Consider the following 115,343-nt stretch of genomic DNA (forward strand, 5'->3'; position numbering starts at 1 on the left):
GAATATTTCTGGTACTAACAAATCTGCTATTTACAAAAGAAATAGCTCTAAGTTTGGTAGTGATTTTGAATGCTCTACCATAGAAAGTTTTGAAAATCAAAATACTACAGTAAATACTAACTTCAATAGAGCTGCTGATGACAGTATTTTAAGAACATTCAAACTAGCAGTCTCAACAACAGGTGAATATTCATCATACCATGGCGGTACGTTGGCTTCTGTTAATGCGGCAATGGCTACTTCGATTGCAAGAGTTAATTCAGTTTTTGAAATTGATTTTGCTGTTAGATTGGTGTTAATTGCTGGGAATGATGTTAATGTTTATTTAAACGCATCTACTGATCCATATAGTGGAAGCGGTTCTTATAATTCAGAGTTAGCAAATACTTTAGACGCTAATTTAAATGATAGTGATTATGATATAGGACATTTATATGCAGGTAGCGGCGATGGTGGTAATGCAGGTTGTATAGGTTGTGTCTGTGTAAACGGAAATGTTTTTTCTAATAATCACAAAGGGAGTGGTTATACGTCAAGCAGTGTGCCTGTTGGAGACCGATGGGATATCGATTATGTGGCGCATGAAATGGGTCACCAATTTGGTGGTAGACATACTTTTACTCACCAAAGTGAAGGTGGTGGAATAGCACAAATGGAACCAGGTTCTGGTACCACTATTATGGGTTATGCTGGTATTACTGGTGCTACAGATGTACAGCAAGTTTCTGATCCTTATTTTCATGCTATTAGTATTCAGCAAATTACTGCGCATGCTAAATCTAGAACATGTGATGTTGAGTCTGGCACAGGTAATGCAATTCCAGTTGTTAATGCAGGAAGTAATATAACACTTCCAATAGGAACGGCGTTTGAGTTAACAGGTTCTGCAACAGATGGAAATGCCGGTGATATTCTCACTTACTGTTGGGAGCAATACGACGAAAATAATGCGGCTCAAGCGTATCCAAATGCAAGTGATACAAACAGTAATAATCCTTTGTTTAGATCTTATAGCCCATCTGGTGGAACATCAAGAATATTTCCAAAATTAGAAGACCTTCTTGCTAATGGTGTAAACGGAAATGTTTGGGAAAAAGTACCAACAGTTGCACGTTCGGCAGACTTTAGACTAACGGTAAGAGATAATGCTGCAAATGGGGGAGGTAATAATTTTGATGATATGGTAGTGACTTGGGATGCTACTAAGGGGCCTTTAGAAGTAACATCTCAAAATACTGAGGGTATTATATGGAATCAAGGTAGTACTGAAAATATAACATGGAATGTAAATAGCACTAACACAATGACTGGAGCATCCAATGTCAATATTTTATTATCTATCGATGGTGGCTTAACTTATCCTATTACACTAGCTTCTAATATAGCAAATAATGGTACTGCTTCTATTACCGTTCCAAATAATCCTGCGCCTTATTGTAGAATTAGAGTACAGCCAACTAATGCGGCGTTCTTTGCACTTAATACGATTGATTTTTCAATTGACTATATGATAAGTACAGATTGTACTGAAGTCTATTCTTCAACTACTAATCTTGCCATACCAGATAATGGGTCGAGTTATACAGCTGTTGGATTAACCGCAAGTTCAACAAGCGTTCTAGGTGGTGATACGTTTTTAAAATTAGGACTCGATGTAACACATACATACATAGGTGATTTGCAATTCTTATTACAGTCACCAACACCTAACCAAACTCAAGTTATTGCATTGACGGCCGGTACATGTGGAAACAATGACAATATGGATATTGAACTGTTTGATACAGCACCAAATATTGTTTGTGGAACTCCTACTACTGGTGATGCAAAAACAGCAAATCCATTTTCAGCTTATGATGGTGAATCCGTAAATGGGCAATGGGTCTTAGCTGTTGTAGATACAGCTAACCAAGATACAGGTACATTAAACTCTTGGACATTGACGATATGTGAACAAGTTGAAACATTACTCTCTGTTGATGAAAATACATTAGAAAATAGTTTTGCGATGTATCCAAATCCTTCAAATGGTTTAGTTACTGTGAAATTTGAATCTTTAAATGATGTCAATATAAATATATTTGATATTAGTGGTAGATCTGTATATTCTAATACATTTAAGCACTCAGTTAATCCATTTAATGAAGAGTTAAATTTAAATCACCTTTCAACTGGAGTTTATATGGTGAAAATTAAAAGTGGTACAAGTATTATAAACAAAAAATTAGTGATTAATTAGATCATTAAACTGTCCATAAAAAAAGTCGTCTAGTTAATATAGATGACTTTTTTTATTTTGTTGAATAAATTACTTATTTAATCTTCAACTTCATTTTGTATTTCAAAATCTTCCATAAATTTAGTCGTGTAGTTACCCGCTAAATAATCTGGATGTTCCATTAATTGTCTGTGAAAAGGGATAGTTGTTTTAATTCCCTCTATTACAAACTCATCTAAAGCTCGTTTCATTTTATTAATTGCCTCTTCTCTAGTTTGCGCAGTTGTAATCAACTTAGCAATCATAGAGTCGTAATTAGGCGGAATACTATAACCAGCATAAACATGGGTGTCTAAACGCACACCATGTCCTCCTGGAGCATGTAGCGTTGTGATTTTACCCGGAGATGGTCTAAAGTCATTAAAAGGATCTTCTGCATTAATTCTACACTCTATTGAATGTAAATTTGGTGTATAGTTCTTTCCTGAAATTGGCACACCTGCGGCCACCAATATTTGCTCTCGGATTAAATCGAAATCTATAACTTGTTCAGTTATTGGATGCTCTACTTGAATACGTGTATTCATCTCCATAAAGTAGAAATTCCTATGCTTGTCTACTAAGAACTCTACAGTACCTGCGCCTTCATATTTAATATACTCTGCAGCTTTAACTGCGGCTTTACCCATTTTAGCTCTCAATTTATCAGTCATAAACGGAGAAGGTACTTCTTCCGTTAATTTTTGATGACGACGTTGTACTGAACAATCTCTCTCTGATAAATGACATGCTTTACCTCGAGAATCCCCAACAACTTGTATTTCAATATGACGAGGCTCTTCAATAAGCTTCTCCATATACATATCATCATTTCCGAATGCTGCTTTAGATTCAGCTCGAGCTGATTCCCAAGCACCTTGCAAATCTTCTGGTTTCCATACGGCGCGCATACCCTTTCCACCTCCACCTGCCGAAGCTTTCAACATTACAGGATAGCCAGTTTCCTTAGCTAATTTTTTACAATCTTCATAATCTTCAATAACACCTTCGCTTCCAGGAACACATGGAACTCCTGCGGCTTTCATAGTCGCTTTAGCATTAGCTTTATCACCCATTCGGTCTATCATCTCTTCAGATGCACCAATAAATTTAATTCCATGTTCCTCACATATTTTAGAAAACTTAGCGTTTTCTGATAAGAATCCATAACCTGGATGAATTGCATCAGCATTTGTAATTTCTGCTGCAGCTATTATATTAGCCACTTTTAGATACGATTCGCTACTTGCGGGAGGCCCAATACACACAGCTTCATCTGCAAATTTTACATGAAGACTATCTGCATCTGCCGTTGAGTAAACAGCAACAGTTTTAATGCCCATCTCCTTACAGGTTCTAATAACACGTAATGCTATTTCACCTCTATTAGCAATAAGTACTTTTTTAAACATAACTTTTAGGTATTTAAAATTTCAAATTCCAAATTCCAACACGTTGGGAATTATACTTTGGAATTTTAAATTGGGTTATGATGGATCTACCAAGAACAAGGGTTGATCGAACTCTACTGGTGATGAATCATCAACTAGCACTTTCACAATTTTACCAGAAACCTCTGATTCAATCTCATTGAATAATTTCATTGCTTCAATAACACAAAGTACATCGCCTTCTTTAATTTCTGTTCCTACTTCAACAAAAACAGGTTTGTCTGGCGAAGGTTTGCGATAAAACGTTCCAATAATAGGTGATTTTATGGTAATATATTTTGAATCTTCGCTTGCAGGTACAACTGGAGTCGGAGCCTCAGCAGCAGGCGCAGCGGCTTGTACTGGTATTTGCTGTTGTACAATTGGTGCAGCTTGCATTGGCATTTGCTGAACGATAGTTGTATCGCTTTCGGAGCCTGTTCTAATGGTAATTTTAACGTCATCCATTTCTAACTTAACTTCACTTGCGCCAGACTTGGCTACAAATTTTATTAAGTTCTGAATTTCTTTTAAATCCATAATATTTAGTGTTTGTTTGTTAGTTTATTGTTAGGAATTGTAGGCCCATTTAAAATAAATTGAGCCCCAAGTAAATCCACCACCAAAGGCAGCAAATACTATATTATCACCTTTTTTAAGCTGTGATTCGTAATCAAATAGTAATAATGGCAACGTGGCAGAAGTTGTGTTTCCATACTTCTGTATGTTCATCATTACTTTATCTTCTTCTAAATTAATTCTATTAGCAGTTGCATCAATGATGCGCTTATTCGCTTGATGAGCAGCTAACCAAGATAGGTCATCATTAGTTAGATTGTTTCTCTTTAAAATCTTCTCAGCAACGTCTGCCATATTAAAAACAGCGTTTTTGAATACCGTCTTACCGTCTTGAAAAACATAGTGCTTACCTTCATTAAAAGTATCTGCAGTAATTGGATAAGAAGATCCGCCATAAGTGGCTTGTAGAAACTCTCTTCCTTCTCCATTGCTTCTTAATAATTCATCTTGCAAACCTAAACCTTCTTCATTAGGCTCAAATAAAACAGCACCTGCACCATCACCAAAAATGATACATGTCGCCCTATCTTTATAATTAATAAATGATGAATTTTTATCAGCACCAATTAAAAGGATTTTTTTATATCGACCTGATTCTATGTATGCTGCTGCAGTAGACATTCCAAAAAGAAAGCTAGAACAAGCAGCTTCTAAATCGTATGAAAAAGCGTTTACTGCTCCTATTTGAGTTGCAGTATACGCAGCTGTTGCAGCTGCCTTCATATCTGGAGTTGCAGTGCAGACAATAACTAAATCTATTTCTTTGGGATCTAAACCTTTTTTTTGAATTAAATCTTCAGCTGCTTTTATTGCTAAAAACGATGTACCTTTTCCTTCTTCTTTAAGAATTCTTCTTTCTTTAATTCCTGTACGAGTGGTAATCCATTCGTCATTAGTCTCAACCATAGTCTCTAATACTTTGTTTGATAAAACAAAGTCCGGAACGTAGCCTCCGACAGCTGTAATTGCCGCTGTGATTTTACTCATTATTAGCTTTTAGATTAATTAAAAGTATATAAAATTGGTAAAAACGAACGATTTTTAGTCAATTTTCGTCGTTTTTTGGCAAATAATTGTGCAAATTAAGTAGTTTTTACTCGATTGAGGAAATTAAAACAAAAAAAAACGCTCACTAGTGAGCGTTTTCTTGTATGCGTGCATAATAATTATGCTATGTTTTCTTCTTCAACAGAATTGTCAATTAATATTTGACCTCTGTAATACAATTTTCCTTCGTGCCAATGAGCTCTATGGTATAAGTGTGGCTCACCAGTTGTTGGGCAAGTTGCTATTTGAGGAACTATAGCTTTATAATGAGTTCTTCTTTTATCTCTTCTTGTTTTTGATATTTTACGCTTTGGATGTGCCATTTTAAATGTTATTTATCCGTTAATAGTTTTTTTAAATTATTCCAACGAGGGTCAATATCCTCTGCTGATTTAGTCTTATTATCCTTATTAGGACTTAATTCTTCTAATTTTGAAAGTATATCAGATTGCAACGTGCCATCTTCTATACCAGGATGAATTCGTTTTATTGGAACCGAAAGTACTATGAGTTCGTATATGTACTGAGACACATTAATTTCATACTCACCATGAGGTATAATTAATATCTCATCATTTTCGTCATTATACTCATTTCCAAACTTAACAACCAGTTTAAATTGGTCATTAATGGTTTGATTATAAGGTTCATTAGTAATATCGCAATTCACATTTACAACTCCTGAAGCTGAAAAATATAACTCCATAAAAGTTGTTTTCTTTTCAAACTTAAGAGCAATTTTTACATCAACTGCATTAAACTCTTCATATTCAAAATTCTGAAAGAACGTATTATCAATTTGATAATCAAAATGATGCTCTCCGACTTTTAACCCTACAAAAGGAATTATACAATCTTTTAATGCCTTCATTACCACACTCATTTTGAGCCTGCAAATATATAAAATTTTATGTATTTAGCGACCTGATATTAACAATTTTTGTTTATAACTATCTAGACGCTTTTTTTAATGGGTTTTTACCGTAATGATTGTAGTCATTTCTATTTCTAAATATTTTAATTGCAGTGTAAATAGCTTGCTTCATAGAGCTTTCGTCAGCCACGCCTTTGCCAGCTATTTCATAAGCTGTACCGTGGTCTGGTGATGTTCTTACCTTTTCTAAACCTGCTGTGTAATTAACTCCTTGTCCAAAAGCGATTGTTTTAAATGGAATTAAACCTTGATCGTGGTATGATGCAATGATGGCATCAAAATTCTTATAGGTATTAGATCCGAAAAAACTATCTGCTGAATATGGTCCAAATACTAAATGACCTGTAGTTTTTATTTTCTCTAATGTTGGTTTTAAAACCGTATCATCTTCATTACCTATAACTCCATTATCTCCTGCATGTGGATTTATAGCTAAAACTGCTACTTTAGGCTTTCTAATACCAAAATCTTGTCTTAATGATTTTGTTACTGTCGCTATCTTTTCGATGATAAGATCTTCTGTTATGGCATTACTGGCATCTTTTAAGGGTACATGATCAGTTAAAAGGCCAATTCTTAAATTCTCAGATACCATAAACATTAAACTTTTACCGTTTAGTGCTTTTGCTAAATAGTCTGTATGCCCTGGAAAATTAAATTTATCAGACTGAATATTGTGTTTATTAATAGGTGCAGTTACCAATACATCAATAGTTCCTTCTTTTAATGAATTAGTTGCGGCTTCTAATGACTTTATTGAATATTCACCTATTTTATTATCTGCTTTTCCGAATTCAATTTTTACTGGTTCTTTCCAAACATCAACAACATTCACTTTGCCATGAGACAATTTTTCTGGTGTGTCAATATTAAAAAAGTTAATTTTACTCTTAAAATGATTTTTAAAAAACTGCATAATTTTTCCCGATGCAAAAATAACAGGTGTACTTAATTCTAATGACCTTGGGTCTTCATAGGTTTTGATGATAATTTCTGGCCCTATTCCATTAAGATCACCAACCGAAATACCAACAATTATCTTTTCTTCTTTTGTCATTTATAAACGTTTAGCCTATTTTTTTATTATAATTGATCATTTCCATGCAATATGTATTTAACTTTGCAAGTGCAAATTTAACCAAATAAAGAACAATCTATGTTTACGGGAATTATAGAAGATCTAGGAAAGATTGAAAAACTTGATAAAGATGAAGGTAATCTACATATTACAGTAAAAACCTCTATTACTAATGAGCTTAAAATTGATCAAAGTGTTGCTCATAATGGTGTTTGTCTAACTGTTATTGCTATTGATGGTAGCTCCTACACTGTAACTGCAATAAAAGAAACACTTGATAAAACAAATTTAAGTCATCTTACAAAACAAAGTACTGTAAATATTGAACGTGCCATGAAACTTGGGGATCGTTTAGATGGACATATTGTACAGGGTCATGTAGACCAAACCGCGTCATGCATAAATATTACTGAGGAAGATGGTAGTTGGGTTTTTACATTTAAATACGATAAGAGTCTTAATAATGTAACTATAGAAAAAGGTTCAATAACTATAAATGGTGTGAGTTTAACTGTTTTAAATTCTGAAATTGACAAGTTTTCTGTCGCTATTATTCCATACACCTATAATCACACTACTTTTAATAATTTAAAAATTGGAGATATTGTTAATCTAGAATTTGATGTTATTGGAAAATATGTGAAACGTCTTAATGACTTAAGAATCTAGCATTGACTGCTTATTTATTTTATACGCTCTATAAGCTCCGTAAGATAAAGCTACTAGAAATAAAATAACGATACTGTTGTCAATAGGAAGTCCTGGAGGTGGAGGCGGCATTGGCGGCGGCGGCGTACTACCTTGGGCCATAGATAAAAACCCAACGAAAAAAAATAAGATTGAGGCCAACATATTTTTGTTCTGCATGCTAATATTAAAGGTGTAAAAGTATAAAAAAAACCGGGCTAACAAAATTAATCTAATTAAAAAACGTCTTTAAACGGTAAATATTGTCGATGAAATACTGAAAATGTGCTAAAACTAGGGAAGATACTCACATTTATCTTTAACATTTAACGCAAATATAATATTAATTACCTTTACTAAAAACGTTGAAGACATTAAATAATTATTTAATGTCTTTTTTTATTTAATTTTGAAATGTGAAATTAGTTTTAACTATAAAAATTGGTTAACTTATTTCAATTTTTTTTTCCTTGTTATTCACAATTAGTGTTGTTGAAGCTTTTGCATGATAATTGTTAAATCTTCTATCAACTTGCTTTTGAATTTGTCGCATTAATAATTCAAAGTCCTGTTTATTAGTATGAAATAAGCTTGAAAAACGATCTTCTAATTTCAAATAGTCTTCAACTTTTATCGAGGGAATATTAGAATCTAATTGTAATGTGTTTAAGTTGCTATCTTGTCTCCTAGGGTCATTTCTGTATAATAACCATTGTCCAGAATTTACTGCGGCTTTATGATACCTGCTTGGGTTTTTCATGTCTATTCCATGAGATTTACTGTGACTGTATGCAATAATAATTGATGGGCCATCATAATTTTCAGCTTCAATAAACGCTTTTAAGGTTTGTTCTTGGTCTGCTCCAATTGCCACCGAAGCAACATAAACATCATCATAAGTCATTGCCATTAACCCTAAATCTTTTTTCTGTTTTAGTTTTCCATTAAACCCAAATTTAGCTGCGGCACCATAAGGTGTTGCTTTAGACATTTGCCCTCCAGTATTAGAATAGACTTCATTATCTAAGATGAGGATATTTACATTTTTACCTGAAGCTATAACATGGTCTAAACCCCCAAAGCCAATATCGTAAGCCCATCCATCTCCACCAACGCACCAAATACTTTGTTTTACTAAACTATCAGCAATTTTTAAAAGCGCTTTTCCTTCATTTGATTGCATTGTTTTTAAAAAATCTTTTAACGTATCAACACGTTTTCTTTGCTCTAAAATTTCATTCTCTGTTTTTTGCCTTACTGAAATAATATCATGAACCAAATCGAAGTCTAATGTATTCATCATCATTTTAAGTAGTCTTTTAGCTTCAGATTCTTGTTGATCTATGGATAATCGAAAGCCTAAACCAAATTCTGCATTATCCTCAAATAACGAGTTTGACCATGCAGGACCTTTTCCGTCTTGGTTTTTCGACCAAGGAGTCGTTGGTAAAGTCCCAAAAAAAAATAGAACTTGCTCCTGTTGCATTTGCAACAAGTAGCCTATCGCCAAATAACTGCGACAATAATTTTAAATAAGGTGCTTCACCACAGCCATCGTCTCCAGTTGAATATTTAAATAATGGCTCTTGGAGTTGTTGCTGACTTATTTTGGTAATATCAATTTTAGTTCTGTCAAATTCAGGAATTGATTTAAAATATTTCCAATCTGAATTTTCCATGTTGAAATGAGGCTTTAATTTTATAGTCTTAACATCGCATGCTTCAATACAATTATTACATGCATTACATTGATCTTCGTTAATTTGAATCGTATAATTCATTAAATCAAAATCTTTTGAGGCGATAGACTTAAAACCAATTGACTTAGTGTCTAAATACTCATTTTCATAAACTTTAATTCGTAATGCTCCTTGTGGACAAGCCATACTAAATGCGCCAAATTGAATACACGATTCTGAATTCCAATCTGGTTTTTCTTTTAAAGTTCTAGTTGTATTGAATATAGAAGTATTCGTTTGATATGAACCATCAATGGGTAAATCACCAACCAATATCTCTTCATTACCTCTCAATAACTTACCTAAAAGCGTTGATTCAAAATCACTTTTGTTTTCAATACTTATTGTATTAAAGTTGGTCTGTTTAGATGTGTTTACAGAAATAATTTTAGTGCATAATTGAGCTAAATTATTCGAGTAAACATAACCATTGTTAAGGTATAAAAAGCAAGTATCAAAAGCTGAAATGGAAGCCTCACCGATTCTATAGTGCGTCTTTAAATTTTTAAGATTAACTATATATAATTTAACTTTCTTCTCAATTATAGCCCCTTGAACGTTTGCTGAAAGTGATTGCCAAAATATTTTAGACGTAAGCGAAGAGTTAATCAAAAGTGTTCCTTTTGACTGTATATTATTTAGTGCGTTGTCCATATCAGCGAAGAGCACATTTTGGCAAGCAATAAAATCAGCATTCGTAATTAAATAGGGTGCTTTTATAGGTTTAGAATCAATCCGCATATGCTTTACTTGTTTTGACTCTGATTTTTTATAATCGATTTCTTTAAATGACTGAACATAATTAAACTTAGAATTCCCAAGGGTTTTCTCTAAACTAGAAAGTGATTGATCCAGATGAGAATCTTCTTCAAAAAATAGAGCTTGAAAAGCAGATTTGTTTATTTCAAACCTTTTATCATAGGGTAAACTGAGGTGTGTTACATCGTCAATTATTCCTATTGTAAAATTATTCTTAGACTGTTCTTGTTTTAGATTATTAAAAATGGCATTCACCATGGCTGGTGTAAAATCTTTTGAAGACAATCCATAGCGTCCTCCAATAATTCTTGGTAATGTTTCAATTTTATTGTTTTGATAAGCGTTAAACAAAGATTGAGCAACATCTAAACATAAAGGTTCTGCTGTCGATCCGGGCTCTTTGGTTCTATCTAAAACTGCAATAGATTTACAAGAAGATGGTAAGGCTTTTAAAAGATATTTTGTGCTAAATGGTCTAAACAATCTAACTTTTATTAGCCCGTATTTTTCGCCTTTTGCATTTAGGTAATTTATTGTTTCTTCAACTGTTTCAGAAGAAGATGCCATTGTAATTATAATGTGTTCAGCTTCTGGATGACCAACATAATCAAAAAGACGATAACGTCTTCCTGTTAAAATTGAAAATATATCCATTTGTGTTTGAACGATTTCTGGGCACGAATCGTAAAATGAGTTTATGGCTTCACGACTTTGAAAAAACACATCGGAACCTTGTGACGTGCCTTTTATTGAAGGGTTATTAGGGTTTAAGGCCCTGTTCCGATGTGCATCAATCTTATTCTTTTCCATCATTTTAGAAATCACTTTATCAGAAATCATTTCAATTTTAGTTATTTCGTGTGATGTTCTAAATCCATCAAAAAAGTGCACAAAAGGTATTCTAGACGCTTATGTTGAAGCTTGAGAAATTAACGCAAAATCATGTGCTTCTTGCACAGATGCTGAGCAAAGCATAGCATAACCAGAACTTCTTACAGCCATAATATCACTGTGGTCTACAAAAATAGATAAGGAGTGAGTTGCAATACTTCTAGTAGCTACATGTATCACGTTTGGTGTTAACTCACCTGCAATTTTATACATGTTTGGTAGCATTAATAATAAGCCTTGAGATGCTGTAAATGTTGTTGATAAAGAACCTGTACTAAGCGCTCCATGCATAGCGCCGGCTACACCAGCTTCACTTTGCATTTCTATGACAGATGTCTCAGAACCGAATATATTTGCTTGCTCTTTTGCATTCCACTCTTCTACTAGCTCAGACATTTCTGAAGAAGGTGTAATTGGGTAAATTGGAAACACCTCATTAGTTTTATAAGCGATATAAGCTACAGCTTGGTTTGCATTTAAAACCTTATATGTTTTAGTTTTCATAATTAATTGAGGTGTGATTGATTTTTCATCTTTTGATTTATGAATTAAAAAAGGCTATACCTTTGAGGTAATAGCCTTTTTTAGCATTCTGACATTACTCCTTTACAATTTCTATTGAAATTGGTGTTAGATTACTGATCATATCAAATACAGGTGAAAATTTCGCAAAATTTTCTAATTCTAGTACAGATGCATCAGACTTTACTTTTAAGGTAAACTTAATGCCATCAAATCCCATACGAACTTCTGGGTCTAATCCTAAAAAACCATGTAAGTCAGCATTTCCTTCTAAAGAGGAAGATGTGCTTTCGATATTAACTCCATTAGCTGCTGCATGATAAACCATCGCTCCTGTTAAACAAGAACCTAAAGAGTGAAGTAATACTTCTGGTGGTGTTGCAGCTTCATCTTGCCCTAATAATACATTTGGGTGGCTACATTCCATTGTGAATGTGTCTTGACGAGATTCGTCTTCTGCACCAACTCCATAAAATCCTTTGATGCTAGACACACAATGTTCTCCATCAATCCAATTGTTTTTTGCTCTGAATTGGAATTTCACTAATTCAGGGTTTGTTTGTACTGCATCAATAGTATCTACTAATTGGTCTACATTTACTCCGTTTTTAATGTTTGCTGTTGTAATCATTGTTTTAAAATTTATTTGTTAAACATTTTTTTTGACTGGTATTAAGCCAAACGCATTCCAAACATTTTAAACAATTAATATTCAGTAAATTAAATCGTGTTAGGTGATAATTTAGTATAACGATATTTCATAAATAAACGATTATTCGTTGATAAATTCACGATATTTCGTGATTTAAACAGGTCTCTCTATACTAAAAGCCTTAATTTTTGAAGCTAATGTGGTTGGTGGCAGTTGAAGTAGTTCTGCGGCGCCATTTTTCCCAGATATCTTCCAACGTGTCTCCTTAAGTGCTTTTAATATGTTCTCTTTCTCTATATCCTGTAATGCTCTGGTTGTATAAATTTTATTAAGCGGGAGTTCTTCTGAAGACTTAGAATTTATAGAAGAATTAGGTACTATGGTTTTTAAGTTAATTGAGCCGTCTTGAGAGACAATAATGGCACGTTCTAATAAATTTTGAAGTTCTCTAACGTTTCCAGGCCATTCATAAGATAGCAGAAGTGCTTTATCACTTTTAGATAAACTCTCAATTGGTTTGCTGAGTTTTTTTGAAAAATGACGAATCATTTCTTCTGCGATTAAACAAACATCATTACCTCTATCCCTTAAGGCTGGGACGTCTATAGGAAAGACATTTAATCTATAATATAAATCCTCTCTAAATTTCCCTTCTGCTGAATGTTGTAATAAGTTTCTATGAGTTGCTGCTATAATACGAACATCGACTTTAATTGTTTCTGAGCTTCCAACAGGGTCAAATTCACCTTCTTGAATAACCCTTAACAACTTTGGCTGAAGATCAATTGGCATTTCACCGATTTCATCTAAAAAAATTGTGCCCTTATCTGCTAATAAAAAACGGCCTTTTCTATCTGCTGAAGCGCCAATAAACGCTCCCTTTTTATGTCCAAATAATTCGCTTTCGATTAAGTTTGCTGGAATAGCACTAAAATTAATTCTGATTAAAGGTTTGTCGCTTCGATTACTTGCGTCATGTATGGCTCTGGAAACTAATTCTTTTCCTGTACCTGTTTCTCCGTTTATTAATACTGTAGCATCCGTTGGGGCAACATGCTTAACAAGATCTAAAACGTTTTGCATTTTTATGTCTTCAGCAATAATACCGTAACTACCCGTTAGTTCTTTTATTTCCTCTTCTAGATATTCTGTCTGTTTGGTTAAAAAACTAATCTCATTTTCGGCGCTAAGTCGTTCTTCTATATCTCTAAGTATTAAAGTGTAAAAGGTTTCTTTTTCATTTCCATACTTACTTATGGTGCCTTCATTTAAAGTCTCTTTTTCGTTAGAACCAATTACCTTTATAATATTTGGAATATAGTTATCAATACCTTTATTAGTGTTTTCTAAACCTTTATCAACTATTGATTCAATTAGACTTGCACTTTCTTCAGCTAAGAAATACAACACATTGCGTTGTAAAGCATCATCATTTTCAAGTAAAATATTGGCAGAAAGATTGGTTAATACAATTTTATAATTACTATCAAACATAATTATGGCATCCATTGCGCCTTGTATAAGTCCGGCCATTTTTGAATTGGCCAATTCCAATGCTTGTTTAGAATTGGATAGATTTTCTTAAATAGCATCAATATCTCTATGACGTTTAATAAGTACGGTTAAAATACCCAAGGAAAAACCGCTGTCATTAGCAATGACCTTTAAAAAACTATCTCGTTCAATTTTTAAAAGCGTCGACCTTTCTAAAGTTGAAACTGCCGCTGAGCGTTTTTCGTCATCAATTAAAGCATACTCACCGAAACATTCTCCCTTTTGCATCGTACTGAAAATGTAATTGTTTTCATGAATTTTCACGCTTCCTTCAACAATTACATACATTGAGTCACCTTCATCTCCTTTTTTAAAAATATTTTCATTTTTCCCAAAACTTTCCTCCTTAAGCCCTATACACAAGTGTTTTAATGAAGCTTCTTTTACCTCAGTAAAAAAGGGGACTTTAGATAAAAAGTTAATAAAATCTTCCTGTTTGGATTTAGACATAGTAATGCGAATACAGAGATAAAGATATTAATTATTATTCCGGAATTAATAAACAATTTTACCACAAAACAATTTTAATTAATTTAATATCACCTAACATAGTTAATCCAAAATGTCACAGCAAAGCTTTTAGCCGCAATAATGTTTACAGATATTGAAGACTACACAGCTTTAATGCAGCGTGATGAAAAACAAGCTATTGCAATTAGGAAACGTCATTGCAGAGCATTTGAGATAACCACAGAGGCCTACAATGGTAAAGTCGTTCAGTATTTTGGTGATGGCACCTTAAGTATCTTTACTAGTAGTGTTGAGGCTGTAAAATGCGCTATAGAATTGCAACGCGCCTTTCTTGAAGCCCCAAAAATCCCTGTTAGAATCGGTATTCATGTTGGTGACATTTTGTATACAGAAGAAGATATTATTGGCGATGCTGTAAATGTGGCTTCACGAATAGAAGCATGCGCTGTATCTGGAAGTGTTCTGGTTTCAGACAAAGTACATGATCAAATTCGAAGTCATCAAGACATTAAAGTTCAATTTTTAGACGCTTACGAACTAAAAAACGTTGATGAAGCCATGCTAATGTTTACTATTGCAAATGATAATTTAGTGGTCCCAAAACCAGAAGATGTTAAGGGTAAACTAAAAGAAAAACTAAACAAGACCAATAGTAAGACTATATCAAAAAAGAAGGCTTTATTTTTAGGAATCTTTGCGCTTGTGTTTTTATGTTCTGCCTTTTTCTCCTACCAATATTTCAATAAGCAGAACGACATTTCAAAAGAACTTTCTATAGCTGTTTTACCTTTTGATAACCTAAGCACTGATGATGATGCTGAAATTTTTAGAGATGGCATTACAGAGGATATACTAACTCAACTGTCTAAGTTGAAAGAGTTGCGCGTTATTTCCAGAACTTCTGTAATGCAATACAAGGACACAGAAAAGACTATCCCGGAGATTGCTGAAGAATTAGGAGTTTCTTATGTTTTAGAGGGAAGTATTCGTAAATATGGTAACGACCTAAGAATAACCGCTCAATCGATTGATGCTTCTGCAGATGAGCATTTATGGGCTGAAAATTATGATAAAACACTTACAGACATCTTCAATCTACAGACCGAAGTGTCAAACGAAATTGTTAAAGCTTTAGAGATTAATCTTTCTTTTGAAGAACAACAGCAATTGGCAGTTGTACCAACTAAAAATATTGAAGCTTTTAAATTGTTTCTAAAAGGGCGAGATGAAGCTGATAAGAGAAATAAAGAAAGTATAGCAAACAGTATCCTACTTTATAAAGAGACTATTGCATTAGACCCTAATTATGCTGAAGCCTATGCAGAAATTGCTAATTCTATATATCTTGAAGCGTATTATTCTAATCGCCATGCTGATGAGGCCTCAAAATTAGCAAATGAATACTTAGTAAAGGCTGAGAAAATAAATGATAAAACCTCTAGAATATACTCTGTAAGAGGTGTTATAAATAATTACCAAGGTAATCATGAAGGTGCTGTAAAGGCTTTTGAAAGAGCCATTGAGCTTTCCCCTAATGATCTTACGGCTAGATACCAATATTCAACATTTTTCTTTTATACAGGTCAAACAGAGAAGCAGATAGAGCAAGCCGAGATTGCTTATCGCTTAGACCCACTTTCATTTCCTATTGCTAATAGTTATTTTAACGCATTACTAACTAACAAAGAGTTTGACAGGGCACAAAACCTTATAGATAAAATTCAAGCCCGAAACGACGGTAATAATCAATTTGTGATTAACAGGTCATACTTTAGATTATACATGGATCAAAAAAAGTATAAAAAGACCATTCCATATTTAAAGAAAACAGATAGTGTGTTGTTTTATTTAGATACATTAAGAAACAAACTGACTCGCAGACTTGTACAAGAACACGACACCTATTTTAATTATCTTCAAGAGAATGAGCATTTTAAAGAAATTTTAAAAATGCATGGGATAGATTAAAGAAAGAAGACTATAATCTCTTATCTATAATTTCTTGCACAACATCAGGGTTTAACAAAGTAGATGTGTCTCCTAAATTTGAAATTTCATTCGTTGCAATCTTACGTAAAATACGCCTCATAATTTTACCACTTCTTGTTTTTGGTAAACTGCTTACAAATTGAATTTTATCTGGCTTTGCAATTGGCCCAATAGTTTCGGTAACCTTATTTCTAATTGTTTGCAATAAATTTTCAGAAGCATCAAAGCGGTCATATAATATAACATAAGCATAAAGTGCATTCCCCTTAACATCATGTTGAAATCCAACAACAGCGCTTTCTACTACAGCTTCATGTTCATTAATTGCATTTTCTATTGGAGCAGTTCCTAGATTATGACCAGAAACAATGACAACGTCATCAACTCTTCCTGTAATTCGATAATTTCCATTTTCATCGCGCAATGCCCCATCTCCAGGAAAATACAAACCCTCGTATGCAGTAAAATATACGTCTTTATAACGCTTATGATTACCATAAATAGTTCTTGCGATTGAAGGCCATGGCTGTTTAATTGCTAAAATGCCCTCGGCTTCTTTAGTTTTAATTTCACCACCTTTGTTATCTAGTAATATTGGCGAAACACCAATCATTGGCAAAGTAGCATAGGTTTTTTTTTGACGCGTTACGCCTGCTAAAGAAGAAATTAATATACCTCCTGTTTCTGTTTGCCACCAAGTATCTACTATTGGACAATTCCCTTTTCCAACATGCTTGTTATACCAGCGCCATGCTTCTTCGTTAATAGGCTCTCCAACCGTTCCTAGCGTTTTTAGTTGGGATAGGTCGTGCTTATTTACAAGGTCTATAGGGTGCTTTGCGAGCGCTCTAATTGCAGTAGGAGCTGTATAAAATTGATTTACTTTATGCTTTTCACAAATACCCCAAAAGCGTCCGTAATCTGGATAACTTGGAACACCTTCAAACATTACAGTTGTTGCGCCTGAACTCAATGGACCATAGACAATATAACTATGACCTGTAATCCACCCAATATCTGCAGAACACCAATATACATCTCCTTCTTCATATTGAAATACATTTTGAAATGTATATGCTGTATAAACCATATATCCGCCACAAGTATGCACCATTCCTTTTGGTTTTCCTGTAGAACCCGAAGTATATAATATAAAAAGCATGTCTTCTGCCTCCATAACCTCGGCCTTACAGAAGTCATCTGCATTTTTAATTGCCTCATGCCACCAAACATCATTTCCTCCCCAATTAACATCTTGCCCCGTTCTTTTATAGACAATGGTTTTCTCTATTGTTGGGCAGAATTTTAAAGCTTCATCTGCAATATCTTTTAAAGGTGTAATTTTATTTCCTCTATAACTCCCGTCTGTAGTTAGTAGTAATTTACAAGAAGCATCATTTATTCTTGCGGCTAATGCTTTTGAAGAAAACCCTGCAAAAACAACTGAATGAACAGCGCCTATTCTCGCGCAAGCTAACACAGCAACTGTTAACTCCAATATCATAGGCATATAAATACAAACGCGATCTCCTTTTTCAACATTATAAGACTTTAAAACATTAGCAAATTTGGATACTCTTCTATGTAGCTCTTTATAAGTTATATGTAGTGCTTCATCTTTAGGGTCATTGGGTTCCCAAATTATTGCAACTTGATCTCCTTTGGTTTTTAAATGCCTATCCAAACAATTCTCGGTAATATTTAGCTTTCCTCCTTCAAACCATTTTGTTTCTGGTTTTAACCAATTATACTCTAAAACCGAATCCCATTTTCTTTTCCAAACAAAATGCTCTGCAATAGAAGCCCAAAAAGATTCAGGATTTTCTAAACTATATAAATATGCCTTTTCGTAATCTTTTTGCGTACTTATCTTAGGTAGATTCATAATTTCACAATTGGTTTAAAATAGATTCTTTCTATTTGATTGTATATTGAAATTATTTGATTACCAATAGTATTCATTATGCTTAAGTCTTTACTTTTAATATTGATTTCTATTAAAATATCTTTTTTTCTTTCTTTAATCGTTTTAATACTAAGCTTACCTTTTGGGAAAAACACTTCTAAACCGTTCGCTTCATCTTGAAGATATAAATCAAACTCTCCGCTAGTCCAATTTAAAAGTTTACTATATAATTGCTTATCTATAATAGATTCTCTTTGAGTCCAGTGGTGATAAGAATTTTTAAATGAAGTATTCATTTCTTTCGTCATAATAATACAGTGTGTCTTTTATGTCTGATTTTTTAGTCTTAGTATTTTTAATGAATCATTTTTATTCATAATTATAAAATGTACTTGATCATTGATTACAATCTTTTTAATAGTTTTTGCTTCACTATTATTAAAATAACTAGCATCATTTATAAACTTGAAATCATCATCATCCCCCCCTAGCAAGACATAGTTCTTTGAAGCATCATAACGAATAGTTTCTACCTCAGCATCAAACACATTACCCACACCAAAAATGTCTATATGACCGTCATTATTAAGGTCATGTGTTTCTATACTTAAAGTAGGGCTAAATTGAGCGTGCTTGGGTAGATTTTCAATCTCAAAATGACCATCTCCTTTGTTTCTTAAAATAATTGATTGGAAATGAAAAGCTGTTAGATGTGTTGCCTTGCTCAATTCGTTTTCACCATAAATATCAATAATACTTGAAGCTGCGAATTCTTTATAAGTCTTGATTTTGTAATTTATGAATGCATTTTGTTCTGAAGAACATTGCTTACCCCTGACGGGAATTAACTCTCCGGTTTTTGACACTTTACTAAGAATTATATCTATAGATGTGTTATCGTCAAAATCATCTGCATAGACATGAAGTGGTTTTTCTTTGCCTGGATGAAACTTATTGTTTTCACCCCAATTTCCTATAACGTAGTCCTTAAGCCCATCTTTATTTAAATCTACTTCTTTGATGGTTTGATACCAACCGTTTAAATCTTTTAATTCTTGTAGTTCTCGCTTTTGGAAATTAGAATTATCATTTTGAAATATGGTAATGGACATCCATTCCCCAACGATTATAAGGTCTGCATCACCATCGTTATCATAATCAGTAAAAACAGCCTCATTTACCATTTCTAATTCTGATATCTCACTAATACGGTCAGAGGTAACATCTATAAATTTGCCATTTTGGTTTTCAAGTAAATATGATTTGTCTGATAGTGGATACATTCCATGTTTCACTCTACCCCCAACGAAAATGTCCATATCTCCATCATTATCGTAATCTGCACTAGTAATACCTTTAGTGTTAGAGAAAATGTTCGGTAATTTATTTGATTTTTTAAATCTTCCTTTCCCGTCATTTATGTAAAGTCTATCTTGTAATAACGGGCTGTTTTGCTCTATTTCATAACCGCCAGATGTAACATAAAGGTCAAGGTCGTTATCATTATCAATGTCAATAAATCTAGCATTAGTGTCTTCATATATTTTATCAGATTCAAACAAAGCTTCATTACTGCCTTCAAATTGTCCGTCATTTTTTTGAATAAAAAGAGATGCTTTTTCATTTTTAGAATTCCCTACAAAAAAATCATCTAAACCATCATTATTAATATCGGCAACAGTCATAGGGCTGCTAACTTCTGATTGCTTTTGAGGCAGTAATAGTTGCAAATTAAAATCGTCAAACTTATTTTCTACTTGTTCATAGTCTATTCCGATTGTGATTGGGTCTATTGCTTCAAACAGGGTGTTCGATTTTATTTTTTGATTCTTAGAGGTTATTGCATTCTTATAGTTTAGACTTAGACTTCTGTTAGCCTCAACAACGGTGATTAGTTGTTGCTTTCTATTTGGCCAGGTTACCTTTACACTATCAATTTTTGTTCTTTCCTCTAACCCAAAATGTAACTTATTGGTTACTGATGATTGATAACCTCTACCAACAAAAAGTGTCTTAGATTGTTGTAGCCCCCCTGAGTAAATGTTAACTGTTGTCCCTATTCCATAAGGATTGTTATCTGGACCTTTAAAAGAAAATGTGATATAATTATTGTTTGTATTGTTTCTGTAAATAGAGGCTTCCTCAGATTGATTGTTAATAATTAGGTCTAAATCGCCATCATTATCTAAATCGGCATATACTGCTCCACAAGAATTAATCTCAGCGTCTAATCCCCATTTTTTTGAGTTGTTGGTAAAGGTTAAGTCTTTGTTATTTCTAAACGCATAGTTGCTCAGTTTCGTAGACGGCATCATATTAATGGCTTCATCTAAGGATACTTTTTTACGGTTTTGAATATTAGCTTTCATCTGATTTCTAAAATCTTGATTCGAAAGGTCATTTTCAATACCATTAGTGATAAATAAGTCATTAAAACCATCGTTATCAAAATCTGCAATTAAAGGAGCCCAACTCCAATCGGTTTTAGCGATTCCAGCCAATTGCCCTATCTCACTAAAAGTACTATTATCATTATTAAGCTGTAAAATGTTAGACATGTACTGATGGTGATACCCAGCACTGACTAATAAATTAAAGTTTTCTGTGCTCATTGCTGCCATATTCTCCTTACTACGAATATGATCTTCTGCCAACATATCTAAAACAATTAAATCAGGTTTTAAGTCGTTATTGATGTCTGCAAAATCTGACCCCATACTATTAGTAGAAATATGTTTAAAATAGCTTAGTATCTCATCTTTAAATTTACCGTTTCCTTGATTGATATAAAGAAAATCAGGCTCTAAAAAATCGTTAGCTACATAAATGTCTAAGAAATTGTCATTGTTAAAGTCTCCTATAGAAGCACTAAGTCCCCAAGCTTTATTTTCTATACCAGCCTCTTTTGTAATGTTGGAAAAATGATTGCCATCATTTCTAAATAATTGATCTGAACTATAAGGTTCCTTAGTTTCTTGTAGTCGTGGATCAATATGTGTGTTATTTCTAAAATCTTGACGATGATTTACCAAATACATGTCTAAATCATTATCGTTATCATAATCAAAAAAATAGGCTTGAGTAGAAAACCCAAAATGATCTAAGCCATATTCTGAAGCACTTTCTATAAACGTTTCGTCTTTTTGATTAATGTAAAGTCTGTTTTTTCTAAGCTCATGGTTGTTTAAGGATCCCGATTTACACACATAAATATCTAACCACCCGTCGTTATTAATATCTATCATAGAAACTCCAGTAGTCCAACCATTATCATCTTCAGTATTGGAATTTGCGGTTATGTCTTTAAACTCTAGACCTCCTTTATTTATATATAGTTTATTGGTTTCTTGATTTGAAGAAAAATATAAATCATCTAAACCATCATTATTAATATCACCAACCGCTAGACCAGCACCATTATAGATATAGGAATAGTTTAAAAAATTGAAATAAAGATTCTCGGTTACATTATTTGCAAAGTGAATATTAGTATGATTGTTATCCACTCTTTCAAATAACTTGGCCATAGTGATTTCATTATCAACTTTAGTACAGCTGCTAAGAATAATAATAAGCAATAAACAAAGATGTTTAGCGTAATGCATATTTGTGTATGAGTTTCATAAAATAATTATGATAATAATTTAATGCAATTTTTGTGTTTTTATGTGATTTAATAAATTATCTATTGGCCTTCTAATATAATTAGAGCCCTTTAAGCCCCTTCTTTTTAATACTATTTCTATTTGTTTTTTCCCATGAAATGCTATAGAGCCAACAAAATATAACGGAACCGTTTTTAGTTCTTCTGCGTATTTCATAATATGTTTTTCTACAAAGAGATCCATCCCCTCGATTAGTATTTTTTCAATAAAAGGATGATCTAAATTTTCAAATAAAAATCTCGCAAATTCAGCTAAATATTTATTAGGAGTAGAAGATTGATATAGTTTTTCAACAACATTCTTTATGTTTAAATTAAACTGTTTTTCAAAAGAAAGCTTTAATTCGTCTGGCATTTCCTTATAGAAATAGGTCCTTAAAAGTTCTTTTCCAAAATAATTACCACTTCCTTCATCCATTACAATATATCCTAATGACGGGGTCTTTACGTGAACAGAATTACCATCATAAAAACAACAATTTGAACCAGTACCTAAAATACAAACCACAGCAGGCTCGTTAGTAGTTGCATACACAGCGGCCATAATATCTTCACTTGTTGTGGCATTTGCTTTCTCAAAAAATGAGGTTAACACTTTATCTACTTTCTTTTGATTTTTTTTAGTTCCGCAGCCTGCTCCGAAAAAATGTATTGAGGTTACTAGCTCTTTATATTTTATAAGTTCAATATCATTATTGATAATTGTCTTAAGTGCTTTTTTAGAAAGAATTGCAGGGTTTAAGCCTTTGGTTCGAATTCTTATTGGATTCTCATTTTCATTTTTATATAAAATCCAGTCGCACTTTGTGGATCCACTATCGGCTATTAATAACATACTTTTTATTCTTTAGGCGCTTAAGTTTAATTGATTGTCTTTTATTTTAGAAAGAAGTTCTTTAACAGAGTTCTTTCCTATTTCAAACCCTCTTTCGTAATGACAACTATTTACACTTACTCTTTTTTGTTTGTTAATATAAATAATAGGGATACCGCCACTTATAAAGCTCTCTAAATGACCACATTCCTTTGGGCGGAATTTTCTTCTTGTGGAAGAAAAAATTAAGCCGTCTATAATATTACTTTTTGATAAAAGGTTAGAATACTTAACTTCTTTATTATAGTCATTACACGATTGATACACCATAATTTTGTAATCATTTCTTGAAGATTCTTCAGTGATTCCGTTTAAAGACTCTAGAAAAAAATTATCCTTTAAATCTGGCAGTATAATACCTAAAATGTAACTCCTTTTATTTTTTAAAGCAGAGGCATGAATATTTGGCTTATAATTTAACGCATTAGCCATTTTTATAACCTTGTTTTTGGTCCTAGTACTTATTTCCGAACTATTTCTTAGAGCTTTAGATACAGTAGAAATAGACAGGTTTAAAATTGAAGCTATATTTTTTAATGTAATACTATTTGTTCTCATAAATTACTACTGCATTAAATAATTTGTTTTGCAATAAGTTAAAAGGCTTTTGAGGGACGCAACTATTGCTAATTCAGTATCTGCAAATGGCTCATCAAGAACAATTAACAATGCACTTATTTTATCATGCTCTAATTTTGTGATTTTTTTATTAGAAATAACTTTTAATAATAATTCCGATGTTTCTGACAAGTTTCTAGATAATGGCTCTAAGGGTGTTGTATTTGGATTTTTATTTATCTCAATAAAATCTTCATGGTTCTCTATCCAAAGTGTCAGATAATTATTTATTTTAGGTAAACTTTTTTTCTTTTCTTCTTTAATAAATAACGAAACTGTATTGTTAAATTCAACCGCATCTTCTGCATCAGCAGTGCAAACATCTGCAAACAAGGTAAAAGGAGAAAACGTTTTATATTCTGTACCACCTTTATTTCTTGAATATATTTTTAAAGGTTCACAAATTTTAGATAATACCCTTAGGGATTTAATATCTTCATTTTTACTAATATTTCTAAGAATTACATCTTTGTTTCTAATATGATTAATGCCTAATTCTTCAAGTTGATAATTGATAACTTTCAACCTTTTATACATACTAACCAAATCATTTATATTTTTAGGAGACCAATAGCGCTCAGCTATGGCTGCAGTTCTTGGCCAAATTCTAGAATCTATTGTCAATGGTGTAACTAACTCACTCCACATCGTGGTTTCTGCTCCTAATATTCTTTTTCGCTCTTCTTTAGTAAGTGCCGCATCACCTATAGGATCTACTAAATAATGATGTTCTATAGACAACATTCTGTCTATATAGTATCCTGCAGATAGTACTGCTTGATATCCTTTTTGAGCTGCTTCTATGAGTGTACTTTGTTCTAAGCCTTCGTGTTCTCCTCTCCAAGAATGTATTACGGCAGTTGTTGGTATTGAAGGGGTTAGAATTTCATCCCATCCCATTAGTTTTTTGCCTAATTTTTTTAAAATCTCTTCTACTTTTATATTAAAATAGGTTTGTAAATCGTGATTGGTTTCTAAGTTGTGTTTCTTCTTAAATTCTTGAATTTCTTCACTTTCATCCCAATGTTTTCCTTCATTTTCATCTCCTCCGATATGAAAATATTCATAAGGAAATAATGGAGCGATTTCTCTAAATAAAGTTTCTAGAAAAAGGTAAGTAACTTTTTTTGATGGGTCTAAGGTTGGATCAAAAACACCCGAAAATCGTTCCACTTTGTAATCATAGTCATCTTTACTCCCTAATTCAGGATAGGCAGCTAATATTGCAGATGCATGACCTGGAATATCGAACTCTGGAATAACTCTAATACCTAAGTTAGATGCATAGGCAACAATGTCTTTTATTTGTTCTTGAGTGTAAAACAATCCATCAGCAGCAACTTCTTGTAATCTCGGATACACTTTAGATTCTACTCTAAATCCCTGATCATCTGTTAAATGCCAATGAAACACATTAAGCTTAACAGAGGCCATTGCGTCTAAATTTCGTTTTAATACATCTATTGGCTGAAAATGTCTGGCGACATCAATCATTAATCCTCTCCATACAAAACGTGGAGCGTCTGCTATAGTTGCTCCTTGAAAAAAATAATTGTTTTGATTATGACTGACTAATTGCAATAATGTTTCTAGACCTCTCAAAGCTCCCACATCTGAGATGGCATGAATAGTTACCTTATCTTTCTTTACAATTAATCTGTATGACTCATCATCATTTACGGTTAGATTTGAAACACTATCAAAACTGATTTCGATTGATGCGGACGTATCTTTTAAAGGAAACCCAACATCTATAAATACTCCTGTTTTGTTTGCTAAACGTCTTAAAAAATTGATAGCAGCATTACGAACTCTAGGGCAGGTTTCACCCTTTATTGAGATCGTAACGTTGCTATCAATCATAAACTTAGCAGAATTACTTTCAATATGTTTAGGCCACGGCATTAGATTGTATTTCTCTAATGTTTCCTCTTGTGACCAAATATTTTGGATAAAGAAACTACAACACAATATTATTAGAATTAATCTTTTCTTCATTTTAATAGTTCATATTAGTTCTCGTTTACTTTAATGTATTTCTCTATTATTTCTCTTTTAATATCTGCAGCTTTAACCTCTTCTAGTCCCTTTTGAATTAAAGTATCTCTAATAATTTTTATAGTAAAAGGAAATTCATGGTTTCTTATCGGTTCAACTGATGTGAAGTTTAAAGTTTCAACATACTGACCGTCTTGATATTTATATGTTCCACCTCCACTATAAAAATTTTCAACACTGTTGTAATCTTGGTTAATAAAAGCAAAATGAGATGCATTTATGATTTTAATAAAATCAGTACTTGAAAGATCTTTTATGTCTACTGAGTCACCTTGTTTAGTTTCTGCATAAATCATTTTCCATGTCCCTTCAATATCGCTTTTAGTTTTCTCATTTTTACATGAAAAACAGAACATAAAAGCCAATATGACATAAACTTGCCTCATAAGCTTACTAAAAATAGTAACGTTTAAAGGCTTCAATTGCTGCATAATCTGCGAGACCTAGATCGTTATACTTTTTGGCAGTCAATCTATTTCTATCTTCTACTCTAACCCAAAACTCTCTAGAATCACCACCTTGAAACATCACTCCATCCTTTTGTGATTGGTGATAAAAAATAGCATGTCTCTTTTTTAGTACTTGATCAGGACTCATCGGAACTGCCATTTCTATTTCATACGATTCCCACTCATGCCAAGCTCCACGATATAGCCAAACCCAACAATCATCCATATAAGATTTAACTTTAAGATCATCTAGAGCCATAAACAAAGCATCTAAACATACTTTATGTGTACCATGCGGATCAGCTAAATCACCAGCTGCATAAATTTGATGCGGTTTTATATCATCTATAAAATTGTGCATAATACCAATATCTACTTGCGAAATCTTACCCTTTTTAATTGTCCCAGTCTCATAGAATGGTAAGTCTAAAAAATGAACTCTATCGTCTGGAAGGCCTAAATACCTAGTTGCGGCCAACGATTCACTTCTACGAATAGAGCCTTTTAATTTTCTAACATCTAGAGAATCTATAGCGTCGTTTCCTTGTTTAGTTTTTATAGAATTTATAATATTGTTAATGACTTCTGAGTCTGGATTAATTTCTTTAGATATTTCGGCAAACTTTAGTGCTTCTTCGTCAGAAACCGCAATGTTACCAGAAGTTTGATATGCAATATGTACCTCATGTCCTTGCTCAACGAGTCTATCAAAAGTCCCACCCATTGAAATAACATCATCATCAGGATGTGGACTAAATATAATTACTCTCTTTTTTTTGGGGTTTGCACGCTCAGGACGATTAGTATCATCTGCATTAGGTTTTCCACCAGGCCACCCAGTAATAGTGTGTTGTAACTTATTGAACATTTTGATATTTAAATCATAAGCCGTTCCTTCTTCTGTAAGTAAGCCAGACATTCCATTGTCATTATAATCTTTGTCTGTGAGTTTTAAAAAGGGTTTGTTAAGCAATTCACTCAACCAAACCACAGCTTTTAATTTCAATGATTCGTCCCATACACAAGAGGTCACCAGCCAAGGTGTTTTTACTCGTGTTAATTCCGCAGATGCTTCTTGGTCTAATACAAATGTAGTATTGTTGTGATTTTGCAAATAAGTAGCGGGTACATATGAACTTACCCCTCCCTCTATTGTTTCTTTAACGATACTTCCTTTATTTGCTCCCCAAGCTAAAAGCACAATTCTCTTTGCGCTTAAAACAGTGCCAATTCCCATTGTAATTGCTTTTCTAGGAACATTGTCAATTCCTAAAAATGTAGGTGCAGCGTCAATCCTTGTAATATGATCTAATGTTATAATTCTAGTAGCTGAATTTAAATGAGAACCCGGTTCATTAAAACCAATATGGCCTGTTCTACCTATTCCTAATAGTTGAAAGTCTAAACCACCAGCTTCTTTTATTTTTAATTCATAATCAATGCAATACTGATAAATATCTTCACTGTTTACTAAACCATTAGGGATATTAATGTTTTCGGATAATATATCAACATGATTAAAAAGATGTTCATGCATAAAATAATAGTAGCTCTGAATATTACTTTTATCCATTGGATAATATTCATCTAAATTGAATGTAACGACATTAGCAAAACTTAGCCCTTGTTCTTTGTGCATTCTCACTAATTCTTCATATACTTTTATCGGTGAAGAACCAGTAGCTAATCCTAAAACACAAGGCTTGTTTAGGGCTTCTTTTTCTCTAATTAAAGCCGCTATTTCTTGCGCTACTAATATTGAGGCTTCTGATGAAGAATCAAAAACAACATTGTGAATTTTTTCATATCGAGATTCTTCAAACTTACCTGCTTTAGCAAAAGCGATACTATTATAATCTTTAATTTTTATTTTCATTCTAGAATAACTTTTTCTTTTAATTTTTGATAAATAAGCGGGAAAATTTAATTTCCCGCATATCTTCTAATCAATCAACTTACTCAAATAAATATTTATAAAAAAAACACTAAAATTGTTAAAAGTTTGGTCCACCTGTATCCCACCAAATTCTTGTGCCCGCATTGTCCGCGCCTCCTAAAAGAGTCACAGCATTAGCGACACCATTAGGATTCGTTGATAATTCACTATCCACAAATGGAATTCTCCTAATTTGAATATCTGTGTCTACTACACCACCACTTTGGTTGCTTACTACAGGAAATATTTTCGGATATCCTGTTCGTCTAAATTCACTCCACGCTTCTTGCCCTTCAGGGAACATAGCAATCCATTTTTGTGTAATAATTCGTTCAAGGTTTTCCTCATTTGTTCCTGCGTCATTCCAAGCTATCGTAATATTACTTAAAGCAGTAATGTTATTTGAAGGATTAACAGGGTCTACATAATCAGCTGGTGTAGAAACATTATCAGCCATATAAGCCGCTGCGCCACTAGCTCCATGTTGCTCAAATGAAGTCATAATTCCAGTTTCATAATTTGTTCTAGCATCACCCGCTCCAGCCCATGCCCTTAAAGCTGCTTCAGCTTTTAAGAAATATACTTCGGCAGTTGTCATTAATTGTACTCTAGATGTGTGTATTTGATCGTTAATGCTAGAAAAACCAATGTAATCTGCCTTTTGGGCAAGTTCATCTGAATATCCTGGTAATAATGGTAATCCTCCACGCACACCCTTTACATCACCAGCCACACTAGTTGGTGCGTCAAAATAACTACCACTCCTACTATCATCATATCCAACTAAAATTGACTCCATTGAAGCATTCATTCTAATATCTCCCCAAGAATTATCAATAGTTGCTAATGGATGATCTAAAGTGCTATTTACAAAAAAGCCATCTGCATTAGATTCCATCAATCCTAAAGATTGAGATAAAGCTTTTTCACCTTCCATTTTAGCTTTTACCGGGTCTACTTTTGAAATTCTAATTGCCAACCTTAATCGTAATGAATTAGCTAATTTCACCCAATTAGTATTATTTCCAGCATAAGACAAATCAAATGCTGTAAATCTCACATTATCAATATCCGCCATAAGATCTGCAACGGCTGTATCTAAGTCTACAAAAAATGCATTATATGCTTCTTGTTGTGAATCATAAACACCCGCATTGGCTAAATCACCGAAACTAGTATATACAATTGGTCCAAAAACATCAGACACACGATGCATTGCCTCTACTTTTAATATTAGAGCTACTGCATTTAATGTTGGGAATTCCGTTTCAGTTAAATCACTTATTTGTTTTGCATTATCCATTACGTTATCGTAAGGAACTGACCAAATAAAATTGTTCCAACCGCTTACCAAACTGTATGTTGTATTGTTTGCTCCAGACACGAATGGTCTAGGGTTAGTAAGATATCCTGAGTATACATCTGCATTCAAATTTTGCTGAAGTTGGTAGGACCAAGCTGGCGAATATTGATAGATACTCTCAAATATTGGTTGATATAAAGAACCAACATGCTGAAAATCTACCTCCAATTGTTCTTGTGTAATATTTCTGTCATTTTCATTAAATTGTTCTATATCACTGCACGATGCAGTAACTAATCCCAATGCAACAAAACATGCTAATATTTTATTTATATTTTTCATTTCTTTAATTTTTTTAGAATGTTAAATTAACGTTGAGCCCAATGCTTCTAGATGAAGGAAGTCCTAAGACATCAACTCCTTGTAATGCATTACCTGTACTTAATGATACATTAGGGTCGTGTGGTGCGTCTTTATAGAAGAAAAATAAATTGCTGCCTATTAATGAAGCTTTAATTCTGTTGAAGAATGAATTTTCTCCTAGATTAAAGTTATAGCCTAAAGCAAATTCTGCCAACCTAACGTTTGTTGCGCTATAAATATATTCTCCTGTAAAACCATTTCTACCACCTGCAAGACCATAATATTGTTGTGCTGATAATGTAAATGGATTTCCACCTTGATCCACAACATTAACATTGCCGTTAGCTGTCTCTCTAGCTGAGTTATTACTAAAACCTTCCACAATAGCTTCGGTCATGCTCATAGTTTCACCTCCGAACTTTCCATCGATTAAGAAATCTATTGTAAAGTTTTTATATGTAAATGAATTGTTCCAACCTAGTGTGAAATCTGGATTCGCATTACCAACTTTAGTTAAGCCGTCTACGGTATTATCGTCATTCTGTTGTATTGAATAAACGGGATTACTTGGGTCCGTGTTATCTACATCAACAATTGGCAAACCATTTGCATCTCTTCTAACTACTTGAGCGTAAATATCACCAAACGAACCACCTTCAACAAGGTAAGATCCAAAAGTGTTTACGCCTTTGCCAGAAAGTGTAAAGAATTCAGGTTCAATTAAACCCTCTAATACTTGACCATTATATATCTTTTCAACTCTATTTTTATTAGAGGCAAAGTTTACTCTAGTTGTCCATGCAAAATCATCATTTTGAATAGGTATGGCAAAAATAGAAGCCTCAATACCTTTATTTGAAATTTCACCAGAATTTAATCTGGCAGAAGGTGCTCCAATTACAGCTACCGATGTAGCAAATTCATAGTATTGATCTACTGTTTTAGTATTGTAATAGCCTAAATCTATTCCTAATCTATTATTATAAAACTTCCATTCGGTACCAATTTCAAATGATTTTTGTCTTTCCGGCTTTGGTGTTGAACCCGGAAAAGGCCTTACTTGAGTAACTATTGGCGAACCATCAAACTGTATTTGTCCGTTAGGATTAATTTGATCTGCACCAAAACCACTTCCTACCTCAGCATAAGATGCTCTAAATTTAGCAAAAGACACATTTTCTGGTAATTCAAATAATTCACTTAATATACCTGTTACACCAATTGATGGGTAAAAGAATGAATTGTTTTCCGGTGGTAATGTAGAAGACCAATCATTTCTTGCAGTTAAATCAACAAATATCTTATCATTAAATCCAATTGTTGCACTTGCAAATAAAGAATTTACGCGAGTCTCAAATGAGTCCTGTCTGAAATTTGTAGTTGGGCCTCCGTTAAAGTTTTGAAACGAAAATACGTTTGCGAATTGTAAATCACCATTGGTTCCAGAATCAGCATTAAACGATTCTGTTGTGGAGCGCGTTGTACTTGCTCCTACAATAGCATTAACCGTAATACCATCTTTAATTTGTGTATTAATATTAGCAATAAGATCACCATAGTACTGAGTGTAATCATTTTCAAATACAATATAGCGACCATTTAATGGAGCTAAAGTAGCTTCGGTGGTAGCATGTGTTTTCCTTTCAAAATTTAATACTGACCTGTCATAAGTTCCTCTGGTTTGAAGAGATAACCAATCATTAATTTTAAAATCTAAACTTAAAGATGCTACTAATTTTTTGTTACTATCTTCTGAAGCATTTCTATTGATTATCCAATAAGGGTTTTGCTCAATATCGCTCGTGCCTCTAAACCATCTTTGAGCCATAATATTTCTTGCAGGATCTAAAGATTCAAAATTAGAATAATCAGACAACTGTTCTGAATCTGATTGAAAAGCATAAGCCCCAACTAATGGGTTAAAATATAGGCCAGAAATTGGTCTGTTTTTAATGTTTTGAGTAGATGACATAACACTTGCATTTAATCTCAATTTATCATCAAAAAGCCTTGCTGTTTCTCTTATATTAATAGTGTGTTGCTTTAAACTATTTGTAGGTAATACACCGCTAGCAAAAGTGTTACTATATGAAAAATACGTTTGCGCGTTCTCAGTCCCACCAGATATAGATACCGAGTTAATATTAGTAATCCCTGTGTCTAAAAAATCATCTACATTACTTTGTGTTTCGTCATTAAAGTCCATAGCATAAGCGGCAGTGTCAACAGTTAGGTTAGAAGAAAAATCAACCTTAAATCCTCCTGCACGTCCTTTTTTAGTGGTAATTAAAATTACACCATTTAAACCTGCACTACCATATAATGCAGAGGCAGAAGCACCTTTTAGTACGGTTAGCGATTCAATGTCATCAGGATTTATTAATGATAAAGCATCACCACCATCTCTATTACCTCCGTTAATATCACCAAAAGTATCTCCCGGTTGACTAGAAGATGGGTTTGATAAAGGAATACCGTCTACAACATATAAAGGTTGGTTGTTTCCAATTGATGAATTTCCTCTTAAAGTAACTTTCACAGATCCTCCAGCACCGGATGCACTTCGATTAATAGATAAACCTGCAACCTTTCCTGACAAGCTACTAACTGGGTTGGTTTGTTTTGCTTTACTTAGTTCATCTGCATCAATATCTTGTGCGGAATAGGTCAGAGACTTACGACTCTTTTTAATCCCAAGAGCTGTTACTACTACCTCACTTAATGCGGTAGCGTCTTCTTCCAATTGTACATTGATTGTGTTAGAATCTCCAATAGTAATTTCAACAGTTGTCATTCCAATATAAGAGACTGTTAGAATATCACCAACCGAAGCCGTTAATGAATAATTACCATCAAAATCTGTTTGAGTACCATTAGTAGTTCCTTTCACCAATATACTTGCACCAGGAATTGGGGAGCCATCAGTTTTTGAAGTTACAGTTCCTTTTACATCTTTTTCTTGCGCAAAAGTTAATTGCGAAATGAACAGAAATAAAGAAAACAATAAGAATCTTCGTAAATTTTGTTTCATAATATTTGATTGTTTTGTCATTTAATTAGCCACAAAGTATTTAAACATAAATTCTATAAGAAAAAAAATATCTAAACGACATGATTTTACCTATAGACAACTTAGAAACGCACATTAGTGATTTTAGAAAATAAACAATTAGTGATTTTATTGTTAATTAATTATTATATCATTAAAATTGTTGGGTATTATTAAGGTTTTAGCAAAAAATGTTTTTGCTTTACTTTTAACCAAAAAGAAGTCGTTATCTCAATATTCAATAAAAATCAATACAATACTATACCTATAAAATATCATGTTATTTTTTGGGTAAGCTTCTTTGTGTTTAATTTAATACGATGGGGCAGTTATTACCAGGATTACTGGTACTCATTCAAATCTAATCTTGTTACCGTTACTATTGGCATGGCATTGGTTTATGTTAATATCTATTATTTATTCCCTAGATTTATTTTGAGAAAAAAATATGCGAGTTATATTTTCTACTTTATTATTGCGCTTTGCATATTCTATGTAATTAGAACTGAACTCATATATCAGTTAATAAATGAAAATGTTTGGCCAGAATCAGAAACGCCCCAAAATGCATATTCTTTCAATCATATTTTAGTTGTTTTCTTAATTGGTATTTATGATGTTGCTTTAGTGTCTACTATTAAATTAACTGCTGATTGGATTATTGAAAGGAAAAGAATTGAAGAACTACAAAAGGCTCAATTGAGGACCGAATTAAACCTTTTAAAGTCTCAAATTCAGCCTCACTTCTTTTTTAACACATTAAACAACCTATATGCACTAGCAATAAGTAAATCTGATGATGCTCCAAGAGTAATCTTAAAGTTGTCAGATATGATGCAATACATATTGTATGAGGTCAATAGCCCAAAGGTAACTTTGTTACAAGAAATAAAACATATTGATAATTATATAGATATTGAAAAAATGCGATTCAATGATAGAATTGAATCTGAAATGAATATTACAGGAGAAATTGACGATGTACAAGTCCCGCCTTTGTTATTCCTTTCTTTTGTTGAGAATTGTTTTAAACATGGTTTGAAAGAAAATGACAATATTTTCATCAATATGAGTTTTAAAGTTATTGATGAAAAGTATTTAGAATTTATTTTGAAAAATAATTTCAACCCTAATGCGGGTCAAAATGATAAGCAAGGAATTGGTCTAAGCAATGCTAAACGAAGATTAAACCTTTTGTTTTCTAAAAACTTCAATATGGAATCAAAAATAGAGGATGATACCTACATCTTATTTTTAAAAATCCCTATTCTATGAAAATTAAATGTATCATAATAGATGACGAACGGCTTGCAATAGAAGTTATAGAAAATCATTTAAAAAATTTTGATCATGTAGAGGTTGTCGCTTCATTTAATAATCCTTTAAAAGCATACCCTCTTTTAGAACAAGAAAAAATTGACGTTATTTTCTTAGATATTAACATGCCACAAATGACTGGCTTTTCTTTTATTGAAAATCTCAGTCATAAACCTTTAATTGTAATTACAACCGCTTACAGAGAATATGCGGTAAAAAGTTTTGAGTTAAGTGTGTTAGATTATTTAGTAAAGCCTATTCCTTTTAATAGGTTTTTAAAAACAATGAATAAAGTCTACCAACAAATGTATGTAAATAGTGTTGGTGGTGATACTAATTTACAACAAGAACCACATATTTTTTTAAAGGTCAATAAAAAACTTATTAAAATAAACCTTAATGATATTCTTTTTATTGAAAGCTTAAAAGATTACATAAAAGTAATTACCACTGTAGGAGACTATGTAGTGCATAAGTCGCTTACGTCTATTACTGAGGAATTACCTCAGTCTAGTTTTATAAGAATACACCGTTCTTATACGATTTCTATTAATAAAATTATTGCCTTAGAAGGTAATACAATTGAAATTTCGAATAAAAAAATTCCAATTGGTAGAAATTATCTTAAAAAAACAAAGGAACGTATTTTCAATAACGACAACAATTAACTCATAAACCTTAGCAAAAAAATGAAAAAATCTATTTCACAATCTAAAAACAACACGCTCATTCCTATTGCAATTATTGCAGGTTTATTCTTTGTTTTTGGCTTTGTTACATGGATTAATGGTGCTTTAATTCCCTTTATGAAAACCATTAATGAGTTAACAGACGCTCAATCTTATCTAGTGGCTTCAGCATCTTATATTTCATTTGTTGCTATGGCATTACCCGCATCTTACATTATAAACAAAATAGGGTTTAAAAAAGGAATGGCTCTAGGTTTAATTATAATGGCTTTAGGCGCTTTGGTGTTTATTCCTGCTGCAAACGCAAGAACATATTGGGTGTTTTTACTAGGTGTTTTTATTCAAGGAGCAGGAATGACATTATTACAAACAGCATCTAACCCTTACATAACTATATTAGGTCCAATAGAAAGTGCCGCTAAGCGTATTGCAATTATGGGTATCGCTAATAAAGTTGCAGGAGCACTGGGTTCTGTCATTTTTGGAGCAATTTTATTGTCTGGTATTGATGGCATGAAAGATAAATTAAGTACTGTTGGTGCTGCAGAAAAAGCGAGTATATTAAATACTATGGCTGATAGTGTGGTAATGCCTTACATTATAATGGCAATTGTACTATTTTCATTAGGTATCTTAATAAAAAAAGCGCCTTTACCGCAGGTTGAGGTAGGGCCAATTGAAGACTCAAAAACTGAGGGAAAATCTAAAACTAGTATATTCCAATTCCCACATTTATGGTTGGGTGTTTTAGCCTTATTTGTCTACGTTGGTGTAGAGGTCATTGCGGGAGATACAATTATATCTTATGGAATCGCTTTAGATATTCCAGCAGATAGAGCAAAGTTCTTTACTCTATTTACTTTAATGGCTATGGTTGCAACTTATGCCTTGGGGGTGTTTTTAATCCCAAAATATATTAGTCAAGCTGTAGCTTTAAAAGCTAGTGCTGTTTTAGGGATTACACTTTCGTTTTGTATCGTATTTACCAGTGGATTTACTTCGGTTCTTTTTGTCGCTGCATTAGGTATAGCCAATGCTTTAGTTTGGCCAGCGATATGGCCACTAGCGTTAACAGGCTTAGGGAAATTTACTAAAACGGCATCAGCTTTATTAATAATGGCTATTTCTGGCGGAGCAATTCTTCCCCCGCTTTATGGTGCTTTGGTAGACAATAAAAAAATAGAACTTCTTGCTAGCGGAATAGAAGCTGCTCCAGCAATGGCAGAAGCCGCTTCACATGGGTATTGGATTCTATTACCATGTTACATCATTATTCTATATTATGCTTTTTCTGGTCATAAAGTGGGGCTTAAAAAGAATTAAATCCATTTATCTATGAATGATAGAATCGAATCTGTGGATATTTTACGAGGGTTTACAATTTTAGCAATGATATTGGTAAATACACCTGGTACGTGGAGTCATATTTACACTCCCTTACGTCATGCGGAATGGCATGGGCTAACACCAACAGATTTAATATTTCCTTTCTTTTTATTTATTGTCGGTATCTCTATTTACTTTTCTTACAAGAATAAACCCAACACTTTGTCCACCTACAAAAAGATAATAATTAGAAGCCTAAAACTTATAGGTTTAGGGTTGTTTTTAAATTTGTTTTTACCTTACTTTCCTTTCTTTAATGACTTTGAAACTCTTAGAGTTCCTGGAGTGCTTCAGCGTATTGGAATTGTGTTTTTATTTTCATCTTTACTATATCTCAATTGTAATTGGAGAAGTTTAATTGTAATTGGAGTTATAATTATAATCGGTTATTGGTTGTGTCTTGGCTATATTCCTTTTCCAGATGGAAGTCCACCAACTTTTAACAGAGGCTCTAACAATTGGGCTAATTATATTGATTTAAATGTCTTAGGAAAGCATATGTGGAAGATAGATTACGATCCAGAAGGCTTAATTAGTACTATTCCTTCTATTGCAACCTGTATTTCGGGAATCTTAATTGGTAAACTTTTAGAAGGTCTTACTCATATTAAACATATATTTCTTGTGGCTCTAGGTTTTCTAATTTCTGGTTATATTTTAAATATTTGGTTTCCAATTAATAAAGCAATTTGGAGTAGTAGTTTTGTTTTAGCAACGAGTGGCTGGGCAACATTAGTATTAGGTGTTATATACTACCTGAAAGACTTTAAAAAGCAAAAATTCGGTACAGTATTTAAATATGTTGGCATGAACGCAATTACTATATATTTCTTATCTAGTTTTATTTCTAAATCAATGTATCTTATACGAATTAATGAAAACAGTAATATTCATTCTTACATATATGAAACTATTTTTGTTCAATCATTTCTTCCAGAAAAATTATCCTCAATGTTGTATGCCCTTACGGTTGTATTTTTTTACCTAGGACTTGGATATGTGCTTTACAAAAAGAAAATATTTATAAAAGTTTAAAGTGAATTTTGAAAAGTGACGATTTAAAAACACAGAAATATCTATCGATTTTAATAATTACATTTAATCTTTTTCTTTCGTGCAAAAAAGATATGTTTATCGGCAATAGAATTGACTTTACCAAAGAATTCATTTTCACAAAAGGTATTGAAGGGCCAGCGGTAGACAGCAAGGGAAACCTATATGCCGTAAATTATAAAGAAGAGGGTACAATTGGTGTTGTAAATAGCAAAGGCAAAGCTTCTTTATTTACCAAACTTCCAAAAGGGAGTATCGGTAATGGAATTAGATTTGATGAAAATGACAATATGTATGTTGCGGATTATACCAGCCACAACATCTTACTTATAAAAAAGGGAACGACTAAGGCTCTAGTTTACGCACATGACTCTACTATGAATCAGCCTAATGATTTGGCAATATCACCTAACGGAATTTTATATGCGAGTGATCCAAATTGGAAGAATGAGACCGGAAAATTATGGATGGCGAAAGACCAAAAACTTCACCTATTAGAAAAAAACATGGGAACAACTAATGGCATTGAGGTAAGTCCAGATGGGAGAAGGCTGTATGTTAATGAATCTGTTCAAAAAAAAGTCTGGATCTATGACATAAGTTTAGATGGCTCAGTTAAAAACAAAAGGCTTTTTGCCTCTTTTAATGATTTTGGTTTAGACGGTATGCGCTGCGATGAAAAAGGAAATATTTATGTCTGTAGGTATGGTAAGGGAACAATTGCAATACTATCCCCAACCGGAGTATTTCTGAAAGAAATACGACTAAAAGGTATGAAGCCAACAAATATTACTTTTAGTAATGATTATAAGAAGTGTTATATCACAATTGCAGATAGAGGCTGTGTTGAAGTTGTAAAATTAAAATAATATACTCAATAAAAAAACCTCAACAATCTCTGGGATTATCAAGGTTTAAAAGTGGTCCCACATGGACTCGAACCATGGACCACCTGATTATGAGTCAGGTGCTCTAACCAACTGAGCTATAGGACCTATTGACTAGTGTCAATTTGCTTTATTTCTAAAGCGAGTGCAATATTACTACATATTTTAAAACTCTACAAGAAAAACAAATCGTTTTAGTCTTTAATCTCTTGACACAATTCAACCAAAACACCATTTGTTGATTTAGGGTGTAAGAATGCGATTAGTTTATTATCAGCTCCTTTTTTGGGTTTTTCATGTATCATTTTAAAACCTTCCTTTGTAAGACGTTTAATTTCTTTTTCAATATTATCTACTGCAAAAGCAATGTGATGAATGCCTTCTCCTTTCTTTTCTATAAACTTAGCTATTGGGCTATCTTTATTCGTGGCTTGAAGTAATTCTATTTTATTTGGGCCACACTTAAAAAAAGAGGTTTTTACACCTTCACTTTCCACGTCTTCAGTCTTATAATGTGCTTTTCCAAATAAAGACTTAAAAAGGTGGTTAGAATTCTCTATGTCTATAACCGCTATGCCTATGTGCTCAATTTTTCTCATCGTGGCTTCAATTTTGTAGTGTAAAAATACTATAATCCTTAAATAACCTCTACTTTTGCAAAATGGAAAGTAATAGACAGAAAAAAATCGCAGGAATAATTCAGCAAGATTTAGTGGATGTTTTACAACGTGCCGCTTCTGAAGGTGGGCTTAAAGGCGTAATAATTTCAGTCTCTAAAGTTAGTGTCACTGTAGATTTGTCCATGGCTAAAGTTTACTTAAGCATATTTCCAAATAAAGAGGCTGAACCTTTACTTGAAGGAATTAAATCTAACAAGCCTTTAATTAGACATGAGTTGGCCCAACGTACACGTCATCAATTAAGACGAATGCCACAACTCGAGTTTTTTATTGATGATTCCTTAGAATATATTGATGGTATTGAGCGTTCACTTAAAGGAGAGGATAATCCTCTTGACAATCCTGATTTATTGGATAATCGAAAAAAATCTTAATTGAATTTTCCTTTATACATAGCAAAACGTTATCTGTTTTCTAAAAGCAGTAATAATGCTATTAATATAATGACTCTAATTGCTTCGGGTGGAGTTATTATTGCTTCTGCAGCTTTATTTATTGTTTTATCTGTTTTTGCGGGATTAAAGGATTATAGTTTAATGTTTTCCTCTATTGTGGATCCTGATTTAAAAATAATACCAGCTGAGGGTAAATCGTTTTTGTTTACTGAGGGTGATAATTCTAAATTAAATACTATAGAGGGAATTGCCTCCTATTCAAAAATTATAGAAGAACGTATTATTATTAAGTCTGAAGACAAGAATCTCCTGGCAACTCTAAAGGGAGTTGATTCAAATTATTTAGAAGTTACCAATATAGACTCTATGGTTACCAAAGGAAATTGGATTTCTCCCGAAAGTAATGATGTGGTTTCTGGATGGGGAATTTCTAATAATCTCTCTTTTGGTATCTTAAATTATTTAAAACCTTTATCGCTTTACGTTCCTAAACCAGGAAGAGGCCAGGCCAGTTCTGTAGAAGGCTATTATAATTCTGAATATGTAAATAATGTTGGTCTTTTTGATATTAATGAGCAATTAAATAATGAATATGTTTTTGCTGATATCCATTTAGCAAAATCATTGCTAAATTATAAAGATAATCAAGTTAGTGCGCTTGAATTAAAACTCAAACCAGATGTTGATGAATCTAAAACAAGAAAGCAATTAGAGAGCGTCTTCCCTAATCGGTTTGTTATTAAAAATAGAGAGCAGTTAAATGATGCGCTATTTAAAATGTTGAATACAGAAAACCTTGCTATTTATTTGATATTTACTTTAGTTATTATCATCGCTTTATTTAATGTTATAGGAGCCATTATGATGATGATTTTAGATAAAAAGAAATCATTGAATACCTTGTTTAATTTAGGTACAGAATCAAAAACAATTAAATCCATCTTTTTTTGGCAAGGTAGTCTAATGACCATTGTTAGTGGAATTATTGGTGTTGTAATTGGTTTACTAATTGTATTTTTGCAGCAATCTTTTGACTTGGTAATGTTAACCCCAGATTTGTCTTATCCTGTACGCCTAAACGTCTTTAATGTACTCATTGTTTTAACAACCATATTAGCCTTAGGAATTATTGCGTCTAGAATAGCATCTCAACGTATTACAAGAAAGTTAATACAGTCTTAGTTAGTGAATTGGTGATCTCCAAATTTCTCTAAAACTTCATCAAAAGCCGCAAATACATCTTTAGAATCATCACTTGTTACCATTTTCATTCGGTATTCTTTAAAGTGTGGAATACCTTTAAAATAATTGGTGTAATGTCTTCTGGTTTCAAAAACACCAAGAACTTCCCCTTTCCAATCTATAGCCATTTGTAGATGACGTCTAGCTGCTTCAACGCGTTCTGATAAAGTGATTGGAGCTAAATGCTCTCCGGTTTCAAAAAAATGTTTTACTTGCTTAAAAAACCATGGGTTACCTATGGTTGCTCGACCAATCATCGCTCCATCTAGTCCGTAACTGTCTCGCATTTCAGCAGCACGTTCTGGCGTGTTAATGTCACCATTTCCAAATACAGGAATATGCATTCTTGGGTTGTTTTTTACTTCAGCAATTGGTTTCCAGTCCGCATCACCTTTATACATTTGAGCTCTTGTTCTTCCGTGTATGGCAATTGCTTTACAACCCACATCTTGTAAACGTTCGGCAACCTCAACAATTCTTATAGAACTATCATCCCAACCTAGTCTTGTTTTTACAGTTACTGGCAAATTAGTACGCTTTACCATTTCTGCTGTGAGCTTTTCCATTAAACAAATATCTTTTAAGATTCCAGCACCTGCTCCTTTAGAAACAACTTTCTTAACAGGACAACCAAAGTTAATATCTATAATGTCTGGATTCGACTTTTCTACGATATCAATGGTTTGTAACATACTGTCCATATTGGCGCCAAAAATTTGAATACCAACAGGTCTTTCTTTTTCATAGATATCTAATTTCATAACACTCTTTGCCGCATTACGAATTAAGCCTTCGCTAGAGACAAACTCCGTGTAAACCACATCTGCACCTTGCTCTTTACATAAAGCACGAAAAGGTGGGTCGCTTACATCTTCCATGGGTGCTAATAGCAATGGAAAGTCTGGTAATTCTATGTCTCCTATTTTAACCAAGTCTTAAATTTTAACGCAAAGCTACGGCTTTTTCAAATATTTACTATTCAAAACCCAAAGTCCATAAAAACCTAAAAACAATTCTGCAAAAACACCAAATTTATAATTAAAAGTAGGTGTGCCATCAAGGAATAAACTTAACAATCTTCCTGAACCTAAACCCAGCATAAATACTGTATTGGTTACTAATGCAATTTTTAAAAATTTAGCTTTAACAATCCCTAGAATCCAAACTATTGAAAAACCTAAATACAATCCCATTATAGCTTTAAACTGACTGTATTCATCTGTGGTATTAAGTTGAATATCGAACTCAGAACTTGGGTTAAATCCATAAACAAATGCAACAGGAATTACAATTAGTACAGAAATGATTACGTGTACTTTAGTGATGAAGTCATGTTTTGTTTTTAGCATTAAAATTTAACTTTCGTTTCAATGGTTTTTTTACCACGTTTCACTGTAATATCAGCTTCATCGCCATTATCAAAAACAGATAGCGCGCGCATGTAGCTCATCATGTCTGTAACAATACTATCGCCTAATTTCAATACCACATCTCCCTTTTGCAAACCCGCATTAAACGCTGGTGTTTCTTCTCGTGTTCCATCAATACGCATCCCTTTTCCGTCATACAAATAGTCTGGCACAACACCAAGTCCTACTTTAAAACGCGGAGTCTCTTCACTTTCATTTTTCGTTTTTCTAAAAGCAAGCTTCCCATTATCGTCTAAATCTGTAATAATATCCAAGAGGTAGTCTGAGATGAGGTTCATGCCCTCGTAATTTAACTTATCCGAATCGTCTCCAGGCTTATGGTAATCTTCATGTTGGCCCGTAAAGAAGTGCAATACAGGAATATCAATCAGATAAAAAGACGTATGATCACTTGGCCCCACTACACTTTCGTTTTCTACAATTTTGAATTTATCATTGTTAGACTTTATGGTTTGCTTAAATATTGGTGATGTTCCTGTACCATAAACGGCTAATGTGCTGTCTGGTTTCATTCGGCCTACCATATCCATATTAATCATGTAGTTGATAGATTCAGACTCAATAGTTGGATTTTTGGAAAAGTAATTAGAACCTAACAACCCCATTTCTTCACCTGAAAACGCCATAAATAAGTAATTGTTTTTGTCTTTAATATCGGCCTGATTGTTTTTTACTTAATCGGCTTGCTAAGTTTAATAGTACAGCAACTCCACTTGCATTATCATCAGCTCCATTATGAACAGCTTTGTCTTTTTATCTATATAATGAGCCCTCACCACCATAGCCTAAGTGATCGTAATGCGCACCAATAACAATTGTTGTTTTCGCATTATTATCCATAAAACCTATCACATTATTTCCTGTTATTGTACTATCAGCATTAGTTGTAAATTCTACTTCGCTATGAGGGTCTGTTTTAGGTTTAAATGAAAAGGATTGTAAAAATTCTTCCGTTCCTTTGGGTTGCAAACCAATAGCCTCAAAACGTTTTGAAATGTAGCCTGCAGCAAGCACCTCTCCTTGAGTCCCTGTTTGACGACCCTCGAGCTTATCATCTGCCAAAAAAGTAACATCTTCCTTTATTCTATTTTCAGCAACTTTAGGCTCATTTTTACATGATAGAAATCCCACTAAAAGCATTAAAAACAACAATTTTTTCACCAGTAAATCTTTTTTTTGCCCAAAATTAGGCATTATAAGCCATTTATTATAATTCTTTAACATGAACAGAATAACAGTTATTTTAATTCTATTGATTACATTTTCATCTTGTAAAAATGAAGATTCAAAAACTTCAGAATTGGCAACTGAAACAGCCACAAAGACTAATGAAGTAAAAGACTCTTTAGTTTATCCCGAAGAAACGCATTTTAAATCTATAAGACAGGTGACTTTTGGTGGTGATAATGCTGAAGCCTATTGGAGCTTTGATGATAAGCAATTGATATTTCAATCTAATAATGCAAAATGGAATGTTGGCTGTGACCAGATGTTTTTAATGAATGCTAGTGAAACCTTTACAGACAGTATTGCGCCTCCAATGTTAAGTACGGGAAAAGGTAGAACAACATGTGCTTACTTTTTGCCAGATAATAAACATATCATTTACGCTTCTACACATTTAGGTGGTGAAAATTGTCTAGATACACCATTGCGTAAAAACGGAAAATACATCTGGCCAATTTATGATAGTTATGACATTTTTGTAGCAGATTTAGAAGGTAATATCGTTAAACAATTAACCAATGAAATTGGTTATGATGCAGAACCAACAGTTTCCCAAAAAAGGTGATAAAATTGTATTCACCTCAACAAGAAGCGGCGATTTAGAGTTATACATCATGAATATTGATGGTTCTGATGTAAAACAAATTACCAACGAATTAGGTTACGATGGTGGTGCGTTCTTTTCACCAGATGGCACTAAATTAATCGTTAGATCATCCCGACCTAAAACTGAAAAGGAAATAAAAGACTACAAAGATTTACTTGCCGAAGGATTGGTAGAGCCAACCGAAATGGAACTTTACATCTGTAATGCTGACGGTTCTGGTTTGAGACAACTCACCGAATTAGGAAATGCTAATTGGAGCCCATTCTTTCACCCTTCTGGTAATAAAATATTATTCTCATCGAATTTTGAAGCTGAACGTGGCTTTCCTTTTAATTTATATTTAATTGATATTGATGGTAAGAATTTAAAACGTGTTACCCATGGAGAAACTTTTGATGCCTTCCCTGTATTCTCAAATGACGGAAAGTATTTGGCGTTTTCTTCTAATAGAAATAATGGTGGTGCTAGAGATACAAATTTGTTTATTGCTGAGTGGACAGATTAATTTAAGTCTTTAAGTCTATCGCGCTCTTCAGCATTTGTCGCGCGCTCGTTAGTATTAAGCTTTGTATTACCAAATTTATATCGGAATCCTAATTTAATAAACCGGTTGTCTAAATTCGTAAATCTTCTGCTCGATTGATTTAAATAATTGATAGATACGTCATAATCTTGCATATTAAAAATATCTTCTACTGATAAAGAAATTACAGCTCTTTTATTTAAAATAGACTTAGAAATACTGAGTTCTGAAACCAATCTATCTTCAGCTGTTTGCAAGCTTTGAAGGTTTTTTCCAAACCAATAGAAAGTTGCATTAACATTAAGGCTATTATCTTTTAATAATGAAAAGTTTGGAGCTAAAATAAATAATTGTGACCACCTGGTTAACTCGATAAAACCTTCCCCAAAATCCACCTCTTCGGTAATGTTAAAAGTTGATGAAGCTGCATAAACACTAAACCTATTTGCTCCATAATTAAATTCCATATCAAAGCCGTAATCAACACGTTTATCTAGATTAACTGGCGTAAAAGTAATCACATTAGTCTGATTGTCTTGACGTGGTAATTCCTCAATCACTCCATCGTAATACGTATAATACGCAGAAATTGTAAAATACTCTAAAAAATTTGTTGCTATTTTATAATTATCTATATAAGTAGGAATCAAATTAGGGTTACCAACAACTAGGGTGTTTTCATTTAGAAAAAAAGTAAACGGATTTAAGTTTGTGTAACCGGGTCGAGTAATACTTCGTTTATAGCTTCCCGTAAGGCTAATATCTTTAGATATTTTATTTGTTATACTTGCGTTTGGAAACCAATTAATGTAGTCTTGCGTGTTGGTTTCGTTTAGTGATATTGATTTTCCTTCAATATTTGTTTGCTCAGCTCGTAAACCAATATTTAAAGCCCATTTATCCCAAGATTTAGCATAATTAACATAAGCAGCAAAGATTTTTTCATCATATTTAAACACATCTGTATTAGCTGAATTTACAACCTCATTACCATCAATAATGTCTAATCTTCTAATGTCACTTTCTGTGTTTATAATAGAATATTTCATTCCTGTGTCAAAACTAGAATTGTCATTAATTGGGTGGCTATAATCTACGCCACCTGTAATAATCTGTGTGTCTTGATTAGCTAAGGTGTTAAATTCTGAATCATTTACCACTCCTGGTTCATCTTGAAACACATTTTGGTTTCTCCCATAATCATACACTGTATAATGTCCATTAAAAACAAGACTCGCTTTGTTATCATAATCGTGTCTATATATTAAATCTGTGCCTACATTGTATTTATTATCTCTAGACAAATTATCTGCAGTAAAACCTGAAGAAAAATTCTGGTTGTTATCAAAAATATCTGTGCTGTTTTTTAGTTGATATTTTAATTGTGGTAAATATAGAGCAGTGCTTGTAAGACTTAATGTGTTCTTATCATCAATAAAGTAATCAAAATTTAAATTGACATTGTGGGTTTCTAACCAAGTGTTTCTATTGGTTTTAGATTTCCATGTCTCATCAATAACATCTGAGTTATTAAAAAAATTAAAAGTATAATTCTCATTTCTATTAATTTTTTGATTAGTATAGCTATAATTTAGGTTTAGATTGATTTTATCGTTTTTAAAAAAATGGCTTGTACCGGCGTTGTATCTTGGAAACACGCCTCGGGTGTAATTGGTTTGTACACTTCCGCGATAACCTGTAATCAAATTTTTACTCATTATTATATTAATCACAGAACCACTATCTGCATCATAACTTGCTGGCGGATTAGTAATCACTTCAACTGACTTTATACTATTAGCTGGCGCACTTTCTAAGAGTTGAATTAGTTCGCTACTAGTTAATTGTACTTTACGATTATTAATATATACAGTTGCTGGTGCGCTCTTAATATTTATACTTCCTTCTGAAACTATGATGCCTGGTGTGCTTTTTAAAACACCGAGCGTTGAGCCTTCTGTAAGCGCAGTATTTTCTATATTGAATATCAGTCGGTCTGGTTTACGTATTCTTGTTGGTTTTTTTCCAATAACCGTAACCTCATTTAAACTTTCTGGTATCTCATTGAGTTCAATCGTTCTTAAATCTAAATCTCCTCGAAGAATTATTTTTTGCTCAATTGTTTCAAAACCAATATAGGTGATTTTAACAATGAATGTGGCTGCATCTAAATTAGAGAATTCAAAAACACCCTTATCATCTGTTGATGTTCCTTTATAAAATACGTTATTGCTTTCTGTGTAAAGAATTACGTTGGTAAATTCAATAGGATTATTGTTCGAATCAACAACTTTTCCTTTGATGGAAAATTCTTGAGCAAATACAAAAAAAGATAGCGCAATAAGAATTACGCTAAGATTAAGTCTCAGACGAGCAATCATTAGTTGGGTTTGTGTTGCAAGATAAAGATTGTTTTTTACTTTTTGTTGTGGTTTTTCAGTAGTTCAACGAGCTTTTATTGCTGTTTTTGATAGCACAAAGCACAAGAAAACACTTATATTTGCACCCAAATTATTGCTATAGAAGATAGATGAAGAACATTCGTAATTTTTGCATTATTGCACATATAGATCACGGAAAGAGCACCTTAGCTGATCGCTTATTAGATTATACAGGTTCAGTTACAGCTCGTGAGAAACAAGACCAACTTCTAGATAGTATGGATTTGGAACGTGAGCGTGGTATTACAATTAAGTCTCATGCAATTCAAATGGAATATACATTTGAAGGTCAAGAATATGTCTTAAACTTAATAGACACTCCTGGTCATGTAGATTTCTCTTATGAAGTTTCAAGATCGATTGCCGCCTGTGAAGGAGCTCTTCTTATTGTGGATGCGGCTCAAAGTATTCAAGCGCAAACTATTTCTAATCTATACCTGGCTTTAGAAAATGATTTAGAAATTATTCCTGTGCTTAATAAGGTAGACTTGCCAAGTGCAAATCCAGAAGAGGTTACTGATGATATTGTTGATCTTTTGGGTTGTGATCCAGAAGAAGTGATTCATGCTAGTGGAAAAACAGGCTTTGGAGTTGATAATATTCTACAGGCCATTATTGAGCGTATTCCAGCGCCAGAAGGTGATATTAATGCTCCTTTACAGGCTTTAATTTTTGATTCAGTTTATAATACATTTAGAGGTATTGAAACTTATTTTAGAGTTTTTGATGGTGAGATTACAAAAGGGCAAAAAATTAAATTTGTCGCTACAGATAAAGATTATTTTGCTGATGAAGTTGGGACTTTAAAGCTCAACCAAGTTGCAAAACAAAGTGTAAAAGCTGGTGATGTTGGCTATTTAATTACAGGTATAAAAACCGCTAAAGAAGTAAAGGTTGGTGATACAATTACAGATTTTGCAAATCCTACGACTAATATTGTAGAGGGGTTTGAAGATGTAAAACCAATGGTTTTTGCTGGTATTTACCCTGTTGATACAGAAGATTACGAAGAGCTTCGAAACTCTATGGAAAAGCTACAACTTAATGATGCGTCATTGGTATTTCAGCCTGAAAGTTCTGCGGCTTTAGGTTTTGGTTTCCGTTGTGGTTTCTTGGGTATGCTACATATGGAAATTATACAAGAACGTTTAGAGCGTGAATTTGATATGACGGTTATTACAACTGTGCCCAACGTATCTTATCATGCTTATACAAATAAAGAACCAGATGTACCATTTATAGTTAACAATCCAAGTGATTTGCCAGAACCAACAACAGTTAATCGTGTTGAGGAACCATTTATAAAAGCTACCATAATTACAAAATCTGATTTTGTGGGTAATGTTATGGGTCTTTGTATAGAAAAACGCGGTATGATTACAAATCAAACCTATTTAACTACCGAGCGCGTTGAACTAATTTTTGAAATGCCACTAGCTGAAATTGTCTTCGATTTTTATGATAGACTAAAAACGGTATCTAAAGGTTATGCTTCTTTTGATTATTCCCCTATAGGAATGAAAGTATCGAAATTAGTAAGGCTAGATGTCTTATTAAATGCTCAGCCGGTTGATGCACTTTCTGCTTTAATTCATGCAGATAACGCACAAAATATAGGTAAAAAAATGTGTGAAAAGTTAAAGGAATTAATTCCTCGTCAACAATTTGATATTCCTATACAAGCTGCTATTGGTGCAAAAATAATTTCGCGTGAAACCGTTAAAGCATTGCGTAAAGATGTTACCGCTAAATGTTATGGTGGTGATATTTCTCGTAAGCGTAAGCTTTTAGAAAAGCAGAAAAAAGGTAAAAAACGTATGCGCCAAGTGGGTAATGTAGAAATACCTCAACAAGCATTTATGGCTGTTTTGAAACTTAATGATTAAATTTTTGAATCCATGATGCTATTTAATAAAAAAAACCGAAGTTTAAACTTCGGTTTTTTATGCTTTTCATAGTCCTGAAAAGAGCCTAGTTTAAAATCTACCTGAACTCTGGTATTGCTTTAATATGTGTGTAGCTGTAGTTTTACAGCAATCAATTTAAAGTCATACGTTATGAAAACAAAATTACTTACCCTTGCCTTGTCCTTTTTTTTTTTATTCCTTTTCACAAACCAACTGTTGGTATCAATACCATAAACCAACCCAAATAATTAATATTGATGTTGATGCATCTGGAAACCTTCATATCGCTACAAATGGCGGTTACATTATGTATAACACCAACTCTGATATTGTTGAAGACTATGCCAATTTAACCTCACAAAGTCAACCCATTGGCTGGTGTACGTCTGTAAAGGTTAATCCAACAAACAACAATGTGGCGTTGGGTCTACCTTCTGGTCAAGGTATAGTAATCTATGATGGTACCTTCTATACGGATTATCATCCAGACAACTCTGATATTGGAGATTTCTCCAGCCCTGAACTCCATTATACAGAAGGCGGGCTACTGTATATTTATGACAAATCTGACACAAAGTATCAAACCTTTGAAAATGGAGTTTTTGGTGTTCTAAAGAATTTAACATTTAGACCTCAAGCTATTATTGAAAACGAAGCTGGCAATATTGCCTATTTTGCTGGGCTAACTCCTAGTGGTTTATCTGATGGTCTATATGAATTAAATATCGCTACAGACACATTTACCAAATATACGATCTCAAATTCTGGTATTCATACTAATGGTCCCACTTGTTTTTATAGAGATACTAACGATTTGCTTTATATTGGTGGTTATGGTGGTGTTAGCACTTTAGACGATATGGGTAATTGGGCGAACTATCAAGAACCTTTACCTATTAACCCCTCGGTATTTTATGATGTTTTTAGTATTGACAAGTTTAGTGATGGTACTTTTTTAGTTAATAATTCAAACCCTAATTCTTCTGAAGAGCTTGGATTTTCTATCGTAGATTTTACAAGCAATACATGGACGCACTATGACAGTTCGGTCTATTGCAATGGGTCTGACCAAGTACAAAACATGGTTCTTGCTAATGATTTGGTTTATGCACATTTTAGAAAATTTAGCAACCCTTCTGAGGATTATAAACTTTGGTCCTTTGATGTGTCAACTAATACTTGCGAAGAGCAAAACATTAATCATTTAAATGTAGGCAATCTAGATTTTTACGGTACGGCTGGCGTAGCTATGAGGCAAAGCCAAAATGATGCAAATACTTTGGAGTTATTGTGGACCAATAACACAGAACTGAATAGTATGGATTTACCTTTAAACACAATATTTGCTAGCGGTTTTCCAAGCGCTAATACTATTTTAACATCTGCAGTACCGCTAAATAATATCAACCCTGTTAAAATAGGTGGTGAGACTACTTTATTGGCAGGAGATGATGATGGCGTTTGGGTTATTGATGAAAATAATGTGATTAATCAAATACCTCATTTAATAGATGATTATAGATCCGTAAATACGGAAATAGTTTCGGATAATAGTAGTCCTCAAAACATAATGGCTGTATTAGGTGGTTGGAAAAACAATTCAGATTATGAAAACTATAAGACTAAAGTTAATACTACTGATAATACAATAACAACACCTGAAAAATTTAATTTTGTACGCCTTGGTTTTGGTGCCACAAATCTTGGTTGCTTGGTTGCTAATGATAGCATTCGTTGTGCTCTTTCAAGGTTTGATGTAAATTCCATTATTCGTTTTTCGGGTCAAAAATGGGATGTACAAAATAATAGTGAGCCAATATCTAGTTTTGATGAAGATATTAGTGTATTTACCGGTTTTTTACAAGATATTATTTTTGGTGATTTTGATAACGATGGAGAAATAAGTCCAGCATTTTTAGATTCTAATAACTCTATAAGATCTCGGGAAACGGACGAAAATACTGGGCTGTCAATTTATGCGGAATATGCTCTAAATACCGGTACTACTTCCGATGTGGTCGAGCAGGTGTTTGACCCTACAATTCAAGATTTTTCCCCTAACGATGTTTTTGATGGTTTTCTTCATTTAATGAAAGTGGTAATGATATCTCAAAGCATTAGTGGCGATAGTGATAATATTCGTAGAAGGTTTCAACAGGCGCTTTTAGTGCGCGAATCATCTGGTTCAAGAAATACACAAAGCATATTAAACCTTGAATTTGTTCCCAATGCTTTAATTGATGATTTGCCTCCTGACTTATTCGTTATAGGAACTAATATATTTGCCTATAGTGATACGCACTATGCTACAGTAATTAATACAAATTATGGCATACTAATTAATACCGCAATAGATTATTCATCAATTGTATTAAGTGTTAATGATGTTGTTGCTAATGATAACCTTAAGCTACACCCAAACCCTACAACTGATATAATTACTGTATCTGGTGAAAATGTGATTTCTGTTGAGGTTTTTGACATTAACGGCAGGAGTGTCCTCTCCTCAAAATCAAATACCCTTTCTGTTAAGCATTTGTCAAATGGTGTATATATTGTAAAGGTTTTAGGTGAAGGCAATAGCATAATTACTAAGAAATTGATTAAACAATAACCTTGTTCGTCATTTTTCTAAATTTCAGAGTTGCTTCTTTTTTATTATCTTACTTAATATCATTAAACAGTGCTTGTACATCCTAAAAAAATACTTATTTGTGAAGACCATCAAATAGTCATTGATGGTCTCGTCTCTATTTTTAATAATCAACCAGATTATACGGTTTTAGATTATGTTAAAAACGGAATGGATGTTCTACCAATGGTTAAGGAAACAAAACCAGATGTGCTGTTGTTAGATTTAAATCTTCCTAATAAAAACGGTTTAGACATTCTTAAAGAAATAAAACTATATAATTCTGAAATAAAGGTTATCATCTTAACCATGTACAATAAAGAGAGTGTTGTAAAAAAAGTAAAGCAATATAACGGTAATGGGTTTTTAATAAAAAATTGCTCTTCAGATGACTTGTTAAGGGCTTTAGACAGTGTTTTTGAAAGCAATGCATTTTATCGCGGGAAAGGCGTTAAGAACAATGTTGTTGAAACCGATGGGTTTCTCGAAAAAATAAAAATAACACGACGAGAAAAAGAAATTATTTTAGAATTAGTTAAGGGGAATAATGTACCTCAAATTGCAAAAGCCCTCTTTATTAGTACATATACCGTTGAAACACATAAAAAGAATATCTTTAAAAAATTAGATATTCATAATACAATAGATTTGGTAAAGCTTGTGAATGAAAAACAATTGTTTTCTTAACTATATTTTAATTTCTGCACTTTTTGCATTTGGGTTTGCCCCTAGATTGATAGCGCAACAAGCCGGTGTAATTCTCATAGATTCTGATTTTAAAAAAACAAACATTAAATCCTATTCTAAAGTAAATGACAAACAGCTTAAAGATGAGTATAGTTACTTTTATTTTAGTTTTGAAAATGAATATAATACCATTTCGTTTGCCGTAAAAAATGATAGTGATAAGGTTAAGAATCTAATCCTTGAATTCTCTAACGCATTAATAAAGGAAATAACGCTTTCAAAAATTGAAAATAATACTTCTATTCCCCTTTATAAAACAGGTATAGATTATACTGTTTCACAAAAACCTCTTGAACACCGGCTTTTTGCTTTTCCTATTAAACTCGAAGCAAATGAAACCTCAACATACAGAATAACACTTAAAAAAGAGGTTGGTAAACCTCTAGTAACCTCTGCCTATATAAAAAGTGAATCGACATTTAATAAACAGGGTTCTATACAGCAAGTTTTAATTGGCTTGTACTATGGCATAAGCTTACTATCGGTGTTTTTTAGCCTGTTTGTTTTTTATTATTTAAGAAAAAGCAGTTATCTTATTTACGCTGCTTATATAATTTTTCTTGGGTTATTTATCAGTTCATATACTGGTCTATTCTCTCAACTTTTTTTAAATGAGTCTGATCTGTTTAATAAATACAAACACTACGTTTTATTCAGTGAAATTTCATTATTGCTTTTTGTAGTTTTTTCCCAAAAAATATTAGAAGCAAAGGTACATACGCCTAAATTAAAACGAACTATGGACGTTTTACTAATTGTTCTTGTATCGATTAGAGTTTTCATTCACTTTTTTCTTACAGAGTTATTTGAGCGTTTTGTTCCTCTTTTTATGAACCTTTGGTATGCTATATTTTTAGTCTTAGTAGTGCTAATTTCTATTGAAATTGTGGTGTTTTTTAAAACCAATTCTAAGCGTTCCTCGTTCTTTGCAATTGCATATTTATTTATGATTACTGGTGTCTTTTTAACAATTTTATATCATAGTTATGGTTTGGTAAACACAACATTTTATGGCTTGCCAGTGATTTTTTATTCCTCTTTTTTAGAAATACTATTTCTAACATTTACAGTGGTTTTTATGGTTAAGGACATCTATGATGAACGAAATATATTATCTGAAAAAATAGTGATAGAAGAAAAGAAAAATCTAACAGCGTTTATAAAAGGGGAAGACCAAGAGCGAAATAGAATAAGCAAAGAACTCCATGATAACATTGGTAGCAAACTAAGTTATTTAAAACGCTTTGTCTCAGATAAGTTTAAAGACGAAGAAATTAATGATGCTATAGACAATATTTGTAACGATGTTAGAAATTTATCTCATGAAATATCGCCATCAGACTTAACGCTGGTTGGCTTTGAAAGTGCGATATCAGATTTAACCAATAGCCTGTCTGGTCTGACATCTTTAAGTGTTGATTTCAACAGTTATCACTTCCCGGGGAATCTAAGTGAAAATGTAGAGGTGCAGTTATATAGAGTTGTACAAGAGGTTTTAAATAACATTTTAAAACACGCTGAAGCAAAGCACATAGACGTACAATTAATAGGTCATGATTCTTATACCACAATAACTGTTGAGGATGACGGGAAGGGGTTTAATCTTAACGCTCAAAAAAAGGGATTGGGCTTAAAAAACATTACTTCAAGAATAGAGCAGATTGGAGGAAAACTAGAGGTTGATTCTAAAATAAATAAGGGAACGTCTATTCTAATAACAATTCCGACTTAAAAATCTACCTGAACTCTGGTATTGTATATAAACCTTATTAGATTTAGTTTTACTTTTTAAAAGTACTTGCTATTAATTAAATGATTCATTTAGAATAACACATCAAGATGTATGTTTTAAATTGATCACTATTATCTTGAGAGAAGAGGTTTTGCACATGTAAGGCCTCTTCGTTTTTTATACGGTCAAATATACCTGAACTCTGGTATTGCCATAAAGGGTGTTATCAACCTAGTTTTACACTAATCAATTTAAAGCTATGCATTATGAAAACAAAACCATTATTTATGTTGTTATCGCTACTGGCTTTAACAATATGTTGCGACAGTGAATCTTCAGTTGATTCAAACAACAATCCAGATTCTTTTAATTTATTGTTTATTAACGATAATGCAACAGATATTATTCTAACCCCAATTCTTACGTGGCAGCCAGCCATAGATTCAGATGATGATACTGTGAGTTATCAATTATTAATTGATAAAATTGATGACTTGAGTGGAAATGAAGCTCCTAGCACTGTATTGCAATCTAATATTAACACAAACACAGTTACTTTAACCAGTCCATTAATGGCTGGTACAGCCTATAAATGGTGTGTTATAGCAACCGACGGAAGAGGGGGTAGTAGAAAAAGCAGTAGTGTGTTTTCCTTTACAACAGCTCAAGAAGGTTCGCAGACTAACCTGCCACCCAACATGTTTTCACTTTTATCGCCAGGTTTCGGTGCTACTAATGTTAGTTTAGATCCACAATTATCCTGGCAAGCAGCTACAGATCCAGATAATGATCCTGTGTTCTATGATATCTACTTTGGTGAAAGCTCACCAGACAATTTTATCGGACAAACGCAGAATACAAGTTTTCAAGTAAACCAACTATCTGAAGACACAGAATATCTGTGGTATGTTTTGGCAAAAGATATCGCAGGAAATGTAAGGAGTAGTTCTACATTTTCGTTTACTACTTGCGATGGAAATCCCGGTCCAATTAGTTTATTATCTAGTGAAGTAATGCAAAATAGAGATGGATTTGCAGGGCATCAAATGGTAAATTACAATGGTAAACTATGGATTTTAGGAGGGCTCGTGATTTCTCCAGATGTAAATGGAGAAACAAATGAGGTATGGACAAGCGATGATAATGGAGAAACTTGGGAGCTCATAAAACCAAATAGCCCTGGTTCTACAGAATGTTTTGTTGCATCTGATGAACATCAGGCTGTTGTTTTTAATAATGAAATCTGGGTCATAGAAGGTAACAGAAATACTGTTAGGAAAAGTACTGACGGTATAACCTGGGAATTCGTTTCATTTTCCGGAGCAGTTGCTGATAACACACACTACTTACCAAGAAATCAGCACCAATGTGCAGTACTTAATGGAAGGCTATATATTGTTGGAGGCTCTGGAAAAAGTGATGTTTGGAGTACTGACGGCTCATTAAATTCTGAAAATGAAGTCACATGGGTTCAAAATAAACCAAACGACAACTCAGCGTTTAGTGGTAGAAACGGCCATCAACTGATAGCATTTGAAGGTGAATTGTTTTTAATAGGAGGGACGACTGGTAATACTAGGTTAAATGATGTTTGGGCGAGCTCGGACGGAAGTAATTGGCAGGAGATAGTTGACAGCCCTTTCTCAGAACGCTCAGAACACTCCTGCATTGTAGATAATAGCGGAGTAGTACCAAAAATTTGGTTAATAGGTGGTGATGGTATTAATCCAAATACAGGAAATACTGTAGCGAGCTTAAATGATATTTGGTACACAGAAGAAGGTCTTTTTTGGGAAGAATATAAGCCACATATAGATGATGACTCTGGTGATGATGAATTTACTGGGCGAAAAGAAAGCGAAGCTGTTTTAACCGATAGCGGTGAGATTCTTGTTTCTGGAGGAAAGAAGAACACAATATTTCTAAATGATATATGGAAATTAGATCTATAACAACTAAAATAAGAATTATGAAAAGAAAATGTATTATATTATTAGGGTTGTTATACTCATTTACAGCTCTTGCTCAGACAGATGGTTGGTATCTATATACTAAAGCATCAAATATCATTAAAATTGTACCAGATGATGTCAACTCAGATGAATTGCATTTAGCTACTGACATTGGTTATATAAAGTACAATACGACAGCAGGTACAGTGACCGATTTTTTAAATCTCACAACTCAAGACCCAGCAATTGGAAGGGTTCATGATGTCGCATTAGATCCTACTAGTAACGATATTGCCTTTGCATTACCTGATGGTATTGGTGTTTATGATGGGAGTGGTGTTACTGTTTACAACTATGAAAATTCTAACTTAAGCATTGGAGAATTTACTAACCCTTTTTTCATCTTAGAATTAGAATATGCTAAAGACGGATCGCTTTATATCTTTAAAGAAGATGCTTTTGGATATCAGAAATTTAATAATGGTTCTTTTGAAGTAGAGGAAGTGACCGCCTTCAGAACTAAAGATATCGTTGAAAATAATGCTGGCACAAAAGTATATTTTGCTGGATCTAATAATGGCTTATGGGAATTAGAAAAAGCCACAGATATTTGGACCAACTATACTTCTTCTAATTCAGATCTTGCTAATGATTTTACAATATCATTACAGGTAGACGCTAATGATTTACTTTATATAGGCGGATTTCAAGGGCTAAACACCCTAAGTAGTGCTGGGGCTTGGAATACTTATCAGGCACCTGATCCAATTAATGGTTTTCCTTATCAAGTCCATGATATTTCTATAAATGAAACAAATGGCAATCTAGTAGTAAATACCTCAGCGCCTAGCACATACTTTTATGGACTTTCTATTGTTGATTTAAGCACTAATACATGGGTAAACTACAGAGAAGATGACATGAATTGTTTAAATGAAAATCTATATACAGCAACTGCTTTTGGAGGAGACGGAAAAGTATATGCAGCACCTACAATTTTTTCAAGTATTCCAGACATTGGGAAATTAGTTGAATTTACACCCTCAACAGAAACGTGTACAAATGCTAATATTAACTATCTAAATGCGCCAGTAGCAGTAAACTCAAATGTGGTGGGGGATTTTTCAATTCGAAAAAAAGAAAATGGTAATTTAGATATTGGTTTTACTAGAACATTTGATTTTCATTACACGGAAATAAATCCGTTGAATTTTAATGGTGCCTTTTCAACCGCAACAACCCTTACTCCGTCTCCCGGAAATTTTATTGGAAATGTAATTAGTGATAATGATCAATTTATTATTGATACAAATACCGGTTGGATAGTTTATAATGAAAGTGATGATATAACCACCGTAAATCATAATTTACCTGATTACTTATCTATTATAACTAAAAAAGCAAATGTTGGTAATTCTGATAATGGAATACTAACACTGGTTCACAAAGGGTTTGATGCCGCTTTTAATTATAGAGTTTATAAAACACAATGTGATTTCCAAAATGGTCTGTGTTCCACTTCTGAAGAAATTTTTACAAATGATAGAGATTTTACACAAGATGTTAATTTTGGTTGTGTAGAAGATATTGCTAACGACCAAATTATGACGGTTGGAGTAAAAACTAATAGCTCAGGAGAGGTTAAGCGCACAAAAGAATCGTGGGTTAGATCACTAAATAATACTCCTTTAACTATTTGGGAAGAAGACCACCCAATCTATCCATTATTAGACGTCATAACTATTGCTGCGGCTGTTGCTTTGGGAGAAGAATCATCTGGTTATGTTAATGACGAGAATACTATTCAATTAAGAACTGAAAATATTAATTCTTCAGAAATTAATGTAACAGATGTGACATTAGATCTAGATAATGATAATATAGAAGATGAAATTATACGAACAACTCGAACTGAATTAAATGTAGATGAAGCCACTAATATAGTTTATGTTTTGTTGGTCGCCATTGGTGACAGAAGTCAACTTAGGGTTAATCAGTTTAGGGGAATTAATGATGAGGCAGAAAGGTTAGACTTTTCTTCTTTAAGTGAAAATAATGATATTCTAGATGCTCGTCTTAACACATTCCCCAAAGACCTTTTTGTGAAAAAATTTGAAATTATACAATATACTTCATCAGAAGTATTAATGGCCTTATTTACTAACTATGGTTTATTAATAAAATCTGGTATTAGTGTATCTCAATTTACACTTAACAACAATGAAATTTCTTCTAATAGTGATAAGGTATTAGTGTTTCCAAACCCAACTAAAGGCATGGTTAATATTGGTGATGAATCAATTAATAGGGTAATGGTTTATGACATTAATGGGCGTGAAGTTCTAAGAACAGACAAGTCTGTTTTTTCACTAAAACATTTAGAAAATGGTATTTACCTTATAAAAGCGAAAAACAGCATTGGGCGAATAATAAATAGAAAAATTATTAAACACTAACTATAGCATCTATGATTAGTTTAATTCTAATCATATTTAGTGGAGAAAGCTCGGTTTTAAACAACCGAGTTTTTTTGTAATTTTCTTTAAAACTATAACCGCAGAACACTAATGACAAAATAATATTCAAGAAGCTAATCAAGAATTAAGCAATGTATTTAAAATGACTTTCCTAAATAAACTAATTTACTTTCCTCACCCAAGGTGTCAATTTCTTTATTATATGATGATATGATGTGAAGTTCCCCTTCATCATCTTTTAGAAACAAAGGAATCATATCTTTTTCCTTATTTGTAATCTCTATAAGACTTTCATAATGAGCTTTATCTTCTATGTCAATTTCTAAAATTGAAGGGTATTTACGAGTGACTTCAGTAAGGGTAATATAATCATCGGTATGTGAAAACAAACCTTCTTTTGGGTTATTCTCAGGGCTATTCATTTCATGTGTTGTTACTAATCGAAAAGATCCGTTTTCGCCAAATTGTTTGCCAAACTTTTTAATAGCATATTTGTTAATCTCTGAATTTGCTGTCATAGCCATTAAATAGCCTACATCGTTAAGTTCAATATTATCAGATAAAGTTTCTGAATAAACATTTGTGTTTAAAGCCTCAAGACCAAGTTCCTTCGCTTTCTCAATATTACTTTGGTTGCTATCTATTAATACTACATGCCTACCGTTAGATTCTAAATAGTCACCTATTAATCGAGATAACTTAGAAGCGCCAACAATTAGAATCCCATCAGACTTCGTTAAGAATACGCCCACTAATTTTGCGAAATACCTAGCTGTAGTGGCATTTAACAATACCGTGCCTAATACAATCATAAACACCAAAGGCGTAATATATTCTGCTCCTGGTACTCCCGCTTTTGCTAATTTTAGTCCAAATAGGGACGCTATCCCGGCAGCCACAATACCGCGAGGACCTACCCAGCTAATAAATAGTTTTTCATTGCGCTTTAACGTCGAACCTTGTGTGCTTAAAAAGACACCAATAGGCCTAATAATAAATACAACTGCAGCGAATACAACAGCTGTTTTCCATGTGTAAATTAAATACAAATCGCTCATATTAATATTCGCAGAGAGGAGGATAAACAAAATTGAAATTAGTAAAACACTGAGCGACTCCTTAAAATATAAAAGCTCTTTCAAATACGGGGCATTCGCATTTCCTAAAACCATCCCCATAACCACAACGGCCAACAATCCAGACTCGTGAGCAAAAGTGTCTGAAAGGACAAAAACACCTAATACAGCAGCTAACGCAAATACGTTTAATAAGTAGTGCGGCACATACTTTTTATTTATAATAAAATTCATCGCATGTGCAAAAGTAAAACCAAATGTAGCACCGAATAACACAATTTTCCCAAACTCTATCAAAGCTGTTTTTGTAAATTCTCCACCACCGTCGACACTAATAAATTCAAAGACTAAAACAGCGACTAAAGCACCAATAGGATCAATTAAAATCCCTTCCCATTTTAAAACAGCAGACACATCTTTCTTTAAAGGAATATTGCGTAAAATAGGGGTTATCACTGTTGGCCCAGTTACTATAATTAATCCCGAAAACAAAAACGAAATCTCCCAACTTAAATCAAAAATAAAATGCGCCGCAATCGCCCCACCGAAAAAAGTAACGGCCGCACCTAGCGAAATTAACTTTGTAATAACAGGTCCTACGTGTTTTACTTCATTCATTTTTAAAGTTAATCCGCCTTCAAAAAGAATAATGCTAATCGCTAAAGACACAAAATAGAATAAACTTTGCCCAGGAAATAAGCCTTCCTCGCCGTTCCAAATAGGCTCAATCCACTTTACACCATCATTTAAAAACTCTGCAGCAATTGGACCAACCAATAATCCAATAAGAATTAATGGTAAAATTGCTGGTATTTTAAGCTTCCAGGCTACCCATTGCGCTAATATTCCTAGAATTATAATGCCTGCTAACTCTACCATAGTTTAATTTTTTTAATCCTTTCGAAAATAGCTTTTTTTTTACAACCCTAAAAATCTTAATAAACTCTAAAGAATATTATATGTTCTTTTCTAATTTGGTAAATTGCGTGACTATGCAATTATACCCTATTAATGCAGGAAACTTTAAGCTAGATGGTGGCGCTATGTTTGGTGTGGTGCCAAAATCGCTATGGAATAGAACCAACCCTTCAGATAATAATAATATGATTGATATTGCGGCACGCTGTTTGTTAATTGAAGATGGTAATCGTTTGATTTTAATCGATACAGGTATGGGTAATAAACAAAGTGACAAGTTTTATGGCTACTATTATCTTTGGGGAAATGACAGTATTGATAAGTCGCTTGCTGCCTATGGCTTTCATAAAGATGATATCACTGACGTATTTATGACACATCTTCATTTTGATCATTGTGGGGGAAGTGTTCAATGGAATAAAGACAGAACGGCTTATGAGCCTGCTTTTAAAAATGCACACTTTTGGAGCAATAGAGATCACTGGAAATGGGCTACGGAACCAAACCGTAGAGAGGTCGCATCTTTTTTGAAAGAAAATATTTTACCAATGGAAGATAGTGGGCAATTAAAATTCACATCATTACCTGGAAATAGGGTTTTAAGTAATTCAGAATTGGGTTTTGACATTTTTTTTGCAAATGGTCATACAGATAAGCAAATGATTCCTATGATAAATTACAAAGGAAAAACAATCTGTTTTATGGCAGACCTATTACCTACGGCTGGTCATTTACCATTACCATTTGTGATGGGCTACGACACAAGGCCTTTATTGACTTTAGACGAAAAAGAATTATTTTTAAATATGGCTGCTGATCAAAATTTTTATTTATTTTTAGAGCATGATGCGCATAACGAAATTATTACAGTTAAGCACACCGAAAAAGGTGTAAGACTTAATGAAACTTTTACTTGTGAAACACTATTTAATTAAACTATAAAAACATGAAACTTACTTACAGATTTATAACTTCTTTAAGCTTTGTTGCAACACTGTTTGTGGGTTGTGGCTCCACGGCTGATATTCTAACAACACCTGTTGAGAATATTGATACATCACCGCTTAAAGTAACAGATTTAACTGAGGCTGAAAAAGAAAACTGGGGACACTTAGATTTAGAAAGAGATACGATTCCTGGTATGGCCGTAGATAGGGCTTATGCAGAAATAATTAAAGGAAAAAAAGGTACGAAAGTTATTGTTGCTGTAATTGATTCGGGTATTGATATTGACCATGAAGATTTAGATGGCGTCATCTGGACCAACAAAAAAGAGGTTCCAAATAATGGAAAAGATGATGATAACAATGGTTATATTGATGATGTTCATGGTTGGAATTTCTTAGGTGATGCTTATGATGAGCAATTAGAATATACACGAATGTTATCTGCAAAAGAGACTTCAAATCCAAGATATCAGGAGGCACAAGAGTTGCTAGAGTCTGAGCGTCAAAAATGGATGGGTCGCAAAACACAGTATGACCAAATAGGACAAGCTGTTAATAATGCTCATACAACTTTAGAAAAGCAAATCGGTAAATCTGAGTATACTATAGAAGAGGTAAACAGAATTAAATCAGATGATCCAGCGGTTCAACAGGCTGTTCAAATAGCCCAAAACGTAAACGCAAACGGGTTATCTATGCCTGATGCGGTTGAAGAAATTAAAGGTGTTCAAGATCAAATTAATGAACGCTTAAACTTTCATTTAAATACAGATTTCTCAGGGAGAAAAACAAATGACAATATTAGCGATATATCAGATAAAGGATACGGAAACGGCAATGTAAAACATGTGAAAAAATCAGAATCTCATGGTACGCATGTTGCGGGCATTATTGCCGCTGAACGCAATAATGGTAAAGGAGCAAATGGAGTCGCTAATAATGTTGAGATTATGGCTTTAAGGGTTGTCCCAAATGGCGATGAGTACGATAAAGATGTCGCTTTATCAATTCGCTATGCTGTTGATAACGGCGCAAAGGTGATTAACGGTAGTTTTGGTAAGTCATTCTCTCCTCATTCTGAATGGGTAAGAGACGCTATTAAATATGCCTCAGATAATGATGTTGTTTTTGTACACGCTGCAGGAAACGACAGTAATAATATTGATGTGAAACCTAATTTTCCTGATGATAATGTAAATTTTGTTGAGGTATCAGACACCTATATTAGAGTAGGTTCTTTAACTCAAAAATATGGTTCTAAAATGGTGTCTGGTTTTTCTAATTATGGAAAAAAGAATGTGGATGTTTTTGCTCCTGGTTCAGCTGTATATTCTACAACTCCAGAAAACGAATATGATTTTAAAGGCGGAACTTCCATGGCGGCTCCTGGCGTAGCTGGGATTGCTGCTCTTATCCGTTCTCAGTACCCAAATTTAAGTGCTGCTCAGGTAAAACAAGTCATTTTAGATTCTGGCCTACCATTAACAACTAAAGTTGTTGTTGGGGGAGACGCATCTAATGTAAAACCGTTTGCGGATTTATCTAAAACTGGTAGAATAGCAAATGCATATAATGCTCTAATCATGGCTTCGAAAATAAAGTAACATGAAAAAATTTCTTTTAAGTTTAATTTGTTTGGCTCTTGTCCTCTCTTGCGGATCAACTGATGTGGTGGCACAAACCTCATCTCTTCCGACAACACCTCAACCTACTTCAAATTCGCATTGGCAACAACACGTGGATTATGATATGGAGATTGATATGAATGTTAAAACCTATCAATACGCAGGAAAACAAAAATTAGTTTACACTAACAATTCACCAGACGTATTAAACCGTGTCTATTATCATTTATATTTTAACGCCTTTCAACCCGGGAGTGAAATGGATGTGCGTTCAAGAACAATTCAAGATCCAGACCCAAGAGTTGGTGATCGTATTAGTAAGCTTCAACCAAATGAGATTGGCTACATCAAGGTAAATTCCTTAAAACAAAACGGTAAAACTATATCGCATCAAACTGTTGGTACTGTTTTGGAAGTAAAACTAGATCAACCTATTCAACCTGGAGAAAAAGTAACCTTTGATATGGATTTTGACGCTCAGGTTCCTATCCAAATTCGTCGTTCTGGCAGGAACAATAAAGAAGGTGTGGCGTTATCTATGACCCAATGGTATCCAAAGTTAGCAGAATTTGATGATGAGGGCTGGCACGCAGATCCATACATAGGTAGGGAGTTTCATGGTGTTTGGGGAAATTTTGATATTAAATTAACTATTGATAAGGATTACATTGTAGGTGGTTCTGGCTATTTACAAAGTGAAACGAAAGCTAAAAATGGCAAAAAAACACTTCATTATATCGCTCCCGACGTTCACGATTTTTCTTGGGCTGCTGATCCTGATTATATTCATGATGTGTATGAAATGCCTAATGGACCAACGCTTAATTTCTATTACAAAAAAACACTTTCTAAAGAGTACTTAGATAACTGGAAAAAACTTCAGCCCAAAACAGCGGCGTTGATGGAGTATTTTAATGAGCATATTGGGCCATATCCATATAAGCAATATACGGTAATTCAAGGTGGTGATGGAGGTATGGAATATGCGATGTGTACATTAATTACTGGCGAACGTAAATTTGGAAGCCTTGTTGGTGTTACTGCCCATGAGCTTGCCCACTCGTGGTTTCAATTTGTGTTGGCTTTTAATGAAGCAAAATATGGATGGATGGATGAAGGGTTTACCACCTATATTTCTACACTTGCTGAGAATAAACTATCCAATAATCCAAAAGATAATCCGCTAACAAGGCTTTATTTAGGTTATACTAATTTTGCTTTAACGGATTATGAAAGACCAATGACAACGCATTCGGATAGATATGAATATAATAGTTCGTATAGCGTAGCTACTTATGTTAAAGGCGCTGTATTTCTAGCACAATTGGGTTATGTGATTGGAGAGGACAACTTAAAAACAACAATTAAAAAGTTCTTTACAGATTTTGCTTTTAAGCACCCTAAGCCGATAGACATTATAAGAACAGCTGAACGTGTTTCTGATCTTGAACTCAATTGGTACTTAACTGATTTTGCGCAAACTACAAATAAGATAGACTATGGCGTTAAATCTGTTGAAGGAAAATCGATTACTTTAGAACGTATTGGTTTAATACCAATGCCTATAGATCTTTCAGTGACCTATGCTGATGGTTCTACAGAAGAGTTCTATATCCCATTACAAATGATGCGTGGTGAAAAACCAACCTCAGCAACCATAGTTAATGATTGGGCTTGGGCAATGCCAACGTATACTTTTGAAACTAAAAAAGCTGTAAAATCTGTTGAAATTGACAGTTCGCAGATGATGGCTGATGTAAAGCGAGATAATAATACGTTTACAAAAGAATAGTTATTATAGTAGATATATGTTAGAAAACCGCATCAAATTGATGCGGTTTTCTATTTTTGTTTAATTGTTATTAAGGTTAATGAACTTCAAATATTCAAAAAAAGACAAGCTGAAAAGCAAAAAACTCATCGAACAGCTTTTTACAGAAGGTAAGGCGTTAAGTGTATTTCCTTTGCGGTTAGTATACCTTAAAACTGAATTTGAGGATAAAAGTATTTTAAAAACAGGTGTTTCTGTAAGTAAACGCCTTCATAAAACAGCGGTTTCTAGAAATAGTATTAAACGATTATTAAGAGAAGCCTATAGACTCAATAAACCCTTATACTTTAACAATAGTTCAACATCTTATGCGTTTATGATTTTGTATCTTAGTAAAGATGGAACAACTTTTGATACATTAAATGATAGTATGAAAATGTTGTTTAAGAAATTCTTAGATAAAAACGCTGACTAATGTAATTGACTCATGAAAAAAATTCTACATAAAAAACTAGTTATTCCCGCTTTAGCTATGGTCATATTTTTTAGCACAACTGCTTTTAAAAATGATTTTTTTGAAATCGCTAAGCAAATAGAAATTTTCACAACATTATTTAAAGAACTCAACATGAATTATGTTGATGATACCAATCCTGGTGATTTAATGGATACTGCAATAAATAGTATGTTAGATGACCTAGACCCTTATACACAATTCTATAACGAACAAGATATTGAAGCCTCAAGAATCAATAATGCTGGTGATTATACAGGTATTGGTGCAAAAGTTTTAACCTTAAAAGATAAGTTGGTTATTGTTGAGCCTTATAAAAATTATGCGGCAGATAAAGCTGGATTAAAAGCTGGTGATGAAATTATTAAAGTAGATAATGTTGTCGTTTCTGATTTTAAAGACGATGCGGCTAATTTATTGCAAGGTGCAGCTGGTACTGAAGTGAGTGTCACTTACAGACGCCAAGGTAAAACCAATATGGTTAAAATCATAAGAGAGTCTTTAGATATTAAGGCGGTCCCGCATTACTCTATGATAGATGGAAAAACGGGTTATGTGGTACTAAGAAAATTTAATAATAAAGCCTCTTCTGAAACGATTAGTGCTATTAGAGCTTTAAAAAATCAAGGAGCAAGTCAGTTGGTTTTAGATCTCAGAGGAAATCCTGGTGGTTTATTAAATGAAGCTGTAAATGTCACTAACATTTTTGTACCAAAAGATCAATTGGTGGTTACCACAAAATCTAAAGTTAAAAAATATAACAAAACCTATTACACTAAACGAGATGCTATAGATACAGAAATTCCATTAGTGGTATTAGTAGATGGAAGTAGTGCTTCTGCTAGTGAAATTGTTTCTGGTGCTTTACAAGATATGGATAGAGCTGTTGTAGTCGGTACGCGTAGTTTTGGAAAAGGTTTGGTGCAACGACCAAAGCCTTTGACTTATGGTACGCAGATGAAAATTACCATCTCAAGATATTATACACCTTCAGGACGTTGTATACAAGCATTAGATTATTGGAATAGAGATGAAAATGGTAAGGCTACTCGTACTAAAAAAGAAAATTACAACGCTTTTAAAACAAGAAATGGGCGTGATGTTTTTGATGGTGGTGGTGTACAACCAGATATTGAAGTGACCTTCTCGAAACAAACACCAATCACTAAAGCTATATTAAACGAAAACTTAATTTTTAACTATGCAACGAATTACTATTACAATAACAGTATTGATGACATAACTGAATTTAAGTTTTCTGATTCTGAGTTTAAAAAATTTAAGAATTATATAAAAACGAAAGGTTTTAATTTTGAAACCAAGACAGAAAAAGCTTTAAATGATGCTATAAACGTTGCAAAAGAAGAAGAGCTTGATGGTGTTATAAATTCACAATATAACAATTTAACTTCCGCTTTAAAGGATTATAAATCTAATGCTGTTGAGGACAATAGAACACAATTAAAATCATTAATTACTGATGAAATAATTAAACGTTATTTCTATAGCGAAGGTCTGTATACATACTATACAGCTAATAATACAGAGATAAAAAAAGCATTGAGTATTCTCAATAATCCATCTCAATATGCAAGTATTTTGAGATAGAACTTATTTTTTTCTATATTTAGCATTATATAGTTTTTTGATTTGTAAGAAAATTATAATAAAATGAAATCCCTACTTATCCTTATATTTTTAAGTTTTCAACTTGCATTTTCTCAGCAAGAATTGAAGCATGAGGTTTATTTTGAAACCGATAAGTATAATATTCCTGAAACAGAACATAGTAGATTACTTCTCTTTTTAGCTGAAATAGACAACATGGATATAGAGAAAATATCTATATATGGCTTTTGCGATGATAGAGGTAGTAATACCTATAATTTAGTACTTTCTCAGCAACGTGCAGATGCTATTAAAACCGTTTTTTCTAATAACGAAATAGATGAATCTGTAATTACAAATGTTGATGGTAAGGGAGAAATTTTAGTAAATATTGTACACGAAGAAAATCTAAGTAAAATAAGAGGTCTTAACAGAAAGGTGGAGATAATTGTAAAGCCTGTCTTTCCTCCAAAACCTAAAGAAATTGTATCTGAGAAAGAAAATTTAGAGGACATATTAAAAGGTGAACTTAAAGAAGGTGATAAGATTCTTTTAGAAAACTTATTATTTAGAACTGGTTATAGTTATTTAGTAAAAGACTCTAAGCCTGTATTAGATAAAATATCTAAAATATTGTCAGAACGTGAGGATATTTACTTTACAATAGTGGGCCATGTTTGCTGCACACAAGGTAATAGAGATGCTGTAGATCGTAAAACAAAAAAACGTAATTTATCCTTAGCTAGGGCAAAATATGTTTATGATTATCTTGCTAAAAATGGTGTAAAACGATACCGAATGAAATATGTCGGTATGCGAAGAAAACAACCTTTAGGTGGTGAGCCAGAGTTAGATAGGCGTGTAGAAATTTTAGTGACTCGGATTATTAAAAAAGCTGATTAAACTCTAATCATATTAATATGTGGAATACCGTCTTCTAGGTACTCCTTTCCTACTTCCTTAAATTCTAAATTATTATAAAATTGCTTTAGATAGGTTTGAGCAGATATTCTTATTTTAGATTGATTATAACGTGTTTTAATTGCTTCTATCGAATCTTTCATTATGGTATAACCATATTTATAAGCCCTTTCATTTTCTTTCACCACTACTCTACCAATACTCGCTTCTTTAAAATAGTCTCCTGGTTTAAAAATACGTGTGTAAGCTACTAAATTGTCATTCTTATAACCTAAAACATGAATTGCCTTTTCATCCTTACCGTCAACATCTTGATATACACAATCTTGTTCTACAACAAAAACTTCACTTCTTAATTGTAATAAGTTGTAAAGTTCTTTTGTGGTTAACTCTTTAAATGTTTTAGTAAATATACTTAACACTGTAATGGAATTTTATCAACGCGGTTTTGATGACGACCTCCTTCAAATTCAGTTTCTAAAAAAGTATCTACAATTTGAATCGCTTGTTGTAATGCTGTAAAACGTGCTGGAATACAACAAATATTTGCATTATTATGTTGTCTTGTGAGTTCGGTAATCTCTTTAGTCCAACAAATACCTGCTCTTACTTTTTGATGCTTGTTAGCTGTCATTGCAACACCATTTGCACTACCACAAATTAAAATTCCAAAATCTACCTTATTATCAGCAACATCATTTGAAACAGGATGTACAAAATCTGGGTAATCTACACTATCTATAGTATCAGTACCATAATTGGTAATACTATATCCTTTACTTTCTAGGTGTTTTACAATAGCTTCTTTATAATCTGGACCTGCATGATCGTTTCCTATTGAGATGTTCATTGATTTAAAGTCTTTAATTGTTTCTTTGAAAATAGAAATCTATTATTAAGCTTCAAAGTTAATAATTGCTTATAAGTAAGCATAACTTATAACTACTTACTTATCCATAAATTTTATGTTTACAAACTTTTTTTAATACAAGTATTTATAATCACTGTTTATAAGTGTAACTAAAAATAAGGATTACTTGTTAATAACTGTTTACAAGTCTTAAAAACAAAAATTAGGTTTATTCATTAATTTTTACAAACTAAGCTAGAAATTTTAAAACCTAATTAGTTAACTGCTTTTTTTTAGAGAGTTATTAATAAGAGATAGGGAGGAAATAAACAGGGTTTTATAAAAAACATATCATTTATTTCTATTAACAACGGTTATTAACAACTGTGAATAGATTTTAAATTTAGGCTTAAAATGAAGTAGTTAACTAAAAAATTATTGTTAATTATATATTAAGTAAATCTAATAAGTCATTTCTCAAAACAAAACCTTTAAAAGTTATACTACCTATTAACAAGCTATAATAACCACCATTTTATTTTTTAAAATTTAAAAGAAAAATGATTATATGTATATATATGTTGATAACCTTAATTAGAAATTAAATTTTTACAAAGTCTACAAAAAGAATCATTATTTGTATTAGAATCTATATCTATTTGGTTTAAATACTCCTCTAACCAAGAATAACCACTTGGTGCTATGTCGTTATAATTTTTACCTTCAGGAACATTTGCTATAAACCAAATTTCAGGAATATGATCACTACTATTATAAAAAAATCTAGATCTAGATATAGAATTTATAGGAGTTACGTTATAATCCGTATTCAGATTTAAAGGTGTAACATAATTACCAGATGCTACTTGATTTAAAGCATTTAAATCTAATACATCTAAATTAGTACCTACACTTCCATCTGAGTTTAATCTTGCATTACAACCAACATCTTTTCTAACATTTATTATAGTTTCATCTGCAGATAAAATAGTAAATGAAGGACCTGAAATAATATGTTGTGTACTAGTAAAATAATAACTAGGAAGTTGATCACCATAAGTAGAACTACCGAAATTAAAACGTTTCCAACTTAACTTATTATTAGCATTCATATCTGAAATTGAGTTAGTTAAACTTGAAACCACAGAAGCAACGATTTTATTTCCGTTAGTGTAAATATTAGGTATTTGATTATAGCCAAATAATTGAAGTGTTTGGTCTTTTACAGGAAATTCTAAGTTATCTCCAAAATCATTGTAATTATTTATATGATTTAAATTAAAACCTCCATTTCCTCTTATTAATCTTCCAGACTGACCCCAAGTCACATTATTTATAATATCAAAGTTATAGTTAGTTCCTGCTATGTTAGGATATCTATAACCAGAATTATAAAACATATTAAAAATAAAAGATATTTTTCCAGATTCATTGTAGTTACCTTCTTCTTTACCTAAAATAGAACCTCTTGGACTTTCTATAAATAAACATCTTTGAATAGTTATATTATTTATAAAAGCATCTTCTATAGATGTATACCAACTCGCTGCTTCATCAGCACCAAATCCAAAAGTACAATGATCCCAAATTTGATTCGTTATATTTTCAACAGCGGATACAGAATCGTTTCCTAAATTATCATCTAAATTTGGGTTTCTGTCTGCATCTACTCCACCTTTAAAGCGTATATATCGTACAATTATATTATCTACATTATTTAAATAAAAACGATCACCATCAATTGTAATTCCTCCTTCTGGTGCTGTTTGTCCCGCAATAGTAACATTACTATTATTACTATATATACCTAGAAGGTCTTGTAACACAATAATACCACTAACATCAAAAACTATATATCTATTATAATTTTGTGATAAAGCCCATCTTAGAGTACCAACATAATTAGGATTATTAACATCTAGAATATCATCTAGTTTTGTAACGTGTAAAACAATACCATCTCTACCTCCAGTAGTGTAGGCACCTGCACCAATAGCACTAGGAAAAGCTAGTTGCTGAGCATTTAATTGAAGTACTACAAATGTTAATATATAAAGTATATATTTCATTTTATAAATCACTAGTTTTATTTACTATTAATTGATCTAAATACCAAACAGAATTTAAAGCTCCATAATTATAAAATTTAGCTGTTTGACTATTAGAAGTTGTAGTAAATCTTATAGTATATGTAGAATATTCTGTTGTGGTTGTACCACTTAAAACTTCAAAGTTTGTAATACCAGACCAAGCGTTAGGAGTAAACAAAGCAGATCCATCACTTTTTACTAGTAAAGTCATTGTATAATCTGTTGTATTATCTAAACGCATATCAACTTCAATTTTTGCACCACCTGATACCGTTTTTTGCACCTTTAAAGCATAATTACCATTACTAACATTTGTTGTTTCTACCGAGACAGTTGTTCTGTTTGCAACAATACCAGTTGTTGCTGAGTTTGCTTCATAAGTATTATCAGCTAAAGCATTACTAACATTATAGTAGTTGGTAATTGTAGCAGGTGTATATATACTAACTATAACATTATCAGATCCTTTCCAAACTCCCCATTCATCATTAATATAACTGTATAAACTAATAGCATCTCCTCCGTTTTCTAAATTAGAGTTATCATAAACAAACTGTAGTTGTTTAACACCAGCACCAGGAATGATAGTTATTACACTATTATTGTTAAGTAATTTAATAGGTAAAAAAGCAAACGAATTTAAAGAAGTTTCAGGAAGTGTTGCAGTGACATTTGTTTTTATAAAAATATGTGGTTTACAAGCAGCTAAATCAGACTCTAAAAAAGTATAAGTATCTGTTGTTACAACAACATGTGTATTATCTTCTTGAGAATGGATAAATATGCTAATTGTAAAAGTTAGTAATAATGCAATTTTTTTCATTTTTTTTTATCTATTTTACTTTGATAATTCACATTTTAGGTTGTATAAAATGCCTTTATTTAATTAACTTTACGCACTTAAATAATACCTAGTTTTTTTAGAAATTTCAAAGGATGACAAAAGTAGGTTTTTTTTATGCTTTATAGCATTATTTTATTGTTATTATACTACTAATTAGTTCATTGTGAGAAAATTACTTCTTTTGTTTTTATTATTTCCTTTTTTAGGATTAAGCCAAATACAATTTATTTCAGATTTTAAGGATAGGACTAAACATGATAGTTCAGGTCATGTATTAAGCCTTTCAGAAAAGGGAAACATTATTGCAATAGGAGTGCCAGATAATAATGGAATTAATCAAGGTAATGCACATGTTCGTATTTATAAACAAGCATCTGGTATTTGGACTCAAATAGGAAGTGATATTAGAGGTAAAATAACAGAAGATGTTTATGGTGTTTCTGTAAGTTTATCTGGTGATGGAAATAGCGTTGCTGTTAGTTTTATAGGTAATGATAGAAACGGTAAAATCAATGGATATATTAGTGTTTATAAAAATGAATCAGAAGAATGGATTCAAATAGGAAGTGATATAAAAGTAAATTCCGTAAACCAAATACTTAATCTTTCTGTAAACTTATCAGAAAAAGGAGATATAATTGCTATTGGATTAAATCAAGAAAATGGTGCTGAGAAAAATCAGAGTAAGGTCAGTGTTTATAAAAATAGGCTAGGTGATTGGTATCAGATAGGAAATGATATAGTTAGTCAATCAAAAGAAAATAAGGCTTCTAACCTACCTGTAAGTTTAGCTAAAAATGGAAATACAATTGCTATAGCATTTAAAGCAAGTAAAGTTAGTGTTTATGAGAATAGATCAGAAAACTGGATACAAACAAGAAATAATATATCTATTGAATCCATAGAAGAAACTATAAATGAGGTATGTTTATCTAAAGACGGAAGTATTATAGTAATTGGTGTTATAGCAAAAGAAAACCAAAAAAGTTATGTTAGTGTTTATAAAAATGAATCAGGAAGTTGGACACAAATAGGTAATGCAATTAAAGCGGATTCAGAACTATATAATTCAGGTTATTCTGTGGGTATATCAGACGATGGAAATAATATTGCAACAGGACGATATAACCTTAATAATAACAAAGGAGATGTAAGTATTTATAAAAACAAATCGGGTAATTGGATACAAATAGGAGTAGATATAGTTAATAAGTCATCTCAAAAATTTCCAGGTTTCGGATCTTCAATTAGCTTATCTGGTGATGGAAATAGTATTGCGATTGGTGCGATATCAGATAATACCAATAGTCCTATTAGTGGTGAGGTTAAAATAATAGATTTAACCCAAATGTTATTAAAAGAAGAACAAGCGCAATTTAATTTTAATCTCTACCCAAATCCCGCACAGAACCTATTTAAGATTCAATTAGAAAATAACAGAGTTTCAGAAAATATAAGGATCTATAATAATATAGGACAGTTAGTGTTAACCTCTAAAGAAACCATAATAAATTCTTCAACATTATCAACAGGTTTATATGTTGTAGAAATAGAAACGAATCTAGGGAAAAGCTCTAAAAAGTTGATTATAGAATAGCTTATTTGCTTTAATATATATCTAGAAATACACTAGAATTTTACAGTGCTTTTTCATTTATTTAACCTTCACTAAACACTATTAAATAATTAAAGCGTAGCTTTGCATTAAACTTAATAACTTCACTTCCACCTATATTAAGTTTAAAATGAAGAATTCCTAACACTTTTAGGAAAAGAATATGATTACAAATTAAATGACAAAAAAGAAAAAAAGGAGATCATCAAAAAATAAGATTTCCAACCTTACAAATACTATTCAAAGTATTTTAAAAAAAGAAAGAAACCAAGCCCTAAATTATAAACAAATTGCTGCTAAACTAGGTGTTAACGATGCTAGTAGTAGAAATCAGATTATAAAAACACTAGCTAAATTAGCCGCTAAAAAAGAGATAGAACAAGTAGATCGTGGTAAATATAAAGCCATTGTAAATACAGAATACCATATAGGTATTTTAGATTTAGCTTCTAAAGGAAACGGTTACATTATAAGCGATGATTTTGAGGAAGATATATTTATAGCATCCAATAACATCAACAAAGCATTAGATGGTGATGAAGTAGAATTCTATGCTTACAGACGCAAACGAAGAGGTAAGCAAGAAGGTGAAATCACCAATATTATTAAGCGTGCTAAAACAGAATATGTTGGTGCCATTCAAATCCACGAGAAAAAGAATTTTGCTTTTGTGGTAACAGATAGTGTAAAGATGTATAAAGACATTTTTGTACCTATTAGTAAAATCAAAAAAGCAGAAGATGGAGATAAGGTTTTAGTATCCTTAACTGATTGGCCAGAAAAGGCAGATTCTCCTTATGGAAAAGTTATAGAAGTTTTAGGTAAACCAGGTGAGCATAGCACTGAGATTAATTCTATTATGGCAGAATATGGTTTACCATTAGAATTTCCTCATGATGTAGAAACCTATGCTAATAACTTAGATATTTCAATTAAACCAGAAGAGATTGCTAAGCGACGCGATATGCGTAAGGATTTAACCTTTACTATAGACCCTAAAGATGCTAAAGATTTTGACGATGCCTTATCTTTTACAGTATTAGATAATGGTTTATATGAAGTCGGTATTCATATTGCAGATGTATCTCATTACGTACAACCAGGAACTATTTTAGATGATGAAGCTTATGAGCGTGCTACGTCTATTTATTTAGTAGATCGTGTGGTGCCAATGTTACCAGAGCGCTTATCTAATGGAGCCTGCTCTTTACGTCCACACGAAGAGAAATACACCTTCTCAGCTGTCTTTCAGATGAATGATAAATGCGAAATTAAAAACGACTGGTTCGGTAGAACAGTTACCTATTCAGATGCGCGTTTTGCTTATGAAGAAGCGCAAGCAGTTATAGAATCTAAGACTAATGAAATTCCACAAGACGTTTCATTAACTAGTAAAGCTTATAAAACAGACCAAGCTATAGCAGATGCGATTTTAAAAATGGATGAGCTCGCTAAAAAAATGCGTTCTAAACGTATGAGTTCTGGAGCTATCTCTTTTGATAAGGTTGAGGTGAAATTTAATTTAGACGAGAAAGCAAATCCGGTTGGAGTCTTCTTTAAAACAAGTAAAGATGCTAATAAACTTATTGAAGAATTTATGCTATTAGCGAATAGAAAAGTCTCTGAGTTTGTTGGAAATAAATCACCAAAAAAGACCTTTGTATATCGTGTACACGATGAACCAGATGAATCTAAATTAGCTCAACTACAAACCGTAGTTGGTCGTTTTGGTCACAAGCTTAACTTTAGAGATAAAGGCAGCATTGCATCATCATTAAATAATTTATTAAAAGATGTTGTTGGTAAAAAGGAACAGAATTTAGTAGATACTTTAGCGATTCGGACCATGTCTAAAGCAGAATATACCACACATAATATTGGTCATTATGGTTTGGCTTTCGATTATTACAGTCATTTTACTTCACCAATAAGACGTTATCCAGATGTAATGGCACATCGTTTATTACAACAATATCTCGATGGTGAAAAATCTGCTAATGAAGACATTTACGAAGAGAAATGTAATCATAGCAGTAATATGGAATATTTAGCGACAAAAGCAGAACGCGATTCAATAAAATACATGCAAATTCGTTTTATGCAAGACCACCAAGACGAAGAATTTTTAGGAGTAATTTCTGGAGTTACAGATTGGGGAATATATGTAGAGATTATATCTAACAAATGCGAAGGCATGGTAAGTGTTAGAGATATGAAAGATGATCATTATCAATTCGATCAAGGTCAATATGCAATGGTTGGAAAAAAAGAAGGCATTGTATACCAATTAGGAGATGAGGTCGTTGTAAAAGTGAAGAACACAGATCTGGTTAAAAAACATTTAGATTTCTTTATGGTTGGAAAACCAGAAGCTGAAGATTAAATTTGTAATTCAATTAATTGATTTAAATATGATCTTAACAACAACAAACTCAATAGAAGGTTATAAAATAATAGATTACCTAGGTATTGTAACTGGTGTAGCTATTAATAAAGAAACCTTAGCTATGGGATTTAGTGTTTCTAAATATTATGCTAAAATACAAGATAGCATAGGAATTATTAAAGAAGAAGCGTTTCAGAATTTACAAAACAATGCATCGAAACTTAAAGCAAATGCTGTTGTAGGAATTAAAGTAGAAGTAGAGTTTACGACAAGTAATTACCCTATAGTTTCGGTCACAGGCACAGCGGTTAAAGTCGCTATTTAATGAAAATATAAAATAAGCATGAAAAAATTTGTTGTCATTTTAGTTTTAGTTATTGGCTTCACCATCAACGCCCAAGAAGTTTTAGAGAAAACAGTAGGAGAATTTACAACAGTTAAAGTTTATGATTTAATTAATCTTAAAATGATTAAATCTAAAGAAAACAAAGTTGTAGTTTCTGGAAAAAATAGAAATGATGTTGAGGTTGTTAATAAAAATGGCAAGCTTAAAATAAGAATGAATCTAGAAGAGAGTTATGACGGAAATGATACTATAGTGACTTTGTATTACACTTCAGTTGATGTCATAGATGCTAATGAGGGAGCAAGAGTGACTTTAAACGAAGCTATTGAGCAATTTGAAATTGATCTAAGAACACAAGAAGGCGCAGAAATTACAGCAGAGTTAAAGACAACGTATGCCAATTTTAGAGCAGTAACAGGTGGTGTTATTAATGCAATAGGAGTTTCAAAAAACCAAGATATTTCTGTTTATACAGGCGGAGTTTTTAATGGAGAAGATTTTATTACCAAGCAAACAGAAGTTAGTGTTAATGCTGCGGGTGAAGCTCATGTAAATGCCACGGAATATGTAGATGTTAGGATTAAAGCGGGTGGTGATGTTTATATTTATGGCAAACCAAAACAAGTTGATGAAAGTCGTGTTCTGGGAGGTAGAATAAAACGTATGTAAATTCTTAATAGATTTGTTACATTTGTGTAAACCGCAAGATTTACATGTTTGATGATATCTTAACAGCCATTCCCTTTGGTATTATTTTAGCCTTTACTATTGGTCCTGTTTTTTTTGTTTTGTTAGAAACAAGTGTTACGAAAGGCTTTACTAGCGCTATTATTTTTGATCTTGGCGTAATCCTAGCAGATATTGTATTTATTCTAGTTATTTTTAAAAGCACAGACACGCTTTTAGATAAAATAAAAGACGACCCCAAATTATTAGTTTTTGGCGGTGTTTTGTTAGTCATCTATGGACTTATAAGCTTTATAAAAACATCAAAATCCTTCCGATCAATAGTTAGAGAACACCACAGAATTGAAATTCCTAAAAAAGACTACGGAAAGCTATTTATTAAAGGCTTTTTACTCAATTTTATTAATATTGGAGTGCTTTTGGGTTGGTTAGGCTTTATCGTTATCGGAACCTCAATAACAACGTCTAAGAATGGTGTATTTATCTTTATTACCACTATGCTAATTGCTTATTTTTTAACAGACCTTTTTAAGATTGCGATGGCAAAGCGTTTAAAAAGTAAATTAACACCAAGACTTATTTTTAAAACCAAAAAGATTGTATCTCTAGTTATTCTAGGCTTTGGAATTTTATTGCTAACTCAAGGTTTATTTCCTGAGTTATATGAAAAAAGCAAAGAACAGATTGATAAGGTCAATCCGATAAACTAATATTTGTATGAAACTTTTTATCACCAGCATTGTCTTGATTATGTTTGTTTGTTTTGGGAATTCTCAAAACAAATCGAAACATTATGTATTACCCGAGTTTGTTTCAGGATCTATTTTAATGAAAGATGGAACAAAACAAATAGGGGTTTTAAATTACAATGCGCTTTCTGGAAATTTCGCTCTAAAGAAAGAAGCGGAGATATTAGCGCTCTCAGAAACTTTAGTAAGTGGTGTAGATACTGTTTATGTGGCTAATCGGAAGTTCTTTAGGAAAGACGGTAAATTTTATGAATTTTTATTGAAGTCAGACATTGAGCTTTATGTTGAATATAAATGTAAATTATCAACTTCAACAGAAGCTAGTAGTGGTTATGGAGGAACTTCACAAACAACATCAGGAAGATCATTATCTGTAATAGAAAATACCGGAAACATTTATGCTTTAGAACTTCCAGAAGGATATAATGTAAGCTTAGATATGGATTATTGGATTGACAAAGGTGAGGTTCTCACAAAGATCACCACCGTAAATCAATTTAAAAAACTATATCAGGACCATAAAAAGGAGTTTAAAACTTATCGAAAGAAAAATAAAATAGATTTTAAAACACCATCTACAGTACTTAAACTTATAGAACACCTTGAGGCTTTGTAAAAGAGAGTTTTAAAAGTAATTACATTTTCACATGAACACAAAATACGCAACCCTCCAAAGCAGAATAAAAGCAGCTGTTATAGGTAGTATTATTTTAATTACGGTTTTATACTGTGTTTCAGAATTACTAAATACTTATGAGGACGTGTCCTCGTTGTTGAGAATGAGTCTTTTCATCTTTTTTTTTCATCCTATATGAGCCTTTAATGTTTTCAATTTTTGGTTATACTCTCGGGCATTATTACAGTGATATAAAAGTAAGGCAAGCCAATAAGCCGGAAAAGAAAGTCAGTTTCCCAATTGCCTTAATTAGATTTGCTTTAAAGGCTTCATTAGGCTGGTTGTCGTTATTAACAACAACAGGTAGTGAAAAGAAGCAAGCAATTCATGATGCGGCTACTAAATCAGTAGTTCTTTCAGATTAAAATAACCTTGAAGAAAATCGAAGGGCTATAAGAATTGTCAAGCAAATTCAAGTTAGTGTTACCGAAATAATTTTTTTCAAAATTTAAATAAAACAAAAAAGACACTACTTCATAAAGTAATGCCTTTTAATCTTTAGAGGTGTCGAGCGGATTCGAACCGCTGTAGATGGTGTTGCAGACCACTGCCTAGCCACTCGGCCACGACACCCTTTAGCGATGGCAAATATATAAATTATATGGGGTTTACCCTATATAGACCCAGTTTTTTCGTTTTTCAGTGAGTTTTATAGTTACCATCTCAACATCACCACCAATAGGCGGGTTTATTTTACTCACAGAAACAGTTGCTTTGGAGATTAATTTATCTTCATTAAAAAAGCGATTTAAAATGCGTTGTGCTACAGTTTCTAATAGCTTTGAAGGAATACTCATTTCTTCTATAACCACTTTGTTTAAAAACACATAGTCAACAGTGTCAGAAAGCTTATCAGATTTTGCTGAGGTTTTTAAATTACATTTCACCTCTAAATCCACCCTGTAATCACTTCCAATAATTGTCTCTTCGTTTAAACAACCATGGTGAGCAAACACCCTAATATTTTCAACTTTTATAATTCCCATAAGGCAAAAATAAGATTAGTAAATGTCACTTTTAATGAATTATTCAAAGAAATTTCTTATTTATCATTTTCAATTAAACTTGAGCTATTCTATTTTAATTAGTAAACAAATCAAATATATTACTAATAGCACTTGTTTTCGCCTTGAAAAATTCTGTATAAGAACAATTATCACAGGTAACAGAAGTAAACTTTTTATTCTGTACATCAAAGATTTTAGATAAAGCACTTCCTGTGGCTCTCATTTCTCCAATTTGGTAAGCCGTATTGTCGCATTTAGGACATCTGTAGTTCATTTTCTTTTTTTGTTTTGGTTCATACTATACGTATCGTATAGTGCATAAATGTTACAATTTGTGTAATTTTGTGTTTTAATTTTTTTCAATGTCAGAAGAAGTAAAAGCACTCAATTTTATTGAGCATATTATAGAAGAAGATTTAGCCAACGGTTTATCAAAAGACAAGTTGCGCTTTCGTTTTCCACCAGAACCCAATGGGTATTTACATATTGGCCACACTAAAGCTATAGGTATAAGTTTTGGTCTTGGCGAGAAGTATAACGCACCTGTTAATTTAAGATTCGACGATACCAATCCAGCAAAGGAAGAGCAAGAATACGTAGATGCGATAAAAAGAGATATTGAATGGTTGGGCTACAAATGGGAAAATGAACTGTATTCTTCAGATTATTTTCATAAACTATACGATTGGGCTATTCAGATGATAAAAGACGGAAGAGCCTATATAGACAGCCAATCATCTGAGGCAATGGCAGATCAAAAAGGAACACCAGCTCAAGTTGGTACAAATAGCCCTTTTAGAAATAGAAGTATTGAAGAAAACTTAGATTTATTTCAACGCATGAAAGCCGGTGAGTTTAAAGCAGGTACTCATGTGCTTCGTGCTAAAATAGATATGGAAGATCCAAATATGCTAATGCGAGATCCGATAATGTATCGTATTCTCTATGCACATCACCATAGAACAGGTGATGATTGGTGTATTTACCCAATGTATGATTGGACACACGGAGAGAGTGACTACTTAGAACAAATTTCGCACTCATTATGTTCATTAGAGTTTAAACCTCACAGAAAGCTCTATAACTGGTTTAGAGAGCATGTTTATGAATATTCTAAAGAGGAGTTGCCGCTTCCACCAAAACAAAGAGAATTTGCACGTTTAAACCTTAGTTACACTATTATGAGTAAGCGTAAATTATTGCGTTTGGTTGAGGGAGGAGTCGTATCTGGTTGGGATGATCCGCGTATGCCAACCATTTCAGGCTTAAGACGTCGAGGTTATACGCCAAATTCTATCCGTAATTTTATAGAAAAAGTTGGAGTTGCTAAGCGCGAAAACGTAATTGACGTATCGCTTCTTGAGTTTTGTGTTCGCGAAGATTTAAACAAAACAGTAAATAGGGTTATGGCTGTTTTAAATCCGGTAAAAGTAGTTGTTACTAATTATCTTGAAGACAAAGAAGAATGGTTAGAAGCTGAAAACAATCAAGAAGATGAATCAGCTGGTTATAGAAAAGTACCGTTTTCTAGAGAAATCTATATTGAAAAAGAAGATTTTAAAGAAGAAGCTGGAAACAAGTTTTTTAGATTAAAATTAGGAGGGGAAGTACGATTAAAGAACGCGTATATCATAAAGGCGAACTCCGTTGTAAAAGATGATAATGGTGAGGTTGTCGAAATTCACTGTACATATGACGCCGACACCTCAAAAAGGGTAAAAGGCACCTTGCATTGGGTATCTATAAAACATGCTATTAAAGCAGAAATTAGAGAGTACGATCGCTTGTTTATTCACGAAGCGCCAGATAGTGATAAGGATAAAGATTTTATGGAGTTTTTAAACCCGAATTCTTTAAATGTAAAAACAGGATATATAGAACCCAGCCTTAAAGGGGTTGAAACAGGTGAACAGTTTCAGTTTCAGCGTTTAGGATATTTCAATGTGGATAATGACTCTAAATCTGATGCATTGGTGTTTAATAAAACAGTTGGTTTAAGAGATAGTTGGGCAAAGCAAAAACCAAAACAACAAGAGCGACCAGCAATAAGTATTATTCAGCAGTTCGGAAAGAAATATACTAAGTTACCAGAAGATAAGCGAGTTAAAGTCAAAGCGGAGATTCAAGAGCTTGCTAATAAGGTGTCTTATGAAGAATTAGAACCATTATTTGGTACAGCTGTAAAAAAAGCAGGAACACGTATCGTCGTAATGATTACATTAAAAACATTACTTAAGAGTGGCTTGGAATGTAATCCTAGTATTAATGAATTTATTGATAAAGCGTTAGAGGACAAAAACGAGCTTTTGGTTAGTGAAGCAAAAGCGCTATAGTTTTTGTAAACTTTCCAAGATTTTTCGACTGAATAGATATGAAAAATTTAGCTATTCTATTTACAGTGTTAATATCGTCATTCAGTTTTTCACAACAGATGAATAATAATAAATTACAAGAAATCTACACCTCAGTGAGTGATTCAATCCAAGGAAATTCTGGAGCTTGGGAGTTACATATTAATGATATCCAAATTATTTCGCTCACGGATACTAAGCATAATAGGATGCGTATTATTTCTCCAATAGCAGAATCAAAAGCTATTAGTTATTAAAAGCCGCTTTAGTTGCTAATTTTCATACAGCTTTAGATGTAAAATATGCGATTACAGATGCTGTTTTATGATCTGTTTTTACACATCTTTTAAAAGAATTATCAGAAGATCAGGTTAGAGACGCTTTAAGCCAAGTGTATTATGCTAACATTAATTTTGGGAGTACGTTTGCAAGTACGTCTTTGACCTTTCCAGCTGCTAAAGCAAGTAAAGAACCACAAAAGAAAACGAAGCCAGTTTTTAAAAAGAAGAGGGTTTAAACGCCATATTATAATAATAAGCACTAACCTTAAAGAATTTCACTTAGAGGTATTTTTGTACTTTTAAATCATACTAACTGTAAAAATCGTATAAATTATGGAATTACCAATCAACCCACTAGCTATAGTGGTAGCTGCAGTTGCAGCATTAGTTATTGGCGCAGTATGGTACAATCCAAAAATTGGTTTTGGAAATGTATGGATGCGCGAATCTGGAATGACGGAAGAGAAAATGAAAGGTGGAAATATGGCTGTTATTTTCGGTTTAGCTTTGCTATTTTCTGCAATATTAAGTGTACTGTTAATGCAATTCACAAACCACCAATGGGGAGCCTTGGGAATGATAGGCGGAGACCTTGAAAATGCAAAAGTATCTTTTGAGGCTTTTATGGCTGATTACGGAAATGCACACCGTTCGTTTGAGCACGGAGCCTTACATGGCGGCATATTTGGAGTGTTTGGGGCTTTACCAATTATTGGTATAATTGCATTGTTTGAGCGCAAAAGTGCTAAGTATATCTTTATCAACTCAGGGTATTGGATTGTGACTATGGCTATTATGGGAGGAATTCTTTGTGTTTGGCACTAAGATTAATTTAAATATAATAAAAAACCTCGAAGTTATTAGCTTCGAGGTTTTTATTTAAGATAAAGAAGACGTCTATAAATCTCCGTCTTTCTTCTTTTTGGCATTTTTCATCGCTTCACCTATTTGATTACTAGCGGTAAAACTCGCTACCATATCATTTAGCATCTGACTTCCTGCTTGAGGGGAATTAGGTAATAGAATTAAGTTACTATTAGTTTCTTGACCTATAGATTGAAGCGTGTCATAGTGTTGCGTAACAACAATAAGCGCAGACGCTTCTTGTGAGTTAATCCCAACTTTATTTAAGACCTCAACAGATTCCTCTAAACCACGTGCAATTTCACGTCTTTGATCCGCAATACCTTGACCCTGTAGGCGTTTGCTTTCTGCTTCTGCTTTTGCCTTTTCTACAATTAAGATACGAGCAGCATCACCCTCAAACTGTGCTGCGGTTTTTTCTCTATCCGCCGCATTAATTCTATTCATTGCCGCTTTTACTTGAGCATCAGGATCAATATCGGTTACTAATGTTTTTATGATATCATAACCATATTCCATCATGGCGTCATTCAGTTCAGATTTTACAGCTATTGCCACATCATCTTTACGGACAAAAACATCATCTAATTTCATTTTAGGAACCTCAGCGCGAACAACATCAAAAACGTATGAAGTAATTTGATCGTGTGGATAGTCTAGTTTATAAAATGCATCATAAACTTTATCTTTAATAACTTTATATTGGACAGATACTTTAAGGCGCACAAACACATCGTCTAAGGTTTTGGTTTCAATAATAACATCTAATTGTTGAATCTTAAGGCTTAGTTTACCAGCGATTCGATCCACTAAGGGGATTTTGAAACGTAAACCCGATTGTCTGATGGCTTCAAATCTACCAAAGCGCTCTACAATTGCAGCGGTTTGTTGTTTTACAATAAAAATTGATGACACTAAAATGATTAATCCAAAAAATATAATTGGAATTAGAATAAATTGACCCATAACAAGTTTTTTTAATGGTTAGTTACTACGAAATACTAAATGTAAATAATTTTACATAGGTTTGCCTTAATCAGCTCTAAAATCGTATGAAAAAAACAAAACACTTCTTATTAGTAGCTCTCTGCACTGCTTCTGTTACACTTAGTTACGCGCAACGGAAAAGTTATAGGATTCAAAACGGTATTGGTTTACAGGGTGGAATAACACAGTTCGATATTTTGACGGACAATTTTGAAACCAAAGTAAATTCAGGTTTTATAGGTGGATTAACTGCCTCTGTAGATTTACCACACCGTTGGTTTAATGTGAGTTACAACATTCAGCTGTCTGAAAACAATATTGATATTAATGCCGCTACACCAGCAACTGGATTCGAAGAATATATTGAATACAAAATGTTTACCGCGAATATTTCATTCCTATTTCACATCAAGCTAATTAGTAATAATCTAACCTTAGACGTTGGACCAATGCTACAATATAATAGTGAATTAGAGTTGAAAGATGAAGGTAAAGAAGGTTATTTAATAACGGGTTACGAAAACCTATTCACAGAAAATATCACCGACATATCTCAGTTTAATGCTAATGGTGCTGTTGGCTTATCAGCTGGGTTTCGAGGTTTTTTACTCAGAGCACAATATGTATATGGTTTTACAAATATCTTAGGAAAACTAAACGAACAAGATTTAAACACAGGAAGTAAGGGGAAATTTAAAGGGAACCAATCCTTAATAGCCCTCACAGCTATGCTAACGTTTTAACCTTGATTATTTGTGTTACATTGAATTTATTTTAAGACCTCAAACAATTAGTTTATACTTCCAGCTAAAGCGTTAATTCGCTTAACGGTTTCTGCTTTACCAATCAGATACATTATATCAAACACATCAGGCCCTTGTAAAGCACCAACTAGTGCTAAACGCAATGGCATCATTACTTTCCCAAAACCAATTTCATTGTCTGTAATCCAACCTTTTATATTTGTTTGAAGGTTTTCAACCGTAAAATCATCAGTTTTATTTACAAGTTCAATTACTTTGTTAAGAACACCAAAAGTACCTTCTTTTAAAGCTTTTTTAGATGCCTTTTCATCATAAGATGTTGGCGAAGTAAAAAAGAAGTGGCTTAAATCCCAGAAATCACCAACAAAAGTGGCGCGTTCCTTAATTAGACCAACAACCAATGCGATGTAATTAACATCAATTTCAGCTAATTCAGATTGAGAGGTTTTAAACTGTTCGGCTAAATCTAAATCGAGTTGTTGTTGCATATAGTGGTGATTAAACCATTTAGTTTTATCAGGATCAAATCGTGCACCAGCTTTATTAACTCTAGCTAAATCAAAATCTGAAACGAGCTGATCTAAGTCAAATATTTCTTGTTCTGTGCCGGGATTCCAACCTAAAAACGCTAAGAAATTAATAACCGCTTCTGAGAAATAACCATCTTCTTTATAACCTCTAGATACCGTTCCGTCTGGTGCTGTATATTCTAATGGAAATACAGGAAAGCCTAGTTTATCACCATCTCGCTTGCTTAATTTTCCTTTTCCAGTTGGTTTTAAGATCAGTGGTAAATGCGCAAATTCAGGAGCATCCCAACCAAAAGCATTATATAACAATTGGTGCAAGGCTAAAGAGGGTAACCATTCTTCTCCACGAATGACGTGTGTAATTGCCATTAAGTGATCATCAACAATATTTGCTAAATGATAGGTTGGCATCCCATCACTTTTAAACAATATTTTGTCATCTAGTACATTGGTGTCTATTGAAATATCACCACGAATAATATCTTTTAAATGTAAAGTTTCATCTTGTGGTGATTTAAAACGAATCACAAAATCGTCTCCAGATTCAATTCTAGCTTGTGTTTCGGCTTCGGTAAGAACTAAAGAATTTACTAAACGTCCTTTTTCACGATTGTGCCAATTATAGATAAAGGTCTTCCCTTCAGCTTCATGACCTTTTCTGTGCGCATCTAATTGCTCAGACGTATCGAATGCATAATAGGCTTTACCATTAGCAATAAGTTGATCAGCATATTGCCTATATAAGTGTTTGCGTTCGCTTTGTCTATATGGACCAAACTTCTCGTTTTTCCCTGGACCTTCGTTAAAAGGAATAGCACACCAATTTAAAGCTCTTACAATATAGTCTTCAGCCCCTTCAACATAACGGTTTTGGTCCGTGTCTTCAATTCTAAGAACAAAGTCACCGCCATGTTTTTTAGCAAACAAATAATTAAATAAAGCGGTTCTTACACCACCAATATGTAAAGGTCCTGTTGGACTTGGCGCAAAGCGCACGCGCACGTTTTTAGACATAATTGTAAATTAAAGCGCAAAGATAGTTTGATAAGATTTGAGAACAAAGAAAATGAAACCTTAAGATATAATCATTTCCTTAGGCACACGCTTATTCATAATTCCAAACCATAAAGGCGGAATCATGGCCAAAACCATTGAGGTCGGATAACCATAAGGCATTTGAGGGCTTTCATCGTGGCAATCTAAAATCTGGTATTTTTTTGAAGATTTAAAATGGTGATCACTGTGTCGGGTTAATTCATACAATACAATCCTACCGATAACATGGTTAGAATTCCATGAGTGCATTTCTTTAACACGTTCGTAACGACCAGATTTTGTTGGTAAACGTAGTAACCCGTAATGTTCAATATAATTGACAGTTTCGAGAAGAACAAAACCAACAATTCCTGCAAAAATAGCAAACAATAAAGCTGAGGTTCCAAACATCAAAAAAACACCAATTAAATAACAAAATTGAATGATTTTGTACCAAAACATGTCATTTTTAACTGAAAAGAACGAATTTTTGCTGTTTTTCAATAATTTATTCTGAATCTTCCACGCACTTACATATTGACGAAATGTTGAGGTGAACCAAAAGGAATAAACACTTTGGTTGTATCTGGCTGTAGCAGGATCTTCTGGAGTTGCCGCATGTAAATGATGTCCAAAATTATGTTCAATATAAAAGTGCATATAAAATGAAGGTAGAAGTAATGCTTTACCTAGGAAACGTTCGTTTGTTGCCTGTCTATGACCAAGCTCGTGGGCGACATTAATACCGTTAACACCAAGAACAATTCCAATGGAAAAAATTAAACCTACAAATTCATAAGCGGCTAATACCTCATTCGACACTATAAATAATACATAAAAAACAAGCCCAAAAACTAAAGGTAAATTTAGGTAGAGTAACCAATCGAAAATATTGCGTTTCAATTTACTATCTGAGTCTTCAGGTTTTAAATTTTCTGTATCTACAGGAAAAATAAGCTCTAAAACCGGAATACAAACAAATGCGAAAATAGGTGTGGCCCATACCCAATAGCCTTTTAAGTATAATCCTAAAAATGCCATTATGGGAATTGAAAATGCAGCTAAGTATTTGAGGTCTTTCATACTTTTTGTCATTCCTGCGAAGGCAGGAATCTATTTTAAGTTAAGAATATCATTGTTTTGAGTCCAATTTAACACTCAAAACCCCTAAATTAACAGAATCTTACCAAATTTAGCGAATTGGCTATTAAAATAAAATTGTAGATTAGTCAGTTAGAATAATATATGAGCAATTTCAAAACCATAAAAAACAAGCTAGAGCAGTTCATTAAAAGGTATTATACCAACGAACTACTTAAAGGAGCAATTCTATTTTTTGCTATTGGCTTGTTGTATCTTATAGTGACGCTTTTTGTAGAATACATGCTTTGGCTAAATCCAACCGCGAGAACTATTCTATTTTGGACTTTTATTATTGTAGAGGTTGGACTATTCGTAAAGTTTATTGCAATTCCATTATTAAAACTCTTTAAATTAAGACAGGGCATAAATTTAAAAACAGCATCAAAACTCATTGGAAATCACTTTCCAGAGGTTAATGACAAGCTTTTAAACGTGCTTCAATTAAACCAAAGCCCAGCACAATCGGATTTACTAATAGCTAGTATAGAACAGAAATCTCAAGAGTTACAACCTGTTCCATTTAAATCTGCCATAAACTTTAAATCTAACACCAAGTATTTAAAGTATGCGGCAATTCCGATTGCAATATTGTTATTATCTCTCTTAACAGGTAAGATTAATTGGTTTAGTGATAGTTATGAACGCGTCGTAAACTATCAAACGGCTTATGAGCCACCAGCACCATTTCAGTTTTTCGTTATTAACGAATCACTTCAAGCTATAGAGAACAAAGATTTTAAGTTAAAGGTGTCGACAGTAGGTGATGTGATTCCTGAGAATGCACAAATCAAATTCAATGGCCAGTCTTATTTTTTACAACAGTTAGTGCCTGGTGAATTTCAATACACATTCAATCTTCCAAAAGAAGCAGTAGAATTTAGTTTATCAGCTAATGATGTGGTTTCTAAGTCGTATGTTTTAGAAGTGGTTAATACACCAAACTTGGTGAATTTCGAAATGGTTTTAGATTACCCGTCTCACACCAAAAAAAGAGATGAAGTTTTAAAAAGTACGGGATCTGCTGTGATTCCTGAAGGCACGAAAGTGACCTGGAGAGTAAAAACAAAATCCACCACAGGAGTTCAGATTTATGCAGAAGACACGTTAAGTTTTAAGCGTAATGAAATAGATGATTTTGAGGCTTCAAAACACTTGTACAAAAACTACAATTATAGTATCACAACAAGCAATGATAAGCTAAAAGATTACGAAAACTTGGCTTACAATATTAATGTTGTAATAGATGTTTACCCGGAGTTAAGCATTAAAGTTCAGAAAGACTCTATAGATCAGCAGAGCTTATATTTTTATGGACAAGCCAGTGACGATTATGGCTTAAGTAAATTACAACTAGTGTATTATCCTTCTGAAGATGAAACCAAGAAAGTTGTTGAGCCTATAACAATTTCAAAATCTAATTTTAGCGAATTCGTAAGCGCCTTTCCAAATCAGTTAAATTTAGAAGAAGGCATAAGTTATCAATTGTATTTTGAGGTTTTTGACAATGATGTACTTCATAATTATAAGCGCACCAAGAGCTCATTGTTTAGTTATAGAAAGCGCACTAAAGAAGAGGAAGAACAGAAACAACTCAATGAGCAAAACGAAACGATAAAGAATATTAGTAAAACCTTTGATAAACTCGAAGAACAAGACAAAAAGCTCGAAGAATTATCTAAAACTCAAAAGGAAAAGGAAAGTCTAAATTTTAACGACAAGAAAAAGTTTGAGGATTTCCTTAAGCGTCAGAAGAACCAAGAGCAGTTGATGAAAAATTTCAACAAAAAGCTTCAAGATAATTTAGAGGAGTTTCAAAAAGATGAAAAGAAAGATGACCAGTTTAAAGAAGATTTAAAAGAGCGGTTAAAAGAAAACGAAGAACAGCTTAAAACAGACGAGGAGCTTTTAAAAGAACTCGAGGAATTAAAAGATAAGATTAACAAAGAAGAGTTTACGCAAAAACTCGAAGAACTTGCGAAACAAAACAAGAATAAAAAGCGCAGCATGAAACAGCTTTTGGAATTAACCAAGCGTTTCTATGTGATGAAGAAAGCTGAAAAAATTTCAAAGCAATTAGATGAATTGTCAGAAGAGCAAGAGAAGCAATCTGAAAAGGATAAAGAAAACACTAAAGAAGCTCAAGAGAAATTAAACAACGATTTTGAAAAGCTTCAAAAGGATTTGGACGATTTAAGGAGAGAAGATAAGTTGCTTCAGAAACCAATGAATTTAGAGCGCGATAGATTTTTAGAAGATGAAATAAAATTTGACCAAAAAGAAGCAAAAGAAGCGTTAGAAAAGCAAGGACAAAGCGAAGAAGAACAGAAGGCACAAGAGGCTCAGGAGCAACAACAAAAAGCGAAGAAGAACCAAAAGAAAGCTGCTAAGAAGATGAAACAGATGAGTGAGATGATGAAGCAGAATGCTGGTGGCGGTGGTGGAGGCGGAAACCAGATATCTGAAGATATTGACACACTTCGCCAGATACTGGAAAATTTATTACTCTATTCATTTAACCAAGAGTCACTTATGAACACATTTAACAAGTTAGATGTTAATAATAACAAGTATGGAAAATACATTATTGAGCAAAGCAATTTAAGAGAGCATTTTGAACATATCGACGACAGTCTGTTTTCGTTATCATTAAGACAGCCCAAGATTTCTGAGAAGGTCAACTCTCAAATTACTGATGTCTATTTTAATTTAGATAAAGCACTTGGCCAACTTACAGAAAACAGATTGTATCAAGGAGTGTCATCACAACAGTACGCCATTACAGCAAGTAATGAATTAGCAAGTTTTCTTAGTGATGTATTGGATAATATGGAAATGTCTATGAATCCGTCACCAGGCTCTGGTGGAGGTGGAGGAGAACAACTTCCAGATATTATTATGAGTCAAGAAGAGCTTAATAAGAAAATGGAAGAAGGTGTAAAGAGGGGTGAAGAAGGTAAGGAAGGCAAGGGAGAAAAACCCGGATCTGAAGGTAAAGATGGAAAAGAAGGTGAAGGGGAGCAGCCTGGTGAAAAAGGGAAGAATGGTAAAGAAGGCGAAAGCGGCGAAAGTGGTGAGAATGGCAAGAGTGGTAAACAACAGGCAAAAGATGGTGAAGGAGGACAAAATGGTGAGAATGGAAACCAGCAGGGAGAAGGCAACCAAAATGGAAAAGAGGGTAAAGAAGGTAAAAATGGTAAGAATGGCAAGAACAATGGAGAAGGATCAGATGATGAGAGTAAAAAGAATGATGGTTATGGAGAAGGTGGAAGTGAAGAACAGAATGGAGAGTTGTTTAAAATCTATCAACAACAACAACAATTACGACAGGCACTAGAGGATAGGATGGTTAAAGACGGAACGATTCAATCTGCAGGTCAATTAATTAAACAGATGGAGGAAATTGAACTTGATTTATTGAATACTGGATTCACAAATCAGACACTACAAAAGATGATGGATGTACAACATCAATTGTTAAAACTAGAGAACGCTTCGTTTTCGCAGGGACAAGACACTAAGCGTAAATCAGAAGCCAACAAGAAACAATTCAATCAAAGTAATCAAAACCAAATACCAACAGCGAAACAATATTTTAATACTACAGAAATATTAAATCGCCAAGCACTACCTTTGCAGAATCATTTTAAGAAAAAGATTCAAGAGTATTTTAAAAGCACCAATGATTAGTTTTAATTACGAAACCGATTTTAGTTTAGATAATACAGATCAGTTTTCAGAATGGATATCAAAAGCCATTTCTGAAGAAAAGTGTAGAGAGGGAGATGTTAATTACATCTTTTGTTCAGATGATTATTTGCTGAAATTAAATGTGGATTTTTTAGATCACGACACGTTAACAGATATTATTAGTTTTGATTATTCAGTAGGAAAAGAACTACATGGGGATATTTATATTTCTGTTGACCGCGTAAAAGAAAATGCATCTGATTTTAGAGTTTCCTTTAGTGATGAAATCTCCCGAGTGATGATTCATGGAGTCCTTCATTATTGTGGTTATAAAGATAAGTCGGAAGTTGATAAAAGGATAATGCGATTAAAAGAAGATTACTACTTATCTAAGCGTAAATGAATTAAGAATTCGCCTTATATTTGCAGGCTGAATTTTTAGAATATAATTGTTCCACGTGGAACAAAAAACGGAATTGAATTATGTTTAACGATGTTTATGATGTTATTGTAGTTGGAGCTGGTCACGCAGGTAGTGAGGCAGCGGCAGCATCTGCAAATATGGGCAGCAAAACATTGTTAATTACAATGAATCTTCAGAACATTGCTCAAATGTCTTGTAATCCTGCAATGGGTGGAATTGCCAAAGGGCAAATTGTAAGAGAGATTGATGCGCTTGGAGGTTATAGTGGTATTGTTTCTGACACATCTGCGATTCAGTTTAAGATGTTAAACAAATCTAAAGGACCTGCAATGTGGAGTCCGAGAGTACAAAGTGATCGAATGCGTTTTGCAGAAGATTGGAGAATGCTTTTAGAGGGAACCGATAATCTTGATTTTTATCAAGAAATGGTTTCAGGTTTAATTGTAGAAAACCATAAGGTTGTTGGTGTAAAAACTTCTCTTGGTGTTGAGGTTAAAGCTAGGTCTGTTGTGCTTACTAACGGAACATTTCTCAATGGCTTAATTCATATTGGTGATAAAAATTTTGGTGGAGGAAGAGCGGGTGAAAGAGCGGCAACTGGCATCACCGAACAACTTGTAAATCTAGGTTTTGAATCGGGTAGAATGAAAACAGGAACCCCACCAAGAGTTGATGGGCGTTCGTTAGATTTTTCTAAAATGATCGAACAACCTGGTGATGAGGAACCACAAAAGTTTTCATATTTAGATTCTACTAAAGTACTAAAGGAGCAGCGTTCTTGTCATATGTCATATACAAGTGAATTGGTTCACGATTTATTGCGTGAAGGATTTGATCGTTCACCAATGTTTAATGGAAGAATTAAAAGTGTAGGACCACGTTATTGTCCTTCTATAGAAGACAAGATTAATCGTTTCGCCGATAAGGATAGACATCAATTGTTTGTTGAGCCAGAAGGGTGGAATACTTGTGAATATTATATTAATGGATTCTCTACATCTTTACCTGAAGATGTTCAGTTTAAAGCTTTACGTTCTGTTGTTGGTTTTGAAAATGTAAAGTTTTTTAGACCTGGCTATGCAATCGAATATGATTATTTTCCACCAACACAACTTAAGCACACTTTAGAAACTAAGTTGGTTGAAGGTTTATATTTTGCGGGTCAAATTAATGGAACTACAGGTTATGAAGAAGCTGCATCTCAGGGATTAATGGCTGGTATAAATGCAAGTTTAAAAGTCCAAGAAAAGGATGCGTTTACACTAAAAAGAGACGAAGCTTATATAGGAGTTCTTATCGATGATTTAATCACGAAAGGAACAGAAGAGCCATATCGTATGTTTACATCTAGAGCAGAATATAGAACCCTATTAAGACAAGATAATGCAGATTTTAGACTTACTCCAAAAGGCTATAATCTTGGATTGGCTTCTAAAAAACGTCTAGAAAGAATGGAGGAAAAGCAATCAAAATCTGATGCATTTGTTCAATTTTTTAAAGATACGAGTGTAAGACCTGAAGAAGCCAACCCAGTTTTAGAATCAAAAAACTCGGCAATTGTAAAGCAACAGGACAAGATGTTTAAGCTATTCGCTAGACCAAACATTACGATAGATGATGTTCGTAATTTTGAGGCTGTAGAAAGTTATATTCAATCCAATGAATTAGATACTGAGGTTTTAGAGCAAACCGAAATTCAGGTGAAATATTCTGGCTATATAGAAAAAGAAAAGAATAATGCAGATAAACTATATAGGTTAGAGAACTTAAAAATCCCATCTGATTTTGATTATTCAAAGTTGAAGTCTATGAGTATAGAGGCTAGGCAAAAGCTGAATAAAATTCAACCAGTAACGATCTCTCAGGCATCTAGAATTAGTGGTGTTTCCCCAAATGATATTTCTGTTTTATTAGTTTATTTAGGGCGTTAAATTATAATGTTCCACGTGAAACAATTGAAATTACTTTAATATCCTCTTTATTCTGAACTGGGTTCAGAATGTTTATATGAATAAAAAACCGACATATTTAACCTTAAAAGATCATTCCGTTTCAGGTGAAGAGTTCCAATTAAAACATAATTTGGAACTGGATATGTTAGAAACATTCCCACAACCAGAAGTAGATAAACTTTCCGATTATTATGAAAGTGAAGACTACATTTCGCATACAGATACCAAACGAAATTTACTAGAGCATGTTTATCATTCTATTCGTAAAATTTCATTAAAACGAAAATTAAAATTGATTAATTCGTTTAATTCTGAGTCTAAAAATTTATTAGATATTGGATGTGGCACAGGTGACTTTTTAGAAACAGCTTTAAAGTCTAATTGGAATATCACAGGAGTTGAACCTAACGCACAAGCAAGGCAAATTGCAAATTCTAAAACAAATAACTCAGTCTTCGAAATAGAGCACTTAAACAAGCAAGAGTTAAACAGTTTTGATGTCATTACGCTTTGGCATGTTTTAGAGCATTTGCCAAATTTAGAAATGCACTTGGCATTATTTAAATCATTATTAAAACCAAGCGGAACTTTAGTAATTGCAGTTCCTAATTTTAAAAGTTACGATGCTGAGCATTACAAAAACTATTGGGCAGCTTATGATGTGCCGAGACACCTTTGGCATTTTTCAAGAACTTCGATTTCGAAATTATATAAAAGAGAACATTTAGAATTGGTAAAAACGTTACCAATGATTTTTGATGCCTATTATGTGAGCTTACTTTCTGAAAAATATAAATCTGGATTTATGAATCCATTCAAAGCATTTTGGGTTGGGTTTAGATCGAATCAAAAAGCAAAGCAATCAAAAGAGTACTCTTCTCATATTTACATTCTAAAAAGCAGTAATTCTTAATATGAGAATTGTTATTTCTTAGTTAGGTGTAAAAAGACCCAATCACAAAGAAGAAAAAAGAAAAAGCCTTAAAACGCTTTATTTGGGTTTGTTTTTGATAGCTATTATTAATAATAAATTTTATTTACTATAGATTTTATTAATAGTGTAAAAATTGATTAAATCTCAAGTTAACTTTTATACATTTGCAAAAATTAATTTAGAATATAATCATGAGAAACATAATTATCGCATTAGTTGTTTTGGTAACTTTTTCATCTTGTCAAGAGCAACAAAAAATCGCCTTTGTAGATAACACTAAGGTTGTAAATGAATTTAAGAAAAAAGTAGATTTTGAAGCTAAGTTTAAAACTAAAATAGAAGCTTATAATAAAAAAGCAGATAGTTTAAATCAAGCAATTCAAATGGAGGCTCAAATGTTTCAAACAAGAGCAGTAAAAATGAGCCAAACAAAACAAGAGCAAGAGTATCAGGGCTTACTTCAGAAAAAACAGATGCAAGATTACCAATTAGGTAATGAAGAAAAAGCTCTTCAGGCAGAAGGTCAAAAACAAATTGACACATTAGTAAAAGAGGTAAAGGCTTTTATAAAAGATTATGGTAAAACAAACGGGTATACTTTTATTTTAGGTTCAAATGAAGCTGGAAGCGTATTATATGGAGCAGAAGCAACAGATATTACAGAAACAATTTTAGCGGCACTAAATAAAAAAGAAGAAGCTAAGACAGAAGAATAATTTTTTATATAAAATAGATTGAAGCCAGGCTTATGTCTGGCTTTTTTTATGCAACAAACGCGTTAATCTTATCGATAAATCTGTAAGAATAATCTTAGAGTTACCATTGCGCTCAATATGGTAAATTGCATCTTGTATTTGTTGGGAAATTTCTAGAATATTATAATCATGAACAAATGGAGCAAATTTCTCGAGCTTAAAACTTTCAGATTTTGGTTCTATATACACAAGGTCATTTGCTTTATAATTTAGTAGTAAAGCTTGCCTAAAATAATTTAAACAAAACGCTAAAAATTTCTTTTGGGTTTCGCGTCCTGTTTTAGAGATTTCTTCTGACCAAGAAATTAAATCATGAATTGCATTTTTATTGCCTTTTGCCTTAAATGCAGAACGCACCCAAATAACAAACCATTCTTCAAACTGAATATCCTCACTATCTTGATAAATTAAATCACAGGCTTTATTAAAATTCCCATTAGCCTGGTGTGCAATTTTTGTAGCTACAGCAGTTTCAATATGATAGTTTGCCACCAAAGCCTTGGCAATGGCATCTTCAGCCAAAGGCGGAAAGTTTAATATTTGACAACGCGACCTAATTGTATTAATAATTTGCTCTTCATCTTCAGCAATAAGAATGAAAATGGTTTTCTCTGGCGGCTCTTCAATAAGTTTAAGGAGCTTATTTGCTGCAGCATTATTCATTTTTTCAGCCATCCAAATGAGCATAACCTTGTAACCACCTTCATAAGATTTGAGGGTTAATGATTTTACAATTTGTAATGCTTCATCTACACCTATTTGCCCTTGTTTATTGTCAACACCAAGAAGCTTATACCAATCAAATAAGTTTCCATAAGGCTGCTGATCTATAAGTTGCCTCCATTCTTCAAGATAAAAACTAGAGACAGGCTTGCTTTTTACTTTATCGCTTGTTGTTACAGGAAAAGCAAAATGCAAATCTGGATGCGAAACAGTTTTAAACTTTAAATTACAAGATTCATTTCCGCCCGTATTTTCACCATCAGAATTACTACACAATATGTATTGCGCATAAGCTAAAGCCATTGGTAGTGTTCCAGAACCTTCGGGTCCAACAAACAATTGAGCATGAGCAATTCTGCCAGCATCGACACTCGTTGTAAGATGATTTTTAATATGTTTTTGACCTAAAACTTCAGAAAATTGCATGTGACAAATATAATTGAATTATAGTATTAGTAAATCAATCGTTTTCGTAAAAAAACAGCTTTTACTCGTTACTTTTATTACCTACATTTGTGATTCAATCTTCAAAATAGAACACAGATGAAAACGATTAATGATTTTAATTTCGAAAATAAAAAAGCACTTATTAGAGTTGATTTTAATGTGCCTTTAAATGATGCTTTCGAAGTTACAGATGCTACTAGAATTTTATCCGCAAAACCAACAATTATAAAAATTTTAGAGGATGGTGGAAGTTGTGTTTTAATGTCACACCTAGGTCGTCCAAAAGGAGTGCAAGAAGAGTTTTCTTTAAAACACATTATTAAGAAAATTGAAGATATTTTAGGTGTAGAAGTAAAATTTGCATCTAATTGCGTTGGTGAAGAAGCAGAGGAAAAAGCAGGTACTTTGCAACCTGGCGAAATATTATTGCTTGAAAATTTACGTTTTCATGAAGAAGAGAAAAAGGGAGATAAAACTTTTGCAGAACAGTTGTCTAAGTTGGGGGATATTTATGTTAATGATGCTTTTGGTACTGCCCATAGAGCACATGCATCAACTACAATTGTGGCTGAGTTTTTTCCTGAGTACAAGTGTTTTGGTCATTTACTTGCTCAAGAAATTGAAAGTATTAAAAAGGTAATGGAGGACGGAGAAAAACCTGTATTAGCAGTACTTGGTGGGGCAAAAGTGTCTTCAAAAATAACAGTAATTGAAAACATCTTAGATAAAGTTGACCACTTGATTGTTGGAGGCGGAATGACGTTTACCTTTGTGAAAGCACAAGGTGGAAATATAGGAGATTCTATATGTGAAGATGATAAAATGGAATTAGCTTTAGATATTTTAAAACAAGCAGAAGCCAAAGGAGTGAAAATCCATATACCAGTTGATGTTATAGCGGCAGACGCATTTAGCAATGATGCAAACACTCAAATTACGGATGTAAGAGAGATTCCTGAGGGTTGGCAAGGTTTAGATGCTGGACCAAAATCTTTAGCAAATTTTGACACCGTTGTTAATGAGTGTAAGACCATTCTTTGGAACGGCCCTCTTGGAGTTTTTGAAATGGAAAGTTTTGCAAAAGGCACAATTGCTTTAGGCGACTCAATATCTAATTCTACTAAAAACGGCGCGTTCTCTTTAGTAGGTGGTGGTGATTCGGTAGCCGCTGTAAAACAATTTGGCTTTGAAAACAAAGTAAGTTATGTTAGTACAGGTGGTGGTGCAATGCTAGAAAGTTTAGAAGGTAAAACCCTACCAGGTATTGCGGCTATTTTAAACTAAGATTCTAAAAAAACACTATTTTAGACTCTTTAGCGTTTAGACTTAACACACCATATCTTATATTATGACCATTAAAACATTTTTATCGGCTTGCTTTTGTATGGTTATGGTTTTTGGGTTTTCTCAAGTTAAAACGGATTCTGTAGCTAAGGTTAGCGACTCACTTATTGATGGGAAGTTCATGGCATCTCAAAAGGTTATTCGTGCAGAAGTTGACTCTTTGGGTATTAAAAGCCTAGAAGATATACCAGAAGCTTTAGAATTAGATAAAAAATGGCTAGATGAACTTTATAGTATGTCATTATTTGACACCATTTATAAGTCAGTTACTGAACTTACATACGAACCCGTAGATTACCCAGAACTTACGACAGACACTTTAAAGGCAAGATTAAAACGCTTAAATGCCAGAACACCTTTTAATGTAGAGTATAACCGTTCACTTGAAAGCGTGATAAAGCGTTATCTCAAACACAGAAGAACATCTTTAGAACGTCTTATGGGATTGAGCCATTTCTATTTTCCAATGTTTGAGACAGAATTTGATAATTACAATATCCCGCTAGAGATGAAGTACTTATCCATTGTAGAATCAGCCTTAAAACCTAGAGCTAGATCTCGAGTTGGAGCCACAGGACTTTGGCAATTTATGTTTGCCACAGGAAAAGAGCATAAATTGGATGTGAGTAGTTATGTAGATGAGCGAAGAGATCCAATAAAATCGACAACTGCTGCTGCTCAATATTTATCTCGTCTGTATAGAATATTTGGTGATTGGGATTTAGCATTAGCGGCTTATAATTCTGGACCAGGTAATGTAAATAAAGCAATTAGGCGTTCGGGTGGTTATAAAAACTATTGGAATATTCGTCAAAACCTCCCAAGAGAAACAGCTGGATATGTACCAGCATTTTTAGCTACAATGTATATTTTCGAATTTGCTGAAGAACATGGTTTTAAACCAGAACGACCGACATTTCAACATATTCAAACAGATACTATACATGTTAAGCAAATGATTACCTTAGATCAAGTAGCTGAAACAACAGGAGTGAAAATTGAAGAATTACAGTTTTTGAATCCGTCATATAAATTAGATATTATACCAAAAATCAAAGGAAAAACATATGTGCTAAGATTACCAAGAGAAGCTGTTGGCATTTTTGTGGCAAATGAAGATAAAATTTACGATTTTGCCAAAGCGGAATTCAACAAGCGTGAAAAACCACTCCCACAGCTTTTTAATGCAGATACTAAGGTTAGATATCGTGTTAGAAATGGAGATTATTTAGGTAAGATTGCTCGGAAATATGGTGTTAGGGTGAGTCAAATAAAACGTTGGAATGGCCTAAGGAGCAATAACTTAAAAATAGGTCAACGTTTAACTATTTACCCGAGAAACCCAAGTACATCTACCTCATCTAAACCAGTAAAAAAAGTAGTAAACACTGCTGGTAAAACAACGTATAAAGTACAATCCGGAGACTCACTTTGGACTATTGCTCAAAACTTTTCTGGAGTTTCTGTTCAAAATATTAAAGATTGGAACGATATTAGTAGTAACAAACTCAAAATAGGAATGACACTTGTGGTGTCTAATTAAATCAATCAACAAAAACAAAGACTTATGAAAGCTTTATATTCAGTATTATTTTGTGTCTTACTATTAGCTTGTGGCGAAAATAAAGAGGATAACAGTATATATCTTCCTGAATCAAACGGAATACTAAATAGTATTTCCGTTGTGGTAGACAACCAACTATGGGAAGGAAGCGTTGGTGAAAATATTAGGAATATTTTTGCCGCACCATTAAATGGCTTACCAGTTGACGAGCCTATATTTATAATGCGTCAGATTCCACCTCAGGTTTTTGATGGTTTTGCTACGCGAAGTAGAATTGTGCTCAAAATTGAAAAAGGAGGTACGGAAGCAACGACTAAAATTGCTAACGAAGTTTTTTCTAAACCGCAAACAGTAGCTGTTGTAAGGGGAAAGACAAATCAGGATATTATTGCCCAACTTAAACAAACCAAGGATAAAATCATTGATGCTTTTAATAAAGAGGAAGTAAAAGAAAGACAGAGGCAAATTAACCTATCCTTATTAGAGGATGAGGCTATGGAAAATAAATTGGGATTCACTATCAATGTTCCATTTGGATATAGAATTAGTAAGGCAACTGAAGACTTTTTCTGGCTAAGAAAAAACCTCGATAATTCTAAAACTATAGAACTAATGATCTATGAAATACCTTTAGAAACAATATCTAAAGGTGATAGTACTATTGTGGATTTTGTTAAAATGAGAAATGGAGTCACTAAAACAAAGATTCCAGGAGAAGATGGTATTTTCATGGAGGTCCAAGGGGATTATGCACCAGCATTGTTTAATACAATAATAGATAATAAACCCGCTTATGAAGTAAGAGGAATCTGGAGAATGAATGGGTTTACAATGGCAGGACCATTTATAACCTATCTTATTGAAGATAAAATCAACAATCGTTATTTGGTTGGCGATGGCTATGTTTATGCACCATCATTAGAAAAACGAGATTATGTTTTTGAGCTAGAATCTATAATTAAATCGATAACTATAAAATAAGAAAAAAGCCAACTTTTATAGTTGGCTTTTTTTATTTCACTTAAAAGGTTTTACTCTTTTTCTTTACTATCAGGCTCTTCTTTACTAGCGTCTTTAAATTCTTTAATTCCACTTCCTAAACCTCTCATTAATTCAGGAATTTTTCTTCCACCAAAAAGTAGTAGAACCACTACCACAATAAGAATTATTTGAGGTGCACCAATCGCTAACGGGACAATACTTAAACTCATAATTTTTAATTTAGGGTACAAAGTTAGTAATTATAGTTTAATAATGGCGTTGTTAAGTCAACTTTAGGAGGTTATCCCTATGGTATTTCACTATTTTAACTAATTTTGTTTTGATGGCTAAAGAGAAGAAAAAGGAAAAGAAGTTTGCTAAAAAGCTACTTTACAAGTACCGTTTAGTAATACTAAATGAAGATACTTTTGAGGAGCGTTTTGCAATAAAGCTAACAAGACTAAATGTATTTATACTTACATCAGCTTCCGCAATTTGTTTAGTTCTTTTAACGATTCTACTAATTGCATACACACCACTAAGAGAGTATATACCAGGATATTCCTCGGCAAAACTAAAGAAAGAGGCGACTATTTTAAACTACAAAACAGATTCGTTAGTTAGAGAACTAGAACTTAATAAGAGTTATTATGCCTCAATAAGAAAAGTATTAACAGGAGATGTTGCCTTTGTTGATTTCAATAGAGACTCTATAATTGAAGCAGCACAGAATGATATTGATATTTTAAAGGTAACTACAAATAAAGAAGACTCTTTACTTAGGGAAAAGGTAGAAAAAGAAGATAAATATAATTTGTTTGAGGCTTCAGGGGATAAATCTAATTATGTATTGTTCCCTCCTGTAAACGGAACAATATCTGAAGATTATAATATTGAAGAAAAACATTTTGCTGTAGATGTTGTGGTAGCATCTGATACACCTGTAAAGGCAACCGCAGATGGCACGGTAATATTTGCGGAATGGACTGTGGATGCAGGTTATGTGGTCATCATAGAACATAATCAAGAATTAATATCAGTGTATAAGCATAATTCAGCAATTACTAAAATGCAAGGAGATTTGGTAAAGACGGGAGAGGTTATTGCAATGTCTGGCAATACGGGTGAGCTGACTACAGGGCCTCATCTACATTTTGAACTTTGGAGTAAGGGTTATCCTGTAAATCCAACTAATTTCATCAATTTTGAGTAATGCCATCAATTAAAGCAGCACTTTCAAAACCATTTGCAAAACTCATCGCAAAGCGTATTGAAAAATGGTCTTCTAAGCCCATTGAGACTCAACAAAAGGTTTTTAAAGACTTAATTACCGAGGCCTCAAATACTATTTTTGGTAAAGATCATAATTTCAGTGCTATAAACTCTTATGAGGCATTTAAAGCTAATGTTCCTGTAAGGGATTATGAAGAACTAAAGCACTATGTGGAACGCGTTGTTGCTGGTGAAAAAGATGTACTATGGAAAGGAAAGCCTATTTATTTTGCAAAGACCTCAGGAACCACATCTGGAGCAAAATATATTCCAATAACAAAGGAAAGCATGCCTACACATGTTAAGGCTGCTAGAAATGCAATTTTGTTATATATAAACGAAACAGGAAATTCAAAATTTGTAGATGGTAAAATGATTTTTCTTCAAGGGAGTCCAATTTTAGAAGAAAATAATGGTATAAAACTCGGAAGATTGTCGGGTATAGTTGCACATTATGTTCCTAAATACCTACAGAAAAATAGAATGCCAACTTTAGAGACCAATTGTATTGATGATTGGGAAACCAAGGTTGAGGCAATTGTTGAGGAAACTGTAAATGAGGATATGACTATTATTTCCGGGATTCCTTCTTGGGTACAAATGTATTTTGAAAAACTGATTCAGAAAACAGATAAAAAGGTAGGGGATATTTTCAAGAATTTTAATTTATTCATTTTTGGAGGTGTCAACTATGAGCCTTATAGCGCCAAGTTTGAGAATTTAATTGGAAGGAAAGTAGATAGTATAGAACTGTATCCTGCAAGTGAAGGGTTTTTTTGCTTTTCAAGACAAGCAACATGAAAAAGGAATGTTACTTCAATTAAATTCAGGTATATTTTACGAATTTATAGAGGTAAATCATTTTTTCGATAAAAATCCAGATCGTATTACCATAAGAGATGTAAAAGCGGGTGTAAATTATGTAATGATTATTTCTACAACAGCAGGACTTTGGGCATATAATATTGGTGACACTGTAGAGTTCACATCTTTAAAACCGTATCGAGTTATTGTAAGTGGAAGAATAAAACATTTTATTTCTGCTTTTGGTGAACATGTGATAGGAAAAGAGGTGGAGCAAGCTTTGAAAGAAGCAACTGAAAGCACATCTATTTCTGTAAATGAATTTACGGTTGCTCCTCAGATTAATCCAGAACAAGGTCTACCGTATCACGAGTGGTTTATTGAGTTTGAGAATGAACCAGAAAAAGAACAAGATTTAATTGAAGAATTAGAGCAATCATTACAAAAACAAAACAGTTATTATTTAGATTTAATTGAGGGTAAGGTATTGAAGACTTTAAAAATTACAAGAATTAAAAAAGATGGATTTCAATCTTACATGAAATCCATTGGGAAATTAGGAGGACAGAACAAGGTGCCGAGATTATCTAATGACAGAAAAATTGCAGATCAATTGTATCGACTTAATTTAACGAAATAACTCTATATTTGCAGCTTAGAAGCTTATGAGTACAACTAATAAAAAACACGAAAGAACAAGAGCTCAAGAGAGCTCTAGTGCTATAGAACGTATGTATATTACGATGCGTCACCTTTTTAATCGCGGATTTTACAAACCCATGGGAGTTTCAGGCGAAACCTTGCGCGAAGCATTACTGTTATTGAGACCTGAAATTTATGGGTCAATTGGAGAAGAGAAAGCTGAATTAGAGGGTTTACTCTATGTTGTAGACAGATTACCTCAAGGTATAGAAGAATGTACGTTTATAAACCTAACTAGTGACGAAGGGTACGCCAATTCTCATTTCACACCTATAATTCCACCCAAAAGACGTCGTAATTGTTATCGCATAGATAATGAGCAGATGAATATTGAAATTACCAGAGGGCGTTCGGAAATATATGATATCCTTACACACCTTACATTTCTATTTGTTGAATCGCACAAAATAAGTAAACGGGTTCTTATTGATGAAGAAGGATCAACCGTGAGAGATTGGCAGAAACTAGAAAAAGCGGTTACTTCTACTAAGAAACTAACACAAAAAGAGCGAGAGATTGCGATTACTCATACGGCAAACATACTAGGAAGAACATTTAATGAGTTGACCGAAGCTTATCCTAAGTTTGCAACCAACAATCAACCAGAGCGTTTATTACATATTGTTTATTGGCTAGGAAAATTAGCTATAGAAGAAACGGTTAATAATAATAAAAGAACTATTACATTTAGCCCTGTTTTGAGAGAGCGTTTGGGCCACCATATCCACGGTGAAGTCTGGGCGGATACGATAAAGTCTGTACTTTACAAAAACGGATTATTAGAACGACCAATACACATTATTAGTGCTAATATGCATAGTGTTATGAATTCTCTTTTTGCACAAGGAGCACTTAAAGGAGCTGATGCTAAGAAAGATATTTTTGACACCTATGAAGCGCTTAGTGACTCAAAAAATAAAAGCTTGCGCAATAAAGTAGAAAAACTAGCGTTGCAACACGGAATGCTTTATATAAAAGACGCTTCAGGAACAAATATAGATGTTCAAATTTTTGATACAGATAAGATTGATTTTTCGAAATCTGGATTTCAATATTTAGAAGAGGATAAAGAAAAAAAGGCTGTAATATTTGTTATGGATTACGCCTTTGGTGAGCAGGCCTATGAAACTTTAGATGAGTTTTTAAAACCAATTAAAGTGAATGGTAAAAAAGTGCATTTAGACGTAAAGTCTATTTCAATAATGGGTAAGGCAGGTATTTTAGAGGGTGGAAAAGGGGACGTAATGATTCCATCAGCTCATATTTTTGAAGGCACAGCAGATAATTACCCATTTAAAAACGAACTAAGTAAAAACGATTTATTGGATTGTGGTGTTGATGTTTTTGAAGGCACAATGGTTACTGTTTTGGGGACTTCATTACAAAATAAGGAGATATTAAAATTCTTTAAAAACTCTACTTGGAATGTTATAGGTTTAGAAATGGAGGGGGCGCATTATCAAAAAGCGATTCAAGCAGCTTCTAAAGTTAGAGGAAGCATTAATGAAGACGTCAAAGTAAGATATGCATATTATGCAAGTGATAACCCATTAGAAACAGGAAGCACATTAGCGTCTGGAGGTTTAGGAACGTCTGGTGTTAAACCAACATACGTTATAACGAAAAAAATATTAGAACAACTTTTTAATTCTTAATATATGAGTGATAAATTACCACAACAATCACAAAATGATGAAGTAGACTTAGGGCAATTATTTAATGCTATTGGTAAACTTTTTGAAAGATTATTTCAGTTTATTGGTAATATTTTTAAAAGCATCTTTTCTGGACTTATTTATGCATTAAAACCTATTGTAAACAATTTTAAGCTTATAGGTTCTGTAGTAATAATAGCCTCTATATTAGGTTTTACATCAGATAAATCATTAAGAAAGCCTATTTATCAATCAACCATGCTGGTTAAGCCATATTTTGAGTCTAAGTATCAATTAGTAAATAGTATAGATTATTTCAATTCATTAATTGGATCAAAAAATATAGAGAAGATATCTGATATATTCGAAATAGATTCATTAAGTGCTAAAAGCCTTAAAGGCTTTGATATAGAGGTTGGGCCTGAAACTCAAGATGAAATATTAAAACAGTATGATGACTATGTTAAATCTACAGAGGTAGATAGCACAATGCTTACTTACTTGCCTTATGACATTTATGTTAAAAACAGAGATTTATTAAGCAGTAATATTTTCTCGATTAGAGCTTTATCTCTTAAAAATGATGTTTTTACAAGCCTTCAAAAAGGCTTTGAAAAAATACTTAAAAACAAACACTCTGTTTCTTTAAAGAAAAAATCCGACGAGGTTTATAATGTGCAGAAGAGTACTTTTGAACAACAATTAGCGCGTATAGATAGTATCCAAAAATTATATGCTGAAGTTCGGAGAAAAGAGGCGGCGAATAATACTTTAGGATTTAATGGTTCTACATTTCCTTTGGCTGAGGACAAGGCTGAGACCAAAGAATACGAATTATTTAGGGAAGAAGTAAGGATTCGTAATCAGCTTAGAACCCTAGAGCAAGAAAAAATAGAAGAGAAAACGGACCATTATGAGGTGATTTCTGGCTTTAAAGCTATAGGGACTAAAGAAGGACTTCTTAAGAAACATGTTATACTTTATCCGATTATTGCATTTTTATTTTTAGTTCTATTTTTTATTTCTAACAGAGCATTCAGATTTATAAAAAATTATGAATAAATCAATATTAGTTACCGGAGGAGCTGGTTTTATTGGGTCCAATTTCATAATTCATTTTTTAAATAAATACCGTAATATCAGGCTTATTAATTTAGATAGTCTAACTTACGCGGGTGAGCGTTCAAACTTAAACACGATTAAAAATCATAAAAACTATGTCTTTATAGAAGGCGATATATGTGATACTAATTTAGTAAGAAATTTATTCGAAAAGTATAATTTTTCTGGTGTTATACACTTTGCGGCAGAGTCTCATGTAGATAATTCTATAACAAATCCTGATGTTTTTATTAAAACTAATGTTCACGGAACCTTTAATTTATTAAATACAGCAAAACACTTTTGGATGGACGCGCCATTTTCTTTCAAAGAAGATTGTCATAATAATAGGTTTCATCATATTTCTACTGACGAAGTATACGGTACACTTGGAAAAACAGGTCTATTTACTGAAGAAACTTCTTATGCCCCTAATAGTCCTTATAGTGCGTCAAAAGCATCTTCAGACTTCATTGTGAGGAGCTATTACCACACCTATGGTATGAATGTAGTTACTACTAATTGCAGTAATAATTATGGGCCCAGACAACATGAAGAGAAATTAATTCCAACTATTATTAGAAAAGCAATTAATAATGAATCTATTCCAATTTATGGAGATGGCAAAAATATTAGAGATTGGCTTTATGTAGAAGACCATTGTAAAGGCATCGACTTGGTTTTTAATGAGGGGCTTGAGGGAGAAACATACAATATTGGTGGAAAAAACGAAAGAGATAACTTATATATTGCCCATACAATATGTTCTATTTTAGATGGAATAGTACCCAAAAAGAAATCCTATTCAGAGCAAATTACTTTTGTAAAAGATCGACCTGGTCATGATTTCAGATATGCTATTGATGCCAATAAAATAGAAAAAAAATTGGGGTGGGAGGCTAATGAAAATTTTGAAACGGGTATTGTTAAAACTATTAAGTGGTATTTGAAAAAATATAATAGATTATGAAGGGAATTGTATTGGCAGGTGGCTCAGGTACTAGATTACATCCACTAACTATTGCGGTAAGTAAGCAGTTAATGCCTATTTATGATAAGCCTATGATTTACTATCCGTTATCTACTTTGATGTGGTCAGGTATAAAAGATATTTTAATTATCTCAACCCCAGAGGACTTACCACTTTTTGAGAAATTATTGGGTAATGGTGAAAAGTATGGTTGTAATTTTGAATATGCAACTCAGAAAAATCCGAACGGATTAGCCGAGGCTTTTATTATTGGGGAGCAATTTATTGGAGAAGAAAAAGTAGCTTTAATTCTTGGGGATAATATATTTTATGGTTCGGGATTATCTAATTTGTTGCAACAAAACAATAACCCAGATGGTGGTATAATTTATGCATATCACGTGCATGATCCTGAACGTTATGGAGTTGTAGAATTTGATGAAAAAGGTGTAGCTATATCTATTGAAGAGAAGCCAGTAGAACCTAAATCGAATTTTGCAGTTCCTGGTATTTATTTTTATGACAATTCAGTAGTTCAAATTGCTAAAAATATAAAGCCGAGCGACAGAGGAGAATTAGAAATTACAGATGTTAATAAAGCATATCTAGATAATGGAAAACTTAAAGTTAGTGTTCTGGATAAAGGAACCGCTTGGCTAGATACAGGCACATTTAAATCCTTGATGCAAGCTTCACAATTTGTACAAGTGATAGAAGAGAGACAGGGTCTTAAAATTGGAGCAATTGAGGAGGTGGCTTATAAAATGGGTTATATTACCAAAGAAAACTTTAGTGATCTAATACAACCATTAATAAAAAGTGGATATGGCAAGCATCTGTTAAGTATTTTAGAAAGTGAAAGATGAAGATAAAAAACACCAACATTAATGGTTGCTTTATAATAGAACCAATGGTTTTTGAAGACCAAAGGGGTTACTTTGTTGAAACATTTAATCGAAATACATTTAAAGCTAATACTGGTTTAGACATTAACTTTGTACAAGATAATGAATCATCATCGAAAAGGGGTGTTCTTAGGGGACTACATTATCAACGTGGTGAATTTGCTCAAGCAAAATTAGTTAGGGTCATACAAGGAAGTGTGTTGGATATAGCTGTAGATCTTAGAAAAAGTTCAAAAACATATGGTCAATATATTTCTGTTGAACTATCTGCATCTAATAAAATGCAATTATTTGTCCCAAGAGGGTTTGCTCATGGATTTATTGTGCTATCTGATATTGCAACTTTTTCTTATAAATGTGACAACTATTACAATAAAGAATCTGAAGGAGGTATTTTATATAACGACTCTCAAATTGCAATAGATTGGCAATTACCAAAAGAAGAATATATTATTTCGGACAAGGATTTAATTTTACCATCATTTGATAACATTCTTTTATGAAGACAATTTTAGTTACTGGTGCTAATGGTCAATTGGGACAATGTCTTAGAGGATTAGTAAGTTATAGCACAAATAACTATATTTTTCTTTCTTCAAGTGATTTAGATATTACTAACAAAGAAAGTGTTCAATCTTTTTTCTTTAATAATACAATCGATTGGTGCATCAATTGTGCAGCCTACACTCAAGTGGATAAGGCAGAAGAAGAAAGAGTTATTGCATATAATGTTAATGCACTAGCTCCTGGGTACATCGCGCGTGCGTGTAAGGATAATAATGTTAAGTTAATCCATATTTCCACCGATTTTGTTTTTAATGGAAATAGTAATATTGCGTATACCGAAAAAGATAAAACGAACCCTTTAGGATCATATGGTAAAAGTAAATTAGATGGTGAATTGTTTATAATCGAAGAAACTTCAAATTATTTTATCATCCGCACATCTTGGTTATATTCTGAGTATGCCAATAATTTTATGAAAAAAATACTTGAATTATCTGAAAGCAGAGATGAATTAGGTATTGTGAGTGATCAAATTGGCACACCCACTTATGCTGTAGATTTAGCCAAAACTATAATAAAAATTATAGAACTTGACAGTGATAAATATGGAATATATCATTATTCAAATGAAGGAGTAGCAAGTTGGTATGATTTTGCTCATTCAATCATAGACTTGTCAAAAAAGGAAACAAAAATTAATCCGATACTCGCAAAAGACTTCCCAACATTAGCCCAAAGACCAATATATAGTGTGCTGTCTAAATTGAAAATTAAGTCTACTTTTGGTATTAAAATACCTTATTGGAAAAAAAGCCTTGAAACGGCAATTATTAATCTTAAAAATGATGAATAATAATTTAAAAACAGCCATCAATGCAGGTCTAAAAGCTGGTGGGGGGCTATTATGTAAGTGTATAATTAATATTAAAAATGAACCAGTTTTCTTCTCTAGAAAAGTTCTTGAATAAAAGATAGATTATATTTTTAATTCGAGTTTTGAATAAGAGAAGATGATTAACTAATAAAAAACAAAGATTTACCTAGAAGTTTGTTAATCATTAAAACAATATGCCACTCTTGTTTATAGTAAATTTACATGCAAAAATTTAAAGAAAATAGAGGTTTTGTTGAGCTAATTAAAGGAAGTTCTATCACTTTGCTTATTAAGTTGACGGGTATGATTTTCGGGTATTTAATAATGTTATTCATAACTAATGTTTATGGAGCTAGCGAATGGGGTTTGTATTCTTTATGTATTACAGTTTTAAGCATATCCGTTTTACTACCAAAGTTTGGTTTTGATAACTCATTAGTCAGAATAATAACAGAATTAAGACTTTACAATAACAATAATGAGATAAAAAAGGTTCTTAAAAAATCAATAATTATATCGGTTATAGTCTCTCTTACAGTTATAGTCTTGATAAATTTCCTAAATGACTTTATAGCACTTCAATTACTTAAAAAGTCAGAATTATCTTCATTTATTCCTATTGTTAGTTATGCAATTATCCCTTTAACGCTAATTGCTATTATGAGCGCATATTTCCAAGCGCTCAAAAGAACAACTTTATTTATTTTGTTTCAGACCGCACTGATAAATATTATTTTTCTGCTACTATTATTAAGTTTTTATGTGTTGGATATAGAAATAGTTGTTTTTAAACTTTATGTTATTTCTGTTTTTATAACTTTTTTAATCGCTATAATTATTTACCTGTATAGCAAAGAAAAAAACGTTAACACTGAGACTGGTAAAGAGATAAGTTATAATTATCAGCGCATAATAAACTTATCAACACCAATGCTTATTTCTAGTTCATTTGCACTTTTTATGAGTTGGTCAGATATTATCATGCTATCTATGTATAAAACAACCTCAGATATTGGTATATATGACTCCGCTTTAAGACTAGCAACTCTTTCAGGTATTTCTCTTATTGCTATTAATGCTGTTGTTACTCCGAAATTTGTAGAATTTTATTCAAGAAAAGATTATGAAGGCTTAAAAGACGTGGTTCAAAAATCAACACGATTAATATTTTTCACTGCTAGTCCAATACTGTTGATATTAATTATTTTTTCTAAGGAAATACTTAGTTTTTTTGGTGAAGATTTTTCTATTGGTTATTTAGCTTTAATATACCTATGTATTTCTAGATTTATTAATGCTATTTCCGGTTCTGTTGGTTATATTATGCAAATGACGGATAATCAAAAAACGTATCAGAGAGTTATTTTTATAGCTTTCTTAATTAATGTAATTTTAAACTTTATTCTAATACCAAAGTATAGTTATACAGGCGCAGCTTTTGCAAGTGCTATCGCTATGATTTTTTGGAATTTAACCTTAGTTATTATAATAAAAAGACAACTCGGGTTTTGGACATTTATTACTTTTAAAATGAAACGAGCTTAGTATGAAGTCGCCAATATTTATTTTCTCAATGCCTAGAGCTGGCTCTACTTTGTTACAAAGGATATTACTAAGTCATAAAAGTATTGGTGGTACTGCAGAGCCATGGTTATTATTACCATTAGTTTATCTCAATAAAGAAGAAGGGGTGTTATCTGAGTACTCCAGTAGATTATCAAGTAAAGCTATAAATGATGTTTTAAAGGAGGTGCCAAATGCAGAGAGTTTTTTGAATTTTCAAATTAAAAATTTTACTGACTCATTATACTCTAAAACATTAGAGGATAATGAAATTTATTTTTTAGATAAGACACCAAGATATTATTACATTATTGATGACATTTATAAAATATATCCAGAAGCTAAATTTATTTTCTTATTTAGAAACCCAACACACATTTACTCATCTATTTTAACAACTTGGTGTGACAATAAATTTCTGAAGCTTTATGGTAATCATAATGACTTAACTTATGGGTTTAATAAAATAAGTGAAGCTTATAAAAAACATAGAGATAACAAAAACACAATCTCTTTAAAGTACGAGGATTTAGTGTCCCAATCAGATAAGATAATAAAGGATATTCAAAATTTTTTAGAAATTGAATATGATGAAAACCTTACACATAATTTTGTTTCCTCTAAAATAGATACACGGAACAAAAAAGTTCTCGGTGATCCCACTGGAGTCGAAAAATATAAATCGATAAACAGTGAAACTTTAAATAAATGGAAAAATGTTTTTAACACTAGGTTCAGAAAAATAATCCTTAGAAGATATATTTCTAGAACTTTAACAGAAGAGAGTTTATCACTTCAAGGGTATAATCAAAATGATATCATCAAGGAAGTAAATACTCTTAAAAACAAAAAAGAGCATAGCTTTTTTAGTGATATCATTCATTATTCTATTTATAAACTAATCATAAGATTTAATTTGTATAATTATACATCAAAAGATATGATTTGGATAAAGAAAAAGTTTATATCATAACTATTAAATAATTATACTTATTAATTAAATAGAAGGCACTAAATGACTTTTACAATAATTACAGTTACGTTTAATAGCATAAAAACGATTGAACGGACATTAGACTCTATTCTTAATCAATCATTTTTAAATTTCGAGTATATTGTTGTTGATGGCAATTCTAATGACGGAACGGTTGAAGTTTTAGAGGCTTATGAAAAGCAATTCAAAGAAAAAAGTATTTCATATTCGTGGATTTCTGAAAATGATAACGGAATATATGACGCTTGGAATAAAGGACTTCACCTTGCAAAAGGAGATTGGATTTCCTTTTTAGGGTCCGATGACTATTACTTAAGGGATGCATTAAGTATTTATAAAACCCTACTTAATGAGAATGGTAATGATTATGATTGGATATACTCAAATGTTCTATTTGTTGAAAACATAAACAAAAAAAGACTGTTAGATTCTACATGGACTTGGGATAAGTTTAGGAGAAACACATCTATTACACCCGCGCATGTTGGGTCATTTCACAAAAAATCATTTTTTAAGAAGTATGGTATATATGACGAATCCTATAAGATTGCAGGTGATTATGAAATATTATTAAGACCTAAAAATAAGCTGAAAACATTGAAGTCTAATGAAACGACAGCTGTTATGAGTGGTGGTGGTGTAAGCAATTCAATGATAAAAGAAGTATTTAAAGAGACATTTAGAGCCAAAAATAAGACTGGAGGTGTTAATTTAGCAACTTGTTATTATGATTATTATTTTTCAATCATTAAATTAAGAATTAAGGGTTTATTGAAAAACTAATAAGACCATAAAATTAGCTCAGGTTAATGTTATTAAAAAAAGACACATTATATAAATGTATAATTGGGATTTTGCTTATTGTGCCCCCATTAATTTCTTCTATTGAGTTTAATATAGTTTTACTTTCTCTTGTTACTGTTTGGGTTTTATTTAATCTAAATTTTAAATATTCTAAAGCACTTATAAAGCTGATATTTCCATTAATAGTAATTTTTTTAATCGCAATTTTTTCATCTTTTTTTTTCCCAAGCGAATTATTTAATGTTATAAAAGATTTTTTCTTCCTTGCTAAACCCATATTGTACATTCTAATAGGGTACTTTTTTATAAGTAAAATAAAGGATAAAGAATTTTTATACAAAATCATTATTTATCTAGGTGTACTATTTGCCATTCTCCATATTTACTTGACCATTTATTTTATTTCTAATAATGTAGATTTTAATGTTAATAAACTTAGAAATTATGCGGGTCGAGGAAATGCTTTAGAGATCTTTGCGATTGTAATATTTTTATCTAAAAAAGGGAGAGAATTATTTAAATTAGACTCAAAACACAAGAAGCTTATCATATTTATTATGATATTTTCCTTTGTATGCTATTTTTCTAGAACAGTTACAGTTTCGGTAATAATTCTGTTTTTAGCCATTAATGGTTACTTAGCCATAACAAGGAAAGGGGTATTATATATGTTTGGTTTTTTAATGGCAATTTCTCTTTTTTACATCTATTTATTTTCGGTAGACCTTCAAAGAGGTGCTCCAGGTATAGAAGGGTTTTTATATAAATTGAAAATTGCTCCTGCTGAAATTTTCGATTCTAAAATAAATATAAAGGATCACACGGACCTATGGGATCATTGGAGGGCATATGAGGCACAAAAAGCTTTTGAGCAAATATATGACACCCCTTTAGCAGTTGGATTATTTGTGGGAAAAGGAGTTGGATCCTTAGTTGATTTAGAGTTTGTGGCGCCATTAAACGGAGAGGGAATGCAATATATAACAACACTGCACAATGGTTATTCGTATATTTCTTTTAAATCAGGATTTTTAGGACTACTGGCATTTTTATTGTTTTTGTTAATTTTATATATGAGGGTTTATATTAAAAGTAATAATCTAAAAGTGATAATAACAAATAATTTATTGTCTGGAATAGCCATTTATTATATGTTTACAACCCTTATAGTTTCGGGTATTTATAATCCTAGAGATTTTGGCGGCATTATTGTTGGCGGTTTACTATTTCTAAATTATTTTAATACATTGGATAAAAAATTAATTAAAACCGGTCTAAAAGAACTACCTTAAGTTTGAATTTATAAATATGCTAAAAAGCACATTACAGAACCTTCTTATTAAGTTTGGTAAGTCTTATACTATAGATAATAATATATCTAATAAACTAGTATTGTCCTTTATTTACACAAGAGCATTTATGATGTTAAGAGGATTGGTTAAAACCCGTAGAAAAATATTTATTGATAAACGAGTAAAAATTTTAAATGGTAATAATTTTCAATTTGGAAAAGCTTGTACACTAGAGAGAAATGTTTTAATAGATTGTTACTCTGATAAAAAAATAGTTTTTGGAAATATTGTGAAAATTGGAGCTTTTTCTACGATTAGCACCACGAGTCATTTATCTAAATCAGGAATTGGACTAAAGATCGGTAATAATTCAGCCATAGGGGAATATTCTTATTTTGGCTGTTCTGGCGGTGTAAAAATTGGTAATGACGTTATTATGGGTCAATACGTTAGTTTTCATTCTGAAAATCACAGTTTTAATAATAATAAACTCTTAATAAGAGAGCAAGGAGTATCTTCCTCCGGAATAGATATTGGTAACAATATTTGGGTAGGATCTAAAGCTACGTTTTTAGATGGCTGCAAAGTTGGAGATAATTCTGTTGTTGCAGCTGGAGCAGTTGTAAATGATATTTTTCCTTCGAATGTTTTGATTGGTGGTGTACCAGCAAAAATAATTAAGCATTTAAATGCCTAAAACAATTCTTTATATACATCAGTCCTCCGAGCTATATGGATCTGATAAGGCTTTGTATTACTTAGTCAATAAAATTAATTTAAACCCAGATTTTAATGCGATAGTTATACTGCCAGAAAAAGGACCCCTAAAAAATTTACTCGAAAAAAATAATATTAGAGTCATTGTTTTTCCGGTAATTAAAGTGTCACGTAATTTTTTTAAGCTTAAGAAAATCATTACTCTTCCATTTCTTATTGCAAAGACAACAAAAAAGCTCAGAAAGATATTAGAAGATGAAAACATAGATATTATCCATTCTAATACATTAGCTGTTTTATTAGGTGCTTTTTATTCTAAGCGCTATAAATTGAAACATGTATGGCATGTTCATGAAATAATAAAGAAACCAAAAATTGTAAGTGTTTTTTATCCATTATTAGTTGGAAATTTTTCTAATAAGGTTGTATATAACTCTAGAGCCTCTAAGGAATTTCTGAGCAAAAATAATAACAAACTAATTGGGAAATCTGTAATTAACCTTAACGGCATGGACAGAACTGAGCCTATTATATCAGTTTCTAATCAGAATAAAATTAGAAAACAGCTTTTCGATGCGAAAGAATCGGATATTGTAATGGCTTTGGTTGGAAGAATTAGTAAATGGAAAGGGCAAAAACTACTATTGAACTCCTTTAATGAACTACGAGAAAAACACAACAACCTTAAACTTGTTTTTGTTGGTTCCGCGCCACCAAATCAAGAGTACCTTGTTGATGAACTTCAGTCACAAATAGACAATTATAATTTAAATGATTCTTGTAAGATAATTCCGTTTCAAGAAAATATTTGGAGTATTTGGGACAGCATAGATTTTGCTGTTGTGCCATCTACTGAACCGGAACCATTTGGTTTAGTTGCTTTAGAAGCAATGCTTGCAAAAATACCAGTCATTGCAGCAAGCCATGGAGGCCTAAAAGAAATTGTTTTAGACAACCATACAGGATATTTTTTCTCACCCAACAACAGTGAGGCTTTATGTACATCAATAGAAAAATTAATAGCAAATAAGGATAATTTAGACTATTTTGGCATCAATGGATTTAATAGAGCAACTAGCCACTTTTCAATCAAGAGACATGTTGAAAAATTCATTGAAATATATGACAGTGTATAATAAGCCAGTAATAGATATTAATGAAAATAGGAATTTTAGGAACTAGAGGTATCCCAAATCATTATGGTGGATTTGAACAGTTTACAGAATTTTTTGCAGTTTATCTTGCTGAAAAAGGCTATGACATTTACGTATATAGTTCCAGTAACCATAAACATCAGGAAACTACATTTAAAGGTGTTAAACTAATTCATTGTTATGACCCAGAACATAGAGTGGGAACTTTTGGTCAATTTATTTATGATTTTAATTGCATAATAGATTCAAGAAAAAGAGATTTTGATATCCTATTACAATTAGGTTATACAAGTAATACAATTTGGCACAGGTTGTTACCAAAAAACGTTATTATTATAAGTAATATGGACGGTTTAGAATGGAAAAGATCTAAATATAAACCTGCGGTTCAAAAATTCTTGAAGTATGCTGAAAAACTAGCAGTTAAATCGAGTGATTATCTTATTTCAGATTCAATAGGTATACAAAATTACTTGCTAAAAGAATATAAAGTTAAATCT

At 32.7% G+C, this 115,343-nt stretch carries 94 protein-coding genes, 2 tRNA genes and 4 pseudogenes (2 of these 100 cut by a window edge); 57 read left to right on the plus strand and 43 right to left on the minus strand.

The features are described 5' to 3' along the window. Positions 1 to 2,239, plus strand: the 3' portion of a protein-coding gene (locus tag WPG_RS06035) for a reprolysin-like metallopeptidase (RefSeq protein ID WP_171817159.1). The gene continues 419 nt to the left of window position 1, outside the view; 2,239 of the gene's 2,658 nt are visible here — the last part of the coding sequence; its start codon lies off the left edge, out of view; its stop codon occupies positions 2,237 to 2,239. Positions 2,240 to 2,316: 77 nt separating this feature from the next. Here WPG_RS06035 and accC read toward each other — a convergent pair whose 3' ends face one another. The 6 genes from accC to pdxA all read right to left on the minus strand — a co-directional run bounded on the left by accC (position 2,317) and on the right by pdxA (position 7,304). Continuing rightward, positions 2,317 to 3,669 carry an acetyl-CoA carboxylase biotin carboxylase subunit gene (gene accC, locus WPG_RS06040; RefSeq protein WP_045470484.1) on the minus strand — a complete coding sequence of 451 codons (1,353 nt, stop codon included), beginning with the start codon at positions 3,667 to 3,669 and terminating at the stop codon, positions 2,317 to 2,319. Between the two features lie 75 nt (positions 3,670 to 3,744). Next, positions 3,745 to 4,227, minus strand: a complete 483-nt coding sequence (gene accB / locus WPG_RS06045) for an acetyl-CoA carboxylase biotin carboxyl carrier protein (RefSeq protein WP_045470488.1) — start codon at positions 4,225 to 4,227, stop codon at positions 3,745 to 3,747. Positions 4,228 to 4,257: 30 nt separating this feature from the next. Next, positions 4,258 to 5,253 carry a beta-ketoacyl-ACP synthase III gene (locus WPG_RS06050; protein WP_045470492.1) on the minus strand — a complete coding sequence of 332 codons (996 nt, stop codon included), beginning with the start codon at positions 5,251 to 5,253 and terminating at the stop codon, positions 4,258 to 4,260. A 179-nt stretch (positions 5,254 to 5,432) separates the two neighbouring features. Then, complete coding sequence (rpmF, locus tag WPG_RS06055) at positions 5,433 to 5,636, minus strand: 50S ribosomal protein L32 (RefSeq protein WP_045470495.1); 204 nt, start codon at positions 5,634 to 5,636, stop codon at positions 5,433 to 5,435. Positions 5,637 to 5,644: 8 nt separating this feature from the next. Continuing rightward, the gene (locus WPG_RS06060) at positions 5,645 to 6,184 is read right to left on the minus strand and encodes a YceD family protein (RefSeq protein ID WP_045470497.1); all 540 of its coding nucleotides are present in this window, start codon (positions 6,182 to 6,184) and stop codon (positions 5,645 to 5,647) included. A gap of 79 nt (positions 6,185 to 6,263) precedes the next feature. Further along, on the minus strand, positions 6,264 to 7,304 hold the full coding sequence (pdxA, locus tag WPG_RS06065; RefSeq protein WP_045470500.1) for a 4-hydroxythreonine-4-phosphate dehydrogenase PdxA: 1,041 nt from the start codon (positions 7,302 to 7,304) through the stop codon (positions 6,264 to 6,266). Between the two features lie 99 nt (positions 7,305 to 7,403). On the opposite strand from pdxA, the gene WPG_RS06070 reads away from it, so the two are divergent. After that, a complete protein-coding gene (locus tag WPG_RS06070) occupies positions 7,404 to 7,994 on the plus strand; it encodes a riboflavin synthase (protein WP_045470503.1) in 591 nt (196 codons plus the stop codon). A 463-nt stretch (positions 7,995 to 8,457) separates the two neighbouring features. On the opposite strand, the gene WPG_RS18370 is transcribed toward WPG_RS06070, so the two are convergent. From WPG_RS18370 to WPG_RS06095, 6 genes and pseudogenes are all read right to left on the minus strand, one after another. Beyond that, positions 8,458 to 9,498 (minus strand): thiamine pyrophosphate-dependent enzyme, encoded by a 1,041-nt coding sequence (locus tag WPG_RS18370; RefSeq protein ID WP_052471167.1) that lies wholly within the window; start codon positions 9,496 to 9,498, stop codon positions 8,458 to 8,460. Then, positions 9,395 to 11,164: a 2-oxoacid:acceptor oxidoreductase family protein gene (locus WPG_RS18375; RefSeq protein ID WP_262507864.1), complete on the minus strand. Its 1,770-nt coding sequence runs from the start codon at positions 11,162 to 11,164 to the stop codon at positions 9,395 to 9,397. The genes WPG_RS18370 and WPG_RS18375 overlap by 104 nt, the downstream gene beginning before the upstream one ends. A 9-nt stretch (positions 11,165 to 11,173) precedes the next feature. Beyond that, positions 11,174 to 11,905, minus strand: a pseudogene (locus WPG_RS18380) (pyruvate:ferredoxin (flavodoxin) oxidoreductase); the annotation flags it as partial. Between the two features lie 94 nt (positions 11,906 to 11,999). Continuing rightward, positions 12,000 to 12,554 (minus strand): OsmC family protein, encoded by a 555-nt coding sequence (locus WPG_RS06085; protein WP_045470505.1) that lies wholly within the window; start codon positions 12,552 to 12,554, stop codon positions 12,000 to 12,002. A 174-nt stretch (positions 12,555 to 12,728) separates the two neighbouring features. Continuing rightward, complete coding sequence (locus tag WPG_RS06090) at positions 12,729 to 14,108, minus strand: sigma-54 interaction domain-containing protein (protein WP_144374429.1); 1,380 nt, start codon at positions 14,106 to 14,108, stop codon at positions 12,729 to 12,731. Between the two features lie 48 nt (positions 14,109 to 14,156). Continuing rightward, positions 14,157 to 14,579, minus strand: a complete 423-nt coding sequence (locus WPG_RS06095) for a cyclic nucleotide-binding domain-containing protein (protein ID WP_045470506.1) — start codon at positions 14,577 to 14,579, stop codon at positions 14,157 to 14,159. A 141-nt stretch (positions 14,580 to 14,720) separates the two neighbouring features. Between WPG_RS06095 and WPG_RS06100 the strand changes: the two genes are divergently transcribed. Next, positions 14,721 to 16,568, plus strand: a complete 1,848-nt coding sequence (locus tag WPG_RS06100; protein WP_045470507.1) for an adenylate/guanylate cyclase domain-containing protein — start codon at positions 14,721 to 14,723, stop codon at positions 16,566 to 16,568. Between the two features lie 10 nt (positions 16,569 to 16,578). On the opposite strand, the gene acs is transcribed toward WPG_RS06100, so the two are convergent. The 10 genes from acs to WPG_RS06150 form a co-directional block, all read right to left on the minus strand. Then, positions 16,579 to 18,474 carry an acetate--CoA ligase gene (gene acs, locus WPG_RS06105; RefSeq protein ID WP_045470509.1) on the minus strand — a complete coding sequence of 632 codons (1,896 nt, stop codon included), beginning with the start codon at positions 18,472 to 18,474 and terminating at the stop codon, positions 16,579 to 16,581. Next, a complete protein-coding gene (locus tag WPG_RS06110) occupies positions 18,471 to 18,803 on the minus strand; it encodes a hypothetical protein (protein WP_045470511.1) in 333 nt (110 codons plus the stop codon). Before WPG_RS06110 ends, acs begins: the two co-directional genes overlap by 4 nt. Positions 18,804 to 18,821: 18 nt before the next feature. After that, the gene (locus WPG_RS06115) at positions 18,822 to 22,022 is read right to left on the minus strand and encodes a VCBS repeat-containing protein (RefSeq protein ID WP_231850262.1); all 3,201 of its coding nucleotides are present in this window, start codon (positions 22,020 to 22,022) and stop codon (positions 18,822 to 18,824) included. A gap of 117 nt (positions 22,023 to 22,139) precedes the next feature. Continuing rightward, complete coding sequence (locus tag WPG_RS06120) at positions 22,140 to 22,994, minus strand: N-acetylglucosamine kinase (protein WP_045470518.1); 855 nt, start codon at positions 22,992 to 22,994, stop codon at positions 22,140 to 22,142. Positions 22,995 to 23,006: 12 nt separating this feature from the next. Beyond that, positions 23,007 to 23,591: a LacI family DNA-binding transcriptional regulator gene (locus WPG_RS06125; RefSeq protein ID WP_052471171.1), complete on the minus strand. Its 585-nt coding sequence runs from the start codon at positions 23,589 to 23,591 to the stop codon at positions 23,007 to 23,009. Between the two features lie 6 nt (positions 23,592 to 23,597). Then, positions 23,598 to 25,649, minus strand: a complete 2,052-nt coding sequence (locus WPG_RS06130) for a beta-N-acetylhexosaminidase (protein ID WP_045470520.1) — start codon at positions 25,647 to 25,649, stop codon at positions 23,598 to 23,600. A 14-nt stretch (positions 25,650 to 25,663) separates the two neighbouring features. Beyond that, positions 25,664 to 26,095: a hypothetical protein gene (locus tag WPG_RS06135; protein ID WP_045470523.1), complete on the minus strand. Its 432-nt coding sequence runs from the start codon at positions 26,093 to 26,095 to the stop codon at positions 25,664 to 25,666. A gap of 7 nt (positions 26,096 to 26,102) precedes the next feature. Next, the gene (gene nagB / locus WPG_RS06140) at positions 26,103 to 28,034 is read right to left on the minus strand and encodes a glucosamine-6-phosphate deaminase (protein WP_045470525.1); all 1,932 of its coding nucleotides are present in this window, start codon (positions 28,032 to 28,034) and stop codon (positions 26,103 to 26,105) included. 118 nt (positions 28,035 to 28,152) lie between these two features. After that, entirely contained in the window at positions 28,153 to 29,739 is a 1,587-nt protein-coding gene (locus WPG_RS06145; protein WP_045470527.1) for a RagB/SusD family nutrient uptake outer membrane protein, read from the minus strand. A gap of 13 nt (positions 29,740 to 29,752) precedes the next feature. After that, positions 29,753 to 32,791, minus strand: coding sequence for a TonB-dependent receptor domain-containing protein (locus tag WPG_RS06150; protein WP_045475270.1), 3,039 nt, complete (start codon positions 32,789 to 32,791; stop codon positions 29,753 to 29,755). A gap of 453 nt (positions 32,792 to 33,244) precedes the next feature. Between WPG_RS06150 and WPG_RS06155 the strand changes: the two genes are divergently transcribed. From WPG_RS06155 to WPG_RS06175, 5 genes are all read left to right on the plus strand, one after another. Next, positions 33,245 to 34,084 (plus strand): sensor histidine kinase, encoded by an 840-nt coding sequence (locus WPG_RS06155; RefSeq protein WP_231850263.1) that lies wholly within the window; start codon positions 33,245 to 33,247, stop codon positions 34,082 to 34,084. Continuing rightward, on the plus strand, positions 34,081 to 34,794 hold the full coding sequence (locus WPG_RS06160) for a LytR/AlgR family response regulator transcription factor (RefSeq protein WP_045470531.1): 714 nt from the start codon (positions 34,081 to 34,083) through the stop codon (positions 34,792 to 34,794). Before WPG_RS06155 ends, WPG_RS06160 begins: the two co-directional genes overlap by 4 nt. Before the next feature lie 21 nt (positions 34,795 to 34,815). Then, positions 34,816 to 36,138, plus strand: coding sequence for a sugar MFS transporter (locus tag WPG_RS06165; RefSeq protein WP_045470534.1), 1,323 nt, complete (start codon positions 34,816 to 34,818; stop codon positions 36,136 to 36,138). 12 nt (positions 36,139 to 36,150) lie between these two features. Next, positions 36,151 to 37,236 (plus strand): acyltransferase family protein, encoded by a 1,086-nt coding sequence (locus WPG_RS06170; RefSeq protein WP_045470536.1) that lies wholly within the window; start codon positions 36,151 to 36,153, stop codon positions 37,234 to 37,236. 92 nt (positions 37,237 to 37,328) lie between these two features. Continuing rightward, positions 37,329 to 38,123, plus strand: coding sequence for an SMP-30/gluconolactonase/LRE family protein (locus tag WPG_RS06175; protein WP_052471330.1), 795 nt, complete (start codon positions 37,329 to 37,331; stop codon positions 38,121 to 38,123). 52 nt (positions 38,124 to 38,175) lie between these two features. Here the strand turns inward: WPG_RS06175 and WPG_RS06180 are convergent. Next, positions 38,176 to 38,249, minus strand: a tRNA-Ile gene (locus tag WPG_RS06180). 86 nt (positions 38,250 to 38,335) lie between these two features. Beyond that, positions 38,336 to 38,740: a methylmalonyl-CoA epimerase gene (mce, locus tag WPG_RS06185; RefSeq protein ID WP_045470538.1), complete on the minus strand. Its 405-nt coding sequence runs from the start codon at positions 38,738 to 38,740 to the stop codon at positions 38,336 to 38,338. A gap of 62 nt (positions 38,741 to 38,802) precedes the next feature. Between mce and rbfA the strand changes: the two genes are divergently transcribed. Continuing rightward, positions 38,803 to 39,195, plus strand: coding sequence for a 30S ribosome-binding factor RbfA (rbfA, locus tag WPG_RS06190; protein WP_045470540.1), 393 nt, complete (start codon positions 38,803 to 38,805; stop codon positions 39,193 to 39,195). Beyond that, complete coding sequence (locus WPG_RS06195) at positions 39,196 to 40,398, plus strand: ABC transporter permease (RefSeq protein WP_045470542.1); 1,203 nt, start codon at positions 39,196 to 39,198, stop codon at positions 40,396 to 40,398. Here the strand turns inward: WPG_RS06195 and dusB are convergent. From dusB to WPG_RS18870, 5 genes and pseudogenes are all read right to left on the minus strand, one after another. Then, positions 40,395 to 41,390, minus strand: a complete 996-nt coding sequence (gene dusB, locus WPG_RS06200; RefSeq protein ID WP_045470545.1) for a tRNA dihydrouridine synthase DusB — start codon at positions 41,388 to 41,390, stop codon at positions 40,395 to 40,397. The genes WPG_RS06195 and dusB overlap by 4 nt on opposite strands. Before the next feature lie 21 nt (positions 41,391 to 41,411). Then, positions 41,412 to 41,807 (minus strand): DUF4345 domain-containing protein, encoded by a 396-nt coding sequence (locus tag WPG_RS06205; protein ID WP_045470548.1) that lies wholly within the window; start codon positions 41,805 to 41,807, stop codon positions 41,412 to 41,414. After that, complete coding sequence (locus WPG_RS18865) at positions 41,807 to 42,514, minus strand: M28 family peptidase (RefSeq protein WP_316929981.1); 708 nt, start codon at positions 42,512 to 42,514, stop codon at positions 41,807 to 41,809. Before WPG_RS18865 ends, WPG_RS06205 begins: the two co-directional genes overlap by 1 nt. A gap of 22 nt (positions 42,515 to 42,536) precedes the next feature. Continuing rightward, a pseudogene (locus WPG_RS18980) lies at positions 42,537 to 42,593 on the minus strand (hypothetical protein); the annotation flags it as partial. 48 nt (positions 42,594 to 42,641) lie between these two features. Continuing rightward, positions 42,642 to 43,112 (minus strand): hypothetical protein, encoded by a 471-nt coding sequence (locus WPG_RS18870; protein ID WP_316929982.1) that lies wholly within the window; start codon positions 43,110 to 43,112, stop codon positions 42,642 to 42,644. Between WPG_RS18870 and WPG_RS06215 the strand changes: the two are divergent. After that, positions 43,111 to 44,227: pseudogene (locus tag WPG_RS06215) on the plus strand (TolB family protein). The gene WPG_RS18870 and the pseudogene WPG_RS06215 overlap by 2 nt on opposite strands. Here the strand turns inward: WPG_RS06215 and WPG_RS06220 are convergent. After that, positions 44,224 to 46,626: a TonB-dependent receptor domain-containing protein gene (locus WPG_RS06220; RefSeq protein ID WP_045470550.1), complete on the minus strand. Its 2,403-nt coding sequence runs from the start codon at positions 46,624 to 46,626 to the stop codon at positions 44,224 to 44,226. The pseudogene WPG_RS06215 and the gene WPG_RS06220 sit on opposite strands and share 4 nt — an antisense overlap. 149 nt (positions 46,627 to 46,775) lie before the next feature. Here WPG_RS06220 and lepA point away from each other — a divergent pair, with 149 nt between their 5' ends. From lepA to WPG_RS06250, 6 genes are all read left to right on the plus strand, one after another. Continuing rightward, positions 46,776 to 48,572, plus strand: a complete 1,797-nt coding sequence (gene lepA / locus WPG_RS06225) for a translation elongation factor 4 (protein WP_045470552.1) — start codon at positions 46,776 to 46,778, stop codon at positions 48,570 to 48,572. Between the two features lie 193 nt (positions 48,573 to 48,765). Further along, positions 48,766 to 51,207, plus strand: a complete 2,442-nt coding sequence (locus WPG_RS06230) for a T9SS type A sorting domain-containing protein (protein WP_045470554.1) — start codon at positions 48,766 to 48,768, stop codon at positions 51,205 to 51,207. A 69-nt stretch (positions 51,208 to 51,276) separates the two neighbouring features. Further along, entirely contained in the window at positions 51,277 to 51,912 is a 636-nt protein-coding gene (locus tag WPG_RS06235) for a response regulator (RefSeq protein WP_045470556.1), read from the plus strand. Then, positions 51,890 to 53,704, plus strand: a complete 1,815-nt coding sequence (locus WPG_RS06240) for a 7TM diverse intracellular signaling domain-containing protein (protein ID WP_045470559.1) — start codon at positions 51,890 to 51,892, stop codon at positions 53,702 to 53,704. The genes WPG_RS06235 and WPG_RS06240 overlap by 23 nt, the downstream gene beginning before the upstream one ends. A 266-nt stretch (positions 53,705 to 53,970) precedes the next feature. After that, complete coding sequence (locus tag WPG_RS06245) at positions 53,971 to 55,656, plus strand: kelch repeat-containing protein (protein WP_045470560.1); 1,686 nt, start codon at positions 53,971 to 53,973, stop codon at positions 55,654 to 55,656. Positions 55,657 to 55,673: 17 nt separating this feature from the next. Then, entirely contained in the window at positions 55,674 to 58,112 is a 2,439-nt protein-coding gene (locus WPG_RS06250; RefSeq protein ID WP_171817160.1) for a T9SS type A sorting domain-containing protein, read from the plus strand. Positions 58,113 to 58,270: 158 nt separating this feature from the next. Here the strand turns inward: WPG_RS06250 and WPG_RS06255 are convergent, their stop codons facing one another. Further along, positions 58,271 to 60,088 (minus strand): cation:proton antiporter, encoded by a 1,818-nt coding sequence (locus tag WPG_RS06255; protein ID WP_045470564.1) that lies wholly within the window; start codon positions 60,086 to 60,088, stop codon positions 58,271 to 58,273. Positions 60,089 to 60,201: 113 nt separating this feature from the next. Between WPG_RS06255 and WPG_RS06260 the strand changes: the two genes are divergently transcribed. The 6 genes from WPG_RS06260 (at position 60,202) to WPG_RS06285 (ending at position 67,495) form a co-directional block, all read left to right on the plus strand. Further along, a complete protein-coding gene (locus WPG_RS06260; RefSeq protein ID WP_045470566.1) occupies positions 60,202 to 61,062 on the plus strand; it encodes an MBL fold metallo-hydrolase in 861 nt (286 codons plus the stop codon). Between the two features lie 11 nt (positions 61,063 to 61,073). Further along, positions 61,074 to 62,678: a S8 family peptidase gene (locus tag WPG_RS06265; RefSeq protein WP_045470569.1), complete on the plus strand. Its 1,605-nt coding sequence runs from the start codon at positions 61,074 to 61,076 to the stop codon at positions 62,676 to 62,678. Position 62,679: 1 nt separating this feature from the next. After that, entirely contained in the window at positions 62,680 to 64,491 is a 1,812-nt protein-coding gene (locus WPG_RS06270; protein ID WP_045470570.1) for a M1 family metallopeptidase, read from the plus strand. Positions 64,492 to 64,570: 79 nt separating this feature from the next. Next, positions 64,571 to 64,945, plus strand: a complete 375-nt coding sequence (rnpA, locus tag WPG_RS06275) for a ribonuclease P protein component (RefSeq protein WP_045470571.1) — start codon at positions 64,571 to 64,573, stop codon at positions 64,943 to 64,945. Between the two features lie 12 nt (positions 64,946 to 64,957). Next, entirely contained in the window at positions 64,958 to 66,592 is a 1,635-nt protein-coding gene (locus WPG_RS06280; RefSeq protein ID WP_045470573.1) for a S41 family peptidase, read from the plus strand. Positions 66,593 to 66,655: 63 nt separating this feature from the next. Next, complete coding sequence (locus WPG_RS06285) at positions 66,656 to 67,495, plus strand: OmpA family protein (protein ID WP_045470574.1); 840 nt, start codon at positions 66,656 to 66,658, stop codon at positions 67,493 to 67,495. Here the strand turns inward: WPG_RS06285 and WPG_RS06290 are convergent. The 4 genes from WPG_RS06290 to WPG_RS06305 form a co-directional block, all read right to left on the minus strand. Continuing rightward, positions 67,492 to 67,935, minus strand: a complete 444-nt coding sequence (locus WPG_RS06290; RefSeq protein WP_045470575.1) for a GNAT family N-acetyltransferase — start codon at positions 67,933 to 67,935, stop codon at positions 67,492 to 67,494. The two genes, WPG_RS06285 and WPG_RS06290, sit on opposite strands and share 4 nt — an antisense overlap. Further along, on the minus strand, positions 67,929 to 68,363 hold the full coding sequence (gene rpiB / locus WPG_RS06295; RefSeq protein ID WP_045470577.1) for a ribose 5-phosphate isomerase B: 435 nt from the start codon (positions 68,361 to 68,363) through the stop codon (positions 67,929 to 67,931). Before rpiB ends, WPG_RS06290 begins: the two co-directional genes overlap by 7 nt. 590 nt (positions 68,364 to 68,953) lie before the next feature. Next, positions 68,954 to 70,432 (minus strand): hypothetical protein, encoded by a 1,479-nt coding sequence (locus WPG_RS17315; RefSeq protein WP_052471172.1) that lies wholly within the window; start codon positions 70,430 to 70,432, stop codon positions 68,954 to 68,956. Position 70,433: 1 nt separating this feature from the next. Continuing rightward, entirely contained in the window at positions 70,434 to 71,276 is an 843-nt protein-coding gene (locus WPG_RS06305; RefSeq protein ID WP_045470579.1) for a hypothetical protein, read from the minus strand. Positions 71,277 to 71,460: 184 nt separating this feature from the next. Here WPG_RS06305 and WPG_RS06310 point away from each other — a divergent pair, with 184 nt between their 5' ends. From WPG_RS06310 to WPG_RS18575, 7 genes are all read left to right on the plus strand, one after another. Then, entirely contained in the window at positions 71,461 to 72,894 is a 1,434-nt protein-coding gene (locus WPG_RS06310; protein WP_045470581.1) for a T9SS type A sorting domain-containing protein, read from the plus strand. 196 nt (positions 72,895 to 73,090) lie between these two features. Continuing rightward, positions 73,091 to 75,295, plus strand: a complete 2,205-nt coding sequence (gene rnr / locus WPG_RS06315) for a ribonuclease R (RefSeq protein WP_045470584.1) — start codon at positions 73,091 to 73,093, stop codon at positions 75,293 to 75,295. Positions 75,296 to 75,323: 28 nt separating this feature from the next. After that, positions 75,324 to 75,623, plus strand: a complete 300-nt coding sequence (locus WPG_RS06320; RefSeq protein WP_045470586.1) for a YbjQ family protein — start codon at positions 75,324 to 75,326, stop codon at positions 75,621 to 75,623. An 18-nt stretch (positions 75,624 to 75,641) separates the two neighbouring features. Next, entirely contained in the window at positions 75,642 to 76,313 is a 672-nt protein-coding gene (locus tag WPG_RS06325) for a head GIN domain-containing protein (protein WP_045470589.1), read from the plus strand. Positions 76,314 to 76,357: 44 nt separating this feature from the next. Next, positions 76,358 to 77,041, plus strand: coding sequence for a LysE family translocator (locus WPG_RS06330; protein WP_045470592.1), 684 nt, complete (start codon positions 76,358 to 76,360; stop codon positions 77,039 to 77,041). Positions 77,042 to 77,048: 7 nt separating this feature from the next. After that, positions 77,049 to 77,696: a hypothetical protein gene (locus tag WPG_RS06335; protein ID WP_144374430.1), complete on the plus strand. Its 648-nt coding sequence runs from the start codon at positions 77,049 to 77,051 to the stop codon at positions 77,694 to 77,696. 206 nt (positions 77,697 to 77,902) lie between these two features. Further along, complete coding sequence (locus WPG_RS18575) at positions 77,903 to 78,121, plus strand: hypothetical protein (protein ID WP_045470597.1); 219 nt, start codon at positions 77,903 to 77,905, stop codon at positions 78,119 to 78,121. Between the two features lie 137 nt (positions 78,122 to 78,258). Here WPG_RS18575 and WPG_RS06345 read toward each other — a convergent pair. The 3 genes from WPG_RS06345 to WPG_RS06355 all read right to left on the minus strand — a co-directional run bounded on the left by WPG_RS06345 (position 78,259) and on the right by WPG_RS06355 (position 79,037). Beyond that, a tRNA-Cys gene (locus tag WPG_RS06345) sits at positions 78,259 to 78,329 on the minus strand. A 35-nt stretch (positions 78,330 to 78,364) separates the two neighbouring features. Then, on the minus strand, positions 78,365 to 78,742 hold the full coding sequence (gene folB, locus WPG_RS06350) for a dihydroneopterin aldolase (RefSeq protein WP_045470600.1): 378 nt from the start codon (positions 78,740 to 78,742) through the stop codon (positions 78,365 to 78,367). A gap of 94 nt (positions 78,743 to 78,836) precedes the next feature. Beyond that, the gene (locus WPG_RS06355; RefSeq protein WP_045470603.1) at positions 78,837 to 79,037 is read right to left on the minus strand and encodes a zinc ribbon domain-containing protein; all 201 of its coding nucleotides are present in this window, start codon (positions 79,035 to 79,037) and stop codon (positions 78,837 to 78,839) included. Between the two features lie 88 nt (positions 79,038 to 79,125). Between WPG_RS06355 and WPG_RS06360 the strand changes: the two genes are divergently transcribed. The 3 genes from WPG_RS06360 (at position 79,126) to WPG_RS06370 (ending at position 82,220) form a co-directional block, all read left to right on the plus strand. Next, positions 79,126 to 81,096, plus strand: coding sequence for a glutamine--tRNA ligase/YqeY domain fusion protein (locus WPG_RS06360; protein ID WP_045470605.1), 1,971 nt, complete (start codon positions 79,126 to 79,128; stop codon positions 81,094 to 81,096). Between the two features lie 38 nt (positions 81,097 to 81,134). After that, positions 81,135 to 81,371, plus strand: coding sequence for a hypothetical protein (locus WPG_RS18045; RefSeq protein ID WP_052471173.1), 237 nt, complete (start codon positions 81,135 to 81,137; stop codon positions 81,369 to 81,371). 357 nt (positions 81,372 to 81,728) lie between these two features. Continuing rightward, positions 81,729 to 82,220, plus strand: a complete 492-nt coding sequence (locus WPG_RS06370) for a DUF1761 domain-containing protein (RefSeq protein ID WP_045470607.1) — start codon at positions 81,729 to 81,731, stop codon at positions 82,218 to 82,220. A 72-nt stretch (positions 82,221 to 82,292) separates the two neighbouring features. Here WPG_RS06370 and WPG_RS06375 read toward each other — a convergent pair whose 3' ends face one another. After that, a complete protein-coding gene (locus WPG_RS06375; protein ID WP_045470609.1) occupies positions 82,293 to 83,225 on the minus strand; it encodes an SPFH domain-containing protein in 933 nt (310 codons plus the stop codon). Between the two features lie 86 nt (positions 83,226 to 83,311). Between WPG_RS06375 and WPG_RS06380 the strand changes: the two genes are divergently transcribed. Next, positions 83,312 to 83,989 (plus strand): hypothetical protein, encoded by a 678-nt coding sequence (locus WPG_RS06380; protein WP_045470612.1) that lies wholly within the window; start codon positions 83,312 to 83,314, stop codon positions 83,987 to 83,989. A gap of 47 nt (positions 83,990 to 84,036) precedes the next feature. Here the strand turns inward: WPG_RS06380 and gltX are convergent, their stop codons facing one another. Next, the gene (gene gltX, locus WPG_RS06385; RefSeq protein WP_045470614.1) at positions 84,037 to 85,554 is read right to left on the minus strand and encodes a glutamate--tRNA ligase; all 1,518 of its coding nucleotides are present in this window, start codon (positions 85,552 to 85,554) and stop codon (positions 84,037 to 84,039) included. Positions 85,555 to 85,614: 60 nt separating this feature from the next. After that, complete coding sequence (locus WPG_RS06390; protein WP_045475278.1) at positions 85,615 to 86,658, minus strand: alkane 1-monooxygenase; 1,044 nt, start codon at positions 86,656 to 86,658, stop codon at positions 85,615 to 85,617. Positions 86,659 to 86,820: 162 nt separating this feature from the next. On the opposite strand from WPG_RS06390, the gene WPG_RS06395 reads away from it, so the two are divergent. The 5 genes from WPG_RS06395 to WPG_RS06415 all read left to right on the plus strand — a co-directional run bounded on the left by WPG_RS06395 (position 86,821) and on the right by WPG_RS06415 (position 94,431). Beyond that, the gene (locus WPG_RS06395; protein WP_045470616.1) at positions 86,821 to 90,405 is read left to right on the plus strand and encodes a DUF4175 family protein; all 3,585 of its coding nucleotides are present in this window, start codon (positions 86,821 to 86,823) and stop codon (positions 90,403 to 90,405) included. Further along, positions 90,398 to 90,808, plus strand: coding sequence for an rRNA maturation RNase YbeY (gene ybeY, locus WPG_RS06400; protein WP_045470618.1), 411 nt, complete (start codon positions 90,398 to 90,400; stop codon positions 90,806 to 90,808). Before WPG_RS06395 ends, ybeY begins: the two co-directional genes overlap by 8 nt. 80 nt (positions 90,809 to 90,888) lie before the next feature. Beyond that, positions 90,889 to 92,760 carry a tRNA uridine-5-carboxymethylaminomethyl(34) synthesis enzyme MnmG gene (gene mnmG, locus WPG_RS06405; RefSeq protein ID WP_045470619.1) on the plus strand — a complete coding sequence of 624 codons (1,872 nt, stop codon included), beginning with the start codon at positions 90,889 to 90,891 and terminating at the stop codon, positions 92,758 to 92,760. A gap of 76 nt (positions 92,761 to 92,836) precedes the next feature. Further along, positions 92,837 to 93,694, plus strand: a complete 858-nt coding sequence (locus WPG_RS06410; protein WP_045470622.1) for a class I SAM-dependent methyltransferase — start codon at positions 92,837 to 92,839, stop codon at positions 93,692 to 93,694. Between the two features lie 212 nt (positions 93,695 to 93,906). After that, complete coding sequence (locus WPG_RS06415; protein WP_045470625.1) at positions 93,907 to 94,431, plus strand: OmpH family outer membrane protein; 525 nt, start codon at positions 93,907 to 93,909, stop codon at positions 94,429 to 94,431. Between the two features lie 30 nt (positions 94,432 to 94,461). Here the strand turns inward: WPG_RS06415 and WPG_RS06420 are convergent, their stop codons facing one another. Continuing rightward, positions 94,462 to 95,619 carry an ATP-binding protein gene (locus tag WPG_RS06420; protein ID WP_045470628.1) on the minus strand — a complete coding sequence of 386 codons (1,158 nt, stop codon included), beginning with the start codon at positions 95,617 to 95,619 and terminating at the stop codon, positions 94,462 to 94,464. A 117-nt stretch (positions 95,620 to 95,736) separates the two neighbouring features. Between WPG_RS06420 and WPG_RS06425 the strand changes: the two genes are divergently transcribed. From WPG_RS06425 to WPG_RS06435, 3 genes are all read left to right on the plus strand, one after another. Further along, a complete protein-coding gene (locus tag WPG_RS06425; RefSeq protein WP_045470629.1) occupies positions 95,737 to 96,924 on the plus strand; it encodes a phosphoglycerate kinase in 1,188 nt (395 codons plus the stop codon). Positions 96,925 to 97,030: 106 nt separating this feature from the next. Further along, complete coding sequence (locus WPG_RS06430) at positions 97,031 to 98,527, plus strand: LysM peptidoglycan-binding domain-containing protein (RefSeq protein ID WP_045475280.1); 1,497 nt, start codon at positions 97,031 to 97,033, stop codon at positions 98,525 to 98,527. A 24-nt stretch (positions 98,528 to 98,551) separates the two neighbouring features. After that, on the plus strand, positions 98,552 to 99,529 hold the full coding sequence (locus WPG_RS06435) for a DUF4837 family protein (protein WP_045470632.1): 978 nt from the start codon (positions 98,552 to 98,554) through the stop codon (positions 99,527 to 99,529). Positions 99,530 to 99,579: 50 nt separating this feature from the next. Here WPG_RS06435 and tatA read toward each other — a convergent pair whose 3' ends face one another. After that, positions 99,580 to 99,759: a twin-arginine translocase TatA/TatE family subunit gene (gene tatA, locus WPG_RS06440; RefSeq protein ID WP_045470634.1), complete on the minus strand. Its 180-nt coding sequence runs from the start codon at positions 99,757 to 99,759 to the stop codon at positions 99,580 to 99,582. A 113-nt stretch (positions 99,760 to 99,872) separates the two neighbouring features. On the opposite strand from tatA, the gene WPG_RS06445 reads away from it, so the two are divergent. The 15 genes and pseudogenes from WPG_RS06445 to WPG_RS06520 all read left to right on the plus strand — a co-directional run. Then, positions 99,873 to 100,742 (plus strand): M23 family metallopeptidase, encoded by an 870-nt coding sequence (locus WPG_RS06445; protein WP_045470636.1) that lies wholly within the window; start codon positions 99,873 to 99,875, stop codon positions 100,740 to 100,742. Continuing rightward, positions 100,742 to 102,245: pseudogene (locus WPG_RS06450) on the plus strand (GH3 auxin-responsive promoter family protein). The gene WPG_RS06445 and the pseudogene WPG_RS06450 overlap by 1 nt, the downstream one beginning before the upstream one ends. Before the next feature lie 25 nt (positions 102,246 to 102,270). Continuing rightward, positions 102,271 to 103,962: a DUF6909 family protein gene (locus WPG_RS06455; RefSeq protein WP_045470637.1), complete on the plus strand. Its 1,692-nt coding sequence runs from the start codon at positions 102,271 to 102,273 to the stop codon at positions 103,960 to 103,962. 3 nt (positions 103,963 to 103,965) lie between these two features. Then, the gene (locus WPG_RS06460; RefSeq protein ID WP_045470638.1) at positions 103,966 to 105,024 is read left to right on the plus strand and encodes a hypothetical protein; all 1,059 of its coding nucleotides are present in this window, start codon (positions 103,966 to 103,968) and stop codon (positions 105,022 to 105,024) included. Next, entirely contained in the window at positions 105,017 to 106,033 is a 1,017-nt protein-coding gene (rfbB, locus tag WPG_RS06465) for a dTDP-glucose 4,6-dehydratase (protein WP_045470639.1), read from the plus strand. The genes WPG_RS06460 and rfbB overlap by 8 nt, the downstream gene beginning before the upstream one ends. Continuing rightward, on the plus strand, positions 106,030 to 106,899 hold the full coding sequence (gene rfbA, locus WPG_RS06470; protein ID WP_045470640.1) for a glucose-1-phosphate thymidylyltransferase RfbA: 870 nt from the start codon (positions 106,030 to 106,032) through the stop codon (positions 106,897 to 106,899). The genes rfbB and rfbA overlap by 4 nt, the downstream gene beginning before the upstream one ends. Further along, the gene (gene rfbC / locus WPG_RS06475; protein WP_045470641.1) at positions 106,896 to 107,441 is read left to right on the plus strand and encodes a dTDP-4-dehydrorhamnose 3,5-epimerase; all 546 of its coding nucleotides are present in this window, start codon (positions 106,896 to 106,898) and stop codon (positions 107,439 to 107,441) included. The genes rfbA and rfbC overlap by 4 nt, the downstream gene beginning before the upstream one ends. Next, positions 107,438 to 108,298: a dTDP-4-dehydrorhamnose reductase gene (gene rfbD / locus WPG_RS06480; protein ID WP_045470643.1), complete on the plus strand. Its 861-nt coding sequence runs from the start codon at positions 107,438 to 107,440 to the stop codon at positions 108,296 to 108,298. Before rfbC ends, rfbD begins: the two co-directional genes overlap by 4 nt. Positions 108,299 to 108,541: 243 nt before the next feature. Next, positions 108,542 to 109,864: a flippase gene (locus WPG_RS06485; protein ID WP_045470646.1), complete on the plus strand. Its 1,323-nt coding sequence runs from the start codon at positions 108,542 to 108,544 to the stop codon at positions 109,862 to 109,864. A 1-nt stretch (position 109,865) separates the two neighbouring features. Beyond that, the gene (locus WPG_RS06490) at positions 109,866 to 110,855 is read left to right on the plus strand and encodes a sulfotransferase family protein (RefSeq protein ID WP_045470648.1); all 990 of its coding nucleotides are present in this window, start codon (positions 109,866 to 109,868) and stop codon (positions 110,853 to 110,855) included. Between the two features lie 42 nt (positions 110,856 to 110,897). Beyond that, a complete protein-coding gene (locus WPG_RS06495) occupies positions 110,898 to 111,659 on the plus strand; it encodes a glycosyltransferase family 2 protein (RefSeq protein ID WP_052471174.1) in 762 nt (253 codons plus the stop codon). Positions 111,660 to 111,685: 26 nt separating this feature from the next. Next, the gene (locus tag WPG_RS06505; RefSeq protein WP_084221531.1) at positions 111,686 to 112,972 is read left to right on the plus strand and encodes an O-antigen ligase family protein; all 1,287 of its coding nucleotides are present in this window, start codon (positions 111,686 to 111,688) and stop codon (positions 112,970 to 112,972) included. Positions 112,973 to 112,988: 16 nt separating this feature from the next. Then, on the plus strand, positions 112,989 to 113,669 hold the full coding sequence (locus WPG_RS06510; RefSeq protein WP_045470654.1) for an acyltransferase: 681 nt from the start codon (positions 112,989 to 112,991) through the stop codon (positions 113,667 to 113,669). Then, positions 113,662 to 114,825 carry a glycosyltransferase family 4 protein gene (locus WPG_RS06515; protein WP_045470656.1) on the plus strand — a complete coding sequence of 388 codons (1,164 nt, stop codon included), beginning with the start codon at positions 113,662 to 113,664 and terminating at the stop codon, positions 114,823 to 114,825. Before WPG_RS06510 ends, WPG_RS06515 begins: the two co-directional genes overlap by 8 nt. 20 nt (positions 114,826 to 114,845) lie before the next feature. Then, a protein-coding gene (locus WPG_RS06520; protein WP_045470657.1) for a DUF1972 domain-containing protein crosses the window boundary here: on the plus strand, positions 114,846 to 115,343 show its 5' end (the start). The gene runs 600 nt beyond the window's last position; 498 of the gene's 1,098 nt are visible here — the first part of the coding sequence; it begins with the start codon at positions 114,846 to 114,848; its stop codon lies off the right edge, out of view.

Source organism: Winogradskyella sp. PG-2, assembly GCF_000828715.1.
In the GTDB taxonomy this organism is placed as follows: Bacteria; Bacteroidota; Bacteroidia; order Flavobacteriales; family Flavobacteriaceae; genus Winogradskyella.

Excerpts from the sequence above, each read along its gene's own strand:
- WPG_RS06335 (WP_144374430.1), top strand. The coding sequence starts at position 77,049 with ATGAAACTTTTTATCACCAGCATTGTCTTGATTATGTTTGTTTGTTTT.
- WPG_RS06095 (WP_045470506.1), bottom strand. The coding sequence starts at position 14,579 with ATGTCTAAATCCAAACAGGAAGATTTTATTAACTTTTTATCTAAAGTC.
- WPG_RS06395 (WP_045470616.1), top strand. The coding sequence starts at position 86,821 with ATGAGCAATTTCAAAACCATAAAAAACAAGCTAGAGCAGTTCATTAAA.
- WPG_RS06445 (WP_045470636.1), top strand. The coding sequence starts at position 99,873 with ATGGCTAAAGAGAAGAAAAAGGAAAAGAAGTTTGCTAAAAAGCTACTT.
- WPG_RS06050 (WP_045470492.1), bottom strand. The coding sequence starts at position 5,253 with ATGAGTAAAATCACAGCGGCAATTACAGCTGTCGGAGGCTACGTTCCG.
- ybeY (WP_045470618.1), top strand. The coding sequence starts at position 90,398 with ATGATTAGTTTTAATTACGAAACCGATTTTAGTTTAGATAATACAGAT.
- WPG_RS06265 (WP_045470569.1), top strand. The coding sequence starts at position 61,074 with ATGAAACTTACTTACAGATTTATAACTTCTTTAAGCTTTGTTGCAACA.
- WPG_RS06125 (WP_052471171.1), bottom strand. The coding sequence starts at position 23,591 with ATGAGAACAAATAGTATTACATTAAAAAATATAGCTTCAATTTTAAAC.
- WPG_RS06505 (WP_084221531.1), top strand. The coding sequence starts at position 111,686 with ATGTTATTAAAAAAAGACACATTATATAAATGTATAATTGGGATTTTG.
- WPG_RS06165 (WP_045470534.1), top strand. The coding sequence starts at position 34,816 with ATGAAAAAATCTATTTCACAATCTAAAAACAACACGCTCATTCCTATT.
- WPG_RS06375 (WP_045470609.1), bottom strand. The coding sequence starts at position 83,225 with ATGGGTCAATTTATTCTAATTCCAATTATATTTTTTGGATTAATCATT.
- rbfA (WP_045470540.1), top strand. The coding sequence starts at position 38,803 with ATGGAAAGTAATAGACAGAAAAAAATCGCAGGAATAATTCAGCAAGAT.
- WPG_RS06175 (WP_052471330.1), top strand. The coding sequence starts at position 37,329 with ATGTTTATCGGCAATAGAATTGACTTTACCAAAGAATTCATTTTCACA.
- WPG_RS06320 (WP_045470586.1), top strand. The coding sequence starts at position 75,324 with ATGATCTTAACAACAACAAACTCAATAGAAGGTTATAAAATAATAGAT.
- WPG_RS06070 (WP_045470503.1), top strand. The coding sequence starts at position 7,404 with ATGTTTACGGGAATTATAGAAGATCTAGGAAAGATTGAAAAACTTGAT.
- WPG_RS06090 (WP_144374429.1), bottom strand. The coding sequence starts at position 14,108 with ATGGCCGGACTTATACAAGGCGCAATGGATGCCATAATTATGTTTGAT.
- WPG_RS06380 (WP_045470612.1), top strand. The coding sequence starts at position 83,312 with ATGAAAAAAACAAAACACTTCTTATTAGTAGCTCTCTGCACTGCTTCT.
- WPG_RS06245 (WP_045470560.1), top strand. The coding sequence starts at position 53,971 with ATGAAAACAAAACCATTATTTATGTTGTTATCGCTACTGGCTTTAACA.
- folB (WP_045470600.1), bottom strand. The coding sequence starts at position 78,742 with ATGGGAATTATAAAAGTTGAAAATATTAGGGTGTTTGCTCACCATGGT.
- mce (WP_045470538.1), bottom strand. The coding sequence starts at position 38,740 with ATGAGAAAAATTGAGCACATAGGCATAGCGGTTATAGACATAGAGAAT.
- WPG_RS06460 (WP_045470638.1), top strand. The coding sequence starts at position 103,966 with ATGAGTGATAAATTACCACAACAATCACAAAATGATGAAGTAGACTTA.
- rfbB (WP_045470639.1), top strand. The coding sequence starts at position 105,017 with ATGAATAAATCAATATTAGTTACCGGAGGAGCTGGTTTTATTGGGTCC.
- WPG_RS06455 (WP_045470637.1), top strand. The coding sequence starts at position 102,271 with ATGAGTACAACTAATAAAAAACACGAAAGAACAAGAGCTCAAGAGAGC.
- WPG_RS06285 (WP_045470574.1), top strand. The coding sequence starts at position 66,656 with ATGAAATCCCTACTTATCCTTATATTTTTAAGTTTTCAACTTGCATTT.
- rnr (WP_045470584.1), top strand. The coding sequence starts at position 73,091 with ATGACAAAAAAGAAAAAAAGGAGATCATCAAAAAATAAGATTTCCAAC.
- WPG_RS06325 (WP_045470589.1), top strand. The coding sequence starts at position 75,642 with ATGAAAAAATTTGTTGTCATTTTAGTTTTAGTTATTGGCTTCACCATC.
- WPG_RS06220 (WP_045470550.1), bottom strand. The coding sequence starts at position 46,626 with ATGATTGCTCGTCTGAGACTTAATCTTAGCGTAATTCTTATTGCGCTA.
- nagB (WP_045470525.1), bottom strand. The coding sequence starts at position 28,034 with ATGAAAATAAAAATTAAAGATTATAATAGTATCGCTTTTGCTAAAGCA.
- WPG_RS06145 (WP_045470527.1), bottom strand. The coding sequence starts at position 29,739 with ATGAAAAATATAAATAAAATATTAGCATGTTTTGTTGCATTGGGATTA.
- WPG_RS18865 (WP_316929981.1), bottom strand. The coding sequence starts at position 42,514 with ATGGCGTTTTCAGGTGAAGAAATGGGGTTGTTAGGTTCTAATTACTTT.
- WPG_RS06420 (WP_045470628.1), bottom strand. The coding sequence starts at position 95,619 with ATGCAATTTTCTGAAGTTTTAGGTCAAAAACATATTAAAAATCATCTT.
- WPG_RS06205 (WP_045470548.1), bottom strand. The coding sequence starts at position 41,807 with ATGCTAAAAACAAAACATGACTTCATCACTAAAGTACACGTAATCATT.
- WPG_RS18575 (WP_045470597.1), top strand. The coding sequence starts at position 77,903 with ATGTTTTCAATTTTTGGTTATACTCTCGGGCATTATTACAGTGATATA.
- WPG_RS06110 (WP_045470511.1), bottom strand. The coding sequence starts at position 18,803 with ATGACGAAAGAAATGAATACTTCATTTAAAAATTCTTATCACCACTGG.
- WPG_RS06085 (WP_045470505.1), bottom strand. The coding sequence starts at position 12,554 with ATGATTACAACAGCAAACATTAAAAACGGAGTAAATGTAGACCAATTA.
- WPG_RS06330 (WP_045470592.1), top strand. The coding sequence starts at position 76,358 with ATGTTTGATGATATCTTAACAGCCATTCCCTTTGGTATTATTTTAGCC.
- WPG_RS18375 (WP_262507864.1), bottom strand. The coding sequence starts at position 11,164 with ATGGATATATTTTCAATTTTAACAGGAAGACGTTATCGTCTTTTTGAT.
- WPG_RS06430 (WP_045475280.1), top strand. The coding sequence starts at position 97,031 with ATGGTTTTTGGGTTTTCTCAAGTTAAAACGGATTCTGTAGCTAAGGTT.
- rpmF (WP_045470495.1), bottom strand. The coding sequence starts at position 5,636 with ATGGCACATCCAAAGCGTAAAATATCAAAAACAAGAAGAGATAAAAGA.
- WPG_RS06390 (WP_045475278.1), bottom strand. The coding sequence starts at position 86,658 with ATGAAAGACCTCAAATACTTAGCTGCATTTTCAATTCCCATAATGGCA.
- WPG_RS06170 (WP_045470536.1), top strand. The coding sequence starts at position 36,151 with ATGAATGATAGAATCGAATCTGTGGATATTTTACGAGGGTTTACAATT.
- rpiB (WP_045470577.1), bottom strand. The coding sequence starts at position 68,363 with ATGAACATCTCAATAGGAAACGATCATGCAGGTCCAGATTATAAAGAA.
- accB (WP_045470488.1), bottom strand. The coding sequence starts at position 4,227 with ATGGATTTAAAAGAAATTCAGAACTTAATAAAATTTGTAGCCAAGTCT.
- WPG_RS06100 (WP_045470507.1), top strand. The coding sequence starts at position 14,721 with ATGTTTACAGATATTGAAGACTACACAGCTTTAATGCAGCGTGATGAA.
- WPG_RS06370 (WP_045470607.1), top strand. The coding sequence starts at position 81,729 with ATGGAATTACCAATCAACCCACTAGCTATAGTGGTAGCTGCAGTTGCA.
- WPG_RS06415 (WP_045470625.1), top strand. The coding sequence starts at position 93,907 with ATGAGAAACATAATTATCGCATTAGTTGTTTTGGTAACTTTTTCATCT.
- WPG_RS06135 (WP_045470523.1), bottom strand. The coding sequence starts at position 26,095 with ATGAGGCAAGTTTATGTCATATTGGCTTTTATGTTCTGTTTTTCATGT.
- WPG_RS06410 (WP_045470622.1), top strand. The coding sequence starts at position 92,837 with ATGAATAAAAAACCGACATATTTAACCTTAAAAGATCATTCCGTTTCA.
- WPG_RS06060 (WP_045470497.1), bottom strand. The coding sequence starts at position 6,184 with ATGAAGGCATTAAAAGATTGTATAATTCCTTTTGTAGGGTTAAAAGTC.
- lepA (WP_045470552.1), top strand. The coding sequence starts at position 46,776 with ATGAAGAACATTCGTAATTTTTGCATTATTGCACATATAGATCACGGA.
- WPG_RS06510 (WP_045470654.1), top strand. The coding sequence starts at position 112,989 with ATGCTAAAAAGCACATTACAGAACCTTCTTATTAAGTTTGGTAAGTCT.
- acs (WP_045470509.1), bottom strand. The coding sequence starts at position 18,474 with ATGAATCTACCTAAGATAAGTACGCAAAAAGATTACGAAAAGGCATAT.
- WPG_RS06120 (WP_045470518.1), bottom strand. The coding sequence starts at position 22,994 with ATGTTATTAATAGCCGATAGTGGATCCACAAAGTGCGACTGGATTTTA.
- WPG_RS18870 (WP_316929982.1), bottom strand. The coding sequence starts at position 43,112 with ATGTTAAAGAATTATAATAAATGGCTTATAATGCCTAATTTTGGGCAA.
- rfbA (WP_045470640.1), top strand. The coding sequence starts at position 106,030 with ATGAAGGGAATTGTATTGGCAGGTGGCTCAGGTACTAGATTACATCCA.
- rnpA (WP_045470571.1), top strand. The coding sequence starts at position 64,571 with ATGAACTTCAAATATTCAAAAAAAGACAAGCTGAAAAGCAAAAAACTC.
- WPG_RS06355 (WP_045470603.1), bottom strand. The coding sequence starts at position 79,037 with ATGAACTACAGATGTCCTAAATGCGACAATACGGCTTACCAAATTGGA.
- WPG_RS06255 (WP_045470564.1), bottom strand. The coding sequence starts at position 60,088 with ATGGTAGAGTTAGCAGGCATTATAATTCTAGGAATATTAGCGCAATGG.
- rfbC (WP_045470641.1), top strand. The coding sequence starts at position 106,896 with ATGAAGATAAAAAACACCAACATTAATGGTTGCTTTATAATAGAACCA.
- WPG_RS06490 (WP_045470648.1), top strand. The coding sequence starts at position 109,866 with ATGAAGTCGCCAATATTTATTTTCTCAATGCCTAGAGCTGGCTCTACT.
- WPG_RS06250 (WP_171817160.1), top strand. The coding sequence starts at position 55,674 with ATGAAAAGAAAATGTATTATATTATTAGGGTTGTTATACTCATTTACA.
- WPG_RS06260 (WP_045470566.1), top strand. The coding sequence starts at position 60,202 with ATGCAATTATACCCTATTAATGCAGGAAACTTTAAGCTAGATGGTGGC.
- WPG_RS06425 (WP_045470629.1), top strand. The coding sequence starts at position 95,737 with ATGAAAACGATTAATGATTTTAATTTCGAAAATAAAAAAGCACTTATT.
- WPG_RS06495 (WP_052471174.1), top strand. The coding sequence starts at position 110,898 with ATGACTTTTACAATAATTACAGTTACGTTTAATAGCATAAAAACGATT.
- WPG_RS06240 (WP_045470559.1), top strand. The coding sequence starts at position 51,890 with ATGAAAAACAATTGTTTTCTTAACTATATTTTAATTTCTGCACTTTTT.
- WPG_RS06305 (WP_045470579.1), bottom strand. The coding sequence starts at position 71,276 with ATGAAAAAAATTGCATTATTACTAACTTTTACAATTAGCATATTTATC.
- WPG_RS06270 (WP_045470570.1), top strand. The coding sequence starts at position 62,680 with ATGAAAAAATTTCTTTTAAGTTTAATTTGTTTGGCTCTTGTCCTCTCT.
- WPG_RS06485 (WP_045470646.1), top strand. The coding sequence starts at position 108,542 with ATGCAAAAATTTAAAGAAAATAGAGGTTTTGTTGAGCTAATTAAAGGA.
- tatA (WP_045470634.1), bottom strand. The coding sequence starts at position 99,759 with ATGAGTTTAAGTATTGTCCCGTTAGCGATTGGTGCACCTCAAATAATT.
- WPG_RS06115 (WP_231850262.1), bottom strand. The coding sequence starts at position 22,022 with ATGGCCAAGTTATTTGAAAGAGTGGATAACAATCATACTAATATTCAC.
- WPG_RS18045 (WP_052471173.1), top strand. The coding sequence starts at position 81,135 with ATGAAAAATTTAGCTATTCTATTTACAGTGTTAATATCGTCATTCAGT.
- WPG_RS17315 (WP_052471172.1), bottom strand. The coding sequence starts at position 70,432 with ATGAAATATATACTTTATATATTAACATTTGTAGTACTTCAATTAAAT.
- rfbD (WP_045470643.1), top strand. The coding sequence starts at position 107,438 with ATGAAGACAATTTTAGTTACTGGTGCTAATGGTCAATTGGGACAATGT.
- WPG_RS06150 (WP_045475270.1), bottom strand. The coding sequence starts at position 32,791 with ATGAAACAAAATTTACGAAGATTCTTATTGTTTTCTTTATTTCTGTTC.
- gltX (WP_045470614.1), bottom strand. The coding sequence starts at position 85,554 with ATGTCTAAAAACGTGCGCGTGCGCTTTGCGCCAAGTCCAACAGGACCT.
- WPG_RS06435 (WP_045470632.1), top strand. The coding sequence starts at position 98,552 with ATGAAAGCTTTATATTCAGTATTATTTTGTGTCTTACTATTAGCTTGT.
- WPG_RS18370 (WP_052471167.1), bottom strand. The coding sequence starts at position 9,498 with ATGCAACAGGAGCAAGTTCTATTTTTTTTTGGGACTTTACCAACGACT.
- pdxA (WP_045470500.1), bottom strand. The coding sequence starts at position 7,304 with ATGACAAAAGAAGAAAAGATAATTGTTGGTATTTCGGTTGGTGATCTT.
- WPG_RS06130 (WP_045470520.1), bottom strand. The coding sequence starts at position 25,649 with ATGAAGAAAAGATTAATTCTAATAATATTGTGTTGTAGTTTCTTTATC.
- accC (WP_045470484.1), bottom strand. The coding sequence starts at position 3,669 with ATGTTTAAAAAAGTACTTATTGCTAATAGAGGTGAAATAGCATTACGT.
- mnmG (WP_045470619.1), top strand. The coding sequence starts at position 90,889 with ATGTTTAACGATGTTTATGATGTTATTGTAGTTGGAGCTGGTCACGCA.
- WPG_RS06515 (WP_045470656.1), top strand. The coding sequence starts at position 113,662 with ATGCCTAAAACAATTCTTTATATACATCAGTCCTCCGAGCTATATGGA.
- WPG_RS06160 (WP_045470531.1), top strand. The coding sequence starts at position 34,081 with ATGAAAATTAAATGTATCATAATAGATGACGAACGGCTTGCAATAGAA.
- WPG_RS06360 (WP_045470605.1), top strand. The coding sequence starts at position 79,126 with ATGTCAGAAGAAGTAAAAGCACTCAATTTTATTGAGCATATTATAGAA.
- WPG_RS06280 (WP_045470573.1), top strand. The coding sequence starts at position 64,958 with ATGAAAAAAATTCTACATAAAAAACTAGTTATTCCCGCTTTAGCTATG.